Here is a 112,236-nt window from a genome sequence, read left to right as displayed (position 1 = left end):
CGTGGGCCCGCGTCCCTTGGGCTTGCCCTTCTTGCCCTTGCGGCCCTTGTTCTGCTTCTTCGTGGCACTGCGCCCGCCGAAGCCGAACTGCCCGGCCATCTGCTTCATCATCTTCCGGGCCTCGAAGAACCGGTTGACGACGTCGTTGACCTCGCTGACCGCGACGCCGGAGCCGTTGGCGATGCGCAGCCGCCGCGAACCGTTGATGATCTTCGGGTCGGCCCGCTCCCCCGGGGTCATGCCACGGATGATCGCCTGCAGCCGGTCGAGCTGCGAGTCGTCGACCTGCGACAGCGCGTCCTTCATCTGCCCGGCGCCGGGCAGCATGCCGAGGATGTTGCCGATCGGGCCCATCTTGCGGACGGCGAGCATCTGCTCGAGGAAGTCCTCCAGGGTGAGTTCCCCGGTGGAGATCTTCGCGGCCGCCTTGGCCGTCTGCTCCTGGTCGAAGGCCTGCTCGGCCTGCTCGATGAGCGTGAGCAGGTCGCCCATCCCGAGGATGCGGCTGGCCATCCGGTCGGGGTGGAAGACGTCGAAGTCGGTGAGCTTCTCGCCGTTGGACGCGAAGAGGATCGGCTCGCCGGTGACCTCGCGGACCGACAGCGCGGCACCACCGCGGGCGTCGCCGTCGAGCTTGGTGAGCACCACGCCGGTGAAGCCGACGCCGTCGCGGAACGCCTCGGCCGTGGCGACGGCGTCCTGCCCGATCATGGCGTCGACGACGAACAGCGTCTCGTCCGGCGACACGGCGTCGCGGATGTCGGCGGCCTGGCGCATCAGCTCCTCGTCGACGCCGAGGCGGCCCGCCGTGTCGACGATGACGACGTCGTACTGCTTGTCGCGGGCGTGCGCGATGCCGCGCCGGGCGACGTCCACCGGGTCGCCGACGCCGTTCCCGGGCTCGGGGGCGAACGTGGTGGCGCCCGCGCGCTCACCGACGATCTGCAGCTGGTTGACCGCGTTGGGCCGCTGGAGGTCGCAGGCCACGAGCAGCGGCGTGTGGCCCTGGCTCTTCAGCCATGCGGCGAGCTTCCCGGCGAGGGTCGTCTTACCGGAACCCTGCAGGCCGGCGAGCATGATCACGCTCGGCGGCTCCTTGGCCAGCCGGATGCGCCGCGTCTCGCCGCCGAGGATCTCGACGAGCTCCTCGTTGACGATCTTGACGACCTGCTGGGCGGGGTTCAGCGCACCGGAAACCTCCGCACCCTTCGCCCGCTCCTTGATCCGCGCGATGAAACCGCGGACCACCTGCAGCGCGACGTCGGCCTCGAGCAGCGCGATGCGGATCTCGCGCGCCGTGGTGTCGATGTCGGCGTCGGAGAGGCGCCCCTTGCCGCGGAGGTTGGCCAGGGTGCCGCTGAGGCGCTCGGAGAGGGTGTCGAACACCTCTCCAACCCTACTTGCGCACCGCGAGGCGCTGCAGGGCCACCAGCGCTTCCGCGGAGGGCGACCCCGGCTCGGCGAAGTACGTGACCACCATCTGCCCGGGAGCGCTCGCCACCGCGAGGGCCTGCCAGGTGACCGTCACGTCCCCGACTGCGGGCGACACCAACCGCTTCGAGCCCGAGGTCTTCCCGCGCACGTCGTGGCGCGCCCACAGCCTGCGGAACTCCGCGCTCCTCACCGACAGCTCGCCGACCAGCGTGACCAGCCGCGGGTCGTCGGGGGTGGCCGCGGCCGCCGCCCGCAGCGCCGCCACGGTCTCCTCCGCCACGTCGGACCAGTCCGGGTAGAGGTCGCGCGCGACCGGGTCGAGGAACACGTGCCGGACCATGTTGCCTTCGCCGGGGACCCCGCCGCACAGGAGCTCGGCCAGCCGGTTCTGGGCCAGCACGTCCATGCACCGCCCGAGGACGAACGCCGGCACGCCCGGCATCGCGTCGAGCAGCCGGGCGATCTCCGGCGCCACCTCCTCCGGCCCGCGGCGCGAGCGGCGCGACGTGCGGGGCGCGGGCGTGGCGAGCGAGGCGAGGTAGGCGGTCGACTCGTCGTCGAGGTCGAGCACGCGGGCAAGCGCCTCCACCACCTGCGCCGACGGGTGCCGGTCCCGGCCGCGCTCCAGGCGCAGGTAGTACTCGGCGCTGATGCCGGCGAGCATCGCGACCTCCTCGCGCCGCAGCCCAGGCACGCGGCGCCTGCCGACCGGTAGACCGTGGTCCTCCGGGCGGGTCAGCTCCCGGCGGGCGCGGAGGAACTCGCCCAGCAGGTTCGGCATGCACGCCACGGTAGGCGCCCGTCGCGGAACGAGGGGTGGCCCCGCGACTACCCCCCTTCGCGGGGCCTCCCCGGCCCCGCTCGGCCGCTCGCAGGCTCGTTGCCATGACAGCGAAGACACACGAACTCACCGGCCGCATCGCGGTCGTCACCGGCGCCAGCAGCGGGATCGGCGCCGCCACCGCGCGGGCCCTCGCCGCGGGCGGCGCGCGCGTCGCCGTGGTCGCCCGCCGCGTCGACCGCATCGAGGCGCTCGCGAAGGAGATCGACGGCATCGCCGTCCCGGCGGACGTCACCGACCCGGCGAGCCTCGCCCGCGCCGCGGCGACGATCCGCGACGAGCTCGGGCGGCCCGACCTCGTCGTCGCCAACGCCGGCGTGATGCTCGGCGCCCCGTTCGCCACCGCCGAGCCCGTCGAGTGGTCGGCGATGGTGGACACCAACGTCACCGGCCTGCTGAACACCGGGAAGGCGTTCGTCGACGACCTCATCGCGGCCGCCGCCGATGGCGGGCCCTCCGACCTCGTGCACGTCGGCTCCATCGCGAGCCACGAGGTCTTCCCCGGCTACGCCGTCTACAGCGCGACGAAGGCCGGTGTGGCGGCGTTGACCCGCGGCCTCCGGCTCGAGCTCGGGCCGCGCGGGGTGCGGGTGCGCTCGGTCGAGCCGGGGGTCACCGAGAGCGAGCTCGGCGAGACGATGCTCGACGCCGAGGGCCGGGCGCTCCTCGCGCAGATCAGGCAGGAGGTCGGCCCGATCCCGGCCAGCGACATCGCCGAGGCGATCGCCTGGTCGGCGGTCGCGCCGGCGAGGGTCAACGTGGCGCAGCTGATCGTGGTACCGACCGCGCAGGGCTAGCAATTGCCTCGAGGCGGGGAGGGCTGGCGGCCGTGCTGTCGGGGTCGGTGACGAGCCGGAGGCCGCCGCTGGCCGCCGCGCGGTCGACCACGGTGACGCTGCGCCACCCCGGCGGCGGGTCGCCCAGCAGCTCGGCCGCGGTGCGCGCGGCCCGCCGCGCGTGGGCGCAGAAGGAAGCCTGCTGCACCACCCGGCCGCGCGCGTACTGCCCGCGGCGGGCCTCCGCGGCGTCGGCCTGCAGCCACAGCAGGTGCGCCTCCCGCCCGGTGACGGCGGCGAGGCGCGCCATCGCGGCCCGCGTGCGCGGCTGCGTGGCCGGCAGGTGCACGACGACGGTGGGGGTGGCGGACACGGCGGCCCCGACGACGGCCGTGCGGTGCATCAGGTGCACGACCGGCCGCTGCCAGCCGTAGGGCACCCCGCCCGCCACCGGGCGCAGCGCCGCCCGCTGCACCTCGGAGTCGAGCACGGTGAGCCCGGCGGCGGCGGGCAGGCTCGCCAGGAGCGTGGACTTGCCGGCCCCCGGCATCCCGGCCACCAACAGCAGTGAACGTCCCGGCACGGCCAGTCGCACCGGCGGTGTCGCAGTGGTCACGCACCGTCCAACGTACGGTTCGGGCGGTTCGTTCCATTCGGCCGACGGTGGGCCCGTCGTCCCCTAATCCACGCAGGTGGGCGTGCCGCGCGTGCAGATGGCTGCACCCACCGGCTCCTGGGTCCCCGAGTTGACGTCCTTCGTGGACAGCAGGGTCACCCACACCTGGGTCGCGCCGCCCGCACGGTTCGCCGGAACCGTGAAGGAGTACTTCACCGAACCGGAACAGGTCCAGGCCCATTCGCTCTGCCCCAGCTGTTCGTCCCCGGCCATGGTGATCCCGGTCGTCTTGCGGCAGCCGCTCGAGGAGACCGCCTTCTGCTCCCCTTCGACGACGACCGTCCGGTTGTAGAACGTGACCGTGCCGGTGGTGTACGTGTTGCCGTAGGGGACCCGGAACGTCGACCGGGGATAGGTCGCCGCCTCCGCAGGGGTTGCGGCCACGAAGACCATGGCGAGAACGGCTGCGAGGCCGATGAGAGCGGGCACGAGTCGACGCATGGTTCCCCTCGGGTGTCCTGGATGTGGGGTCACCCTGTCGCGCCGCCCGCCCGATGTCGTCCGACCGCGGATGGATCTTCGGGGTCCTCCCCCGGGAGGACCCCGCGAGCCGGTCAGCCGGCCGTTGTGAGCACAGCCTTCTCGATCCGCTGCCGCTCGACGCGGCCGAGCGCGCCGGCCAGGCCGAACGCGTCGACGACGGAGGCGCCGAGCGTCGACGCCTTGGCCCAGCGCACGTCGGCTCCGCACTCCTCCAGCGCGGCCGCCACCCGGTGCAGCAGCCCGATCCGGTCGGTGCCGCGCAGCTCGAGGACGACGGCGCCGGTGGCCTCGTCGTCGAACCAGAGGACCCGGGCCGGCGCGGGTGCCTCGCCGGCCGTGCCGCGCGGGGCGTAGTCGCGCTCCTTGCGGGCCAGCGCCTCGGGCAGCTGCAGCCCGCCGTCGAGCACGCGGGTGAGGTCCGAGCGCAGCAGGGCCGGGTCGGGCAGGCCGCCGAACCGCGGCGAGACCGTGAACGTGAACACCGCGACCCCACCGAGCGTGGCGAGCTCCGCGGCGTGGACCACCAGCGAGTGCAGGGCGAGGACGCCGGCCGCGGCGGCGAGCGAACCGGTCCGTCGCGGTACCGCGACGACGACGCCCGCGGGGTCACCCTCGTCGAGGCGCACCTGCGGCCGCCCGTCGGCCTCGACGGCCGCGGCAAGCTCGGTGGCGGCCGCGGTCGGTGGTGTGTGGCCCGGCAGGGACTTCCCGGCGAGCACCGCCCGGCACCGGTTGGCGAGGTCGTGGATGAGCGTGCGCTTCCACGGGCTCCACACGCCGGGTCCGGTGGCCAGCGCGTCGGCCTCGGCGAGCGCCTCGAGGAGCTCCAGCAGGAGGCCGTCACCGTCGAGCGTGTCGACGACCCGGGTGACGGTGGCCGGGTCCTCCAGGTCGCGGCGGGTGGCGGTGTGCGGCAGCAGCAGGTGGTGGCGCACCATCCGGCCGAGCACTGCGACGTCGGCCTCCGGGAAGCCGATCCGCAGCCCGACCTGCACGGCGATCGGCTCCCCCACCTCGGAGTGGTCGCCGCCGCGACCCTTGCCGATGTCGTGCAGCAGCGCGCCGACCAGCAGCAGGTCCGGGCGCGCCACGCGCGTGGTGAGCCGGGCGGCCTGGGCGCAGGCCTCGACGAGGTGCCGGTCGACCGTCCAGACGTGCGCCCGGTCCCGTGGCGGCAGGTCGCGCACCGCGCCCCACTCGGGGAAGAGCCGCCCCCACAGCCCGGTGCGGTCCAGCGACTCCACGACGTCGACCAGCGGGCGCCCCGTGCCCAGCAGCGACAGCAGCTCGCCGCGGGCCGGCCGCGGCCACGGCGTCCGCAGCTCCGGCGCGGTGTCGGCGAGCCGGTGCAGGGTGCCGGCCGCGATCGGCAGGCCCGTGCGGGCGGCGGTGGCGGCCACGCGGAGCACGAGTGCGGGGTCGCGGGCCGCGGAGGCGTCGCGGGCCAGCGCCACCTCGCCGATGTGCTCGACGACGCCGCTGTCGAGCGGGCGGCGCACCGGTGCGCGGCGCAGCGCGGCGAGCCCGCGCCGCGGCAGCGCGTTGCGGGCCGAGCGCAGCCCGACCTCGGCCGCGAACGCCACCGATCGGGCCGCCCCGGACAGCGCCCGGGCCAGCTCGAACCGGTCCGCGATCTCCAGCGCCGCCGCGACCTCGTCGGCGTCCTGGGCGTGCAGGACGTCCCGGGCGCGGCCGGCGAGCCGGTGCAGCTCGGTGCGGACGTCGAGCAGGAGCACGCGGGCAGCCCGCACGTCGGCCGCGGGCCGGTCGACGAGCTGGGCCGCCGCGAGTGCGTCGACCAGTTGGACGTCGCGCAGGCCGCCGTGGCCGTTCTTGAGATCGGGCTCCACCCGGTGCGCGACGTCGCCGACCTTGCGCCAGCGTTCCTGCGCGCTGTCGGCGAGCTCGTCGAAACGGCCGCGGATCCCCGCCCGCCAGGACTGCCGGACCGCGGTCCGGACCTTCTCGGAGAGCGCCGGGTCGCCTGCGATGTGGCGGGCCTCGAGCAGGCCGAGTGCGGCACGCAGGTCGGTGGCGGCCACCTCGACGGCCTGGCCGGGCGTGCGGACGGCGTGGTCGAGCCCGATCCCGGCGTCCCACAGCGGATACCACAGGTCCTGGGCGAGCCGCTCGACGTCCGCGCGGCCGTCGTGCAGCAGCACCAGGTCGAGGTCCGACCACGGCGCCAGCTCGCGGCGGCCCAGGGCCCCGACCGCCACGAGCGCCGCCCGCTCCGAGAGCCCGATCGCCGCGGCGCGGGAGGACAGCCAGAAGTCGTGCAGGTCGACCAGCGCCTCGCGCAGCGCCTCGGGACCGAGCCGCCGCTTGCCCGTGCCCTGCTCCAGCAGCACGGCCTTCGCCCGGGCCAGGTCCCCCGCGTCCCCCGACGCCACAGGAACGGCACCCACTAGGCGTGTCCCCTCCGGCCCGGGAACCCCAGCAAGGTGGCTTTGCTCCGGTTGAACCGGAGCAAAGCCACCTTGCTGCGGGAACCGCGGGGACTGCGGGGACGCCGGGGACTGTGGGAGCGCCGGGAGCTACCGCGGTCAGATCGCGTCCGCACCGCGCTCGCCCGTGCGGACGCGGACCACGGTCTCCACCGGGATGACCCAGACCTTGCCGTCACCGATCTTGCCGGTGCGCGCCGCCTCGACGACGGCGTCGACCACCTTGTCGGCGTTGGTGTCGTCCGCGACGACCTCCACCCGCACCTTGGGCACGAAGTCCACCGAGTACTCGGCACCCCGGTAGACCTCCGTGTGGCCCTTCTGCCGGCCGTAGCCCTGCACCTCGCTGACCGTCATGCCGAGCACACCGATCTGCTCCAGCGCGCCCTTGACGTCCTCGAGGACGAACGGCTTCACGATCGCCGTCACCAGCTTCATGGCTCAGCTCTCCTTGCCTGCGGCCGCGGGGACCTGCTGCGCTGGTGCGGGGGCGCTCACCGCGGGTCGCGACGAGCCGATTCCGGCGAGGCTACGGTGGCTGGAGAAGTCGTAGGCGGTCTCCGCGTGCTCGGTCTCGTCGATGCCGGCGGTCTCGGCCTCCACCGTGACCCGGCCACCGCCGGTGACGGCCTTGACGAGGTAGCCGAGCACGAGCGCGATCACGAACGAGTAGACCAGCACCGCGCCCGCGCCCACGGACTGGCGCCACAGCTGGTCGAACCCGCCGCCGTAGAACAGGCCGTCGACGGCGGCCGGGGCGCTCGACGTGGCGAAGATGCCGACGAGCAGCGTGCCGACGAGGCCGCCGACCAGGTGGACGCCGACCACGTCCAGCGAGTCGTCGTAGCCGAAGCGGAACTTCAGGCCGATCGCCAGTGCGCACAGGACGCCGGCGATCGCGCCCACCGCGATCGCGCCCAGCGGCGAGACCGACGAACAGGACGGGGTGATCGCGACCAGACCCGCCACGACGCCGGACGCGGCACCGAGGCTCGTCGGCTTGCCGTCGCGGACGCGCTCGACGACCAGCCAGGCGAGCATGGCGGCCGACGTGGCGACGAGTGTGTTGACGAACGTGAGGCCGGCGATCCCGTTCGAGGCCACCGCGGACCCGGCGTTGAACCCGAACCACCCGAACCACAGCAGGCCGGCCCCCAGCATGACCAGCGTGAGGTTGTGCGGCCGCATCGGCTCCTTCGGCCATCCGCGTCGCTTGCCGAACACGATGACGAGCGCGAGGGCCGCGGCACCGGCGTTGATGTGCACCGCGGTGCCGCCCGCGAAGTCGATGGCCTTGAGCTGGTTCGCGATCCAGCCGCCCGTCTCCGCGGTGACGCCGTCGAAGGAGAACACCCAGTGCGCCACGGGGAAGTAGACGATGGTGGCCCAGAGCCCGGCGAACAGCAGCCACGCACCGAACTTCATGCGGTCGGCCACGGCGCCGGAGACCAGCGCGACGGTGATGATCGCGAACATCGCCTGGAACGCCACGAAGACCGTGGCCGGGATGGTGCCGACGAGCGGGATGTCGACGGGCGGCCCGCCGTCGGCCTCCAGGTAGGTGCCGCCGAACGTGCCCTGCAGACCCGCGTACTGGCCGGGGTTCCCGAGCAGGCCACCACCGACGTCGTTGCCGAACGCCACGGAGTAGCCGTACAGCACCCACAGCACCCCGATGAGCCCCATCGCGGAGAAGCTCATCATGATCATGTTGAGGACGCTCTTGCTGCGCACCATTCCGCCGTAGAAGAACGCCAGACCCGGTGTCATCAGCAGAACCAGCGCTGAGCTGGCGAGCATCCAGGCGGTATCGCCGGTATCCACCACAACTCCCTCCCGTCTCGGCCGCCGGGGGGCGGCGGCAAGCTGGGAGGAACTATCTGTTCGGCGTGTTTCGGACGCCCTCCACCGTTGTTTCCGGGCCGTGAACGAGCGGCCGCGGGATGTTACAAGCGGGTTATCCGTCGAGCAGCGCGTCGACGAAAGCGCTCGGATCGAAGGGGGCCAGGTCGTCCGGGCCCTCGCCGAGGCCCACGAGCTTCACCGGCACACCCAGCTCGCGCTGCACCCGGAACACGATGCCGCCCTTCGCGGTGCCGTCCAGCTTCGTGAGCGCGATGCCCGTGACCTTGACGACGTCGCCGAACACCCGAGCCTGGGTCAACCCGTTCTGCCCGGTGGTGGCGTCGAGGACCAACAGCACCTCGTCCACCTCGGCCTGCCGCTCGACCACCCGCTTGACCTTGCCCAGCTCGTCCATCAGGCCGGTCTTCGTGTGCAGCCGGCCCGCGGTGTCCAGCAGGACGGCGTCGGCGTTCTCCTCCGCGCCCTGCTTGACCGCGTCGAACGCGACGCTGGCCGGGTCGGCACCCTCCGGCCCGCGCACGACCGTGGCCCCGGCCCGCTCGCCCCAGGTGGCGAGCTGCTCGGCGGCGGCGGCGCGGAACGTGTCGGCCGCGCCGAGCACCACGTGCCGGCCGCCCGCCACCAGCACGCGGGCCAGCTTGCCGGTGGTGGTGGTCTTGCCGGTGCCGTTGACGCCGACGACCAGCACCACGCCCGGGCGCCCGCCGTGCGGGAGGGCGCGCACGGCCCGGTCCATGTCGGTGCCCAGCGCCTCGGTCAGCACGTCGCGCAGCAATTGGCGGGCCTGCTCCGGCGTGCGCACCCCCCGGCGGGCGAGCTCGCTGCGCAGCGTCCCGACCAGCTCGGCGGTCATCTCCGGGCCCAGGTCCGCCTGCAACAGCGTGGCCTCGACGTCCTCCCACGACTCCTCGTCCAGCTCCCCCGCGCCGAGCAGGCCCAGCAGGCCCTGACCGAAGCCGCTGCGGGAGCGGGCGAGCCGGCCGCGCAAGCGCTCCAGGCGCCCGTCGGCGGGCTCGATCTCCGGCGGGGCGGCAGGTGGGGCCGGGGCCTCCGCGGGCGGTGACGGGGCCGCGCCGTTCATCGACGGCGCGGGTGTGGCGGGCGGCGGCACGGCCTCGGGAGGCGCCGTCTCCGCGGCGGTCACTGAGTCGGCCGGCGGTTCCTCGGGCCGCGCCGTCGGTTCCGGAGCGGGGGCGGGCGGGGCCTCCGGTTCCGCCGCTGCGGTGTCCGTGCCGCTGGAGAAGGCGATCCCGCTCCCCGCCTGATAGGTGCCACGCCGGGGCGGCTCGACCTGCTCGGGCTCGCGCAGGGTGATCTGGCGCCTGCGGCGCAGCACGAGGCCGAGCGCAACGCCGATGATCAGAATCGCCACCACGACGGCGACGACGATCCAGAGGGTCTGCGTGGTCACGGCTCCAGCCTGTCACGCCCGGCCACGCCCGCACGACCGGCACCTTCGTCCGATAGACCGGTACGGACGTGCCGCTCGTACGACCGGGGCGGGGTCAGCTCACCGCGCGGAGGCGCTGGCTGATCACCGTCGTGATGCCGTCGCCCCTCATGCTCACGCCGTAGAGCGCGTCGGCCACCTCCATCGTCGGCTTCTGGTGCGTGATGACCACCAGCTGGCTCGCCTCGCGCAGCTCCTCCATCAGGGAGATGAGCCTCCGGAGGTTGACGTCGTCGAGGGCGGCCTCGATCTCGTCGAGGATGTAGAACGGCGACGGGCGGGCCCGGAAGATCGCCACCAGCAGCGCCATCGCCGTGAGGGAACGCTCGCCGCCGGACAGCAGCGACAGCCGCTTCACCTTCTTCCCCGGCGGCCGGGCCTCGACCTCGACGCCGGTGGTGAGCATGTCGTCGGGGTCGGTGAGCACGAGCCGGCCGTCGCCGCCCGGGAACAGCGTGCTGAACACGATCTCGAACTCGCGGGCCACGTCGGCGTAGGCCGACGCGAAGACCTCGAGGATCTTGTCGTCCACCTCGCGGACGACCGTGAGCAGGTCGCGGCGGGTGTTCTTGAGGTCCTCGAGCTGGGTGGACAGGAACCGGTAGCGCTCCTCCAGCGCGGCGAACTCCTCCAGCGCGAGCGGGTTGACCTTGCCCAGCAGCGCGAGGTCCTTCTCCGCCCGCTTGGCGCGCCGGTCCTGGGTGCCGCGGTCGTAGGGCATCGCCGGGGGCTCCACGACCTCCTCGCCGCGCTCCTTCGCCGCCTCGTACTCGGCCATCTCGGCGGCCGACGGCGGCACCGGCACGTCCGGGCCGTACTCGGAGACGAGGTCCTCGATGGCCAGGCCGTGGTCGTCCAGCACCTTCTCGGTGAGCTGCTCGAGGCGCAACCGGTTCTGGGCGCGCAGCACCTCGTCGCGGTGCACGGCGTCGGTGAGCTTGTCCATCAGCGCCGACAACCGGCCCGAGGTGGCGCGGGCCTCGCCCAGGGCGCGCTCGCGCGCGTCGCGGGCGGCCGCGGCGGCGTCGCGCTCGGTGGCGGCCGCCGCCAGCGACCCGGCGATCCGCTCGCTCGCCGTCTCCCCCGCCGCGACCACGGCCTGCGCGATCCGGGCGTTGCGCTCCCGCGACTCCCGGGCGGCCGCGGCCCGCGCCCGCGCCTGGCGTTCCGAGGCGGCCTGGCGGCGCAGCGAGTCGGCGCGCCCGGCGATCGCGCGCGCCCGCTCCTCGGCGGTGCGCAACGCGAGCCGGGCCTCCACCTCCTCCGCGCGCGCGTCCGCGACCGACTCCGCGGCCGCGTCGCGGACCTCCGTGTCGGGCTCGTCGTCCACCGGCTCGTCCTCGGCCACGGCGAGCTGCTGCTCGGCCGCCTCGAGCGCGAGCAGGGCGTCGGAGCGGCGGGACTCGACCGCGTCGCGACGGTCGCGCAGCCGCTGCGCCTCCGCGGTGGCCGAGCGGACCGTCTCCTCCAGCCTGCCCAGCTGCGCCGACGCCGCGGCCCGGCGCGACTCGGCGGCGGTCTGCACCTGCCGGGCCGCCTCGACGTCCGCGAGGCGGGCCGCCTCCTCGGCACGGGCCCCCTCGATCGCGGGACGCAGGCGGGCCAGCTCCTCCTCCACCGCTTCGCGGCGCTCCAGGGCCTCGTTGACCGCGGCCTGCACGTCCAGCGCGCTCGACGCGGCACCCGAACCACCGGAGGCGCGGGCGGCGCCGAGCACGTCACCGTCGCGGGTGACGGCGGTGAGCTCCGGGTGCGAGGCGACGACGGCCCGGGCGGCAGGAAGATCGTCGACCACGAGAACCCGGTCGAGCAGGATCGCCACGGCGGAGGCGACCGAGGACTGGGCGCGGACGAACTCGAGGGCCCACCGCCCGGTGGGGGCCTTCCCAAGTTCAGGAAAGCCACATTCCTGTACTGGCGGTTCATGAATGTGGCTTTCCTGAACTTCTGGGGCCACCACCACGCTCGCTCGGCCCGCATCCCGCGAGCGCAGTAACTGGAGCGCACTCACCGCCGCATCCGGGGACTCCACCGCCAGGGCGTCGGCCAGCTCACCCAGCGCCGCGGCGACCGCGGCGCGGGCCTCCGGCTCCACCGTCAGCAGGCCGGAGAGCGGGCCCAGCACACCGTCGGTGCCCACCAGCTCGCCGGAGCCGTCGCGGCGGGCGAGGCCGACCGACAGCGCGTCGACCCGCGCGCGCCAGTGCGCCCGCTGCTGCTCCAGCTCGCGCTCGCGGCCGACCAGCTCGGCGACGCGGGCGCGGGCGGCCTCGTGCCCCTCGGCCGCCTCGGCGCCGCGCTGTTCGAGGCCGGTGTCGCCCTCGTCGAGGGTGCCGAGCTCCTCGCGCGCGTGCTCCAGCTCGGTCTCGGCGACGCCCGTGCGGTCCTGGGCCTCGGCGAGCGCCTCGGACAGCCGCTCGATCTCGTCGGCGGTGGCGGCGGCGCCGCTGCGCAGGGCCTCGGCACGGCCGGCGAGCGTGGCGATGCCGGCCTTGCGGTCGGCGAGGGCCCGGACGGCCGCCATGTGGGCGCGCTCGGCGGCGGCGAGGGTCTTCTCGTGCTCGGCGCGCTCCTCGAGGATCTCCGAGAGCCGGTGGCGGGCCTCGGCGACGGCCGCCACCAGCTCGGCCTCCTCCTCCGCGATGGCCTCGGCCTCGGCGTCGAGCTCGTCCGGTTCGCGGCCGGGGGCGCGTTCCTGCGGGTCGGCCAGGTGCCGGCTGCGCTCCTGCGCCAGCCGGACGGTGCCGGACAGCCGCTCCGCGAGCGCCGAGAGCCGGTACCAGGTGTCCTGGGCGGCGGCCAGGCGCGGCGCGTCCTGCGCGAGTGCGGCCTCGAGCCGCTCCTGCTCGACCCGCGCCACCGAGAGCTGCTCCTCCACCTCCGCGCGCCGGGCGCGGGCGCTCGCCTCGTCGGCCTCCTCGCGGGCGAGCTGGGTGCGCACGGTCACGACGTCGTCGGCGGACAGCCGGAGGCGGGCGTCGCGCAGCTCGGACTGCACCGACTGCGCCCGGCGCGCGATCTCCGCCTGCCGGCCCAACGGCTTCAGCTGGCGGCGCAGCTCGGCCGTGAGGTCGGTGAGCCGGGTGAGGTTGGCCTGCATCGCGTCGAGCTTGCGGAGCGCCTTCTCCTTGCGCTTGCGGTGCTTGAGGACGCCCGCGGCCTCCTCGATGTACGCGCGGCGGTCCTCCGGCTTGCTCTGCAGCACGGAGTCGAGCTGCCCCTGCCCGACGATGACGTGCATCTCGCGGCCGATGCCGGAGTCGGACAGCAGCTCCTGGATGTCCAGCAGCCGGCAGGACGAGCCGTTGATCTCGTACTCGCCGGCGCCGTCGCGGAACATGCGGCGGGTGATCGACACCTCGGAGTAGTCGATCGGAAGGGCGCCGTCGGAGTTGTCGATCGTGAGCGTGACCTCGGCTCGGCCCAGCGGGGCCCGCCCCGAGGTGCCGGCGAAGATGACGTCCTCCATCTTCCCGCCGCGCAGCGCCTTGGCGCCCTGCTCCCCCAGCACCCAGCTGATCGCGTCGACGACGTTGGACTTGCCCGACCCGTTCGGGCCGACGACGCACGTGATGCCCGGCTCCAGCCGAAGCGTCGTGGCCGAGGCGAAGGACTTGAAGCCCTTCAGCGTCAGGCTCTTGAGGTGCACGGGCGGAGTTCTCCAACAGGAAAGGGGCTTCTCGGGCGAGGCTACCGCTAGCGCTCCTCGAACCCCCGCAGGCCGCCGCGCGCCGCACTCCATTGCTCGACCACGTGGTCGACACTCCCCGGAGTCGACCCGCTACGAAGAGCCGCCAAAAGTAACCCACACGGGTGACGTTCGCCTTCGGCCACGACCACGACGCGGCCGTCCGGGAGGTTGCGCGCGGTACCGACGAGGCCCAGTTCGAGCGCCCTGGAACGGGTCCACCAGCGGAAACCGACACCCTGGACGTGGCCGTGAACCCAGGCCGTGAGCCGCACCGCCTGGTCGCTGCGGGTGATCACGGGCTGCTAGCTTACCGGTTCGTGCCCCCCAACCGGTCTAACGCCGGTGCGCAGATGCTCGCACTCGCGACCGGAGTCGTGCTGGTCGCCGGGGTCGCTGTCGCGACCTTCGCCGGCGACGCCGTGCCCACCGACCTGCGCACGGACGCGGTCGCCGCGTCGACCGGCTCCCCGTTCGGCGCCGATGTGGTGCCGCGGGCCGCGCAGGTGGACGACCGGCCGCCGCCCACCGAGGTCTCCACCGTGCACGCGTACGCATCGGTTCCCGGTGACACCTCGGGTGGCCCGTTGGCTCCCCCGGAACCCCCGCCCCCACCGGAGCCGGCGGCTCCGAAGCGGGAGCCCGTCTCGGTCGGCGGCACGATGGGCGAGGTCATCTCGCTGACGAACCAGCGCAGGCGCGAGGCGGGCTGCGGCGATCTCTCGCCCGACGGCCGGCTGACCCGGGCCGCGCAGGGACACGCCTCGGACATGAACGAGAAGGGCTACTTCGACCACGTGAGCCGGGACGGGCGCCGCTTCGAGCAGCGCGTACGCGCGGCCGGCTACCCGCGGCCCGGGGCGGAGATCATCGCCAAGGGGCAGACCAGCGCGAGCCAGGTGGTGCGGGAGTGGATGGCGTCGCCGTCGCACCGCTCGGCGATGCTCACGTGCGCCTTCACCACGGTCGGCGCGGCCCGGTCGGGCAACTACTGGGTACAGGAGTTCGGCAAGTAAGGGTGGACGAGAAGACCCGAGACCACCTCGACCTGATCCACCTGATCACCACCACGCCGGCCGAGGGCTCGGGGCGTGCGTGGCTGTTCGGGGGTTGGGCCCTCGACGCCCGGATCGGGCGCGTCACCCGTGATCACGGGGACATCGAGTTCTTGGCCGACCGCCACGATGCCCACCGCCCGCAGCGTCTGCTGGTGGGACGACCGGGTGTTCCCGATGGGCTCGTTCCCCGAGGAGCCGTGACCGGGCGGACAGCGCACCCGCGCCACGTCCACTTCGACGAGGGGAGGGTCCGTGCCGGCGCCCCCGACGTGCCGGCACGGACCCGGGCTCAGCGGGTGGGCGGGGCGACCGGTGGGGGCGCGAGCGGCGTGGCCGGCGGCGTCGGGGCCGCCGACATGCCGGGCGGGGTCGGGGCCGCCGACATGCCGGGCGGGGTCGGAACGGGCCCCGAGGTCGGTGCCGCGGTCGGTGCCGGGGTCGCGCTCGCGTCACCCGGAGCGGGCGTCGTGGGCACCGCGACCACCAGCGGCCCGGGCGGGGTGTGCCGGCAGCGGCCGGTACGGGGGTCGTAGTCCCACGTGCCCCGCGGGTAGGCGGCGTTGGCCCCGGGTTCGAGGTCGCTGTCGCGCCCGGAGCACCCGGAACCCGACGTGTCGATCGGCATGCCGTCCTGGTCGAACAGGTACACGCCGGCGAGCGGGTTGCCGTCGCCGTCCACGGGGCGGATGTCCTGGATCTCGCGGTCCCCGTCCTGCCACAGGCCCGGCAGCGAGACGGGGTAGCTGGAGGCCGAGCTCTCGTCCGGCATCCCGTCGAAGAGCATCCACAGCAGCACCAGCGCGGCCAGGGCGTTGAGCGGCACCACACCCCAGAGCAGGCGCCGGTCCCGCCGGGTGCGATGCCCCACCCAGATCGACACGGGAACGGCGAGGACCGCGAGCAGCAGCACGGCGGGTGCGCCGCCGCCGAAGAAGGCCGCCACGACGAGCGCGGCCGCCGCGATTGCCCGCACGACCCACCAGCCCGGTTGGAGGCCGGCCACGAAGTCGGTGACCGTGCGCGCCGTGGTACCCACCGGGCGAACACCGAGGAGCCACCGCACCTCCGGCAGCGCGGCCACTCTCGGCACCTGCGGCCCGTCCCGGATCACGATCGGCAGCCCCACCGCGCCGATCAGCAGCCCGGTGAGCACGACGCTGGGCTCGCCCGCCGCCGCCCCGAGCAGGAACACCAGCCCCCCGGCCGCGGGTGCCAGCACCGCGAGCCGGGCGACCCCGTGGCGGGAACGCCCGGTCTCCTCCGGGTCCGCCGCCGGGTAGCCGGCCGCCGCGCGCAGCTCGGCGGCGTACGCGCTGGGCGGTCCGAGGCGCTCGGTCAGCGCGGCGACGTCCGCCTCGCCGCCGAGCTCCGCGGTGAGGTCGGCGAGGTGCGCGCGGACGTCGTCGAGGATCTCGGCGACCTCCGGAGCCGGGAGATCGGCGAGCGCCGCCCGCACCCCGTCCAGGTACTCCTCCGCAGCAGGGCCGGCCAGGTGCACCGTCGTCCCGTTGTCGTTCATGCCGGCGTTCATGCGGCAGCCACCAGCCCTTCCATCGTCTCGGCGAACGCCCGCCACGTCTTCGCCATCTCGCGGAGGCGGTCCCGCCCCGTCGCGTTCAGGCTGTAGTACTTGCGGTGCGGGCCTTCCTCGCTCGGCACCACGTACGAGGTGAGCAGCCCCGCGTTGTAGAGCCGCCGCAGGGTTCCGTACACCGACGCGTCGCCCACCTCGTGGAGTCCGGCGGCGCGCAGGCCGCGCACCACCTCGTAGCCGTAGCCGTCGCCGCGGTCGAGCACCGCGAGCACGGCGAGGTCGAGCACGCCCTTGAGCAGCTGACTGGTGTCCATGCCGGCCCCCCTTCTGTGCGGTGCACACTACTACGCATCGCGCAGTAGCGCGCACGGGGCCGCCCCGGCGCGTCCCGGCTACGCTTCGCCGCATGTCCGTGGTCGACAACGCCATCTACATCGACGGCAAGCGGGCCACGGTGCCGGGCTCCCTCGACCGGACCTTCGAGGAGCTCCGGCAGTGCCCCGACCAGGGCCGCAGCTTCTGCTGGATCGGCCTCCTGCGCCCGACACCCGGGGAGATCGAGGCGGTCGCGCGGGAGTTCTCGCTGCACGGCCTCGCGGTCGAGGACACGATCACCGCGCACCAGCGCCCCAAGGTCGAGCGCTACGGCGACGTGCTGTTCGTGGTGCTGCGCCCGGCGCGCTACGTCGACCCGGTCGAGGTCGTGGAGATCGGCGAGATCCACCTCTTCCTCGGGCCCGATTTCGTGATCACCATCCGGCACGCCGAGAAGCCCGACCTCGGGCAGGTTCGGCAGCGGTTGGAGCACGAGCCCCACCTGCTCGAGCACGGCCCGTACGCCGTGCTGTACGCGGTCCTCGACAAGATCGTCGACGACTACTTCCCCGTGCTCGACGGCCTGCAGGACGACATCGACGAGATCGAGGTCCAGGTCTTCGGCGGCGACCCGGGCGTCTCGAAGCGGATCTACCAGCTCTCGCGCGAGGTCATCGAGTTCCAGCGCGCCGTCGAGCCGCTGGACGCCATCTTCGAGAACCTGCGGCAGCGTCTGGAGGACGAGGCCGGCGAGGGCGACATCGAGCTGCGGCGAGCGCTGCGCGACGTCGCCGACCACTCCACCCGGGTGCTGGAACGCACCGAGTCGTTCCGGCAGCTGCTCGCGAACATCCTCCAGGTCAACGCGGCACTCGTCGGCCAGCGGCAGAACGAGGAGATGGCCCGCATGACCCAGGCGGGCTACGAGCAGAACGAGCAGGTCAAGCGCATCTCGTCGTGGGCGGCGATCTTCTTCGCACCCAGTCTCGTGGCCTCGATCTACGGCATGAACTTCGACCACATGCCGGAGCTGCACTGGCTGCTCGGCTACCCGTTCGCGGTGCTGTTGATGTTGCTGGGCATGCTCGTGCTCTACCTCATGTTCAAGCGCCGCGGCTGGCTGTAAGCGCTCGCCGGCCGGGCGGCGCCCCCTCTTGCCCTATTTATGAAACCTCCCTAGCGTAATGCCCCGATCGGGTCAGACGGAACCAGTCGGGGGGCAGCCATGGCGTCCGATTCCTCTGCCGCGCGGCACGCCAACACCGTCAGCGTGCTGACGGCCCTGCGCACCGACGGGGACAGCAGGCTCGCCGAGCTCGCGCAGCGCACCGGCCTGTCCCGCCCCACCGTGGACTCGATCCTCACCGAGCTCGGCCGCCTGGGCTGGGTCGAGCAGCGCGACCCGGCCGACCCGCCCGACGGGGGCCGCCAGGCCGGCCGGCCCGCGCGCACCTACCGGCTCGACCCGGACGCGGGGTTCGTCGTGGGCGTGGACGTCGGGGTCAACCTGCTCACCGCGGTCGTCGCCGACATCACCGGCACGACCCGCCACACCCTCACCCGCCCCATCGGCCGGACGACGCCCGGGGCCGAGCGCCGCACGGCGGTGCAGTCGCTCGTCACCGACGCCGCGGCCGAGCTCGGCGTCGAGCCGCGCGAGACCCTCGCCCTGAGCCTCGGGGTGCCCGGCATCGTCGACCCGTCCGGCCGGGTCACGCTCAGCACGGTCATCCCGGGCTGGACCGGCTTCCACGTCGAGAAGCACTTCGGCCGCTGGGCGGGCGTGCCGGTCACCGTCGCCAACGACGCCAACATGGCCACGCTCGCCGAGCACTGGATCGGCGCCGCCCGCCTCGTCGACGACGTCGTGTACCTCCTCGCCGGGCGCCGCACCAGCGCCGGCATCATCGTCGACGGCTCCCTGCACACCGGCCGGCACGGCGCGGCCGGCGAGATCGGGAGCATCGCGGCGCTGTACTTCAGCACGGAGGAACTGCTCGCCACGCCGGGCACGGACCCGGACTCCCCCGACGCGATCGGTTCGGTCTTCCGCGCCGCGCAGGCGGGCGACGAGCAGGCGGCCGCCCTGGTGGAGGAGTTCTACCGGCGGCTCGCCCGGGTCGTCGAGTTCATGCTCAAGTCGTTCGACCCGGACATGGTCGTCCTCGGCGGTGGGGTCTCCCGCGCCGGCCGGCCCCTCGTCGACGGCCTCGAACGCCACCTCGACCGCCCGGTGTTCAACACGGCGCCGCTCGTGCTGTCGCAGCTCGGGCCGGAGGCAGTGGCGCTGGGCGCCGTCCGGTCCGCGCTGCAGCTCGCCGTCCGCCACACCCCGCTCCTGGCGGCGCTCGTCGTGCCGCCGCTGCGCATCCCCACCCGACCCGTACCCGGAGGAGGCCCGCAATGACGCCGGTTCCCCGACCACCCGGCAGCAGCGTGCGCCGGCGCACGCTGCTCAGGTCCGTCGCCGCGATCCCGCTCGCCGCCGGCGTCGCCGCGTGCTCCGGGACCTCGGGTCCCGCGTTCGTGCCCGACGGCGGGCGCGTGAGCATCGGCTACGGCGTGTGGGACGCCGACCAGGTGCCCGCGATGCAGGAGGTCATCGCCGCGTTCCGCGCGGAGCACCCGGACATCGACGTCACGATCCAGCTCACGCCGTTCAAGACCTACTGGACGCGGATCCAGACCTCGATCGTCGGCGGCGGCGCCCCGGACGTCTTCTGGATGAACGCGCCCAACATCGCGAAGTTCGCCCGGTACGGCACGCTGCTGCCGCTCACCGACCGGCTGGCGCGCGACGGCATCACGCTCGCCGAGCACCCGCCGAGCCTGGTGGAGCTCTACCGGCGCGAGGGCGAGCAGTACGGCGTGCCGAAGGACTACGACACGATCAGCATGTTCTACAACCGCGAGCTCTTCGACCGGGCCGGGATCGGCTACCCGGACGAGAGCTGGACCTGGCAGCACGTCCTCGACGCCTCCGCCGAGATCCGCGACCCCGCGGCCGGGGTGTACGGCTTCTCCGCGGGGCTGGACCGGCAGCGCAACCTCTACCCGGCGATCTTCCAGAACGAGGGGTGGGTGCTGCGGGGCACCCGGTCGGGGTTCGACGACGAGGCCACGGTCGGCGGCCTGCGCTTCCTCACCGGCGCGATCGACCACGACCTCGCACCCAACGCGATGGCCGAGTCCGACACGCGCGCGCGGGAGCAGTTCCAGGGCGGGAAGATCGCGATGTACAACGGCCTGCCCAACGACTCGAACGCGACCTACGAGGACCCGGAGGTCCGCGCGCGCACCGGCATCGCCGTGCTCCCCCGCGGCGCGCGGCGGGGCAACGTCATCCACGGGCTCGCGAACGTGATCAACGCGCGCACGCCCCACCCGGACGCCTGCCACGAGTTCGTGAAGTTCATGGCGGGCCGCACCACCGGTGAGATCCAGGGCCGGTCGGGGACGATCCTGCCCAGCTACGCGGGCACGCAGCAGGCGTTCCTGGACTCCAAACCGGAGTTCCGGATGCAGTCCTACATCGACCAGGTGCCCGACGCCACCGCCTACCCGGCGTCGGTCTCCACCGCCACCTGGGAGCTCATGCAGCTGCGGATCCTCGGCCCGTCCTTTGTCGGCCCGGGCAGCCGGCCGGTGGAGGAGTCCGCCCGGTCGCTGGCCGCCGACATGAACGTCGTCCTCGCCAAGGAGGAGACGGAATGACCCAGCTCGCGACGGCGCCCGCGGCACGCTCCGAACGCCCGTTGCCGGCCCGGCCGCCCCGGCGCCGCCAGCACAGCGCCTACCTGTTCATCGCCCCGGTCGGCCTCGGCCTGGGCATCCTCTACCTCTACCCCGCCGTCTCGACGTTCGTGCTCAGCTTCACCGAGTGGGGGCCGTTCGGCGGGCACACGTTCACCGGGTTCACGAACTACCTCACCGTCTTCCGGCTCGAGACGTTCTGGACCGCCCTGGGCAACACGCTGCTCTACATGGTGATCGGGCTCCTGACGCTGCCCGTCGCGATCTTCTTCGCGGTGCTGCTGAACCGCGAGGGCCTGCGCGGGGTCACGGTCTACCGGACCCTGTTCTTCATCCCGTTCGTCACGCTGCCGGTGGCCAGCGGGATGGTCTGGAAGTGGCTCTACAACGGGGACTTCGGGCTCATCAACCAGTTCCTGTCGGTCTTCGGGATCCCCGGCACCTACTGGGTGTCCAACCCGGCCACCGCCCTCTTCGCGATCGGCGTGGTGCAGGTGTGGTCGCAGGTCGGCTACTACCTGGTGATCTTCATCGCGGGCCTCAAGGCGATCCCGAAGGAGTACACCGAGGCCGCCGAGATCGACGGGGCGAGCGCGTTCCAGCGGTTCTGGCGGATCACGCTGCCGCTGCTGTCCCCGAGCATCTTCTTCTGCACGATCATCAACGTCATCACGACCCTGCAGATCTTCGACCTGGTGTACGTGATGAGCGCGGCGGCGACGGTGAACCCCGCCTTCGCGGCCTCGCAGTCGGTCGTGCAGCTGTTCTACGAGAAGGCGTTCGTCGAGTCGGACAAGGGCACGGCCACCGCGCTCGCCTTCCTGCTGATGCTGCTGATCGCGGCCCTCACATTCGTCCAGTTCCGGCTGCAGCGCAGGTGGGTCACCTATGTCTGAGAGCGCTCGCGGGACCCGCACCGGTTCCGTCCTCACCCACGCCGCGCTGGTGATCGGCACCGTGGCCATGATCGGCCCCTTCGCCTGGCAGCTGCTCACGGCGTTCAAGTCGCTGCCGGAGTCCACCACCGTGCCGCCGTCCATCCTGCCGCGGGAGTGGCTGTGGTCGAACTTCGCCGAGGTGTTCGAGCTGCTGCCGTTCGGGCAGCAGCTGCTGAACTCGGTGATCGTGGCGGCCGCCGTGACGCTGGGCCAGCTCGCGTTCTGCTCGCTCGGCGCCTACGCGTTCGCCCGGCTGGAGTTCCGCGGCCGGGAGCTGATCTTCGCGCTGTTCCTGTCCGTGCTGATGGTGCCCAAGCAGCTGCTGATCCTGCCGCAGTACCAGATCATGTCCGGGCTGGGGCTGCTCAACTCCCTGCCCGCGCTGATCCTGCCCGGGCTCTTCTCCGCCTTCGGCACGTTCCTGCTGCGCCAGTTCTTCGCGACGATCCCGAAGGACTTCGAGGAGGCCGCACTCCTGGACGGCGCCGGCCGGTTCCGCATCTTCTTCTCGATCATGCTGCCGCTGGTCAAACCGGCACTCGCTGCGCTCGCCGTGATCACAGTGATGCACTCGTGGAACGACCTGCTGTGGCCGCTGGTGGTGAACACCGCCCCGGCGTCGATGCCGATCAGCGCGGGCCTCACGAGCCTCCAGGGCCAGGAGTGGACCGACTACCCCGTCCTCATGTCCGGGGCCCTGATGGCCTCGATCCCGATGCTGCTCGCCTACCTGGTGCTGCAGCGGCAGTTCGTGCAGGGCATCGCCCTGTCCGGAACGAAAGGTTGAGCGACATCAACGCACTTCGAGTGGGAATGGTCGGCGCGGGCGGGATCGCGAACGCCCACCTCCCGGCCTGGGTCCACGTGGGCGCCGAGGTCGCCGTGCACTCGCTGCGCGGCGCCCCGGAGCTGGTGGCGCGGCACGGCGGCGGGCGCGTCGTCGGCAGCCTCGACGAGCTGCTCGCCGCGGTGGACGTCGTGGACGTCTGCACCCCGACGTACGCCCACCCCGAGATCGTCTTCGCCGCCGCAGCGGCCGGGCGGCACGTGCTGTGCGAGAAACCGCTCGCACTCGACGTCGCCACGGCCGAGGCGATGGCACAGGCCTGCGCAGCGGCCGGGGTGCAGCTCTACCCCGGGCACGTCGTGCGGTTCTTCCCCGAGTACGTGGCGCTGCAGGCCGCGGTGGCCGGCGGGGCGATCGGCACCCCCGCGGTCCTCCGGTTCGACCGCTGCGGGGCCCGCCCGCAGCGCGGGTGGTTCGCCGACCCGCAGCTCTCGGGCGGCATCATCATGGACCAGATGATCCACGACCTCGACTTCGCCCGGTGGCTCGGCGGCGAGGTCGAGTCGCTCCAGGCGCGCCTGTCCGACAGCGCCCCGGGGACCGTGAGCGGGGTGGTGTCGGCGCACGTCGTCGCGCGCCACCGCGGTGGCGCCCTCAGCACCGTCACCGGCACGTGGGCGCGGCCGGGCACCCGCTTCCGGTACGGCTTCCACACCGCCGGCACCGACGGCGTGCTCTCCTACGACTCGGCCGCCGACCCGTCGCTGCGCACCGACACCGGGGCTCCCACCGACGACGGAGCCGAGCGGCTGCTGCCCGACGTCTCGCTGGTGGAGAGCCCGTTCGTCGCCGAGATCGGCGAGTTCGCGGCCGCGTTCTCCGGCGGCCCGCCCCCTCGGGTGAGCGCGGCCGACGGCGTCGCCGCGGTCCGGCTCGCGGCCGCGGCCAACGCCTCGCTCGCCAGCGGCAGGCCCGAGCCCGTCGACCTCGCGGGGGTGCCCGCATGAAGATCGGCGTGATGTCGCTGGCCCACCTGCACGCCCTCGGCTACATCCGCCTGCTGGCCGCGCGACCGGACGTGGAACTGGCCGTCGCCGACCCCGACGCGGCAGACCGCCCGTCCGGCGAGTCCGGCGGGCGGGCGCTCGCCGGCGGGCTCGGCGTCACCCGCTACTTCGACAGCTACCGGGAGCTGCTCGGCTGGGGCCCGGACGGGGTGGTGATCTGCTCGGAGAACTCGCGGCACCGCGAGCTCACCGAGCTCGCCGCCGCGGCCGGGGCGCACGTGCTGTGCGAGAAGCCCATGGCCACCACCGTCGCCGACGGCGAGGCGATGGTCGCGGCCTGCGCGGCGGCGGGCGTCCACCTCATGGTCGCCTACCCGGTGCGGTTCTGCCCCCAGTTCCGCGCGCTGCGGGCCAGGCTGCCCGCGCTGGGCCGGGTGATCTCCATGACGGGCACGAACAACGGCACGCTCCCGACGGCCCGCGCCTGGTTCGCCGACCCGGTGCTCGCGGGTGGCGGCGCCGTCATGGACCACACCGTGCACCTCGCCGACCTGCTCGACGTCCTCTTCGACGGCGCGGAGGCCGAGTCCGTGCACGCCGTCAGCAACCGGATGATCCACGGCTCGGCGCCGGTGGAGACCGGTGGGATGGTCTCGCTCCGCTACCCCGGCGGCGTGATCGCCACGATCGACTGCAGCTGGTCGGTGCCCGAGCACTACCCGACGTGGGGCGGGCTCACGCTGCGCCTCATCGGGGAGGACGGCATCGCCGACATGGACGCCTTCGCGCAGGCCGTCCACGGGTTCTCCGAGTCGGCGCGCGGCCCGCTGCGGCTCGACTTCGGGGCGGGCGGTGACGGGGCCATGCTCGACGAGTTCCGCTCCGCGATCCGCGACGGGCGGCGTCCCCAGCCGGACGGCGAGTCCGGGCTGCGGTCGCTGCGCGTCGTCGCGCGGGCCTACGAGTCGGTGCGGACCGGCGCCCCGGCATGATCCGGACAGCACTCGGAGCAGCTTGCGGGCCGACGCCGGCTCGCGGGGGAGGCGCGCAGGGAGCGAGGAACGAGCGACCGAGCACCGGAGGAGCGAGGCGGCGTCTCGAGGGCCCGCAAGCCCGCCGGAGCGGAGCGGAGGCGAATTGATACGGATCGGGGTGGTCGGCGCGGGCTTCCGCGGCGGCCTCGCCTCGGCCGCCGAGCTGCCCGGGACGTCCCGCGTGGTGGCGGTGGCGGACGTCGATGTCGGGGCCGCGCGGCGGGCGGTGCGCGAACGGCACCCCACCGCCGACGCGCACGCCGACCACCGCACCCTGCTCGACCGCGCCGACGTCGACGCCGTCCTGCTGATCACCCCCGACCACACCCACGCCGACCTCGCCTGCGCCACGCTCCGGGCGGGCAAGGCGGTGTTCGTGGAGAAGCCGCTCGCGATCACCGTCGAGGACTGCGACCGCGTCCTGCGGACCGCGCGCGAGACCGGCAGCCGGCTCTACGTCGGGCACAACATGCGGCACATGCCGGTGGTGCGCACGATGCGGGAGATCGTCGAGCGCGGGGACATCGGGGCCGTGCAGTCGGTGTGGGTGCGCCACTTCGTCGGCAACGGCGGCGACTTCTACTTCAAGGACTGGCACGCCGAACGCCGCTGCACCACGTCCCTGCTGCTGCAGAAGGCCGCGCACGACATCGACGTCGTGCACTGGCTCGCCGGCGCCTACACCGAGCGCGTGTCCGCGTTCGGCGCCCTGCGCGTCTACGGCGACGGGCACCGCCGCCCGGCCGGCACGCCCAAGACCCCCGGCTGGCTCGACCCGGACCGGCACTGGCCACCCCGCGCCCAGCGCGACCTCAACCCGGAGATCGACGTCGAGGACCTCTCCCTGGTGAACCTGCAGCTCGGCGGCGGCGTGCTGGCCGCGTACCAGCAGTGCCACTTCACCCCGGACTACTGGCGCAGCTACACCGTGATCGGCGACGCCGGGCGGCTCGAGAACTTCGGCGACGGCTCCGGCGCCGTGGTCAAGGTGTGGAACCGGCGGCGGCCCGGCTACGCACCCGACGCCGACGCCGAGCACCGGCTGCCGGAGAGCACCGAGGTCCACGCCGGTGCGGACGACCCGCTCATGGCGGAGTTCCTGCGCTTCGCGCGCGACGGCGGCCCCACCGACACCTCCCCCGTGGCCGCCCGCATGAGCGTGGCCGCCGGCGTGCAGGCCACGGCGTCGCTGCGGGCAGGCGGGGAGCCGCGGGAGATCCCACCGCTCGACCCGGAGCTGGTGGCGTACTTCGAGCAGGGCCAGGTGTGACGCCGGAGGGACCGCTTTGCTGCAACCGGCTCCGGGGCCTACGACGCCGGTTCCTCCGCGGGCGCGGCCACGTTGACCAGTTTCTGCAATGCCGCGACGTGCCCCTCGAACGCCTCCCTGCCCCTCGGGCTGAGGCGCACGTAGGTGCGGCTGCGCCGCCCGGCGCCGGTCTTGTTCACCGTGACGTAGCCGGCCTGCTCCAGGGTGGAGATCTGCTTGGAGAGCGCGGAGTCGCTCAGCTGGATGCTGTCGCGGACGAAGCCGAACTCGGCCCAGGCGGTGGCCGCGAGCAGCGACACGATCGACAGCCGGGTCGGCGCGTGGATGAGCTCGTCGAACCCCGGCGGGGGCGCGTACGCCATCGGCTAGTCCTGGGCGGGGACGCGCCGCAGGGCCAGGCACCCGCCGACGAAGACCACGGCCGCGACGGCGCCGCTGATGGTGCTGTCCCAGCTCACCCCGGCGAGCCGCAGCACGGTGCCCAGCCCGATGTAGACCGCGACGAACGCGACGGCGAGCCACACCATGCCGCGGTGGAGCGGCCCGGAGTTGCGGCGGGGGCGCACGCCGATCGAGCGGTGCAGGAGCATCGCCAGCACGGCGATGACCGCCACCCCGGCCACCGGCACGCCGTAGTCGAGGATTGGGCCGGCCCAGCCGGTTCCCCACAGGTCGTCCAGGTCGCTGCTCGCGGCGACGACCAGGAAGGCCGCCGCGATCCCACCCACGTACCACCAGGGCGCCCCGTCCCGGGCCACAACGTCGGCGACCTGCTGTTCTCGCGCGCGCACCTCGTCCAGCGAGTCCTGCGCCTGCCGTGCATCCACGGTGTCCCCCCATCGTTGCCTTTCCTACTAGGAAAGCTAGCAGCTGACTTTCCCATCAGGCAAGTCAAACGACCGCTCGCACACCAACTCCGGCGCTCACACATGAACTGCAGTTGGTGTGCGGGCACCGAAGTTGGTGTGCCAGCGATCAGGGGTGGGGGTTGCGCGGGCGGGGCTGGCAGCGGGGGCAGGTGTAGGAGCTGCGGTTCATGAACGGGTCGCGGCGGATCGGGGTGCCGCAACGCGGGCACGCCCGGTCGGCCTGGCCGTACACGGCGAGCGAGCGGTCGAAGTAACCCGACGCCCCGTTGACGTTGACGTACAGCGCGTCGAACGACGTGCCGCCCGCGGTGAGCGCCTCGCCCATGACGGCCGCGGCGGAGCCGAGCACGGCCCGACCCTGCCCGCGGGTGAGCCCCTCGGTGGGCCGGGAGCCGTGCAGGCGCGCCCGCCAGAGGGCCTCGTCCGCGTAGATGTTGCCGATGCCGGACACCACGGTCTGGTCGAGCAGTGCCCGCTTCAGCCCGGTGCGGCGGCGCCGGAGGCCGGCGACGGCCTGGTCGAGGTCGAAGGCCGGGTCCATCGGGTCCCGGGCGATGTGCGCGACGGGAGCGGGGACCAGTCCCCCACCGGCGGCCGGGACGAGCACGTGCACCGACAGGCCGCCGAACGTCCGCTGGTCGACGAACCGCAGCTCAGGGCCCGGACCGGCGAACCTCATGCGGACGCGCAGGTGCGTCTCGTCGGGGCGGTCCGGGTCGGCGACGAGCATCTGCCCGCTCATCCCGAGGTGGGCGAGCACCGCGTCGTCCCCGTCGTCGGCGCTGTCCAGTTCGAGCCAGAGGTACTTGCCGCGGCGGCGAGCGCCGGTGATCGTGCGGCCGACGAGGCGGGCGGCGAAGTCGGCGGCACCCTCGACGTGGCGGCGGATCGACCGCGGGTGCGCGACGGTGATCTCGGCGATCGTACGGTCGAGGACGTGGGCGGCAAGGCCGCGGCGGACGACCTCGACCTCGGGGAGCTCAGGCACTACTGGTTCCCGCCGGAGGTTCGTCGGGGGTATCGGTGGATCCAGCTTCTCGCTGGGCGTGCCGGCGGGCAGCCCTCGTACCGGGCGTACTCGGGCTGTCCGCCGGTGCGTCCAGCGGGGAGCTGGGCCGCCGAGACCCTTGGCGAACCTCCGGCGGGGACCACTAGCCGTCCTGTTCGGAGCCGGCGGCGGCCTCCGCGGTGAGCGTGCGCCACGCGAGCTCGGCCGCCTTCTGCTCGGCCTCCTTCTTGGTGCGCCCGACACCGGAGCCGAGGTCGCGGCCGGCGACCACCGCGGTGGCGGTGAACTCCTTGAGGTGGTCCGGCCCGTCCTCGGCGATGCGGTACTCGGGCACGCCGAGGTCGGCGGACGCGGTGAGCTCCTGCAGGCTGGTCTTCCAGTCGAGCCCGGCGCCGAGCAGCGGGGCTCCCTGCATCAGCGCGTCGAACAGCCGGTGCACGAGCTCACGGGCGGTGTCGAGGCCGTGCTCGAGGTAGACCGCGCCGATGAGTGCCTCGGTGGCGTCGGCGAGGATGCTCGCCTTGTCCCGGCCACCGGTGAGCTCCTCGCCCCGGCCGAGGTACAGGTGCGCGCCGAGCCCGTCATCGCCGAGCGTGGTGGCCACGCCGGCGAGGGCGTGCATGTTCACGACGCTCGCGCGCAGCTTGGCCAGCTGCCCCTCGGGCAGCTCCGGGTGGTCGCGGTAGAGCCGCTCGGTGACGATGATCGAGAGCACCGAGTCGCCGAGGAACTCCAGCCGCTCGTTGGTGGGCAGCCCACCGTTCTCGTAGGCATACGAGCGGTGGGTGAGCGCGAGGGTGAGGATCTCCTCGGATACCTTCACCCCGAGCGACGCGAGAAGGGGCCCGCGGTGCTCCGCGAGCCCCTGTGGGGCGCGTTCCGCCATCCGCCCGTCGTCAGGCCGGCGTGACGACCGGGCGGCCGTCGTAGGTGCCGCAGGTGGGGCAGGCCACGTGCGGCGGCTTGGTGGCCCGGCAGGCGCGGTTGGAACAGGCGACGAGGGTGGGAACAGCGGCCTTCCACTGCGCCCGGCGCGAGCGCGTGTTCGACCGCGACATCCGGCGCTTCGGAACAGCCACGTGAGTTCTCCTAGCAGTGAGTTCGGGGTCAGTCGGCGGACAGACGCCCCTTGAGGGCGGCCCACCGAGGATCTAGTGTCTCATGCCCGTGGTCGGGCGCGAGGTCGGCCCACTTCTCGCCGCAGTCCGGGCACAGGCCGGGGCAGTCGTCCCGGCACAGCGGCGCGAGCGGCAGGGCGAGCACCACCCCGTCGCGGACGATCTGCTCGATGTCGACCAGCTCGTCGACCACCCGGGGGACCTCGTCGGCGTCGGTGGTCTCGTCGGTGACGCTGTCCGGGTAGGCGAACAGCTCCGACAGCGTCACGTCGACCTCGTCGGTGAGCGCGTCGAGGCAGCGGGCGCACTCGCCGGACAGCGGCGCGTGCACCGTGCCGGAGACGTAGACGCCCTCGGTGACCGACTCCAGCCGCACCTCGAGCTCGATCGGGTTGCCCTCGGGGACGGCGATCGTCTCCAGCCCGAGGCGGGCCGGCCCGGCCGGCGCCGGGATGCTGCGGCTGTAGGCGCGCATGGTCCCGGGACGCCGCCCCAGCTCCCGCGTGGTGAAGACCCACGGGCTGCCCGGGTCGGGGTGGGCGGGGTGGGGGCGGTGCGTGGTCACGTGTCCAGGGTAGGCCCGCCGCCGGGCGGCAGGTCGACGACCGGCCGCGGCGTAAATCGGTCGGCGGGACACGGCAGCGCGAATATCGTCGGCCGGGTGCCTGATGCGATCTTCGCGCACCCCCGCCTGGCGCCCGTCTACGACGCCTTCGAGGGGGAGCGTCACGATCTGGGCCCCTACCTCGGCATCGCGGACGAACTCGGCGCCGACCGGGTGCTCGACGTCGGCTGCGGCACGGGATGCCTGGCGATGATGCTCGCCGGCACCGGCCGCGGAGTCGTCGGTGTCGACCCGGCCGGGGCATCGATCGAGGTCGCGAGGTCGAAGGACCGGGACGGCCGGATCACCTGGATCCACGGCGACGCCGCGGCACTGCCGGCGATCGACGCCGATCTCGCCGTGATGACGGGCAACGTGGCGCAGGTCTTCCTCACCGACGACGAGTGGGCGCGGACGCTGCGGGGCATCCACGCCGCGCTCCGCCCGGCAGGCCATCTCGTGTTCGAGACCAGGCGACCCGAACGCCGGGCGTGGGAGGAGTGGGCCGTCGACGTCGCTCCGGTCACCGTGGACGTCCCGGGCACCGGGCCGGTCGAGCGGCGGTTCGAGGTCACCGCCGTGGACCTCCCGCTCGTCTCCTTCCGCAACTCCTACCGGTTCCTGGCCGACGGCGCGGTCCTCACCTCGAGCTCGACCCTGCGGTTCCGCGGCCGCGACGAGGTGGAGGCGGACCTGGTGGCGCAGGGCTACCGGGTGCGGGACGTGCGCGAGGCCCCGGACCGCCCGGGCCGCGAGTTCGTGTTCGTCGCGGAGCGGTGAGACCCACCGTGCTCGCGGCCCATGATCGGCCTGAGCCGTACACCAGCGCGGTGGTCGCGACCGTGGGGTACTGCTCGCCGCAGCCGGCCCGACCGGCAGCCGGGGGTTGCTGCGTTCCGCGGAACACCCCGCGGTCCATCCCGCAATGGGTGATACCCGGGCGGAGGATCGGACCGATGCCGGGGTGGCCCCGCACGATGCGCGGCGCCACCGGAGGCCTCACCGCCCAGGTGTGTCCCAAGGGCGCGGCGGCCAGCGCCGGTGGCCGAGCCCGGGCCAGGTCACGCACCCCGGCGAACACACCCCCGAGTCGCTCCGAGACGAAGGCACCGGTTGCAGCAAAGCCACATTCATGCAGCGTCGTTGCGTGAGAGTGGCTTTGCTGCAATGGGGGGTGCGCGAGCCGCGCCACCCAGCTCGATCGGCGCTCCTAGGCCGGCGCCCCCGGAGGGTGTTCGCGGAACCACTCGACGATGCCCGGCATGTGCTCCTCGAACGCGCCGGGGACGGAGATGTTGAGCGCCCCGGCCCGCCGGTCACCGCGGTTCTCGAAGTCGTGGGTGGTGCCGCCGGGAGCCAGCACGAAGGAGCCCTTCGGGGCGTCGATCCAGCGGTCGCCGACGAGGAACGTGAGCGTGCCGTCGAGGACGTAGAAGACGTCGTCCTCCGGGTGCGAGTGGGGGCCCGGGCCCGTGGTGTGGGGTTCGAGCCACCACTCCGAGATGGAGTAGCGCCCGGCGGTCTCGTCGCCGTCCGCCTTGAAGACGGCGTCGATCCGCCCCATCTCGTACGGCCGCCCCGCACCGGGGGCGAGGTGGATCGGCGGTCGCGCCGCCGGTTGTCCGCTCATGCTCCGACTCCTTTCCTCACCGCGCCGGCACCGCGGCCACGACCCGGACGACGCGCTGCTCGGCGTCGGGGCAGTACCAGATCCGACCCTCGCCGGGGACGTCGTACTGCCACTGCTGGAGCCTCCGCTCGCCGACCTCTCGTTCGGCGAGCCGACCGCGGAGCCGGTGCTGGCGGCCGACCGGCCGCTCGACCAGGGCGACCCAGGCCTCCCCCGTCGTCGCCGGGGCGACGCGGCACAGCTCCTCCCAGCCCTTCACCGCTTCCGACGTGGCGAACCGGGGCTCCCATCCGACCGGGGAGGCCCGCAGCCCCTCGGGCGCCGGGACCGGGCCGAGGTCGTCCTCGACCGGCCGGGACAGCTCGGCGGCGAGTGCGGGTTCGGCATGGACGGCCGCCGTGCCCCGCCACTCCAGCAGCGCCTGCGACAGCACGTCCCACTGCCCCAGCTCCGCGGACGTCTGCACGGCCCGCGCGAACTCGCTCACGAAGTGGCGCCGGTCGTCGACCGGGAGCAGGTCGACCCACGGGAACTCCCCGGTCAGGGCCTCGTGCGCCGACTCGTCCAGGTGCAGCAGCGCGGCGCGCAACGCCCCCGCCACGGCGAGGGCGGCGTCGGCGGCGGCGTGGGCGCGATCCTCCCGCAGCAGGAGCAGTGGCTCCCCGCCGCGGCGCTGAACGCGCACGTCGTCCCGGTCCGCGAGGGCTGCGACCCCGTCCGGGTCGCGCTGCAGCTCGCGCAGGAGCACCTCGGTGGTCATGCACCCGGATGCTGACCGCCTTCGGCGGTCCGGGCAATCGCCCGTGGGGTCAGAGTTCGCCGAACGGGGCCGCGTAGCGGAAGGTGCCGCGCAGCCGCGGCCGGTACGCGGTGAGCGCGCGGGCCTGGAAGTGCGGCGCCCACTCGGGCACCTCGGGGTGGATGTCCAGCTCGGCGGCCGGCCGGAAGCCGAACCGCGGGTAGTAGTCCGGATGTCCCAGGAGCACGACCACACCCTCGTCGAGGGCGTCGGCGGCGCCCAGCACCGCGTGCATGAGGGCGCTGCCCACGCCGCGGCGCTTGTGGGCCTCCCGCACCCCGAGCGGGCCGAGGCCGAGCGCGGGCAGGGCGTCGTCCGGCCCGAGCGTCGCGCGCGTGACGCACACGTGCCCGACCACCGCGCCGTCGGCCTCGGCGACGAGCGACAGCTCCGGCAGCCACTCCTCGCTCGCACGCAGGGCGTCGACGAGCCCCGGCTCGACCGGGGTGGCATCGGGGTACATCGGGGCGAACGCCTCGGCGTGGACGTCGGCGACGACGGGCGCGTCGCCCGGGAGCTCACGGCGGACCAGCACCGGGACAAGATCCAGCCCGGCCGGCGGCGACGCAACCGGATTGCTCACCCGATGTGGCGGAGCCGGGGCCACAGCTGCGACCAGGGCACCCGCCGCTCGCGCACCAGCCAGACCGGCTCACCCTGCTCGTCGTTGTCCAGGCCGAGCCCGTTGTCGATCCGCGCGGCGAGCTCGACGGAACCGAACCAGCGCCGGAGCTCGGCCTCGTCCAGCCCGACCACGATCAGGGTGCCGACCTCCTCCGGCGGCGGGCCCCACCCCCAGTACGAGTTGTGCCCGCTGTGGGCGGGAGCGAGCGCCGGCAGGAACCGGTCGACGGCGCCGGCCTCCCCGTAGTTGCCGGTGAGCACCGCGACACGCTCGCCCGCGGGCACCCGGGCGGCGATCGTGGCCGCGAACTCGGGCCAGCCGACCGTCTCCCCGGCGTCGTAGTTGATGTCCGGGATCGGCGTCCGCGCCAGCTCGCCGACCGGCACGAGCGGCAGCATGAGCAGCGCCGACATCGCGAGGCTCACCGCGAGGGCGACGGCCAGCAGGCCGGAGCGGAGCGCGGTGGCGCGCCGTCGTGCCCAGCCGACGGCGGCGGGCGCGCCCGCCGCCAGCAGCACCGGGAAGAAGCCCGCGAGGTAGTAGGGCTTGCCGCCCGTCACCAGGAACACGGCCGCGACCAGCACGTACGCCACGGCGAACGCTCGCCAGGTGCGCAGCGCCGGGTCGCGGGCCAGGCACCACCAGCCCAGCACCCAGACGGGCACGAGCAGCGGGCTCACCAGCACCAGCTGGTAGGGCAGGAACAGGTACCACGGCTCGCTGCTGCCGGAGCTGCCGCCCGCGATCGCCGCGGACAGCGTGAACACCGGGAACCCGTTCGCGGCCTGCCACACCAGGTTCGGCGCCCAGATCGCGAGGGCCACGGCGGTGCCCAGCCACGGCCACCGCCCGGTGAGCGCGACCCGCGGCCCGACCGCCAGCACGCCGACGAGCAGGCCTGCGAGCAGCACCAGCGGCAGGCTCTTGTTCTGCAGTGCGAGGCCGGCCACCGCGCCCGTGACGAGCCAGACCGGGCCTCCGTCGCGCAGCGAGCGCACCAGGAGCCAGGTCAGCGCCGTCCAGGCGAGCAGGTCGAACGTCGTGGTCGAGAGCAGGTGCCCGACGGCCAGCAGGACCGCCGAGACGCCCATGCTCGCCGCGGCCAACAGCTGCGCGCCACGCCCCCCGCCCAGTTCCCGCGCGATGAGGCCGGTGAGCAGCACCACCAGGGCCGAGGCGAGCACCGACGGCAGGCGCAGACCGGTGAGCGAGCCGGGCAGCAGCACGTCCATCGCGCGGGCGAGCAGCGGCGTGAGCGGCGGCTGGTCGACGTAGCCGAACGCCGGCTCGCGCCCGGCCCGGAGGAAGTACAGCTCGTCGCGGTGGTAGCCGTAGCGGCCCGCCGTCACGAGCAGCAGCACGCCGACGCCGGCGGCGAGCGCCGCGAGGCCTCCCCGCGCCAGGCCGGGGCGGGGAAGCGCGATCACGGCGCGACGCTAGCGGAACCGGGTCGCGAGTGGCGTCAGCCGCCCCCGCCCGGGCCCCCGCCACCGCCGCTGGCGGCGGCGGGTGCCGGTTGCGGGAGCAGCAGCTCCTGGCCCTCCCGCAGGCCGGAGAGCACCTGGGTGTACTCGTCGCCCACGGTGCCGGCCTCGAACGGCGTCGGGACCGACTGCCCGTCCTCGCCGCGGACGTCGACGACCGTGTTCGCCCCCTCGCGCCGGACGGTGGCCGAGGGCACGCGCAGCACGTTGTCCACCGAGTCGGTGATGACGTCGGCGAGCGCGGTCTGGCCGTCGCGCAGCCGCGGGTCGCTCCCCTCGCGCAGCACGATCGTGGCGTTGTACTCCACGATCCCGGAGGACGGGGTCCCGGTCGGCGCGATCGCCAGCACGGTGGCCGGCGCGTGCAGGTCCGGGACGGCGTCGACGGTGACGTCCACCTGCTGGTTGACCGCGATGCGCGCGGCGTCCGACTCCTCGAACGGCACGACCAGCTGGTACGAGTCGATGTTGCTCAGCACCATGAACGGGCCACCGGTCCCCTGCGACCCGCCGCCCCCGGAGTCGCCGGACGCGATGTCGTTGCTCTCGGGGATCGTCGCGCTGCTGCCCGGGGCCACCGGGGTGGTGCCGGTCGCCTCCCCCACGAACTCGCCGGCCCGCCCGTTGATCGCCGAGACGGTGCCGGCGACCGGCGCGTACAGCACCGTGTTGTCGACGTCCTGCTGCGCGACCCGCACGGCCGCCTGCGCGTTGCGCAGCTGCGCCCGGCGCACCTCGATGTCGGCGGGCCGGTCGTTCTGGGCGGCGCCGCTGTCGTTCTCCGCGGAGATGACGGTCTGCTGCTCCCGCTCGACCGACACCGTCCCCGCCGCCCGGTCGACGTCCTCCTGGTGCTTCGCGGTGTCCAGGGCGGCCTCGGACTGGAGCACGGTGCGCTTCGCGTTGTCGACGGCGGTGCGGGCGGTGTCGATCTGCTCCGCGCAGCTCGGCGTCTGGGCCGGGACCTGGCCGTACGCGATGCCCTCCACCGTGAACGACGCGCCCTCGGTGCTGTCGTCGTCATCGGGCGCGCGTGTCTTCGGGGCCTTCGTCGACGACGGCGGCGGCGAGCTGTCATCCGAATCCGCGTCGGCGGCACTGGGTGCGCTCTCCGTCGCGTCGTCGTCGCAGTCCTTGACACGCTCGTAGGTGTCCCAGGCGCGGCCGAGCACCTTCTTGTCGAAGTCGAGCTGCTCGCGCGCCCGTTTCGTGGCGGACTCGTTCAGGTCGTTGGTCTCGTCGACCTGCTTCTTGACCGCGTCGAGGATCTCCTTCGCCTGGTCGAGGGTGCGTCCGGTGGCGTTCACGGAGTTGTTGCCCGTGGCCCGGTCCACCTCGGCCTGCGACTCGGCGAGGCTCGCCTGTTGCTGCGCGAGCGTCTGCTGGAGCGCGAAGTCGTCCATGCGGGCGAGCTCCTGCCCCGGCACGACCAGGTCCCCGACGTTGACCAGCACTTCCTTGATCTGCCCGCGCCGCGGGAAGCCGAGCGTCTGTTCGGAGATCCCCACGAGGTTCCCGGACGCCGACACGGTGGTCTGCACACTGCCGCGGTCGACGCGCAGCGTCGGCGGTGGCGGCGGCTCGCCGGTGCAGGCCGTGAGGGCCAGCACCGCGACCGCACCGATGGCGCACGCCCAGGCGCGCCGACCGGTCGTTCGGGACATGGGAGCTCCTGCCGTGATCACTTCGGTACTGGGTCTTGCACGCGTCATTGGTATCGGAGGGCCTCGATCGGGCGCAGCCGGGATGCCCGGTGGGCGGGGTAGCCGCCCGCGATGAGGCCGATGAGCAGGCTGATCGTGAACGAGAGCACGATCGAACCGGGGTCCACGGCCGGCACCGGGAAGTCGGGGATCAGCTGCGGAAGGATCAGCGCGCCGGTGAGCGAGAGCCCCACCCCGAGCGCGATCCCCATCAGCCCGCCCAGCCCCGACAGGAACACCGACTCGAGCAGGAACTGCCCGAGGATCACCCGCGGCCGGGCGCCGATCGCCTTGCGGATCCCGATCTCCCGCGTCCGCTCGGTGACCGTCACCAGCATGATGTTCGCGACGCCGATGCTCCCGACGATCAGCGAGATCCCGGCCACCGCCCCGGTGAACAGCGTGAGGAACGACAGGAACTGCGTGGCCTCCTGGATCTGCTGCTGCAGCGCCTGCACGTCGAAGTCGCGCTTGGCGGTGTCGCGGATGTTGTGCCGGTCGGACAGGATCGCGGTGATCTGGTCCGTGGCCGCCGTCACCGCCTCGGCCGACCGCGCCCGCACGATGATCGTGTCCAGCTCGTCGTCGCCGCCGGTGAGGTAGCTGCGGGCGGCCCCCATCGGCATGATCGCGACGTCGTCCTGCTGGCCGGTGGCCTCGACCGTGCCGATCACCCGGAACACCGCGCGGCTGATCCGGACCTCCTGTCCGAGCGCGGCGGCCGGGTCGCCGCCGAACAGCTCGTTGACCGGGCCCGGGCCGAGGACGACCACCTTGGCGTTGGTGCGGACCTCCTGGTCGTCGAACGCGCGCCCCGCCGTCAGCTCGCGGTCGGAGATCGTCAGGTAGTCGGCCGTGGTGCCGGTGACGGACGTGCGGTACTGGTCGCCGCCCACCTGCAGCAGCGCGGTGCCGGCCACGATCGGGGTGGCCGTGGCCACGTCCGGGGCGTTCCTCGGGTTGAGGAGCGCCTCCATGTCGTTCTCCGTGAGGTCACGGGCCTGGCCGCCGCCGGGCACCGCACCCTCGCTCGGCCGGATGGTGATCTGGGTGTTCAGCGAGCCGAACTGCTCGTTGAAACCGGTCTGGATCCCGTTGCCCAGCGCCGTGAGCAGGATGACCGCCGAGACACCGATGATGATGCCGAGCGTGGTGAGCGCGGAGCGCAGCTTGTTGGCCCGCAGACCGCGCAGCGCGATGCGCGTGACCTCCCAGATCACGACGCGACCAGTTGCTTCTGCCGTACGTCGCGGACGATGTGGCCGTCGCGCAGCTCGATCACGCGCTTGGCGAACTCGGCGACCTCCGGCTCGTGCGTGATCAGCACGACGGTGCGGCCGGCGTCGTTCAGCTCCACCAGCAGCCGCATGATCTCGACCGTGGAGGTGGTGTCCAGGTTCCCGGTGGGCTCGTCGGCCAGGATGATCGCCGGGTTGGTCACCAGCGCGCGCGCAACGGCCACCCGCTGCTGCTGCCCACCCGAGAGCTCGTTCGGCATGTGGCCCGCGCGTTCGGCGAGCCCCACCCGGTCCAGCGCCGCCAGCGCCCGCTCCCGGCGGCGGCTCTTGTCCCCGGCGTAGATGAGGGGCAGCTCGACGTTGCGCACGGCGGACGTGCGGGAGATCAGGTTGAACGACTGGAACACGAAGCCGATGCGCGTGTTGCGGATGGCCGCCAGCTTGTTGTCGCGCAGCTTGCTGACGTCGATCCCGTCCAGCATGTAGTACCCATGGCTCGGCACGTCCAGGCAGCCGAGGATGTTCATCATCGTGCTCTTGCCCGAACCCGACGGGCCCATGATCGCGACGAAGTCCCCTTCCTCGATCAGCAGGTCGACCGGGCCGAGCGCCCGCACCTGGACCTCGCCGTTGCCGTAGACCTTCGAGACGTCGTGCAGCTCGATCATGATTCCCCCCTGCAAGGCAGCCGTCCCCTCGACCACCCCGATCGTCCCAACGAGCGACCGAGCTTGGGGGTACGGCGTACTCATAATCTGCCACGAGTGACCCGGGCCACGTCACGCGGGTCCATTCGGGTGGCCGTTCGGGGGATCAGGGGGTGCCCGGCCGGGGGCCGGTGTAGGCCGCGCGCGGGCGCAGGTTCCGCCCGCTACCCCGCGGAGCTGTCGCCCCATGATCGGCGATTCGGCGCGTTCTCGGGTCGAATTCGCCCGTTTCCGCGCCCAAGCAATGATCATGCCCCGAAGATCGGCCTCCGGCGCCGTTCACGCGGGCGACGCTGTTGCGCACGCACGACCCTTGCTCTAGTTTGTTCCGTGCGACGGAACTCAGTTCCATCTCTGGATCGGCTGACGAGGGAGTCCGGCATGAGACGAGGGAAGGCAGTCGCGCTCGCGGGCATGGCCGCGGCGGCGCTACTGGTGAGCGCGTGCAGCGCGGGCACCGGGGTCCCGGGCCCGGTCGGCGGCGACCCGGCCGACGGCGGCTCCGCCGCGACCAGCGCCGAGACCGTGTTCCGGGTCGCGTTCAACCAGCCGGAGAACCACCCGCAGTTCAAGGCCATGCAGGCCATGGGTGAGCGGCTGGCCGAACGCACCGGCGGCAAGTACGGCATCGAGGTCTACCCGAACGAGACGCTCGGCGCGCAGCGCGAGACGATCGAGCTGGTCCAGTCCGGCTCGTTGGACATGTCGATCGTCGCCAGCCCGCTGCTGGAGAACTTCAACCCCGACTTCGTGGTCTTCAACCTGCCGTTCACCTTCGACTCGCAGGACCACCAGCGGAAGGTCACCAACGACCCGGCGATCGTGTCCGAGCTCTACTCGTCGCTGGACGGCCAGGGCATCCACGTGCTGGCGGCGTTCCACGGCGGCGTCCGCTCGATGTACAACCCGGACAGGCCGATCACCGAGCCCGCGGACCTCGCCGGGATGAAGGTCCGCGTCATCGAGTCCGACACGAACATCGCGATGATCCGGCTGATGGGCGGCAGCGGCACTCCCATGGGGATGGGCGAGGTCTACACGGCCCTGCAGTCCGGCGTCATCGACGCCGCCGAGAACAACGAGCTGACCTACTTCAACTCCAAGCACTCCGAGGTCGCGCCGTACTACAGCTACACCCGCCACCTCATGCTCCCGGACTACCTGATCGTCAACCCGGCCGTGCTCGAGGGGATGTCCCCGGAGCACCGCGCGATCTTCGACGAGGAGATCCGGGCGACGGTCGAGGAGGAGGGGGCGCTCTGGAAGACCCAGATCGCCGAGGCCACGCAGGCGGCGAAGGACGGGGGCGCGCAGTTCAACGAGGTGGACACCGCGGCGTTCGCGGCCGCCATCCGGCCGCTGGTCACGCAGAAGCTGACCAACGACGTCACCCGCCGGATCCACGAGCAGACCCGCGCGGCCGCCGCGACGGCCGGCTGACCGGGAGAGCGACGACGATGACCGCCGTCAAGAACGCGCTCGACCGGGTGCTGACCGTGGTGTGCGCGGTGCTGTTCGCCGCGCTCGTGCTCGACGTGACCTGGCAGGTGTTCAGCCGGCAGGTGCTCGCCAGCCCCAGCGGCTGGTCGGAGGAGCTCGCCAAGTACCTGTTCATCTGGCTGGGCCTGTTCGCGGCCGCGCTCGTGTTCGGCGAGCGTGGTCACATCGCCATGGACGTCGTGGTGGTGCGGCTGCCGCGGTCCGCCCAGGTGGTGCTGGCGGTCCTCGTCCAGGTCGCGATCCTGGTCTTCACCGGCATGGTGCTGGTCTGGGGCGGGCTGCTGGTGTCGCACCTGGCCTGGGACCAGAACCTCACCGGGCTGCCGGTCACCGTCGGCCCGCTCTACCTGGCCCTCCCGTTGAGCGGCGCGTTGATCGCCTTCTACAGCCTCTACCACCTCGTGCGCGTCCTCACCGGTGCCGAGCGCCCGGTGGAGGACGAGACCGCCCACGAGCTCGTCTGAGAACTGGAGGAGCGTCCATGGACCCCGTCTCGCTCGCCGCCCTCCTGCTGCTGGTCGGGATCGCCGTGCTGCTGGTCATCGGTGCCCCGATCAGCATCGCGGTCGGCCTGGCGTCGCTCGCGGCGATGTTCGTCTTCCTCGGCACCGAGGAGGGCGTGCTGGCCGCCGCCCAGCAGATCTTCCGCGGGATCAACTCGTTCCCGCTGCTGGCCATCCCGTTCTTCGTGCTGGCCGGCGTGGTGATGAACACCGGCGGCATCGCGCTGCGGCTGGTCAACGCGGCCAAGGTCCTGGTCGGTTGGGCGCCGGGCTCGCTGGCGCAGACCAACGTGGCCGCCAACGCGTTGTTCGGTGCCGTCAGCGGCTCCGGGGTGGCAGCGGCCGCCGCGGTCGGCTCGGTCCTGACACCGCTGCAGGCGGCGGAGCGCTACGACCGCAGCTTCGCCGCGGCGGCCAACGTCGCGTCCGCGCCGTCCGGGATGCTCATCCCGCCCAGCAACCTGATGATCGTCTACTCGCTGGTGTCCGGCGCCTCGGTCGCGGCGCTGTTCGTCGGCGGCTACCTGCCCGGCATCGCCTGGGCGCTGGTCTGCATGGCGGCGGTGCACCTGTACGCCCGGCGCCGGCCCGAGCTGCGCGCCAGGGAGCGGCTCGGCCTGGCGCAGTCGGCCAAGGTACTGCTGGACGCGGTGCCGTCGCTGCTGCTGATCGTCGTGGTGATCGGCGGGATCCTCGCCGGCCTCTTCACCGCGACCGAAGCGTCCTGCATCGCGGTGCTCTACGCGCTGTTGCTGTCGTTCCTCTACCGCGCGATCACGGTGCGGCAGCTGCCCGGCATCCTCGTCGACGCCGCGCGGACCACGGCCGTCGTCATGTTCCTGATCGGCGTCTCGACCGTCATGGGCTTCGTCCTGTCGTTCGCCCGGGTCCCCCAGACGGTGGCCGACGGGCTGTTCGGCCTCACCACCAACCCGGTCCTGATCCTCCTGCTGATCGCGCTCGTGCTGCTGGTCGTCGGCTGCTTCATGGACGCGACGCCGGCGGTGCTGATCTTCACGCCGATCTTCCTGCCGATCGTGGAGAGCTTCGGCATCCACCCGGTCCACTTCGGCGTCATGATCGTGCTCGGGGTCTGCATCGGCACCATCACGCCGCCGGTCGGCACGATCCTGTTCGTCGGCGCGCGGGTGGCGGACCTCGGGATCGAGCCCGTCGTCCGCCGGCTCGTCCCGTTCTTCGCCGCGCTCCTCGTCGTCCTCGTCATCGTGATCTTCACGCCGGGGCTGTCGCTCTGGCTGCCCACCCTGCTGGGCCTCCTGTAGAGAAAGGGCTTCCATGGAGCAGCGCTACGCCACCTCCCCCGAGCAGGTCCCCGGGATGGACACCGGACAGCTGCGCCGCCGCTACCTCGTCGAGGACCTGTTCGTCGCCGACGAGGTGCGCGCGACCTACACCCACCACGACCGGGTCGTGCTCGCCGGCGTCCAGCCGGTGACCCGCGCCGTGGCGCTGCCGGGGTTCCCGGAGATCCGCAGCGACCACTTCTTCGAGCACCGGGAGGCCGGGATCGTCAACGTCGGGGGCGCCGGCACGATCGCCGTCGACGGCACGGCCCACAAGGTGGGAAAGGGGTCGTGCCTCTACGTGGGGCGGGGTGCGCAGGACGTGACGTTCGCGTCCGAGGACGGTGCCGCACCCGCACGGTTCTACCTGTTCTCCGCCCCGGCGCACACCGCCCACCCGACCACGTTCGTCGAGGCGGGCACCGGCACCGTGCGCGAGCTCGGCGACGGCCTCACCTCCAACCGGCGCACGCTCAACCAGTACATCCACGAGAACGGGGTGCGCAGCTGCCAGGTCGTGATGGGCGTGACGACGCTGCACGCGGGCAGCATGTGGAACACGATGCCGGCACACACCCACGACCGGCGGATGGAGGCGTACCTGTACTTCGACCTGCCGGCCGACGCCCGGATCGTCCACCTCATGGGTGAGCCGTCGCAGACCCGGCACCTGGTGGTCGCCGACGGGCAGGCGGTGATCTCACCCAGCTGGTCGGTGCACTGCGGGTTCGGCTCGGCCAGCTACAGCTTCGTCTGGGCCATGGCAGGGGAGAATCAGTGCTTCGACGACATGGACGGCGTCCCCATCACCGAGATGCGGTGAGCCCGGGATGCGCTGAACCCGGACAGGTGAGAGATGCCCCCCGAGAGCCCCGCGACCGGTGAACGATCGAGCGCGAGCGAGAAGACCCTGCTCGTGCTGTCGGCGGTGCTGACCCATCCCCGGTTCACCGACGTGGTGGAGGCCACCGGGCTGGCGAAGGCCACCGTGCACCGGATCCTGTCCACGCTGGTGGACCGCGGATACGTCGCGGTGGGCCGGGACGGCCAGTACCTGCCGGGGCCGACGGTCCTGTCCCTCGCCGGGCGGGCGCTGCAGCAGATCGACATCTCGGCGATCGCCCAGCCGATCGTCGACGAGCTGGTGGCCCGCGTGCAGTGCACGGTGCACGTAGGCGTCGCGAACGCCGACGAGATCATCTACCTGATCCGCGCCGACTCGGACAAGCCGTACCGGATGCCGTCCCGCGTGGGCCTGGCCATCCCGATGCACTCCTCGGGCATCGGGAAGGTCGTTCTCTCCGGTTTCACCGACGAGGGGCTCGCCCACTACGCGACCCGCACCGGGCTGGCGCCGCGCACCGAGCACACGATCACGGACCTGGAGACGCTGCGCCGGGCCGTCGCCACCGTGCGGGAACGCGGTTTCGCCGAGGACGACGAGGAGAACGTCCCCGGCGTGCGCTGCGTTGCGGCGCCCGTGCGGGACCACACCGGAACGATCAAGTACGGGTTGAGCATCTCCACGCTGAAGCTCGAGCACACCGCCGAGCAGGTGGCGGCGATGGCTCCGTACGCCACCGAGGCGGCCGACAAGGTCTCGGCCGCACTCGGATACACCCCCTGAGCACGCACGAGTAGGAGAACCACCGCGCCATGACCGCTGCGACCACCCCCGCCGCCTACGCGGAGAGCCTCTTCGGCCTCGACGGCAGGCTGGCCGCGGTGACCGGGGCGAGCCGGGGCATCGGCCTCGCGATCGCGGACTGCCTCGCGGCAGCGGGCGCCGACATCATCGCCGTGGGCTCCGGACGGCCCGGCGGCGACGAGGAGGTACGGGCCGCCGTCGAGGGACGCGGCCGGAAGCTCATCGCCCTGGCGGCGGACCTCGCCGACCGTGACCAGGTCGCCGCCCTCGCCGCGGACCTCGCCGCGCGCGACGTCGACATCCTGGTCAACAACGCCGGCGCGATCCGCCGCGCCCCCGCCGCCGGGCACCCCGACGCGGACTTCGACCACGTCGTCGACGTGAACCTGCGGGCCACGTTCGTGCTCTCCCGCGAGGTCGGGCGCGCGATGGTGCACCGGGGCGGCGGCAAGATCGTGAACACCGCGTCGATGCTGAGCTTCCAGGGGGGCGTGCTGGTTCCCGGTTACGCCGCGTCCAAGTCGGCGGTGGCCGGGCTCACCAAGGCGCTGGCCAACGAGTGGGCGGACAAGGGCGTGAACGTCAACGCCGTGGCGCCCGGCTACGTCGCCACGGCCAACACCAGCGACCTGCGCGCGGACCCGGTCCGCAGCCGCGCCATCCTCGACCGGATCCCGGCCGGCCGCTGGGCCGAGGCCGGCGACATCGCGGGCGCCGTCCTGTTCCTCTGCTCCCGCGCCGCCGACTACGTGCACGGCGCGGTGCTCCCGGTGGACGGCGGCTGGCTCGCCCGCTGACCCGCGGGTTCGCGAGTGAGAAATTCGGAACAACGACGAGATGAGGAAGCTGAATTGAGCCTGTTCGCGGTGTTCTACACCTACGCCGAAGGTTCGGACGACAAGCGGGACGAGCATCGGCCGGCACATCGGGCGTTCCTGCGCGAGTTGCACGAGGCCGGGAAGTTGAAGGTGTGCGGACCGTGGGGCCCCGAGGAGGCCCCCGGCGGGATGCTGATCTTCGAAGGGGAGGGCGCGGCCGAGATCGGCGCGCTGCTCGACCACGACCCGTTCGCGGAGGTCGGGGTCGTCGCGGAACGCTCGATCAAGTCCTGGGGGATCGTCATCGGCGAACTCGGCTGAGGTCGCGATCACAAATCGTACGAACGACACTTTCGTCCGATAGGTCCGGACGAGAGTGCCGTCCGTACGACGGATTCGCAGTTTCCTGAACTCACCAATCAGTGGGACGCTTCTCCGCACCACGAGAGGAGCGGCCTTGGACGGGCGCGAGGGTGTGGAGGCATTCGGGTACCAGCAGGAGCTCAAGCGGTCGCTCTCGTTCACCGACCTGCTGGTCTACGGCCTGATCTTCATGGTGCCGATCGCTCCGTTCGGCATCTTCGGCAGCGTCTACCAGGCCTCGGGCGGGATGGTCGCCCTCGCCTACGCCATCGGGATGCTGGCGATGGCGTTCACCGCCGCCTCGTACGCCCAGATGGCGCGCGCGTTCCCGATGGCGGGCTCGGTCTACGCCTACGCCGGGCGCGGCATCGCGCAGCCCGTCGGGTTCCTCGCGGGCTGGATGGTGCTGCTCGACTACGTGCTGGTGCCCGGGCTGCTGTACCTCATCGCCGGCATCGCGATGAACTCGACCGTGCCGGCGATCCCGGTGTGGCTGTGGATCGTGGCCTTCGTCGTGCTCAACACGGCGGTCAACTACCTCGGCATCGAGATGACCGCACGCGTCAACAAGATCATGCTCGTCGCGGAGCTCGTGGTGCTCGTGATCTTCCTGGTCATCGGGATCGGCGCGCTGGCGGGCGGTGCGGGACGCGGGTTCGACCTCGGCCCGGTCTACGACAGCAGCACGTTCTCGGTGGGCCTGGTGTTCGGGGCGGTCTCGATCGCCGTGCTGAGCTTCCTCGGGTTCGACGGCATCTCCACGCTCGCCGAGGAGAACCGGGAGTCGGCCCGGTCGATCGGCAAGGCGATGATCGGCGCGCTCGCGATCGCCGGCACGCTGTTCATCGTGCAGACCTGGGTGGCCGCGCTGCTCGTCCCGAATCCGCAGGCCCTCGTCGCCGACGGCGATCCGGGAGGCACGGCCTTCTACGACGCCGCGGCCGTGGCCGGCGGGGCATGGCTCGCCACGCTCACCGCCATCGCCACCGCGATCGCGTGGGGCTTCGCCAACTCCCTCGTCGCGCAGGCCGCGACGTCCCGGCTGCTCTTCGCCATGGCCCGGGACCGCCAGCTGCCCGCCGTGCTGTCCCGGGTGCACCCCGCCCGCCGGGTACCGGTCAACGCCACGCTGCTGGTCGCCGCCGTGTCGCTCGTCCTCGGCATCACGATGAGCACCCGAGACGACGGCATCACGCTGCTGTCCACCCTGGTCAACTTCGGCGCGATGACCGCGTTCCTCGTGCTGCACGTCTCGGTGGTCGTCCACTTCGCGGTGCGGCAGCGCAGCACCGACTACTGGCGCCACCTCGCCGTGCCGGTGATCGGGTTCGCGATCCTCGCCTTCGTCGTCGTGAACGCGCAGGTCGCGGCGCAGACCCTCGGCTTCGCCTGGCTGCTGGTCGGCCTCGTCCTCCTCGGCGTGGTGGTGGCCACCGGACGGCGGCCGCCCGTGATCACCTGACCGCGGCCGGTCGGCGGGCGCGGTGCGCCGAGTAGAGCCCGAGCCCCGCCAGCACCAACGCGAGCGGTGGGAACCAGAACGCCGCCGCGACCGCCAGCACGAGGTTGGCGCCGGCGATCCGCGCCCAGTTCCGGCGCACGGGATCCGACGGCGGCGCCGCCCGCGTCCCGAGGGCCGGGCGGCGGAGCGCGAACCCGAGCTGCACGAGCGCGAGCCCCGCGAAGACGGCGGCCCACACCGGCGCCCCGTCGGCGAAGTGCCACACCGACAGCACCGCGAGGCAGGCGGTGGCGACGGCGCTGCCGGGCCTCATCGCACCCGTCCCAGGTTCAGGAAAGCCACATTCATGAACCTGCAGGACAGGAATGTGGCTTTGCTGAACTTCCGGAGCCGGCCCATCACACGAACAGCTGCCACGTCGAGACCACCCCCAGCACCGTGAGGAGGATCCCGGACAGCAGCACCCACCACCGGCCCGCCGGGGTGAGGCGGTAGGCCTCGGGCAGGACCTTCCGTTCGGTCCACAGGATCGCGAGGCAGAACAGGCCGGAGGCCAGCAGGCCGCCGAGCACCGAGGCCGGCGTCACGATCACCACCAGCTCGCCGACCGTCCACACCAGCGCGAGGCTCGCGAGCAGGATGTAGCCGTACATCCACGGCCGCAGGGCGCGCGGCCCGGTGCGGCGCAGCCGCCCGAACACCGGGGAGAGCGTCTCGTACGCGGTGTAGGTGTAGAGCTCCCAGAACGCGTACAGCGAGCCGAAGAACGCGAAGAAGACCGCGACGTAGTAGAGGTACTCGAGCGTCGGGTGCACCGCCGTGAGGAACTGGGCCTGGTAGGTGAGGGTGTCGTTGCCCTCGGGGATCAGCTGCTCCGCCGCCAGCAGGGACGCGCCGTTGATCATGAACATGCACGCGAACACCACGATCGCGACGAACGACAGCACCGTGTCGCCCAGCGGGGCCCGGCTCCAGGCCCGCCCGCGGTCCACCTGCTCGGGCTCCTCGGACAGCGGCAGCCGCGTCCCGCGGGGCAGGGCCGCGAGCCGCTCGGCCAGCGCGGTCTGGTCGGGCCGCCCGAGCATGCCCCAGCGCTTCTCGCGCAGCATGCCGGCGTAGCCGATGTAGTCGTAGGTGCCGCCTCCGACCGCGCCCAGGTAGACGGCGAGCTCGAGCCACACGGAGCGCTCGGCGACGTCCGGGTAGACGCCGGCGACCCAACCGTTGTACTCGGGGACGGTCGGCAGCAGCCCGGCGAGCGCGGCGAGCCAGTCCGGTTGCAGCACGACGACGCTGACGGCGATGGCGAGCAGCATGAACCCGACGATGATGGTCTGGGCGGTCTCCAGGCGCTGGTAGCCGCCGAACCACGAGAGGAGGCCGGACAGCACGATCAGGCCGGTGGCCCACAGCGCGCCGGTGCCGATCGCGGTGATCGTCGCCATCAGGTCGCCGAGCGCGACGCCGAGCCCGCCGACCCACGACGGGACGGCCGCGATCGACACCACGCCCATGAGCAGCGTGAACCAGCCGCGCGGGCCGCGGAACAGGGTGGCCCAGCGCGCCATCGGGTGCTCGCCGGTGATCACGGTGTACCGGTTGAACGAGTACGCGAGCGCCGCCTTGGCGGCCGCCGACACCACGAACGCCCACAGCAGCGCGTACCCGAAGAGCGCACCGCCGCGGGCGGCGAACACCATCTCGCCGGTGCCGATGTTCGCCGAGGCGACGATCGCGCCGGGTCCCAGCACGGACAGGGCGGTGACCAGCGTCAGCCTGCGCCGCAGGTTCTGTGGTGGCTCGGGATAGGTGAGGAAATCGGTCGTCTCGGATGGGTTCGTCGATGGGTTCGGCACAGCCGCTCCTTTGCGGTTGTTATTCGGAGGCCATCTCCCGTTCCATGTCGTGCAGCATCTGCACGCGACGCCGGAAGGCCGGGTCGGTGCTGAAGCGGGCGGAGAGGAACTCCTCCAGCACCTGCGCGGCGATCGCGGGCCCCACCAGCCACGCCCCGATGCACACGACGTTGACGTCGTCGTGCTCGACGGCCTGGCGTGCGGTGTAGGTGTCGTGGGCGACGGTCGCGCGAATCCCGGCGATCTTGTTGGCGGCGATCGCGGCGCCGACGCCGGTGCCGCACACGAGCACGCCCCGATCCGCCTCGCCCGACCGCACCGGGCCGCTCACCGCCTTGGCGACGTCCGGGAAGTCCACCGGGTCGGCGCTGCGGGCGCCGACGTCGAGCACCTCGTGCCCGAGACCTTCGAGCACGGAGCGCACGTGCTCCTTGAGCGCGAAGCCCGCGTGGTCGTTGCCGAGGACGATCTTCATCAACTGCCTCCTCGCATCTGCTCGAGCCAGGCGAGCGACTCGGGTGAGGTTCCGGGGAAGACCTGGTCCGCCTCGAGCAGGAAGCTGCGGTCTCCGTGGTGGGCGAGCTCCTCGTGCACCGCGGCCGGGTCGCCGGCCTCGACGAGGTCGAGGATGCGGCGGTGGCGCCGGGCGTCCCCGGCGAGGGTCTCGTGGGTGCTGCGGGCGCGGCGGTTCATCGCCATGCACATCTGCAGCTGCAGGGCGAGCGAGCGGTAGGCCTCCTCCAGCCTGCGGTGCCCGGCGAGCCCGACCACGGCGACGTGGAATGCGAACCCCCGCTCGTTCACGAGGGCGGCATCCCCCGCCTCGGCGGCGCGCTCCAGCGCCGCGTACGCCTCCCGGCACCGCTCGATGCGCTCCGGCGCGCGGCACGGCACCCCGAGGTCGACGGCGAGGCGCTCGAGGTCGTGGCGCAGCGTGACGATCTCGTAGACGTCGTGCAGCGTGAGCGGGGTCACCACCACCCCCCGACGGGGGGAGCGCACGACGAGCCGCTCCTGCTCGAGCACGCGCAGTGCTTCCCGCAGCGGCGGCTTGCTGACGCCCAGCGCGCCGGCGACCTGGCTCTCCACCACGCGATCTCCCGGGCGCAGCTCCCCAGCGAAGATCATCTTCCGGACGGCGGCAGCGGCGAGCTGGGTGATGCTCGGCGGCGCCTCGATGCGCCGGCCGATGGGTTCGGCCACGGCACCTCCTGGAAGCGATTTCGCGCGTGGCTCTTGTCTCCTGGCGACGAACTTCTGTAGACAGTAGGCCAGCTTGCCATTGCCGCCAAGACTCTCCGGAGGCGCGCGTGCTCGACCGGGACGCCCAACCCCCACTCGCCGGCATCACGGTGCTCGAGGTCGGGGCGTTCATGGCGGCGCCCTTCGCGACCATGCAGCTCGCCGACCTCGGCGCCACCGTCCTCAAGATCGAGGCCCCCGGCTCGGGCGACCCGGTACGGGCCACCGGCCCGTTCGTCGAAGGGCACAGCTCGCCGTTCGCGCGGCTCAACCGCAACAAGCGCTCCGTGGTGCTCGACCTGAAGTCCGACGCCGGGCGGGAGGCGCTCCTGCGGCTCGCCGCCTCGGCCGACGTCCTGGTCGAGAACCTGCGGCCGGGCGCGATGCGCAGGCTCGGCCTCGACCACGACACCGTGCGGTCGGCGGCCCCGCACCTCGTCTACGCCTCGGCGTCCGGGTGGGGCCAGGACGGCCCGCTGGCGCCACTCCCCGGCCTGGACATCATGGCGCAGGCCCGCGGGGGCCTGATGAGCATCACGGGAACCCCCGACGGGGAGCCCACGAAGGTCGGCGTGCCGATCTGCGACCTCGTGTGCGCGCTCTACGTCGCGCTCGCGGTCACCGCCGCGCTGCGGGAGCGCGACCGCACCGGGCTCGGCCAGCACATCGACGTCTCCCTGCTGGAGGCGGGCGTGTCCTTCGCCGTCTGGGAGGCCGGCCGGTACTTCGCCACCGGGGAGGTCGGCCGCCCGCTCGGGTCGGCGCACCAGAGCAGCGCGCCGTACCAGGCGGTCCGCACCGCGGACGGCCACGTCACCCTCGGGGCCGTCACGCCCAAGACGTGGACCGGCATGTGCGAGGTGCTCGGGCTCACCGCCCTGCAGGACGACCCGCGCTACGCCGACGCCTTCGGCCGGCACGCGCACCGCGAGGCGCTGATCGCCCGGATCGAGGACGTGACGCGCGGCTGGACCAGCGCCGACCTGGTGCGCGCGCTCGACGGGGCCGGAGTGCCGTGCGCGCCGATCGCCGACTACGCCGAGGTGTTCACCGACGAGCACCTGAACCGGCGCGACTACTTCTGGGACGCGGAGCACCCCGTCCTCGGGCCGGTACGCCAGCTGGGTTCGCCGATGCGCTTCTCGCGCACGCCGGCCTCCCGCGGCGCCGCGGGCCCGCTGCTCGGAGAGGGCACGGCCGACGCGCTGCGGACGGTCGGCTACTCCGAGGAAGAGATCACCGAGCTCACCGCGCAGGGCAGCGTCGCCCCTACGGATGCGCGGGACAGGGAGGATCCGGCATGAGAAACCGTGCAGGTAGGACCGCGCTGGCGGTCGCGGTCGTCGGCGCGCTCGCGCTGGCCGGCTGCGGCGGCAACAGCGGTGGCGATGACGCCGCCGGCGGGTGGCAGCCCGACGGTGACGTCACGATGATCGTGCCGTTCGCCGCGGGCGGCGGGAGCGACCGGGCGGGCCGCGCGCTCGCCGCGGCCATCGAGGCGGCCGCCCCGGACGTCGGCGTCTCGGTCGAGAACCGGGAGGGCGGCTCGGGCGCCGTCGGCTACTCGTACTTCCTAGGCCGGAACGGCGACGCGGAGACGCTGCTCGCCACGGAGACGGCGTTGCTGGCCCTGCCCACGAGCGGCGACGTCCAGTTCACGTTCGAGGACTTCACCCCGATCATGAAGATCGCCGAGGACTTCACGCTCCTCGTGGTGCCGGCCGCGGCGCCCTACCAGACGTGCTCGGACGTGGTGAACGCCGCGCGCGGGCAGCGGGTCGTGGCCGGGATCAGCGGGACGACCGGGCTGGACAACATCGTCTTCTCCCTCACCGAGAAGGAGACCGGCGCGAAGTTCGACCGGGTGGCCTTCGAGTCCGGTGGGGAGCTCATCGCGGCCCTGCTCGGCGGGCAGATCGACTTCGCCTCGCTGAACCCGGGTGAGGTGATCGGGCAGCTCGAGTCGGGCGACCTGCGCGCCCTGTGCGCGTTCGCCGAGAAGCGCTACGACTACGGGGAGCTGAAGGACATCCCGACGGCCACCGAGCAGGGCATCCCGGTGTCGTTCGCGCAGTTCCGCGGGGTGCTGGCGCCGGGTGGCATCGACGAGGAGCAGCGCACGTTCTGGATCGACACGATGCAGCGCGCGCTCCAGACCGACGAGTACCGCAAGTACGTCGAGGACAGCTACCTGCAGCCGATCACGGCGCCCGGGCCGGAGTTCGTCGACTACCTGAACCGCAACCAGACCCTGCTGGAGGAGGCGCTGAAGCAGTGACCGAGCCAGCGGCGACGGAGCCGACGGCCGGCGTGGCGGCCCCACCGCAGGAGGAGACCGCGGGCCCCGGCGCGCAGGCCGTCGCGTTCGGGGTCCTCGCGGTCATCGGGGCCGCGGTGTTCGCCACCTCGTTCGGCTACGGGATCCTCGGCGAGGACGACCGGGTCGGCCCGGGCCTGCTCCCGATGGTGACCGGCCTGCTGCTCCTGCTGCTGTGCGGCGGGCAGCTCCTCGTCCGGCTGGGGCGCCTGCGTCGGGCGGGCGAACGCGAGCAGCAGGCGCCCGGGATGGACGCCTCCGGGAACGCCGCGCCGCAACGGGTCCGCCGGCTGTGGACGGTGGTCGTCGCGACCCCGGTCGCGGTGCTGCTGATCCCCCTGCTCGGGTTCCTGCCCGCGCTCGGGCTGCTCGTGCTGTTCATCGCCGCCGTCGTCGAGCACCGGCCACCGCTCGTGGCGCTCGCCGTCACGGCGGTCGCCGTGGCCGCCGGGTACGGCGTGTTCATGGAGTTCCTGGACGTCCCGCTCCCGACCGGCCTGGTCGGCGACGTGCTGGGGTGGTGACGGCATGCTCGACAACCTGATGCTCGGCTTCGAGACGGCGCTCTCGGTCGAGAACGTGCTGTGGTGCTTCGTCGGGGTCCTCCTGGGCACCGTGATCGGGGTGCTGCCCGGCCTCGGCTCCACCACCGGCGTGGCGATCCTGCTGCCGCTCACACTCGACTTCGAACCGGTGTCGGCGCTGATCATGCTCGCCGGCATCTACTACGGCGCCCAGTACGGGGGCACGATCACCTCCGTCCTGATCTCGACGCCCGGCGAGGCGGCCACGGTCGTCACGACCATCGACGGCTACCAGATGGCGCGGCGGGGGCGGGCCGGCGCGGCGCTGGCGATCTCCGCGATCGGCTCGTTCGTCGCCGCGATCATCTCGCTCGCGCTGCTGATGGCCCTCGCTCCCCCGTTCGCCGACTTCGCGCTGCGGTTCGGGCCACCGGAGATGCTGGCCGTCATGGTGCTCGGCCTGGCGACCATCGTCAGCTTCTCCGGCGAGGACCGGGTGCTCGGCGCCACCATGGCCGTGCTCGGGCTCCTCATCGCGATGGTGGGCGTCGACACGGGCAGCGGGGTGGCGCGCTACACGTTCGGTTCGGTCGACCTGCTGTCCGGCATCCCGTTCGTCGAGGTGATGATCGGGCTGTTCGCGGTGGGCGAGGTGCTGCACCAGATCCACGAGGGTGCGGCCGCGCCGATCCGGGCCCGCTTCCGGGAGCTCTTGATCAGCCGCGAGGACCTGAAGCGCTCCGCCGGGCCGATCCTGCGCGGCAGCGGGCTCGGGTTCCTGTTCGGCTGCCTGCCGGGCGCCGGATCGACGCTGGCGTCCTTCATGGCGTACGGGGTCGAGAAGCGGGTCTCCAAGCGCAAGGACGAGTTCGGCCGCGGCGCGATCGAGGGCGTCGCGGCGCCGGAGAGCGCCAACAACGCCGCCGCCAACGCCAACTTCGTGCCGACGCTCACCCTCGGCGTGCCGGGCGGAGCGACCACGGCCGTGCTGCTCGGCGCGTTCACGATCTACGGCATCCAGCCCGGGCCGCTGCTGTTCGACCAGCAGCCGGAGCTGGTGTGGGGGCTGCTCACGTCCTTCTTCATCGGCAACGTGATCCTGCTCGTCCTCAACCTGCCGCTCGCGCCGGTGTTCGCCCAGCTCCTGCGGGTGCCCTACGGCTACCTCTACCCGCTGATCCTCTTCACGAGCCTGCTCGGCGCGTACGCGATCTCCAACAACACCTTCAGCGTGTGGGTCGTGCTCGTCTTCGGGCTGGTCGGCTACGCGATGAAGCGCCTCGGCTTCCCCACCGCCCCGCTCGTGCTGGGGCTGGTGCTCGGGCCGCTGTTCGAGAAGGCGCTGGTGCAGACGAGCTCGATCGGCGACGGGAACCTGCTGATCGTCTTCACCCGGCCGCTGTGCGTCGTGGTGCTCGTGCTCGCGGTGCTGCTGGTGGTCGGCCCGGTGATCGTCACCCGGATGAGGTCGACGCGCTCCCGCCAGAAGAGCAGCACCCTCGTCGGATGACCCTGCCCCCTCGTGAGTGGATACGAGTGCTCCAGCACCCGTATCCACTCACGGGTCGTTCGACTGCACGAGCGAGCGCCGGCGCACCGGAAGTGTGCCGGAAGAAGTGCTCATCGAGTGCGCTGTTTCCGGGTGGACGAAGGGCGCCCGCGGCGGCGTGCGAAGCTGGGGCGGCACGCCAGGACGAACCGAGGTGATCTGGAGCACAGGGCACTGGGCGAACCGCCACCGGGCCGTCCATCGTTCGATCACCCCGGTACCGGGGAGCGACCAGGACGTGGCCGACTGGGGGAGGGACCAGGATGGATGCAACCGGCGCGGGCACCAGCGCCGGGCCCGCGGAGGCCGCCGGGAGCGCCGAGGACGCCACCGCCGGTCCACCCCGCCCGGTCGGCCGGGCCGACGCCACGGGGCCCCTGCCCGTCCAGCCGCCGGCCGCTCCCACCGGACCGCTGCCGGCCTCGCCGCCCGGCTCCTGGTTCGACCCCGGCGCCGCCACCGACACGGCCACCGAGACGGCCGCCCAGCCCGTCGCTCCGAACGGCTCCCCACCCTCCTGGTTCGCGACCGGGCCGCTCCCGGCCGTTCCCACCGGCCCGGAGGTCGCCACGCCACCCGCCGGCGCAGCCGCTCCCCAGGCGGCGCCCGGCCCGCCCCCTGTTCCCGTCGACCAGTCCGGTCCCGCCCCGGCCGGTCTCTTCGAACCCGCGGCGGGCCCGCAGCCCACGGTGCCCACACCGACCCCGCCGACCGCGGCCATCCCCGTCGTCGACCCGCAGGTCCCCGCAGGCACGGACCCCACCGGCGACATCCCCGTCGTCCCGGCCCCCACCGCCGACCCGTCCCCTCCGACGGGAGCCATCCCGGTCCCGCCCCCGACCGGCGCCCCGCCCGCACCCGCCGGGCTCTTCACCCCGGCCACGCCGCCGGTGAACGCCCCGGCCGGTCCCGGCGCACCGGCCGACCTCTTCTCCCCGGCCGACCCGCCGCAGCAGCCGGCGATGCCGAGCCCGCCGGAACCGCCCACCGGCCTCTTCGCCGCGGTCGCCCCACCACCACCCGCCGCGCCTGCTCCCGCCGCGCCTCCGATGCCGGCCGAGCCGGCGCGGTTCGCCGACGCGACCGGGCCCATGCCGGCGGTCGCCGCCGCGGCCGGCCCGCCCGCCGTACACCCGCCCCCGGCGGGACCGGCCGGCCCGCCGCCGCCTCCACCCGCGCCCGAGGCGCCGCCCCGCACGGACGCATGGTCGTTCCCCCCTGCCCCGGCCCAGCCCGCCGGCACGGACCCCTGGTCACCGCCATCGGACGACCGCCGGCCCGGCGCCGCGCAACCGCTCACCACGCCGGCGGCCGGAGGCCATGCCGCGGGCCTGACCATGGTGACGGGCTCGAAAACCGCCACCACGCAGTCGAAGCGCCGGGCGTGGCCGCTCACCGTCGTCGGCGTCCTCGTCGCCGTCGCGGCCGGGATCGCGCTGGTGTTCTCCGTCGCCCGCACGAACCCCGCCGACCTCGCCACGACGGCCGCATCCGACGCCGGCGGCTGGCCCGGCGCCCACTACCAGGGCACCGTCGCCGCGATCGACGGCGGCGAGATCCGCTTCGACCTGACGGTCACCGCCGACGGCGCCTCGGGCACCCTGTCCCGCGACGGCGGCCAGGCCACGGCCGAGCTCCTGTGGGACCAGGACGGTTCGCTGATCCGCGCCAACCGGGAGTGGTGGCTGTACCACCACCCGACGCGCGCCGACGACCTCGCCGACACCTGGGTGGCCCAACCGGACACCGAGACGCAGGAGATCGACCCGGTCCTGCACCTGAACGGCACCGCGCTCGCCGACTACGTGCGTGGTGGGCAGCCCTCGCAGTGGCAGGCACTCGAGCAGCAACTCGTGGAGGGGCGGTCCGGGATCGTGCTCTTCGACGGCGCCCGGCGGGTCGTCGTCGGCAGCGAGGACACCCATCCGCTCGTCGCCCTCGACGTCGCCCCCAACGCCAGCACTCCCCCCGTGCCGGTCAGCAGGCCGACCGACGAGCAGATCGCCGCGGTCACCGGCGCCGCTGCCCGGGTGCGGCAGGAGGCCGGGCCCAGGACGCTCGCCCAGCTGCTGCAGGAGCGCCCGAACGTCGGCATCCAGCTCCAGCCCGATCCCCTCTGCACGGCCGAGACCTGCAACGTCACCGTCACGGTCACCAACTCCGGCACCGCGCCCGCCCGCGGACGGCTGGAGGTGTCCGCCGACGGCAAGGTCGTGGCGAACCACCCGTTGGACGTCCAGCCGGGCCAGGTGGCGACGTTCACGGCCGGCGCCCCCAACCCGCAGTTCGCCCAGCCCGGCGCCAGCGGCCGGATCCTCTGGGAGACCCGGGCCGTCGACGACTGAGCCCGCGCCGCGTCGCCCCTGGGCGTCGCACACCAACTTCGGCGCCGGCACACCAACTGCAGTTGGTGTGTGAGCACCGAGGTTGGTGTGCCAGCCTCGGGTCGCCCGACCCACAAGGAATTGGGGCCGGGTCACCCGATCGGCCACATTCGCCCGACGCCCCCTGCGCGGTGAATCCCCTGCTCAGCCCTCCGACCAGGGCGGCGGGCTGCACGGACGGGGCCTCCGTTGCGTGGCACAGCACCCGTGAGCAGCGCAAACTCCGTCAATGAACCCCGTCCAGGATCGGCCCTCCACGTGCAACTGCTCGCACGCGGAGGCGCCGAGCCACCACGGCGACCACGCACACTGCTGCACCTTCGTGGAGCTCTCCTTGCGCGCAGGCGCCGATCCCACCGCGCTCCTGGGTGCGTGCCACCGCTCGGACTGCCGCTTCGACGACATGCTCGGCTGCCCCGCATCCCCGATGAACGCGGGAGCCCGCGGGGACCCGACCGCGGCGGGTCGCTGATTCAGCGGACCAGCCCCGCGCGGAACGCCAGCACCACCAGCTGCACCCGGTCCCGGGACTGCGTCTTCGCCAGCAGGTGACCGATGTGGGTCTTGACCGTCGCCTCCGACACGACGAGGTCGGCGGCGATCTCGGTGTTCGACCGGCCCTCCCCCACCAGGCCGAGGACCTCCCGCTCGCGCGGGGTCAGCTCCTCCAGTGCCGCGGTTGTGGCCGGGGTTGCCGGCCGCTGGTCGCCCAGCAGTGGTGCGGTGGCCCGCAGCAGCCGTCGCGTCGAGACCGGGTCGACCATCGAGTCGCCCCGGTGCACCGTCCGGACGGCCTCGATCAGGTCGTCGGGCCGGACGCCCTTGAGCAGGAACCCGCTGGCCCCCGCGCCGATCGCGGCGGTGACCGACTCGTCGAGGTCGAACGTGGTCAACACGATCACCCGCAGGTCCGGCTGCATCGCGACGGCCCGGCGGGTGGCCTCGATGCCGTCCAGCCGGGGCATCCGCACGTCCATCAGCACGACGTCGACGGTGGTCGTCTCCAGCGTCGCGAGCGCCGCCTCGCCGTCGCCGGCCTGGGCGACGACGCTCAGGTCGTCGCAGGAGTCCAGCACCATCGCGAAGCCGGCCCGCACCAACTCCTGGTCGTCGACGAGCATCAACCGGACGGGGTCGTTCACCGTTCTCCTCCGAGGTCAGGGCTCGCGGGCAAGGGGCAGCCGCAGGCGGACGGCGAACCCGCCGTCCGGATGCGGTCCGATCTCGACGGAGCCGCCGTGCAGGGCGGCCCGTTCGCGCATGCCGACCACGCCGTGCCCGCCGCGCGGCGGGGTCGGCCGGGGGCCCTGCGCGCCCTCGTCCCGCACCGAGACGGTGAGCTCGTCGTCGCTCCAGCCGAGGGTGACGTGGGTGGGTGTGTCCCGCCCGGCGTGCTTGATGACGTTCGTCAGCGCTTCCTGCACCACCCGGTAGGCCGTCAGGCCCGCTCCGCCGCGGAGCTCGCGGGGGGTGCCGGTCACCGTCAGGTCGACGGGGAGCCCACCGGCGCGGACCTGCTCGACCAGCGCCGGGAGGTGGTCGGTGCCGGGCTGGGGGCGCTCGGGGCCGTCCGCGTCGAGCGGGCCGGTGTCGCGCAGCACCGCCAGCAGGCCGCGGACGTCGCCGAGCGCCTCCCGCCCGGCGCTGCCGATCCCGGCGAGCACCTCGACGGCCTTCTGCGGGTCGCGCTGGGCGGCGTACTGCCCGCCGTCGGCCTGGGCGATGATCCCGGACAGCGAGTGCGCGACGATGTCGTGCACCTCCCGGGAGATGCGCGACCGCTCGGCCAGCAGCTCGATCCGGACCTCCTGTCGGCGGCCCTCCTCGAGCAGCCGGGCGCGTTCGTGGAGCTGCTCGGCGTGGCGGCGCTGGGCGCGGCGCATCGCGCCGAACAGCAGCACGCACAGCAGCACCAGCAGCATGAACCCGGCGATGAGGATCGGCCCGAGCCAGCCGATCTCGGGATCGGTCAGGAAGAACCCGGAGAGCAGCAGCGGGCCGAACATCCCGACCGCCAGCACCGCGGCAGTGAGCCAACCGGCCCAGCGCGGACCGTAGGCCACTGCCGAGTACCCCATGACCAGGGCGGGCAGGATGTACCCGGCGAGGGTGCCGGAGAACGTGAACGTGCCGGCCGCGGCGACGACCGCGGTCACCGCCGCCGCCGGGACCGGGTATCGCCGCCGGAACACGACCGGTGCCGTGGCGAGCACGGCGACGACGATCGCGAGCGCGCGCGCGTCGCGCGGGACCTTCCCCTCCAGCGTCCACTGCAGCGCGACGAGGAACAGGACGACGGCCAACGCGCCGTCGACGACCATCGGGTTGCGCCGGGCGAAGGAGACGAACCGCTCCACCGGGCCGGGGCGCTCGACGCGGGTCACCGGGCACCTCCCACGCGGGCCGACGCGGCGTGCAGCAACGCTTCGAGCGGACCCCTGCCCACCAGGTTCCGCCAGCCGACCGCGGCGAGGACGGCCCCGGCCACGAACACGGCGGTCACCGGCCACGGGTCGGCGATGACGGCGGCGGTGTCCTGCACCAGCGCGAGCGCGGCGATGTGGCCGGCGTAGAGGGTCAGGGCGAGCGCGCCGGTGGCGGCCGGCGGCGCGAGCAGCCACGGCACCACCCGAGCGGCGAGCAGGCAGGCCCCGAGCACGGCGACGGCGACCCCACCTGCGCCGACGACGTCGAACGGGCTCCCGCTGTGCGGGGTGGCGGTCAGCAGCCACGCCGGCGAGGTGGTGGAGACGGTGCCGTAGGAGCTGCCCGACAGCAGCGCCAGCACCTGGTCCGCGGGCATCGCGAGCTTCTCCGCGGCAGGGGCGACCGAGTCGAGGAGCGCCTGCCGCCCACCGAGCACGTCCACGGCGAGCCATGATCCCCCGTAGCCGAGCACGGCGCCGACCAGGCCACCGGCGATCAGCCGTCCGGCGGGGGCCACCAGGTCGAGGCGACCGATCGCGATGCCGGCCAGGAGGAACGGCATCCACGTGAGCACCGGGTAGGCACCGGTCAGCAGCAACCGGATGACCGCGTCGCCCGCAGCGGAGAACGACGTCAGGTCCGACGGTGCGATCGTGCCGCCGAACGTGGTCACCTCCATCCGCGAGCGCAGCGCGAACGACAGCAGCGGCCCGGCCACCGCCCACCCCGCCGCCGTCCAGGCCAAGGTGCGGGTCCGGGCGAACAGCAACGGCAGGACCAGCAGGAACTCGATCCCGTACACGGGGAGGATCACCATCGGCCCGGAGCTGACCGGGACCAGCGCGATCCCGAGCACGATGAGCAGCACCGCGCGCACCGCGACCCGACGCCGCAGCCCGGCACGCACGGCCGGGTCACCGGACCGCAGCGCGACCCGCGACATCAGTGCGAGCGACACCCCGCCGAGGACGCCGAACAGCGCCGCGGCACGCCCGTTGACGGCCTGCCAGAGCGGGGCGGACGCGTCGGCGGCGGCCACGTGGGCGACGATCATCCCGATGACGGCGAGGCCGCGGGCGGCGTCCACCCCGGCGAGCCGGGTGCGGGCCCCCTCCGGCCACCGTTCGGGAGGTGCGAACGACGCGAGAGGCCCGGTGGCGGCGAGCGGATCGAGCGTGGTCATGCCACGACCCTCCCGTCCCGGGGCCCCCTCCCGCGTCGGAGCACGGGGCGATCTCCGGATCCACCCACGGGATGAGACGAGACCGCCGGTCAGCCGCCGGCCGCGGGCAGCAGACGCCCGGCCCGGGCGCTCCAGCGCCCGTCCCGGCGCTCGACGTCGATGGGATGGGCGAAGGCCGCGCTGACGTTCCCGCTGGTGACCACCTCGTCCACCGGCCCGGACGCGACCACCCGGCCGTCGGCGAGCAGCAGCGCGTGGGTGGTGGTGGTCGGCAGCTCCTCGAGGTGGTGGGTGACCAGCACCGACGCGGTGCCGGGATGCGTGCCGTCCAGCCCGTCGATCGCCGCGAGCAGCTGCTCGCGGGCCGCGACGTCCAGGCCGGTGGACGGCTCGTCCAGCAACAGCAGGCGCGGGCCCGGGAGCAACGCGCGGGCGATGAGCACCCGGCCCCGCTCCCCCTGCGACAGGGTGGGCCAGCGGTCCTCCGCCTTCCCCGCGAGCCCGAACGCGGCCAGGAGGCCGTGCGCGTCGGCGAGCTGGGCGGCGTCGGGGGTCCAGCGGGGCGGGACCTCGATGCTGCCGGTCAGGCCGGTGAGCACGACCTCCCGCACGGTGAGCGGCGAGCGCAGCGGGTGCCGCGGGTTCACGTGCCCGATGCTGCGGCGCAACGCCTGCAGCTCCACCCGCCCCAGCTGCCCGCCGAGGACGCGCACGACGCCGGTGGTCGGGTGCGTGACCGCGCCGCAGAACCCGAGGACCGTGCTCTTGCCTGCGCCGTTGGGCCCGAGCAACGCCCAGTGCTCGCCGGCACCGACGGTGAACGACACGCCGTGCAGGATCTCGGTGCCGGCGCGGCGGAACGTCACGTCGACCAGTTCGAGGACCGGAGTCCTCATGCGAGTGCCTCCTTCAATGCCGTGAGGTGGGTGCGGCTCGCCGTGGCCGCGGCCGGCGCGTCGCGCCGCGCGATCGCGTCGACGAGGACCGCGTGCGCATCGTGGTCGGCCTCCTCCGAGGCCAGCGGGCGCACCCGCAGCACGTGGACCATGGTCGTGCGCACCCGGGGCACGAACGCGTCGAACAGCTCCACCAGCACCTCGTTGTGGGCGGCCACGAACACCGCGCGGTGCAGGGCCATGTCCGCGTCGACGTGTTCCTCCACCGACCGGCCCGCGGGGGCACGGGCGGCGAGCGCCCGGCGCAGCCCACGGACGTCCGCGGGCGTGCGCCGGACGGCGGCCAGCCCGGCGGCCTCGGTCTCGATCGCGATCCGCGCCTCGATCACCGCGGCGACGTCGGCCCGGCGCAGGACCGCATCCCAGTCGTCGGCCACGTCCAGCGCCGTGACGAACACGCCCGCACCCTGCCGGCTGTCGAGCACGCCCTTGCCCGCGAGCTCCCGGATCGCCTCGCGCAACGTCGAGCGACCCACCCCCAGCCGTGCGGCCAGCACGGTCTCGGCGGGGAGCCGGTGTCCCAGCGGCCACTCCCCCTCGCGGATCCGCCGAAGCAGCGCTTCGGCGACCTGCGCGGCGAGCGGATGCCGCTGGAGCTGGGCGTTCACCTACACACACCTCTACTTGTCTGAGGAATCTCCTGCGACTGTAGCCGAGGCCGCGCCCGAAGCACGGGACCGTAGATTCTGGGAGGATCAGCACGCGTGGAGCGCAAACCCGATGTGGACCTCCCGGCCGTCGGCGCGCTGCTGCAGCGGGTGTTCGGCGAGTCACCGGCACCGACGTTCGAACGCACCGCGGACGGGGTCGCCACCTCGCGCCGATCATGGCGGCCTCGACGCGCTCCCCGGTTGTCGACCAAGGGCAGATGGTCACTCCCAGAGATCAACTAGCGACCATCTGCCCTTGATCAGCGCAAACCCGCCGGTTTGCACCGAGGCCTCGATCAGGTCGGCGGGACCCGAGGGAACCTCACGATCTCCGCCTAGCTCACCTAGGCGAGGTAGCGGCCGAACCAGTCCAGCATGTCGCTGTAGGCCTGTTCGGCCGCGCCGGCGTCGTAGCGGGGGCCGGTGTCGTTGAAGAACGCGTGGTCGGCACCCTCGAAGGTGCGGATCCAGTAGGTCACCCCGGCGGCGCGCAACGCCGCTTCGGCGCGCTCCCGGCCGGCGTTGACCCGGTCGTCCAGCCCGGCGAACATCGCGAGCACGGCGGCCGTGACCCCGTGGAAGTCCGGCTGCTCGGGCACCGGGCCGTAGAACGGGACCGCCGCGGCCAGGCGGGGCTCCCCCGCCTGCAGCAGCTGCCAGGTCATCCCACCGCCGAAGCAGAACCCGACGACGCCGACCTTCGCGCCGGGCACCCGGCGCCCCAGCTCGTCGATGCCCGCGCGCAGGTCGGCGAGCAGTGCCTCCACCGGGGTGTCGGCCAGGGCGGTCGGCGCCTGGGCGGGGTCGGTCAGCGCGGCCGTACCGCCCCGGGCGGACAGCAGATCGACGCACAGCGTGCCGTACCCGGCCCCGGCCAGCCGGCCGACGAGATCGAAGAAGTGCTCGGTCAGGCCGCGGTTCTCGTGGACGACCAGCAGCGCCGCCTTCGGCCGGCCACCGGTGGGGGCGGCCCAGGCGCCGATCAGCTCACCCGACGGCCCGGCGAACCGGACCTCCTGCCCCCGGCCGACGCTCTGCGCCCGCCCCGGCGGGTCGGCGGGCGGAACCGGGGGTGGCGCGCCCGCAGGCGGAGCCTCCGGCCCGGGGGCGCAGGCGGACAGCAGCGCGCTCGCCGAGGCGACCCCGAGCCCGAGCAGCGCGAGCCGGCGCAGGGCTTCCCTCCGCGTCAGCACCCCGTCCGCGTAGTCCTCGGCGACCTCGCCCACGAGATAGTCACGCAGCGCCATCCGGAGAGCGTATTGCGCTGTAACGCCCTGTGGGTGCCCGATTCCGCAGCGCGATCTTGCCCGGTTGACACCCTCATGGCGGACGACGGTCCGGCCAGGCGCTCCTAGACTGGTCGGTCGCGCTGTGCATCTCCCGCCTGCGACAAGACCTTCCTGGGGAGGGCTCGTGTACGACGACGCCCCGTCGTGCCGCTCCCCGGATTCCCCGCGGCACCGGACGGGGGCGCCAGCACGGTGACCCTCCCGCACACCGGCATCCGCTCGGGTCGGGCGGACGCCCACGCCGCAGGCGACGCCGGATCGTCGACGAGATTCCCGACGTGCACGTGATCCAGAACGCCGGTGGCGCGTCGGGGATCGGCCACACACCTGGCGCGGCCACGGTCGCCGACGGCCTGGACGACCCGCGGCTGCGCGACCTCGACGAGACCGTGCGCCGTTTCATGGCCGCGGCCGAGACGCCCGGGACCGGCGGCCGGGCCACGGCCCGCTTGACCGCGGTCCTGCTCGGCATCGCCGCGAAGGGCGGGAAGCGGATCGACCTGGCCGAGGGCTCCTCCCTCGACGGTCTGCAGGCGCGCCTGCGTGGCGAGTCGCACCTGGAGGCCACCGGCATGCCGGGACCGTTCGTCGCGCTGCTCGACGAGACCGTCCTCACCTGGAGGACCACGTCCGACGCCACCTTCTGGCACGCCATGGCCGCCACGGCGGCCCGGCCCGAGGGGATGTCGCCCGTGCAACACCTGCGCGAGCAGGCCGCGGTGCTCGCCGTCGTCGCCGAGCTGGGCAGGCCCGACGTCGAGCAGCGATGGACGTGGGCCACCGCGGCCGAGAAGGCCGACCTCGTCGACGTGCTGATCACCGCCGGCACCGGCGCCGCCGAACCCGTACAGGCGGTCGTGGACCGGTTGCGCACGCTGACCCGTGGCCCGGACCCGCTCCCCCGGGCGCCGGCCGCCGAGCTCGCCCAGATGGCGGTGGCCGCGCTCGCCGGGGTCACGAAGGCGCCGCCGCCGGACCGGCGCGGCGCGCTGCGCCTCAAGGAGCGACCGCCCGGGCCGGCCGCCACCGCGGAGGAGGCGGCCGACCACCGGGCGCGGGAGGCGCTGCGCAGCGCCGCACACGCCCTCGTGCTGCTCGACGACGGCACCCGCGACCGCCTCGCCGCCCACCTGTTCCGCGCCCGGCTCTCCACGCTGTACGTCGACATGCGCGAACAGCTCCGCCAGTACGCGCCGAGGTCCGACCGCGACCTCCCCGGTGCGGCGCGCCACCGCCGGCTCATGGAGGTGCTCGGACCGCTCGACCGGGCTCTGGTGGGGGCGCTGGACCGCTGGAGTGCCGCACTCGGCACCCGGTCCACCGAGGAGTGGAGGTACGTCCAGGTGGCGCACGCGGCGCAGGACGCCATCGAGGGCGTCCTCGCACGGATGGGCGGGGCGACCGACCCCGGCGATCCCCACACGCCGCTCTTCCCCGGCGGGAGCCCCGAGCAGGTCCGCGTCGGCCTCGCCGTGCGGCGGGTGGCCGTCGAGCTCGGCCTCGAAGCCGGCGAGGTCCTGCTCGGCGAGGTGGCGCCGCCCGGAGACCCGTTCGCCGGCCTGCGGGAGCGCCTCGCCGAGATGCGCGAGGACCGGAAGCGGCTCAAGTACGAGCGCGACGCCCGTATGCGGGGACCGTTGCTCGCCACGATCGCGCTGCGACCCAAGTACCTGGCGCCGCTGGCCGGCCCGATCGTCAGGGCGCTGACCGGCGCCGCCACCGCGTTCGACACCGCCGCCACGACCACGCCGCCGGACCCCGCCGCGCTGGAGGCGGCCGCCGACGACCTGATCGACGCCGTGCGGCGGGCCCGCATGGCGGGCTCCGCGCTGCGGGACTTCGACCGCCAGGAGGTGATCCACCTGGCCGACCTGCTCCAGGAGATCGTCGCCGAGCAGCTCGAGCGGTGGCCCGCCCCGCTGTCCACGAAGGGCGCCACGCTGCGGGCCACGATCCCCACGCTGCCGATCCCGGCCCCCGGCGCAAGCCTGAGCCGCTTCTGGAGCAGGCAGGCGGCCACGGTGCTGGCGACGCTCCCGGCGGAGATCGCGGCACAGGTCGGCGCCGCGATGGACCTCCAGCTCGGCAGGGAGCTCGACGCACTGGGCGCGCTCGCCGCGGCCCGCGACGACGCGGCGATCGAGGAGCAGGGGTGGAAGGTGCTCCGGGTCCTGCGCGCGTACAAGGCCACCGCGTCCCGGCTGCCGGTGAGCCGGGCCGACGCCAAGGCCCGCCTCCACGCCGTTCTCGACGCGCTCGCGCTGTCGGTGCTGCGGCTGCTGCCCCCACCGGAGGTCCGCTGACCCGGACCGCTCAGAACATCCCGTGCCCGTTCGCGGGCTCCTCGGGAACGGGCTGCACGACGTCCCAGTGCTCGGCCACGAGGCCGTCCTGGACGCGCAGGATGTCGACGGCGGCGACATCGCCCGTCGGCAGGCCGATGCGGTTGTGCACGGCGACGAGGTCGTCGTCGGCGATGACGCGCCGGACGTCCGTGCCGGCCGCCAGCAGCGCCTTCCCCGCGGGTCCGCGGAAGAAGTCGGCGAAGGCCTGGCGTCCGGTGGCCACCGCGGGATCGTGCGGCACCCTGGGGTTGTGCGAGACGAAGTCGGGGTGCAGCAGGGCGAGCGCGCCGTCGATGTCGCCGGCGTCGAACCGGGCGAAGAGCTCCAGCACCAGTTTCCGGTTGGTCATGGGTTCCTCCCTCGTGGGTCTCGACTGCACGACGCGCGGCGGAGCGTGGACGTCACGCGTGACGCCGGCCGGTCGGGGAACGTCGTGATGCCGTGAGCGACCCGGACTTCGAGCGGCACCGGGAGGTGCTGTTCGCGGCGGCGTACCGGATGGTCGGGACCCGCGCCGATGCGGAGGACGTGCTGCAGAATGCGTGGCTGCGCTGGGATCGCGTCGACCGCGCCGAGGTGGACGAGCCGCGCGCGTACCTGTTCCGGCTGGTCACCCGGCTCGCGCTCGACCAGCTGCGGCGGGTGAAGGCGCGACGCGAGGCCTACGTCGGCCCGTGGCTGCCGGAGCCGCTGCTCACCTCGCCGGGCGTCGAGGAGAGCACCGAGCTGGCCGAGACGCTCTCCATCGGTCTGCTGGTCGTGCTGGAGACGCTCACCCCGGTCGAGCGCGCGGTGTTCGTCCTGCACGAGGCGTTCGGGTTCTCCCACGCCGAGATCGCCGGGATGACCGGTCGCACGGAGCGCGCGGTCCGGCAGCTCGCGTACCGGGCGCGCCAGCACGTCCAAGCCCGCCGGCCCCGCCGGGACACGACGCCCGCCGAGCACCGCGAGGTGACCGAGCGCTTCCTCGCGGCGGCGCTCGGCGGTGACCTCGCGGCGCTGCTCGCCGTGCTCGCCCCCGACGTCACGCTGGTCGCCGACGCGGACGGCAAGGCGGAGACACCCAGGCAGCCCGTGCACGGGGCCCGCCAGGTGGCCGAGTACCTCGTCTCCATCGTCGAGTTCTGGCCGCCGCACCTGCGCGTCGAGGTCACCGCGGTGAACGGCGGGCCGGGAGCCGTGATCACGACGGCCGGCCGGCCGTTCCTGGTCTTCTCGTTCGACCTCGACCCGGACGGCCGGCTGCGGGAGATCGCCGCCGTGCTCAACCCCGACAAGCTCCGCTCAGCGCTGGATCAGGCCTGAGTCCACGGCCCTGCGGACCTGCTCCTCACCCGCCGGGGGCGCCCCGGCGTCGCCGTAGGCGTCGTGCCAGTTCCACCACTCGTACGGCTTGCCCTGCGGGTAGCCCTCGGGCGAGTCCTCCCACTCCTCCTGCCGGCCGAGCGCGGTCATGTCGAGGTAGGCCCATGCGGTTCCCAACGCCTCGTCGCCGCGGGCGTCGATGAAGTACGTGCGGAACACGCGCTCGCCGTCGCGGATGAACGCGTTGGTGCCGTGCCACTGGTCCACACCGAAGTCGGCGTCGAAGCCGTCGGTCAGCGTGTACCAGGGCATCGTCCAGCCCATCCGGGCCTTCACGCGCTCGATGTCGGGCTGCGGCGCACGCGAGACGTTCACGAACGTGGTGTCACGGGCGTTCAGGTGGGAGACGTCGGCCACCTGGTCGGCCATCATCGAGCAGCCGACGCACGCTTGGTCGGGCCATCCGTGCACCCCGGGCTCGAAGAACGCCCGGTAGACGATCAGCTGCCGGCGGCCCTCGAACAGGTCGAGCAGGCCGACCCGCCCCCGCGGCCCCTCGAACTCGTACGACTTCTCCACCGCCAGCCACGGCATCCGCCTGCGCTCGGCGGCCAACGCGTCACGGGCGCGCGTCAGCTCCTTCTCCTTCACGAGCATCTGCTCGCGGGCCGCGTCCCACTCGCCCTTCGAGACGACCTGTGGCGTCTTCATCGTCGATTCCCACCTTCATCGGTTGAGGTGTTCCTGCAACGCGTCGAGGGAGCCGTCCCAGTCGCGGGCCAGCGCGGCGAGGAACTGCTGCGCCACCCGCATCGGGGCGGAGCGCAAGCGGTACCGCACGCGCCGCCGCTCCCCCGGCTGCGCCGTCACCAGCCCTGCATCGGACAGCAGGGCGAGGTGCTTGGCGATCGCCTGCCGGGTGATCGGCAGGCGATCGGCGAGATCAGTCGCGGTGGCCGGCCCGTGCGATGCCAGCGTGGCCAGGATGGCCCGCCTGCTCGGATCGGCCAGTGCAACGAAGACCTGTTCTGCGACGGCCTCGACGTCAGGCGGCATCGAGGTAGTCAACCAGCTCGCCCAGCTCCCGGGCCCAGCCGTCGGTGTTGCCACCGAAGGCCGTCTGGTGCGCGTCGTCCGGGAGCTGCGCGAAGCCGCTCTCGACCACGGTGAGCCGGGTGGTCGCGCCGACCCGTTCGAGCGTGAACTCGACGTAGGTGCGGCGCGGGTCGTCCTCGGGCAGGCCGTGGATGTGCCAGCTGAAGCCGAACACCGCCGGTTCCTCGACCCGCTCGACGCGCATGTTCGCCGTGCCACCGTCGTCCCAGGTCAGCTCGGCCGCCCCGCCCGGGCGCAGGTCGATCGTGGCCTTGTTGCCGAACCACGTGCCCAGCCCTTCGGCCGTGGTGATCGCCGCCCAGACCTTCTCCGGCGGGTGGGCGATCTGGACGGTCCGCTCGATGCGGTCGGGAAATGCCATGTCGGCCTCCAAACTGAATAGCAACGCTCTGGTTGCGACTCAAGCTATAGCAGCCACTGGGTTGCGTCAAGTGTCGGAGCGAGCCCGAACACCGGTACGAGCGCCGGGTCGTTGAACGCGGTGATCCGGGCGATCCGGTCCCCGATCACGGTCAGGACCTCGACACCGTGCGCCTCGTACCGGCCGGTCCCCGTGCGCTCGTACGCGACGGCGGCCGGCTGGCCGTTGGCGCGGGTGGGCACCAGGCGCCACTGGTCACTCCGGCGCAGCACGCGCGCGGCCAGGAACCCGACGACGGCCGGCCTGCCGGTGAACCAGGTCGGGATCGGCGGCATCTCCAGCTCGACGTCGGCCCGCAGCAGGCTCACCAGCCTGTCGGGATCGCCCCTCGTGAACGCGTCGACGAAGCCGTCGAGGACGGTTCGCCTGATCCGCCCGTCCGGCTCGACGAGGTCGTCCGCCACCGGGCGCACCGCGGCCATCCGGTCCCGGGCGCGGCGCAGTGCGGCATCGACCGCGTCCGGCGTCGTGTCGAGCATGTCGGCCACCTCCGCCGTCCGGAACGCGAGCACGTCGCGCAGGGTGAGCACGGCCCGTTGCCGGGCGGGCAGGTGCTGCAGGGCTGCGATGAAGGCGAGCCGCACCCCCGCCTTCCCGGCCACGACCCCCGCCGGGTCGAACAGCGCGTCGGGCGCGGGCTGGAGCCACGCCACGGACGGCTCACCGGCGGCCAGCGCGACCCGGTGGTCCTCCGACGGCGCGCCCAGCCCGGACGGAAGGGGCCGCCGCGACCGCGTCCGCAGCGCCGTCAGGCACGCCATCGTGGCGATCTTGTACAGCCACCGGCGCACCGAGGAGCGGCCCTCGAACCGGTCGTACGCGCGCCATGCCCGCAGGTAGGTCTCCTGCACGAGGTCCTCGGCGTCGTGGATCGACCCGAGCAACCGGTAGCAGTGGGCGAGCAGCTCCGGCCGGAACGGCTCCGTCACGGCGGCGAACTCGGCATCCGTCATCGCGGCTTCTCTCGACGACACGACCATGGCTCAGCCAACGGGTCGCAGTCCAGCACCACTCACCACGCACTCCGGTGCGCTCGCCGGATCACCGGCGACCTCGAGGACGGCCTCGGCGACCTGCTCCGGTGTGAGGATCGGCTGCATGCCCTCGATGAAGGCGTCGCGGTCTACGCCCTGGCGCGCGGCGTAGCCCGTCACCCCGACCGAGCCGATGCCGGTCGGGGTGAGCTGCGGGAGCAGGGAGACGAACCGGATGCCCGACCCGGCCCGCTCCGACTCCTCGGCCGCGTACCCGCGGATGTACCGGATGGCGGCCTTGGCGCTGGCGTACCCGCCGCTGAGCGGGGAGCCGCCCAGCGCCGCCCCGCTCGACATCCCGACGACCACGCTCCCCGGCGCCAGCGGCACCCGCAGCGCGGCCCTGGTCCAGGCGAAGGCGTGCCGGGTGTCGGCGTGCCAGTTGCGGCTGAACGTCTCCCAGGTCTGCTCCTGCACGGGCGCCATGTGCGGCGCGGCCCCGGCGTTGAGGACGAGCAGGCCGGGTCGGTGCTCGCGGATCACGTCCTGCGCGAGCGCCTCGTCGGTGGCGTCGGCGGCGACGAACGCGAAGCCGGCGCCGAGCTCGTCGCGCACGGTGCGCAGCGCCCGCTCGTCGCGGGCGATGCCGACGACGCCGGTACCCGCGGCGACGAGGGCGGCGGCGATCGCACGCCCGAAGCCGCGGCTCGCACCGGTGACGACGGCGGTCTGGAACGGAACGGACATCGGACACTCCAGGAGGTGGTCGGATCGGTCCCGCATCCAGACCGGCCCCGCACCCGAAACCCGTCGCGGCGTGGCGCGCGTCACTCCAGGGCGCGGAGCAACGCCGCGGCCTCCCGCGGGTTGCGCAGGACGTGCAGCTCGGCCCGCGGCGCATGGGCGGCCACCTCGGCGAGGACCCGCGGCTTCCAGCGGCGCCGGTACGTCACCACCCAGCTCCAGAAGTCGGCGCCCTCCCGCGAGCGGCGCAGCGCACGCCAGACGCAGCGGAGGAGCGAGAAGTCGAGCATGACGACGGCGTCCGCGGCCCGGAGCCGGACCGACAGCACGTCGTACGGGCCGAGATCACCGTCGGCGACCCACCTGGACCGCTGCCGGACCAGCTCGTCCTGAACGCGGACCCACTCCTCGCGCGCGAGGGGCCGCAGGCCCGGCTCTCGCCAGAACAGGGCGTCGAGCTCGATCACCGGAGCACCGATGAGCTCGCCGATGCGGCGCGAGATCACCGACTTCCCGGCCCCGCCACGGCCGACGACGACCACGCGATCCACGCGTCTACTCAACCGTCATGCCGGCGTCCACCGGCAGCGCCACGCCGGTGATGTACCGGGCCTCGTCGGAGACCAACCAGACGACGGCGGCGCTGACGTCCCACGCCTCGATCAACGGCACGTCGAGCAGGTTGGACATGTCCGGGCCGTCGGCCGGCAGCGACGACAGCACCTCCTGGAGCGCATCGCCCGAGGATCATCGGCGTGCTCACGCCGGTCGGGTGGACCGAGTTCACCCGGATGTTGTGCTTGGCGAGCCAGTTCGCCCAGGTCCGCGTCAGGCCGACGATGGCGTGCTTGCTCGCCACGTAGCCGTCCGATCCCGGGTCCCCGCTTCCGCCGCGCCCGATCAACGCCATCGTCGACCCGGTCAGCACGATCGAGCCGCCCCGGCCCCGCTCGATCATGATCGGCGCCGCGGCGTGCACGGTGTTCCAGACACCGACCAGGTTCACGTCGAGCACCTCGCGGAACGCGGTGGCCGGGGCGACGTCGGGACCGATCATGCCGACGCCGGCGTTGGCGAGCACGATGTCGACCCCGCCCAGCTCCGCCGCCCCGTCGGCGACGGCCGCGGCCGTCGCCTCCGCGTCCCGCACGTCCACCTCGGCGCTGACGATCCGCCGATCCAGCGCCTCGACCCCGGCGACGGTCTCCGCCATGTCCGCGGCGGTCGCGAGCGGGTAGGCGACCGTGTCGATCTGGCGGCAGATGTCCAGCGCGATCACGTCCGCGCCCTCGCCGGCGAGCCGCAGCGCGTGGCTGCGCCCCTGCCCACGGGCCGCCCCGGTGATCAGTGCGACCTTGCCCTCGAGCCGTCCGGTCATGTGCCCCCGCCCCTCGTGTCCACGACGGTGACCGACTCCATGACCCGCGCGAATCCGGATGCCGCACCGTCGCCGGGCCGGCAGGGTGAGCCGCGTGGATGCCCCGCCCGCGGCCGACGCCCTCGGCTCCCGGCTCACGAAGCGCCTGCGGCTCGAACCCGGCTGCCTCGGCAATGCTCCCGACCTGTGGCTCGTGCACGACGACGACGAGGTGTGGCCCTGGTACGACGGCGAGAAGCCGAGCCTCGAACAGGCGCAGCGGTGGGCGCGGTTCATGGGCGACTCGTGGCGCCTCCACGACGTCCACAAGTGGATCGCGTACGACCGCGGGAGCGGTGAGGTCGTCGGTCGCGGTGGCCTGTCGCGCACCCCGGTGGACGACGACTGGGGCCAGATCCACGCATTCCTCCCCGCCGAGCCCTGGGTGCGGGCGGCGCACGGCACCGTCCGCCCTTTCGTCGCGCACGCGAACTGGGTCGAGATCGGCTGGGCGCTGCGGAGCGAGTTCTGGGGGCGCGGCTACGCGGCCGAGATCGGCCGCGCCGGGCTGGCGTTCGCATTCGACGTCCTCGGGGTGGAGGCCGTGGTGTCGTGCACGGTCCGCCACAACGTCCGTTCGCACGCCGTGATGGAGCGCATCGGCATGCGGTACGCCGGTGAGATCCGCAGCCGCGGGATGGTCGAAGGCGTCCGGGGAGAGCAGGACGACGCGCCGTTCACGGTGTGCGTGCTGCTGCGGGAGGACTGGGACCGATCACCGGGGTGACGCGTCCAGCCGACGCATCAGCTCCCGCTCCTGCGCCGCCCGATGCACCGCCCGCGCGATGTCGCGCAGCACCCTGGTCCGCACGCCACGGCGTAGCCGGTGATCTCCCGGAGTTCGGATCGGCTCAGCTCCATCGGAGCCGATGATGACCTCATGAGATCCATGGCCACCCTGCGGGCCCGGCTTCGGAACGTCTGCTGGATCGGCGGCGGCAGCGGCGCGGGGAAGTCGACCATCGCCCGGCGGCTCGCCGCGGACCACGGCCTGACCGTCTACGCGACGGACGACGTCATGCGCGACCACGCCCGGCGGAGCGCGCCCGAGGACGCCCCGGAACTGCACCGCTTCATGGACATGAGCATGGACGAGCGGTGGCTGGACCGATCTGCGGAGACGATGCTCGACACCTTCCACTGGTACCGCGGTGAGGGCTTCGACCTGATCGTGGAGGACCTGCTGCGATTGTCGCGGGAGTCCGGCGTGGTCGCCGAGGGCTTCCGGCTCCTACCTCACCTGGTCGAACCGCTGCTCGGCGATCCGCCGCCCGCCGTGTGGCTGCTGCCGACGCCTCGGTTCCGGTGGGCCGCCCTCAACAGCCGCGGGACGGCGTGGGACATCCCGGGAGGGACGAGCGATCCGGAACGGGCGCAGCACAACCTGCTGGAGCGGGACCGGATGTTCACCGATCGCCTCGCCGCCGAGACCAGGCGCCTCGGAATGCCTTCCATCGCGGTCGATACGGCGATGAGCGAGGACGAACTGCGCGACCGGGTAGCGACGATGATCTTCGCCGGAGGTCGGGACCCCAGCTTGCGGCGATGACGGCACCTCACCCCGCCCGCGTGAGGCGATCCGCCTCGGCAAGGAGGAGGTTGCCGAAGGGCTGGAAGCCGATTCTCACGCTGTTCAGCCCGCCGATCACGCGATGGACGGTTCCCCACTCCCATATCGCGGTGGCGTCGACGCCGGTTCGAGCTGCGAGACGTTCCGTTCTCACCCGCAGGTCGTCGCCGGTGTCGGGGGTGCAACGGACGATGGTCCCGAGATCACATGCGGGTTCCGCCCTCAGGCCGTCGGGATCTACCAGCTTGAAGGCGCCACCTTCCGCCTGGAGTGCGTTCGCTTCATGAACGTCGCCGTGCACGAGCACCGACGTTCGACGGTGGTGAGCGCGCTCGCGGCGATCGGCGCACTGGACGGCGTCGTCGATCGCCGCTGCCGAGCATGGTCGTTCCAGCTCCTCCCAGAGCCGCGGTATCAGGTGCTGCATCCGATGTGCCAGGTCGGCGCCGGTCGGCAGGTCGATGTCGTCGCCGAGCGGGCGCCAGAGTCGTGCAGCGATGTCGCACAACATGTCGTGTTGCGAGCGACGGTCCGGAATCACGTCGTACATCGCCGGCCCGAGCCGTTCGAGCAGAAGTGCGTCCCGGGCGAGGTCGCGGCGGATCAGGCGTGCGCAACTCCTCCCCGCCGCGAGATCGAGCACGGTCGCTTCGAAGCCGAGCCGGCGTCGACATCCGGGAACCCCGACCTTGAGGACCGACGGGGTCCCGTCGGCGAGCGTGGCTTCGACGACCAAGGCAGCGTGTCCCCCGCGCATCGTCGCGCCGATCGTCAGCGACCAGTCCTGGGCCAAGGAGTCCAGGACCGACGGGAGACCGTCGAGCCATGCCGCGTGACCGTCGGCAAGCGCCCTGCTTCGGACTTCATCGGGAACGTCGAGCGTCATCCGGTTCGTTGTACCCCGAAACTCCCGCGATCCGACCGCGAACAGTGCGGCTACGGGCCGAACGCCAGTTGCTTGGAGAAGAACGGCAGCACCTTCTCCTCGAGGCGCTGCGGGATCCCGCTGGTGTGGTCGCCCTCGTACGTCTCGAAGGTGTGCGGGACGTCGAACCTGGTGAGGCCGTCGACGAAGACCTGGTTGCCGGCGAGCAGGCTGTCCTGCAGCCCGATGTCGAGCGCGATCGCCTTGTACTCCTCGAGGTTCCCGACGTACTGGTCGAGCATGGCGACCGGCGAGTTCGCGGCCCACTTCTCGGCGATGTCCGGCTGCACCTCACCGTTGTTCGTGGGCAGGTCGAAGAAGAACGGCGGGCTCTTCGGGTTCGGGGCCCACGCGGCGGCACGGGCCAGCGTGCCCATCACGGCCCGGTCACCCTGCGCCTCCTCCGGGCTCGTGATCGACTCCGCCAGGGGCGTCACACCGCCGGCCGGCGGGCGGATGGTCCCTTCGTTCAGGCAGCAGGAACTGAGCGCGTAGAGCGCGTTGAACACGTCGGGGCGCTTCATGCCGATCCGGATCGTCCCGTAGCCGCCCATCGAATGGCCCGCGAGCCCGCGGCTCTCGCGCGTCGCGAGCGTGCGGAAGTTCTGGTCCACGTAGCCGACGAGATCGTCGGCGACGTAGCCTTCCCAGTCGCCGGCCGTCACCGAGTTCGAGTACATGCAGCCGCCGTAGCGGTTCATGCAGTTGGGCATCACGAGGATCATCTCCTGCGCGCTGCCGTTGCCGAAGACCCGGTCGGCGATCTGGTCCAACCCGCGGCTGTCGGGACCGAAGTAGGACAGGTCCGTCCCGGTGTAGCCGTGCAGTACGTAGACCACCGGGTACCGGCGGTCGGTAGCGGTGTCATAGCTCGGCGGCAGGTAGACCGATACGTCCGGGTCGGCGGTCTCGCCCATGAGGTTGCCCTCGAGCGACGTGCCGTGCACCTTGACGCGCTCCCACCTGCCCGCGGCCGGCGGGTCCGGTTGGGCCTGCGACGCCCCACTCCCGCACGCGGAAAGCGCGAGGAGAACCACGGATATGGCCACCGCCGATCCGGGGTGGGACCGAATCCGAGCCATGCGAACACCTCCACGTCCCCCGTGCCCGACATCATGATCGTCAGGCGCCGCGGTATCCGGCGTCAAGCGAGGATCCGGGGGGCGGAAAGGGTTACCGGTCGGCTCACGACCGAGGCGCGTTCGAGCCCGGACACCGGCGACGTCTCGGGCCTCGAGGTCTGCGAGATCCGGGGCCTGTCCCCCACGGCGACCCGACGCTCACGAGGCGGTGAGCACCAGTGGCCCGGTGTCGGTGATCGCGATCGTGTGCTCGCTGTGGGCGGTGCGTGACCCGTCGGCCGAGCGGATGGTCCACCCGTCCCGGTCGAAGACGATGCGGCTCGTTCCCGCGGCCAGCCATGGCTCGACGGCGAAGGTCAGGCCCGGACGGAGCGGGTACCCGCGTCCCGGTCGTCCCTTGTTGGGGATCGACAGGCTCTCGTGCATGGTCCGCCCGACGCCGTGGCCGCCGAACTCGTCGTTGGGCTCGTACCCGTAGCCGCGGGCGACCTCGGCGATCGCGTGGGAGATGTCGCCGACCCGGTTGCCGGGTTGCGCCGCCGCGATCCCGGCGCCGAGCGCTTCCTCGGTGGCGCGGACCAGGCGACGGTCCTCGTCGCGGGGTGTTCCCGCGATCACGCTGATGGCGCTGTCACCGACCCAGCCGTTCAGGGACACGGCCAGGTCCAAGGTCAACAGGTCGCCGTCGCGCAGGGTGGCATCGTGCGGCAAGCCGTGCAGGACCGCGTCGTTGAGCGACAGGCAGATCACGTTGCGGAACGGGCCGTTGCCGAACGCCGGAGCGTAGTCCCAGTAGCAGGAGACCCCACCCCCGGCGGCGATGAGCTCGCGGGCACGGTGCTCGATGTCGAGCAGGTTCACCCCGACCCGCACCATGGTCCGCAACTCGTCCAGGATCGTTGCGACGAGCCGCCCGGCCTCGCGCATCTCGGCGATCTCCGCGGCGGTCTTGATCTCGATCATCACTGCACCTCCGGTATTGTTATACCAGTGCGCGGGATCGGGGCCGTCGCCGTGATCGTCCCGCTACGGCGCGAGCTTCGTGAACGCCACGATGTTGTCGACGTAGTGCCCTGACGCCTCGTCGAACGCGCCACCGCAGGTGACCAGGTTCAACCGGATCCCGTCGTCGGCGAGGTAGACCCGCTGCCCGGGGAACGCAGCCTTCGAGAACGACTCCACCGACTCGACGACGAACCGCAAGGTCGTACCGCCCTGCTGCTCGACGAGCACCGCGTCGCCCGGCACGAGGGTGCCGAGGTGGGCGAACAAGCCGGGGTAGCCGCTCTCACCGCTCGGGCTGAGCCCGTCCACGTGGGCGGCGATGACGGCCGAGCCGCGCTGCCCCGGCTTCGTCTCGTCACCGTCCTCGTCGAGGTCGTCGCCGGCGAACCAACCCGCCACCTCCGGGTGCTCGACCGGCGGCACCTGCAGCGCGCCCTCGGCATCCCGGCCCAGCCGCATCAGCTCGGACTCGGCGGCGAGCTTCGGGATCGACACCGACACCGGGTCGGCCACAACCGGCACCGGCGGCGCCTGCGGCCCGGCGGGCTCTTCGGGGGCAGGGGCGGAGCACCCGCCGACCAGAAGGACGGCGAGTGCCCCGAGCCCGACGAGGAACCTCACTTCGCGGGACCGACGCCGGTGGCGACACCGCCGACCGGCAGCGAGATGGAGCTGCTGTAGCCGTAGTCGCTCACCGAGACGGTGTTGTCACTGCTGCCCGACGAGTCGCCGTCGGAGTCGCTCGACGAGTCGTCGCCGTCGCCGTCACCGCTGTCGCCGTTGTCGTCGCCGTTGTCGTCGTCGTCGCTGCCGTTGCCGCCCCACTCGCAGCCGATGCCGTCGTCATCGCTGTCGAGGTGGGACGCGTACCCGTCCTCCCACCAGTAGATCGGGGCGGCGTCCGCGTCCCGAACCGCGTCGCAGTTCTCGTAGCTGACGGAGTCGTCACCGTCGTCGTCGCGGCCGTCGTGATCGTCGTCGCGGCCATCGTGATCACGCCACCACGCGCCGTTGTGCCGCCAGTCGGGCCCGTCGTGGTCGCGCCCGTCGTGGTCGCGCCCGTCGTGATCACGGCCGTCGTGATCACGGCCGTCGTGGTCGCGGCCGTCGTGGTCGCGGCCATCCTGGTCGCACCAGTCGGGTCGGCGGAGGTCGCCGACGAAGGCGACGGGGGCGACCGCGGCATCGCTCTCGTCGAGCTCGTCGCGTGAGTCACCGTCCGACCCCGTTCTCGAGTCGTCCTCGGTCTCCGGCTCGACGGTCTCGACCGCGCGCGGCGGCTCCGGCTTCTCGACCTCCGCCGGGCGGGGCGCCTTCGTGGGCTCGTCCGCCACGGGCGGGGGCGGCGGAACCTCCTCGGTCGGATGCGTGATGGGCGGAGGCGGGACCGTCGTGACCGGGGGCGCCGTGTCGATCGCCGGCGGAGACGTTGCTGCCGTCGTGCCGATCGGCGGGGGCGGGGGGCCCGTCTCCTCGACGTCGCACGCGGGCCGGTGCGGCCCTCCGGTCGGGTCGCTCGCCCACGCGGGCGTCGTCGCCATGGCGAGCGAGATGAACGTGGCGGCGGCCACGGCGGTAGTCCTCTTCAACGTGCCTCTCCTGAGTAGTTGGCCGGCAGCGACCCGTGCATGGCGGAGCCGTTGCTCCACGGCACATTCCTGCCGAGCGGATCCGGCTGTCCGCCAGGGGTGTGGGCATCACGCAGGCCGTCGCGAATCCGGGGCCCAGCTGTCGCGGCTGGGACCCGCGGTTCGGCAGGAACCTCCAGTCAGAGGCCGAGAACGGCAGCGTGGTGACGCGCCCATCGGGGGAGCTCGAATCGCCCTCGGCGCGCTCGAGGGCGTGGATTACGTCGGCCATGTCGATGGCGAGCACCGCGCCGTTACCGACCCTGCGATGCCCGCTCGGCGCGAGTGTCGTCGGGCTGTCCGGGTCGTGGTACGTCTGCACGACTCGGCTGAGATGTTCGACGTCCTGCGCCTTGGCCCGTATGGCGGCCGCGAGCTCCGGCACCGGTCAGCCGTGGTCGGCGAGGGATAACGATCCTGTTGCGGCGCGGACAACCGCGGAGCGCGTGGGGCTCGAACGGGTGTGGACGCGGTCGCGCTGCTGGGTGGTCCTCCGTCGCGACGTGCGAGACTGGCCGCCCTGATCGTGCTAGACGACTGGAACGTTCGGTGGGGGCATGCTGCGGATCTCGCGGCCAAACGCGCGGTTCCAGCAGTGGGAGGCACTGCTGCGGAGCCGGAACAAGCGGCAACGGGCCGGCGAGTTCCTCGTGCAGGGGGTTCGGCCGATCAGCCTGGCGGTGGAGCGCGGCTGGCCGGTGCGGGCGCTGATCCACAACGCTGAACGGACGCCGTCCCGGTGGGCGGCCAGGATGATGGCGACCTCCGGCGGTGAGCAGGTGGCCATGGCTCCCGCGCTGCTCCGCGAACTGAGCGGCAAGGAACAGGACGTTCCCGAGCTGGTGGCGGTGGTCGCCCTTCCGCCCGACGAGCTGTCCCGGATCCAGGTGACGCCGGCGTTCCTCGGCGTGGTCTTCGATCGGCCGACCGTGCCGGGCAACATCGGCACGATGGTGCGTTCGGTGGACGCCTTCGGCGGTGCCGGGCTCATCATCACCGGACATGCCGCCGATCCGTACGACCCCAAGGCCGTACGCGCCTCCACCGGCTCTCTGATGGCGGTGCCGGTGGTTCGGGTCAGCTCCCACCGCGATGTACTGGAGTGGGTGGAACGGGAGCGCACGGCCGGTCGTCCCGTGACGGTCGTCGGAACCGACGAGAACGGCGCGAGCGACATCGCCGAGCTGGATCTGACCGCCCCCACGCTGCTGGTGATCGGCAACGAGACCTCGGGTTTGAGCGCGGGCTGGCGGCAGGGCTGCGACACGACGGCGCGGATCCCGATCGGCGGGGCGGCCAGCTCGCTCAACGCCGCCGGCGCCGCCACGGTCGGCCTGTACGAAGCCACCCGCCAACGCCGCGAGCTCACCCACCACTGAGCGGTAGTGAATCCGGAGATCTGACCAGCACGGAAGTGGAGCGGTGGGCTCGAATCTCCGACGCAGACATGATCACCCACTTGGAATCGACCAGGATCGCGTTCGGCGGTCGGCAGGCTGCAGTCTCCTGCCGGTCGCCGTCCCACCGAACCTCACCCTCGCCTCGGGAGAGCGAGACCGACCTGGAGCAGATCGGGTCGGCGAAGCGATGGGTATGACGCGCCGGTCCACGTGAGAGCGCTTCTCGGGCGAGGAACAGGTGGCCGCGAGCCGTCGCCGCGCGCTCAGCGCTGGAGAGCGAGAACGGACGCATCCGGCCAGGCGATGCGGAGCTTGGCCGGGGCGCCGTTGAGGCGGGATGCCACCCCACCGGGCGGCGCGACGGGCGCTTCCTCCACGCAGGCGCCGCCTCGGGCCCGGTAGAACTGCTGCGCGGCGGCGTTCTGCTTGAGCACCCACAGATAGGTGGCCGGGTTGGTGGCGCGCTCGCGGATGCCCTGGGCCGCATCGGCGAGGAGGGCAGTGCCGATGCCGGTCCGTTGGTGGAGATGAGCGACGTGCACGTTGTCGACGAGGCTTCCCCATTCGGCGTCGTCGTCGAGGATGACGTGGACGAAGCCGGCAAGGCCGCCTGCGTCCTCGGCCAGCACGGTGATGCTGCCGGCCGGTTCGGCCAGCCGCGCTGACCAGACCGCCCGCCGATCGGCGAGGATGTCCCCGTCGAGGAAGGAGTCCGCGTAGGCGCCCCGGTAGTGCCTCCGCCAGCTCGCCGCGTGCAACGTGGCAATCTGCTCGGCGTCGCCGGCGCGCGCGGCGCGACGGCGGACCGGCGTTGGGTCGACCTCAGCCATATCGACGCACGGTAGTGACGTGCGGCCGGGCGGTCCGGCGAGTTTCGATGCAGCCCTCGCGGCCCGGTGGACAACGGCCATGCACTGCCCCAGTGGGCTCAGCCGGTGAATTCGTCGACGCCGAGGGCGAAGTCCCAGTGGCCGACCCCGTTGCCGGCGAGGCCCATCGTGACCACGCCCATTCCTTCCAGCCAGTGCGCCATTTTCAGGCCGCCGACGTCCAGCGAGCGGAGCCCGAGGCTCTCGATGAATGCCGCCACGACCGCCTTGGCCTGCGCATCGTCGCCGGCGATGAAGACGTTGGGCCGGCCCTTCTCCAGGACATTGCGGAAGATGGTGTTGAATGCCTTCACCACGCTGGCGCCGGCCGGGGCCACCTTGGCGACCTCCTGAGCGATCGAGGTCTCCTCGCTGTGGGCCAGTCCGTCGAACGTGGCGTTGAAGGGGTTGCTGATGTCGACGACGACCTTGCCCGCGAGGGCGTCTCCGTACTCGGCGACCACCGGAACGACACCGTCGTACAACAGGGCCGTGATGACGATGTCCCCGGCCGGGACGGCGCCCCATCCGCCCGTCGTCGCGCCGCCGCCCAGAGCCTTGGCCAGGTCATCTGCCTTGGACCGATCGCGTCCCACGACCTCGACGGTGTTGCCGCCCGCCACCGCGAGCGTGCCGATGGTACGGGCCATGTTTCCCGTACCGATGAGGGTGATGCTGCTCATGAGGGTGCTCTCTTCCTGTTCTCGGGGTGGCGCGGTTCAGATGGCGGTGGTGCCGCCGTCGGTGACCAGTTCCAGGCCGTTGACGTAGCTGGAATCGTCGGAGGCGAGGAACAGGGCGACCTTGGCGATCTCGTCGGAGCGACCCATCTTTCCGCGCGGAATGAGGGACTCGAATGCGGCCTTGGTTGCCTCGTCGAACAGTTCTTCCTGTTTGGCGGTGGCGACCTGGCCGGGGGTCAGGACGTTGACCCGGATATTGCGGTCGCGCAGTTCGTTGAGCCAGACGCGGGCCCAGGCCTGCTGGACGGCCTTGCTTCCCGCGTAGAGGCTCCAGCCGGGGAAGGCGCCGAGGGAGGCGTTGGATCCGGTCATGAAGATCGAGCCGTTGTCGTTGATCAGCGGCAGTGCCTTCTGCACGGTGAACAGGGTGCCGCGCGCGTTGAGCCAGAAGGCGCGGTGGAACTGCTCCTCGGTGATCTCGCCGAGGACGGCGGGTTCGCCCATCCCGGCGCTGGCCCACAGCACGTCGATCGAGCCCACGTCCCGCTTGACGGTGTCGTACAAGCGGTCCAGGTCGTCCAGTTCGGCCGCGTCACCCTGGACGGCGGTGACGTTGCGGCCGATCAGCTTGACGGCGTCGTCCAATGCTTCCTGCCGCCGCGCCTGGATGAAGACGTGCGCGCCTTCCTCGACGAACAGTTTGGCGCCGGCCAGTGCCATGCCGGTGGATCCGCCGGTGATCACCGCTACCTTGCCATCGAGCTTTCCCATGATCACTCCGTTGAGTTGATGAGTATTTCAAGTTTCTACGCGGTTCGGGTCCTCGCCGTCAGCCGGCCGAGAAGTAGTGGCCGTTGTCCAGATCGGCGAGCAGACCGGGCTGAGCGGGTTCCCAGCCGAGGGTCCGGCGGGTGACGACGTTGGACGCCGGGTAGTTCTGCGTGACGATGTTCGCGAGGAACCCGAAGTATCCCGGCACCATGAGTACGTCCGCGGGAACGCTCACGGCGGGTAGGCCCAGACGGCTGCCAATGGCCTCGGCGATCTCCCGGAACGGGATGGTCCCGTCCCCGACCGCGTGCCAGTATCTGCCGGCCGGCCCCTTCTCCAGCGCCAAGCGGAACAAGGAGGCGACATCGCGGACGTGCACGGCGGTCCACAGGTTCGCGCCGGCTCCGGGGTAGCCGACGAAACCCTTCTCCTTCGCGAGCGCGATCAGCTGCACGAGGAAGCCGGCACGATCGGTCGTGCTGTGCGCGATGTTGGCGATCCGCACGACCGAAGACCGCACTCCCCGCTCGGCGAGACCGACCACGGCGGTCTCCACGACGTTCCGAACCCGCAGGGTGCCCTTGTACTCATCACCGCCACGAAGGGCCGGGTCCTCCTCGGTGGCCGGCCGGCCCAGGTTCCCAGGCGAGCCGACGCTCCCCGCCGCGACCAGCGGCTTTCCGGTTCCCGCCAGTGCCTCGCCGTACGCGAGCATGATCGGGAGCTCCGCGGCGGCCACGGCGTCGATCCCGCCGGAGGGAAGCAGGTCCTGCCGGTGTGCGACGTGGATGACGCCGTCGGAGTCCGCGGCCGCCTCCCGGAGCCCGTCGAGATCCTCGAGGTCGCCGCGACGTACCTTCGCGCCGAGCGCGGACACCGCCGCCGCAGCCGTGTCCGACCGGGCCAGGCCGGTGACCTCATGTCCCGCGGCGACGAGTTCGGGGATGATGTACGAACCGGAATGGCCGGTCCCGCCGGTGACGAAAACGCGCATGCGACTGTCCTTGCGAGGGTGGGGTGCGCTCAGCCGAGAATGCTGACGCGGAGGAAGAAGTTGGCGTGCTTGACGGAATGGGCGACGAGGCCCAGCTGCAACAGGGCGACGTTCTCAAGTGTCCGCGCCATTGGCAGCGGCCCGGTGTCCATCGGGCGCAGTCCCAGGCTCTCGATGAACGCCGACACACGTGCCTTTGCCTGCGCGTCGTCACCGGCGATGAACACGTCCAATGGGCGACCCTCGCCTGGGCCGGCCGCCAGAACGTGGGAGAACAGGGTGTTGAACGCCTTGACGACGTACGCGCCGGCGGGGGCGGCCTTGGCGATCTCCTGCGCCCCGGAACTGCCGTCGGGGGTGACAAAGCCCTTGAAATCGGGGGAAATCGGGTTGGTGATGTCGATGACGACCTTGCCGTTCAGTGCGTCCCCGTACTCGCTCACCACCGCCGCCGCGCTGGCGTACGGCACGGCGAGGATGACGATGTCCCCGGCCGGGGCGGCGCCGGCCGTCCCGGCAGTCGCGCCGAGCGCGGCGGCCAGTTCCTCGGCCTTGGCCGGGTCGCGGCCGATGATCTCGACGGCGTTGCCGCCGCTGCGCGCCCGGGCGGCCAGGGCGCCGGCCATGTTCCCCAGGCCGATAACGCTGATGCCGCTCATGGAGTGCCTGCTTTCCGGAGCCGGACAGAACACCACGCCAACCCGTCCTTGTTAACGGTTGCGCGCGATAGACATGGCTCGATTCGCGATGCGCTCATTCTGGCTCTGGGCTTGCTGTCGAGTCCCGATGCCGAATTCGCTCTGACCCCATTGACGATGCCATTGGCTCGAGCGGCTGTCCAAGACTTCTTCCAGTCGTGGTGATACCCTGCAGGCATCACCGGGCCGGGAGGTGCCATGGATCTGGACCTGCGCAAGCTGCGCTACTTCGTCGCCGTGGCCGACCGGTTGCACTTCGGCCGCGCCGCCGATGAGCTGCACATCGCGCAGCCGGCGCTCAGCCGCCAGATCCGCGCACTGGAGCATGATCTCGGCGCCTCGCTGTTCACCCGGGATCGCCACGGCGTGGCGCTGACCGACGCGGGCCGGCAGCTGCTGGCCGACGCCGGTCCGCTGCTCGCCTCGGCGCACGCGGTCCGGCGCCGGGTGTCCGTGGCCGCCCGCGGCAGCCGGCGGCTGGTGGTCGGCTTCCGGGCCGGCATCCCGGTCATCCCGGCGGCACGGGCGTTCGAGGCTCGGCATCCGGACGTGGTCGTGGACGTGCAGCGGATGGAGTGGGACGACCAGGCCCTGATGCTGCTCGACGGCCGCGTCGACGTCGGCTATGTGCGGCTGCCCATCGACGAGACCGGCCTGCGCGTGAGCCCGCTGTACACCGAGCCACTCATGGTGGTGCTGCCCGCTGATCACCGGTTGGCCGGCAAGGAGGAGGTCACCGAGGCCGACCTGGCCGGTGAGCCGCTGGTCTGGCATGCCGACCCGAGCACGCAGCCCACCAGGCGCCCGCACCCCGACTCCGGGCTCCGGGTGCGCGGGGTGGAGGAGAAGCTCGAACACGTCGCGGCCGGCCGGGGCATCTCGTTCGTGGGGCGTTCGGAGACCCTGTTCTACTCACGTCCCGACATCAGCTACGTACCCATCCCGGATCTGGCGCCCGAACAGGTGTGCCTCGCGGTGGCGGAGTCGCGCACCTCGCCGGTGGTCGACGACTTCGTCGCCGCGGCCCAGGCAACGGCCGAGATCACGGCGGAATGTGGGAACTACGAATCGGGTGCGGTTCTTCTGGAGGACCGCTGAGAGCGGCCATCGGGGCCTTCCAGACCATCGGCGGGCTCGGGTTCTTCTTCCCCAGGGGCCGGATCCTGGCGCGGTGGTCAGCGCTCACCCTGCTGGTCCCGACGCTTCCCGCCGCCGTCGGCCAGGTCCGCGAACCGCAACGGATGCGAGGTCGCGGGGTACCCCCACAGCTGACTCCAGTCCGCGTCGTGGCGCCGGTCCTGATGACCGGCCCGGTCTGGTGGGCGACCCGGCCCGACACCACACCTGCCGACCGCTGAGACGTCAGGCCAACGGCAAGGACCCGGACATGCGATTGGACGGCAAGCTGGCGAGCGCCGCAAACGCCGGCTCAGCTCAAAAGTCGAGCGCAGCCAGCGTTGGCGAGCGGTCGGTTACTGGATGGACGTCCGGAATCGCCCGGACCCATAAACGACTTCCTGCGGGCGGCAATCGGCAACCGCAAACTTTCCCTCAGCGGTCCACGGTCCGTACACCCAATGAGCGTCGGGGCCACACTTCACCTCCGCCCGCACTACCCCGCGGGGGGCGAGCTCGTGACAATAGGCCAGGGCGCCGTACCATACCTGCTGCGCAAAGCAATTGTCGTAGGCCTTCGCTTCCGCCGTGCCGTCGAGCATAAGTCCGGCCCAGAACATCAGCCCGAACAAGGCCGTTACCGATACAATTCGTTGGATCATCTCTCGCACACCTCTTCTTGCTCCGAAAAAGTCGAGACGGATCGCGCGCCGGATCGGACGCCGTCGCGGTCGCGGCGAAAAACTGCCAGGCCGGCGTGCGCGTCGCAACCGTATGGCGAGTTCTCGCCACGTCCTTCAAACCGTCACGCACCCTCATGCCCACGAGTGACCGGCACGCACCCCGCGGAGTCCACCGGATGTCCGAGCGCGAGGTCAGATTCGTGTCGACCTGATGACATCGGCAATACCTGCAGAAAGTGCGCACGTTCGCCGTGCTGTCCCTCTCCGCCGGGGCGCACTACATGCAGGTGTCGAAGTGGCTCGGGCACGAGAGCTACGTGACGACGCTGACGATCTACGCGGACTACATCGACGAGACCGAAGGCGGCAAGGCCGTCCCGCTTGCCCGCCCGACCGCGCCGGACCCCACCCCCGATCGGGGGGCGGAGCCCAGCAACGTCGTGCCGTTCCGGCGCCGTAACGCGGGCTAGATGAGTTCGGCGATCAGCCCGGGGACGGCCTCAACCTGCCCCGACAGCACCAGAACAACAGCGAGCAGGAAGCCCGCCACCACGGCGACAACGCGCCAGTCCAGGTTCTTGGCGGTGAAGCGGAAGTCGATCATTGAACACGGACCTCTCCGGCACCCGAGCGGACGCCAAGTAGACCGACGTCGTGTCGCCGCCAAGAAGCGCGCGCCGTCGGAACTGGGCATTCGTTGGGTGGGAGGTCGTGCCTGGTCGACGGGCTGGGTGTGTGCGGTTCGTCCGGGATTACTTGGCGATGGGGCGTCTTGGACTGTGCCGCACGCTCTCGACCACGACGCCGCCGAACTGCTCGGTGGCGCTGGAGCCCACAGTAGCCGCGCGTCACTCGTCCGTGTCGGGACACGCCGTAGCGCGGGCTGATCTGCTCGCTACGGCCACGAGAGCCCCGGCCCGCCTACTCGGACGGTGACCGGGGCTCTCGCACGTCTGCTGGCTTCGGCGGCTTCGCTTCGCACCACTCCTCCGCGCGCTGCTTGTGGCGCCAGCCGGTACCGGTCCCCTTGTGGCGCTCGATCGGCTGCTCACAGCGGTCGCAGACCTCATCCATGCCGCGTTATCGCGGTAGCCGCCCTGGGCGTTGCGTCAGCGCCACGGCCACGAGCCGCCCTGCCGTCTCCGGCGGGCACGATGGCGTCCGCGCCGGAAGAAGCGCCGGAGCCAGCGGATCACAGGCGGGCGGTGCGAGCCGCGTGGGCGAGCGTCCACATCGCGCACGGCCAAGACTCCCGCGGCGTCCCCCGGCCCGGCGTCGTGCACTCGACGCAAAGCCCGGCGGCGTTCGGGCGGTGGTCCGCCATCAGCCGCTCGATCACGTCCCACCGCGTCGCCAACTCCGCCACGAACGCCGTCCAGGTCTCCGCCACGGGCGGGACGCTACTCCGAAACGGACAACTGATCTAATACGTCTAGATCGTCATGTTGTACCGAACGTGCCGCAAGGGCTGTTCGAGCTGGTTGGTGCACATACCGTCGGGGAGTGGACCGCCCGGAGAAGCTGCTAACCACCGCGCAGGCGGCGGAGCACCTGGGCATCTCCCGGGGGACGCTCGCCCGCTACGCACGGGACGGACTCGTGAAGCCAACGCTCACGCTCCCGACCGGACACCTCCGCTGGAGCCTGGAAGACCTCCGGCGCCAGATTCGGGACATGCGGGAGCGCGACGCGTAGACACGGGACGACGCCCGGCGCCAGGGGCCGCGAGACCGACGATCCTCCAGCGGCCGATCCACCGGTACGCGACCGGTACGCGGACCCGCTACCTGATCCCTGAAGATCGCTTCGCAGGCCCGCTACCAGCGGGTTTGAGTGGGGCGGGTGGGATTTGAACCCACGACCTGACGGGTTATGAGTCCGCTGCTCTAACCAGCTGAGCTACCGCCCCGGCCCAGCGAGGTTACCGAACTCCTCCGACCGCGATGACCTCTGTCGTCAGTGGGTGAGGGCGTGGGCGCGCTTGCGCACGTCCTTGGCCAGCCCGCCGGCCTGGTGGGCGACCTCGGTGCCCACGGCGGAGGCGCGGGCGGCGACGTCGTGGCCGACCTTGCTCGCCACGCCGGGGCCCTTGTCGAGGCGCTTCTGCAGGTCGGCGGTCCGCTTCGCGGCGCGCTTCTGCAGCTGCGCGCGGCGCTTCTCGGCTGTCTTCTGCAGGTGGGCGCCGCGCTTCTCGGCGGCCTTCTGCAGCTTGGCGCCACGCTTCTCCGCCCGCCGGCGGGCCTTGGCCGCGCGACGTGACAGGTCGGACGCGATGTCGTCCGCCCGGGACGTCAGCTCCGAGCCGGTCCGCGACGCGCGGGAGGAGACGGCCGCGCCCGCGGCGGGGGCGAGCCCGGCCAGCCCGGCGGCGACGCCGGCCACCGTGCCGCCGGCCTGGTGCGCGGAACCGGACAGCTTGCCGCCCGCGTCGTGCGCGGCGCCGGTGACGCGCCCGGTGACGTCGGCCGCCGCGCCCGTCAGCGCCCCGGCCTGCGTCGCGGCGCGCTTCGCCGCGCGGCGGCCGCGCCAGCCCAGGGACGGCTTGCCCTCGGTGTCGGCGGCGGCGATCAGGAGGCCGCCGAACATGCCGACGTTCTTCAGGAAGTGGATCTGCTGCTCCTGCTTGCGCTGCGGGTCGGTCTCCTCCCAGAACCGGTGGCCGGCCAGGGTGGTCGGGACCAGCGTGGCCGCGAGCGCCGTGGCGGCGAGGCGGGGGAACGTACCGAACGCGAGCATCGTCCCGGCGACGATCTTCACGCCGGCATCGATCCTGATCAGCGTCACCGGATCGGGGCCCCGGTCGACCGGGGCGACCTCGACGGCCTTGTCGACCGCCGGGGCCATCGCGTCGAGAACCGGCTTCGCGGCCTGCGCGTGCGCCTCCGGGGCTCGGAGGGCGTTGATGCCGCCCTGGATGAACAGGGCGGCGAGCATGGGTCGGGCGACTCGTCGAAGGAGCATGTCGAGCGCATCCCCGCGAAAGGCCGCATCCAAACGCCGGATCGACCGTCCGCTGTATCGATCAATCGATGGTGACATCATTCGGGGGTGACGACCCCCAGGCTGGCCATCGGGCTCGACATCGGCGGCACCAAGATCGCGGGCGCGGTCGTCGACGAGCGGGGCACGGTGGTGGCGGAGCTCGTGGAACCGACCCCGGAGGAGTCCGACGCCGAGTCGGTCACCGCCGTGCTGATCTCGCTGATCGAGCGGCTCCGGGCGGAGCACGACGTCGTCACGATCGGGGTCGGCGCCGCCGGGATCGTCGAATGGCCCGCGGGCAAGATGCTCTGGGCGCCGAACAACTCCTACCGCGACTGGCCCGTGCGCGAGCAGCTGGAGAAGGTCACCAACCTGCCGGTCACCGTCGACAACGACGCGAACGTGGCCGCTCTCGCCGAGGCCCGGCTCGGGGAGCCGTACCCGAACATGGTGCTGGTGACGGTCGGCACCGGCATCGGCGGCGGCCTCGTGATGGACGGGAAGATCTACCGCGGGCCCACCGGCCTCGGCGCCGAGCTGGGCCACATCATCCTCAACCCGGACGGCCCGCGCTGCGGCTGCGGCAACCACGGCTGCTTCGAGGCCTTCGCGTCGGGCACGGCGCTGACGCGGATGGCGCGCGACGCGGCCGACGACGACCCGGGCGGGCTGATCGCCCGCCTCGGTGCCCAGGACGGCGAGGTCACGGGGCACACGGTCCTGAAGGCCGTGCAGGAGGGCGACGAGATCGCGAAGGCGCTCTTCGCCCGGCTCGGCCGCTGGCTCGGGGTCGGCATCGCGTCCCTGGCGAACATCTTCGAGGTCGACGCCGTGGTCGTCGGGGGCGGGCTGGTCGAGACCGGCGAGCTGCTGCTCGGGCCCGCCCGTGCGGCGGCCCGCGAGTACGCCTACGCCCCCACGGCCCGCGGGGTCGCTCCCGTGCTCCCGGCGACGTTCGGCGGTGACGCCGGGAAGATCGGCGCCGCGCTCCTCGCGCTCGACCACGCCTGAGCACCCGGGCCCGACCGCGCGACCGTTCGAGTTCGAGGCATCGGCGCCGACCACAACGAATACCACCTCCGCAGGCCAACGCCATACAGCTCGGCGGGATGGCGTTCTCCGGCGAAATCTCGGGCCCCGGGGTGGAGACGAACGGCGCTTCACGGAAGGATGGACCCGTGAGCGATGAGTCGACTGACGCCAGCACCGGGATCGACGCGAGCGTTCCGCACTCGGCGCGGATCTGGAACTATTGGCTGGGCGGCAAGGACAACTACGCCGTGGACCGGGAAGCCGGCGACGCCTGGATCGCCAAGGACCCGGGAGTCGTCAACGAGGCCAAGCAATCCCGCCAGTTCTTGATCCGGGTCGTCGGTCACCTCGCCGGCGAGTTGGGTATCCGGCAGTTCCTCGACGTGGGCACCGGCCTGCCCACCATGCAGAACACCCACGAGGTCGCCCAGAGCATCGCGCCGGAGTCCCGGGTCGTCTACGTCGACAACGACCCGCTCGTGCTCGCGCATGCCCGCGCGCTGCTCACCCACACCACGCCGGAGGGCGTTGCGGAGTACGTCGATGCCGACTACCACAACCCTGAGCTGATCATCGCGGAAGCCCGCAAGGTGCTGAACTTCGACGAGCCGATGGCGGTCATGTTCATGGGGGTGCTCGGCCACGCACGCGACTTCGACACCGCGCGCTCGATCGTGGCCCGAATTGTGGACGCCATCCCGCCGGGTAGTTACCTGGTCCACTGGGACAGCGCCTCCACCGACCCCACCGCATTGGCGGCGATGGAGGAATACAACCGGACCGGGGCCGTCCACTACATCCAGCGCAGTCCCGAACAGATCAGTCGGTTCTACGAAGGCCTGGAGTTGCTCGAGCCGGGCTTCGTCCCCATCTCGCAGTGGCGACCCGACGGCCCCGAAGCGGGCGCGGTCGCGCCCACGTACTCCCACGGCGCCCTCGCCCGCAAAGCCTGATGCGCGAGATCCACGGCATTCGTGGGGGTGACCATGGCCGATGCCAAGGACGACCACCCGCTCGAGGCGGCTGACGCTCGGGGCGGTCCCACGGTCCTGCGCATCCTGGTCGGCGCACAGCTTCGCCGGCTACGCGAAGCGAGCGGCATCACCCGCGAGGCCGCCGCCTACGCCATCCGCGGCTCCGAAGCCAAGATGAGCCGGATCGAGGCGGGCCGGGTCGGGTTCAAGCGACGAGACGTCGCCGACCTCCTCGCCCTGTACGGGCTCGCCGAGGGACCGGCCCAGGACGCGGTGCTGAACCTGGCCGAGCAGGCCAACGAGCCGGGCTGGTGGCACACCTACAACGACACCATGCCGGACTGGTTCTCGACCTACGTCGGGCTGGAGCAGGCAGCGACGATCATCCGCAACTACGAGGTCCAGTACGTACCGGGCCTGCTGCAGACCGAGGCGTACGCGAGCGCCGTGATCGAGCTGGGTCAGGCCGTCCGGGTCGATGAGATCGCGCAGCGCGTCGAGCTGCGGATGCAGCGCCAGCAGTTGCTCTACGGGTCGAACCCTCCCGACTACTGGGTGGTGATCGATGAAGCGGTGTTGCGCCGGAACCTGAGCGGTCGGACGGTCATGCGCGACCAGCTCGACCACATCCTCGCGGCCGGCAAGCGGCAGAACATCACGGTGCAGGTCGTACCCTTCGAGCGCAGCGACGCCGCGGCGGTCGGCGGCCCGTTCACCCTGCTGCGCTTCGCCGAGGCCGATCTGCCCGACATCGTCTACCTCGAGCAGGTCAGCAGCGCCCTCTACCTGAACAGGGGCGTCGACGTCGAGGTCTACCACAAGATCATCAACCGGCTGGTCGCCGGCGCCCTGACCCCCGCCCGATCCACCGAACTGATCGCATCCGTACGCGACGCACTGTGACGGAGGGCCGGAGAGCGGGGCCGTCGGGACGGGCGGCGGCGCGCCGGGATCACTCACTAGGGTGGTCCTGTGTCCCTCGTCCTCGGGCCCGTCCTGCGCCATGTCGGTGAGACGACGGCGTCCGTGTGGGTCCAGACCGAGCGGGCGGCCACCGTGTCGGTGCTCGGATGCAGCACGCGGACGTTCGAGGTGGCGGGGCACCACTACGCGCTCGTGCCGGTCTCGGGGCTCGAGCCGGGCGCTCGGGTGGCCTACGAGGTGGAGGTGGACGGCGATCGGGTGTGGCCGCCCGCCACGAGCCCGTTCCCGGCGAGCGTCATCCACACGCGCGGGGGCGCCGGGGCGCGGCAGCGGGTCGTCTTCGGGTCGTGCCGGTACGCCAAGGTCGTCGACCCGAAGCTCTCGGCGGAGCTCGGCGTCGACGCGCTCGACGCCTACGCGGCGCGCATGGCCGGCCTGCCGCAGGAGGAGTGGCCCGACACGCTCCTGCTGCTCGGCGACCAGGTGTACGCCGACGAGCTGACGCCCCGGAACCGCCGCCGGATCGCGGCGCGGTCCGACCGGCACCCGGACTGGCCGGACGACGAGATCGTCGGCTACGACGAGTACGTGGGGCTCTACGGCGACTCGTGGGCCGACCCGGAGATCCGGTGGCTGCTGTCCACCGTGGCCACGGCGATGATCTTCGACGACCACGACGTGCGCGACGACTGGAACACCTCCGCCAGCTGGCGTGCGGAGATGCAGGAGAAGTCGTGGTGGCGGGAGCGGATCCGCGCCGCGCTCGCGTCCTACTGGGTGTACCAGCACATCGGGAACCTGGCCCCGGACGACCTCGCGTCGAACGCCGACTACCGCAAGGTCATGGAGCAGGGCGGCGACACGTGGCCGCTGCTGGTCGAGCTCGCCGACCGGGCGGACGCCGAGACCGACGGTGAGAAGGGCGTGCGGTTCAGCTTCCGCTGGGACATCGGGCGGAGCCGGCTGCTGATGATCGACTCGCGGAACGGCCGGATCCTCGAGGGCGGGCAGCACCTCATGCTGGGCGAGTCCGAGTTCTCCTGGCTCGAACACCAGGCCGCGGCCCCGGGCGAGGTCGACCACCTCCTGATCGCGACGTCGGTGCCGTGGCTGCTGCCGCACGCGATCGGCGACCTCGAGACGGTCAACGAGATCGCCGCGGCCCGGCCCGGCCGGCGGGGCCGGCTCGCCGAGAACGTCCGCCGGGCGGCCGATCTGGAGCACTGGTCGGCGTTCCGCGCCTCGTTCGACCGGCTGACGGCGATGATCGGCGACGCGGCCGGTAGCGGCGTCGCCACCGTCAGCGTGTTGTCCGGCGACGTGCACCACAGCTACGCCGCGCGGGCCGACCTGCCGGGAGCGCCCGTCCACCAGCTCACCTGCTCCCCCGTGCACAACAAGATCGACTGGTTCGTACGGCCGGGGTTCCGGCTCGCGTGGTCCCGCGCGGCTCGCCGGCTGACCGAACGATGGGCGCTCCGTGCGGGCGCCCCGCCCAAACCGCTGTCGTGGCGGCGCCTGCTCGGGCCGCTCTTCGGCAACACGATCGCCACGCTCGAGCTGAACGGGCGCCGCGCAGAAGCGATCTTCGAGCAGCCGCGCTCGTCGGCGTCGCTCGTGGAGCGCGCCCGCCTCGATCTCACGAGATGAAGGGGATTCCCGGATGACGGCCACCGCCACCGAAGCGCCCGCCGCGATCGCCGGTCAGACCGTCGTACTGCGCCCCACCACCCCCGAGCACGTCCCGGTCTTCCTCGCGATCCTGCGACACCCCGAGATCGCCCCCTGGTGGGGCGGCTACGACCTGGAGCGGGTGCGGCGCGAGCTGCTCGGGCCGCAGGGCTACGCCATCGAACTGGCCGGCGAGGTCGTCGGCATGATCCTCTATCGCGAGGAGAACGACTCCGACCACCGGCACGCCGCGCTCGACCTCGCGCTGCACCCCGACCACCAGGGCCAGGGCCTCGGGTGCGACGCGCTGCGGGCGATGGCGCGGTTCCTGTTCCGCATCCGCGGCCACCACCGCGTCACGATCGACCCGGCGGCACACAACGAGCGGGCGATCCGCAGCTGTGCCCGCGCCGGGTTCGAGCCGATCGGCGTGATGCGCAGCTACGAGCGATCGGCGGACGGCGGGTGGCACGACTGCCTCCTCATGGACCTCCTCAGCGCCGACCTGCCGTCCTAAGGGCGGCACGCGAACCGCTCTCCCAGAGCGGGCCGGCCACGAACCAGATCCCGACGATCACCCACGCCCGCCCGATCCACCACCACAGCTGCCCGGACTGCTCCGGCGTCGCGACGAACAGGACGAGCCCACCGAGCACCGCCGACGCGATCGCGGCGGCCACGACCACGCGGTTCCACTCTCGCCACAGGCTTGCAGTGCGCTCCGGTGTGCCCTTCGCGGGCTTCACCGGGGCCGGACCACCCGCGAAGCGGTGCGCGAACCGCACGTCGGCCCACCGCACGATGCTCGGCCCGAACGCCACGCTGAACCCGAGGTACACCGCGGCGAGCCCGTGCACCGACCGCGGCTCGGCGCCACCCAGGAGGTCGAGCGTCACGGCGACGACGAGCACGACGTCGAGCAGCGGGATGGCGGCCAGCAGGACGGTGCTGAGCGTGCGCAGCCGAAGCAGGTAACGGGCGGCCAGGCCGACCCCGAGCAGGACCCACAGTCCGATCTCGCACGCGAGGATCAGGGCGACGATCGGATTCTCCCGCACTAGTGTCCCCCGCCGGAAGTCCGTTGGGTAAGTCGGTGGATCCAGGTTCGCGCTGCGGGTGCCGGGCGGCGGCCCTCGTACCGGGCGTACTCGGGTCGTCGACCGGTGCGCGCAGCGTGGAGCTGGGCCGCCGAATTATTCGGCGGACTTCCGGCGGGGGACACCAGGTGCGTCACGTTCTCCACGTCCCGGACGCTAGGTCGCGGGGCGCTCCGGGGAATCCCGAGAAGTGCCGAGATCCGCGTCGGCAGAAAGGATGACGCGGGCCCGTTCCTCCGACGCGTCAGAAGGGGGTGCGTTCCAGCCAGGTGCGCCAGACCGCCGCGTCGCCGAGCACCTGCAGGCGCGGATCGTCGGCGGTGATCCGCCGCAGCACCGCCTGCATCAGATCCGCCGCGCTCCCCCGCACCGCGACCGCGCCCTTGCCGTGCCCGTGCTCCCAGGCGACGCGGCCGCCCTCGGACCGCACCATCCACTCCCCGCTCGTCCCGAGGCCGTCGTCGGTGGCGTGCAGGTGCAGGGTCGCGCCGTCGGGGAGCATCGGTCCGGCGTCCGGGACGCGGCGGGACGTCAGGATGTCGAGCCACTCGCTGATGCCGTCGGCGGCGAGCGCGGCCTCGATCGCGAAGGGCACGCCGAGGGCGATCGCGGCGTCGGCGCGGTGCACCGTGGACTCGTGCAGCCACCGCCGGATCCACCACGATGCCGGCTTGGGACCGGTGAACGTCCACACGAGGACGTCGGGGCCGGTCGCGGCCACCTCGTCGACCAGCAGCCGGGCGCCGTCGGCGAGCCAGCCGATCGGGTCGTCGGTTGGCGGCTTGCCGTCCGGCACCGTGCGGATGTCGACCCGCTCCTCCGCGCGCTCGCGCACGATCATCGCGGCCCACCGGTAGCCCCGGCCGACATGCGTCAGCAGCTGCCGCACCACCCAACCCGGACATGTCGGGACAGCTGTCTCCGGATCGGCCGTGACCAGAAGTTCACCCAGCCGACGGTTCTCGTCGACGAGCGCACCCGCGGGGTTCATACCCTGACGCTAGACCTTTAGGGGTACAGGGGGTGCGCGCATGGCTGAAGAGCGGACCGGGTAGGAAACGCATATGGCGCCAGAGAAACGGGAATGGTCGGTCCCCGGCCCGATCCGGGCCCTCCTGTGGTGGCCCGGCGTCGCGTTCGTGCTGGTCATGGTCGCCCCGGACGACGCCGCCGTGGGGATCGCCGCCGCCGGCGCACTGCTGATGCTGCTCGGTGCTGTGATCCCGGTCGCATACCGGCGCCTCCGGCGACCCCGCCCCGCCCCGCCGCGGAGCATCGACGACCACCCGACCGTCGAGCTGCCCACCGTGGAGCTCCCACCGGTGGAGCGCGTCGCCTGAAGCTCATCGGGAGCGGCCGCACCGCCGACGTCTACGCGCTCGACGACCACCGGGTCCTGCGCCGGTACCGGGAGCGCGGCCGCGGGAAGGTCGTCCGCGAGGCGGCGGCGATGGCGCACGTCACGGCCCACGGCTTCCCGGCACCCGCCGTGTTCACCGCCGACGGCACCGACCTCGTCATGGAGCGGTTGTACGGGCCGGTCCTCCTCGACGCCGTGGAGGCGGGCGACCACGACGTCCGCGACGCCGGGCGCGTGCTCGCCGACCTCCACGCCCGGCTGCACGCCGTCCCGTCCCGCTCCGGCGTCCCGGACGAACGGGTGCTGCACCTCGACCTGCACCCCGCGAACGTCGTGGTCACCCCGCGTGGGCCGGTACTGATCGACTGGGCGAACGCGACGGACGGCCCGCCCGACCTCGACGTCGCGCTCTCGGCCGTGATCCTCGCCCAGGCCGCGGTCGAGCCCGGCCACCGGTACGCCGCTGTGGCGACGGAGATGCTGGGCGCGTTCCTCGGCGCGACGGACGGGAACCCCCTCGCGATGCTCGACCGCGCCGTCGCAGGCCGGGCGGCCGACCGCTCGCTCACCGCGGCGGAGGTGGGCCTGCTCGACGACGCCGCCGCCCTCATCACCGCCACCGCCCGCTGACCTGGCGTCGCACACGTCACCGCGACATAGGTTGCACGTCCGATACTCGGAAGCCAAACTAAATCGAGGTGCGGGCGAGAGGACGAGCCATGGCAGAGCTGCACGAACCGACGAACCCGGTGCGCTTCGTCACCGCCGCCAGCCTCTTCGACGGCCACGACGCGGCGATCAACATCATGCGGCGCATCCTGCAGCGCCAGGGCGCCGAGGTCATCCACCTCGGGCACAACCGCTCGGTGGACGAGGTCGTGACCGCGGCCATCCAGGAGGACGCCCAGGGGGTGGCCGTCAGCTCCTACCAGGGCGGCCACATCGAGTACTTCACCTACCTCGTGGAGCTGCTGCGCGAGCGCGGTGCCGGGCACGTGAAGGTCTACGGCGGAGGCGGCGGCGTGATCGTCCCGCGGGAGATCGAACTGCTGCACTCGCGCGGGGTCTCGCACATCTTCTCCCCCGGGGACGGCCAGCGGCTCGGGCTGCCCGGGATGATCAACAGCATGATCCGGGAGTGCGACGCCGACCTCGCCGCCACTCCCCCGGACTCCTTCGACGGCCTGTTCACCGGCGAGCCCGCCACCCTCGCCCGCACGCTCACGATGGCCGAGGCAGGCCGCCTGCCGGAGCGGCTCGACCTCACCCCGCGCCGCGACGTCCCGGTGCTGGGCATCACCGGCACCGGTGGCTCGGGCAAGTCCAGCCTCACCGACGAGCTCGTCCGCCGCTTCCGCCTCGACCAGGAGGACAAGCTCCGGATCGCGGTGCTCGCCGTCGACCCGACCCGCCGCCGCGGCGGGGGCGCGCTGCTCGGGGACCGGATCCGGATGAACGCGCTGTCCGGGGACCAGGTCTTCTTCCGCTCGATGGCCACCCGGGGCACCGAGGCCAGCCTCCCGGAGCGGCTCGGCGACGTGATCGGCGTGCTCAAGGCGGCCGGGTTCGACCTGGTGATCGTCGAGACGCCCGGGATCGGGCAGGGCGACGCCGGGATCGTGCCGTTCGTCGACCGCTCGCTGTACGTCATGACGCCCGAGTTCGGGGCCGCATCGCAGCTCGAGAAGATCGACATGCTCGACTTCGCCGACGCCGTGGCGATCAACAAGTTCGAGCGTCGCGGCGCGGAGGACGCCCGCCGCGACGTCGGCCGCCAACTGGTGCGCAACCGCGAGGAGTTCGGGGCGTCCTGGGAGGACATGCCGGTCTTCGGAACCAGCGCCGCCACGTTCAACGACGACGGCGTCACCGCGCTCTACCACCACCTGCGCGACCAGCTCGCCAAGGACGGCCTCACCGTCGGCGAGGCCCGGCTGCGGCGGCCGGAGCGCAAGACGTCCAGCGAGTACGCGGCGATCATCCCGCCGCAGCGGGTGCGGTACCTGTCCGAGATCGCCGAGACGGTACGCGGCTACCACGCCGACACGGCGACGCACGTGGACGCCGCGCGCCGGCGCCAGCACCTGCGCACGGCGCGCGAGCTCGTCGGGGACGCCGTCGACGACGCGCTGCGGAAGGCCGAGGAGGAGCTGCCGGCGGCGTCGGCGGCCTTGCTGGACGAGTGGCCGGACGTCGTCGAGGCGTACTCCGGCGACGAGATGGTCGTGAAGGTCCGCGACAAGGAGCTGCGCACGCACCTCACCCGCGAGACGCTCTCGGGCAACAAGGTGCCGCGCGTCGCGTTGCCGCGGTTCACCGAGGACCCCGAGCTGCTGCGGTTCCTGCGCGCCGAGAACCTCCCCGGGCGGTTCCCGTTCACCGCGGGCGTGTTCGCGTTCAAGCGGGACGGCGAGGACCCGGGCCGGATGTTCGCCGGTGAGGGCGACGCGTTCCGCACCAACCGCCGCTTCAAGCTGCTCTCCGCGCACTCCGAGGCCAAGCGGCTGTCGACCGCGTTCGACTCCGTCACCCTCTACGGACGTGACCCGGACACCCGCCCCGACGTCTACGGCAAGGTCGGCACGTCCGGCGTCTCGATCGCGACGCTCGAGGACATGAAGGCGCTCTACGACGGCTTCGACCTCACCTCGCCCACCACGTCCGTCTCGATGACGATCAACGGGCCGGCGCCGACGATCCTCGCGTTCTACCTGAACACCGCGATCGACCAGGTGATCGGCAGGTTCCGGGACGAGGAGGGCCGCGAGCCGGACGCCGCCGAGCGCGCGGAGCTCACGGCGTTCGCCCTGGCCAACGTCCGCGGCACGGTGCAGGCCGACATCCTCAAGGAGGACCAGGGCCAGAACACCTGCATCTTCTCCACCGAGTTCAGCCTCCGGATGATGGCCGACATCCAGGAGTGGTTCATCCGGCACGAGGTGCGCAACTTCTACTCGGTCTCGATCTCCGGCTACCACATCGCCGAGGCCGGGGCGAACCCCATCAGCCAGCTCGCGTTCACCCTCGCCAACGGGTTCACGTTCGTGGAGAGCTACCTCGCGCGCGGGATGGACATCGACGACTTCGCGCCCAACCTCTCGTTCTTCTTCTCCAACGGCATGGACGCCGAGTACTCCGTGATCGGGCGGGTGGCCCGCCGGATCTGGGCCGTCACGATGCGGGACCGGTACGGGGCGAACGAGCGGTCGCAGAAGCTCAAGTACCACGTGCAGACCTCGGGCCGGTCGCTGCACGCGCAGGAGATGGACTTCAACGACATCCGCACCACCCTGCAGGCCCTCTGCGCGCTCTACGACAACGCCAACTCGCTGCACACGAACGCCTTCGACGAGGCCGTCACCACGCCCACCGAGGCCTCCGTGCGCCGGGCCATGGCGATCCAGCTGATCATCGGCAAGGAGTGGGGCCTGTCCATGAACGAGAACCCGTTGCAGGGCTCGTTCATCGTCGACGAGCTCACCGACCTCGTCGAGCAGGCGGTGCTCGCCGAGTTCGACCGCATCTCCGAGCGCGGCGGCGTGCTCGGGGCGATGGAGACCGGCTACCAGCGCGGGCGGATCCAGGACGAGTCGCTGCTGTACGAGCACCGCAAGCACGACGGGTCGCTGCCGATCGTCGGCGTCAACACCTTCGTGCGCGAGGAGGCCGGCGAGCCGCTGGAGATCGAGCTCGCCCGGGCCACGGAGGCCGAGAAGCGGAGCCAGTTGGACCGGCTCGGCGACTTCCAGCAACGCCACACCGGCGACGCCGCCGACGCGATCCGCCGGCTCCAGGACGTCGCGACGGGGGACGGCAACGTCTTCGACGAGCTGATGAGGGCGGCGAGGGTCTGCAGCCTGGGGCAATTGACGGAAGCGTTCTTCGAAGTGGGAGGCCAGTACCGCCGCAACATGTGAGGCTCGGGGGAAGTTCAGGAAAGCCACATTCATGAACCTGCAGTACAGGAATGTGGCTTTCCTGAACTTGCGGGGCGACGGAGCGCCGGGGTCGTGGCCGCGACCACCGGGCGAGGACGCCGAGCTCGTCCGGTGGCTGAGCGGCGGCCTGGGCACCCTGCGCGGCGTCGAGGCGTACATCCGCCGCACGATCGCGCAGTGGGACGCCGGCGGCCCCAAGCTCGCCTTCGGCATCCGCACCGGCGACGCGCTGGCCGGGACCATCGACGTGGATCTCGACCTCCCGGGTCTGCGGCCGGGCGAGGCGAACCTCGCCTACGGGCTCTACCCCGCCTTCCGCGGCCGGGGTCTCGCCACCCGAGCGGTACTCCTCGCGTGCCGCTACCTGCGCGGCCGCGGCGACGTCGACCGGGCGGTGATCCGCACCCACCACGCCAACGTCGCCTCCGCCGCGGTGGCCGAGCGCGCGGGGTTCACCCGGGTTCCGGACCGGGACGACGGGGACGGCGTGCTCCTGCGGGTGCACGTACTGGACGTCGGGGACGTCGAGGAGGTGCCGCTCGCCGGGGGCAACGTCAGCGCCGGGGTGGTCCGCGTGGGCGACACCGTCCGCCGCCCGGCCGGCCCGTGGACGCCGGCGGTGCACGCCCTGCTGACCCACCTGCACGACGCAGGCTTCACCGGGGCCCCGCGCCCGTTCGGGATCGACGAGCGCGGCCGCGAGGTGCTGGGGTTCGTGCCCGGCGCGACGGTGTGGCCGGACCGGTTCGCCGAGGTGGAGCCCCGCACCCGGCTCACACGGGTGGGCCGGATGATCCGGGAGTTCCACGACGCGGTCGCCGGCTTCACCCCACCGCCGGACGCGGCCTGGCGGGTGTTCATCCCGCCCGAGGACGACGGCGGCGGCGAGATCATCGCCCACCACGACCTTGCGCCGTGGAACCTGGTGACCGGCGGCGACGCCTGGACCTTCATCGACTGGGACGGCGCGGGCCCCGGCTCGCGGCTGTGGGACCTCGCCTACGCCGTGAAGGCCTTCGTGCCGCTGTCGGCGGACCCGGCGTGGCGGCGCCCCGACGCGGCCGCCCGCGTCCGTGTCCTCGCCGACGCCTACGGCCTCGACGAGGAGCAGCGCCGCCGCCTGGCCCCCATGCTCGCCCGCCGCTCCCGCGCGATGTACGACCTGCTGGCCGCGGGCCACGCCACCGGCGAGCAACCGTGGGCCCGCCTGTGGACGGAAGGCCATGGGGAGGTCTGGGAGCGGGACACGGCCCACATCGAGCGGCACGAGCAGCGATGGCTGACGGCGTTGCTCACCTGAGGCCCAGCCGGGCGCCCTCGGACGCCGGCATCAGCTCACGGCTGGCACCAATGTCCGCTCGCACCATTCGCGGAAGCTCGTGGGGGCCGTCGGGGTGATCGACCCCACCGGGTTGTAGGCCCCGCCGGCGGTTGCTGTCTGGATGTCCACCATGCCCTGGGCCCAGGCCTCGGACATGCCGTGGCGCAGCAGCGTCTCCTTGAACGCCTCGCCGGACACCTGCTGGAAGCGGACCGGGCGCTGCAGCACGTCCGTCATGATCCGCGCCATCTCGTCGTGGGACAGCTCGTCCGGGCCGACGACCGGCACGCTCTCCTGCCCCGTCCAGGAGCGGTCGAGCAGCACCCGCGCGGCGGCGGCCGCGATGTCGCGGACGGCGCAGGTGAGGAACCGGCGATCCCCGGGCATCGGCGAGAAGAAGACGCCCTGTCTGGCGATCGTCCCGGCCTGCCCGAGCAGGTTCTCCATGAACGACGGCGGGCAGAGCGAGCGGTAGGACACGCCGGTGCTCTCGATCAGGTCGTCCATCGCGTACGTCGCCGACACCTGCCCCGCGTTCCGCGTGATCCCCCGGCCCAGGGTCGAGACGGCGACGACCCGCGCGATGCCCTGGCGGTTGACGGCCGCGCAGAGGGGTCGGACGAAGTCCAGGACGTGCTCCTGGACGCTCTCGGCCCGCGGGTTCGGCGGGATCAGCCAGAACAAGCCGTCGGCGCCCGCGAAGGCCTTCATGAGGACGTCGACGTCGGAGTGCGAGCCCGGCACGACCTCCACGCGGTCGCGCACGTGCGGCGGGAGGCGTGCGGGATCGCGGACGATCACGCGGACCGCGGTCCCGCTCTCCAGGACGTTCTCGACGACCTCGCGGCCGATCCGGCCGGTCGGGGTGGTGATGACGATCATGGCTCCACCCTGCGCCGGACCGCCGGGGAACTGAAGGATCGCTCGGGTCCGACTCGTTACCCTGGAGGCAATACCGATCGGGGAGGGTCGTGGAGTCCGGTCCGCTGCGCTACTTCGTCGCCGTCGCCGAGGAGCTCAACTTCGGCCGCGCGGCCGAGCGGCTCGGCATCTCCGCGCCGCCGCTGTCCCGCGCTATCCGCAAGCTCGAGGCCGAGCTCGGCTTCGCCCTCCTCGAGCGCACCACCCACCGCGTGACGCTGACGCCGGCGGGCACCGTGCTGCTCGCGGAGGCCCGGAGCGCGCTCGATGCGCTGCAGGCGGCCGAGCAGCGGGCGCGCCGGGCGGCCGCCCCGGAGCCGAAGCTGGTGCTGGCCGTGAAGGCGGACGGCGGCGCGGCGCTGCTGGACGCCATCCTGGCCCGGTTCGCCACCGATCCCGCGGCCCGGCCCGTGGCGATCCACCTGTGCGAGTGGGGCGAGCAGCCGCAGCTCCTGCGGCAGGGCGAGGTCGACGTCGCGCTGGTCCACGAACCGTTCGACCGCACCGGCCTCGACGCCGAGACGGTGACCGTCGAGCCGCGCGTCGCCGCGCTCCCGGCCGGTCACCCGCTCGCCGACCGCGACCCGCTCCACCTCGCCGACCTGGGCATCCCGGTCGGCGAGCTGCGCCGATACCTGGCGCCCCCGCGCGAGGTCACCGGCCTCGCCCAGCTGCTCACGCTCGTCGAGCTCGGCGAGGTCATCCAGCTGCTGCCCGAGTCCGTCAGCGGCCGGTACCCGCGCGCCGGCGTCGCCTACCGCGCCGTGGCGGACGCACCACCGGCGGTGCTGGCGATCGCGTGGCCCCAGCAGTCCCGCTCCCGGGCCACCGCCGCGCTCGTCCGCGCCGCCACCGCCGGGTAACGGACCACCTGCGGCGCACGACCCCCGGTGGTGCGGCCGTTGCTGCCCACCCGGGCATGGTCGGTGACCCTGGTGACGCTCCTGCTCGCCCTGTTCCCCCTCTGGCTCATCGAGGGCGCGGGCGCGGCGGAGCCCGCCTTCTTCGGCGCCCTCTTCGCCGCGTGGATGCTGTGGCGGTCCACCCGCAACCGGCGTGCCCGGAAGGAGCGCGACGGCGCGTGACCCGCGTTCGCCGGTCAACCCGCCCGGTCCAGCACCTCCGGGTTCGCGCAGGTCGCCGGGCGGCCTCCGGCGAGGACCTTCGCCACCTCCGCCGCGATCCGGGCGGCCGACTCCTCGGCCACCTGGCGGGACGCGCCCGCGAGGTGCGGGGTGGCGAACACCTCGGGCCGCCGCGGCAGCGGGTCGTCCGGGGCGGGCGGCTCCGGGTCGAACACGTCCAGCACCGCGGCGCGCAGGTGCCCGGACGCCAGCGCGGCGTCGAGGGCGCGGGTGTCGACGAGCTCGCCGCGCGCCGTGTTGACCAGCACCGACCCCGGCCGCATCGCGGCGAGCGCGGCCGCGTCGATCATCTGCTTCGTCTCGGGGGTGAGCCGCGCGTGCAGGCTGACGACGTCGCTCGTGCCCAGCAGCTCCGGCAGGTCCACCAGCCGCACGCCCACCCGCTCGGCGTCCTCCGCGGAGGCGTACGGGTCGTGCGCGAGCACCCGGGAGCCGAACCCGCGCAGCAGCTCCGCCACCCGCAGCCCGACCGCGCCCAGCCCGACGAGCCCCACCGTCGCGGCCCGCAGCTCCAGCCCGGTGCGCTCGTAGCGGAACCCGGCGGCGTCCCAACGCCCGCCCGCGAGCTCCGTGGCGGCGGCGGGCAGACCGCGCATCGCGCAGATCATCGTGCCGACGCAGAACTCGGCAACGGCCCCCAGGTTCCGCCCGGGCAGGTGCGCCACGAGCACGCCGGCAGCGGTGGCCGCGGGCACGTCGACGTTCACGGGCCCGCCCCTCGTCACGCCGACCACGCGCAGGCTCCCCCGGCCGGCGTCGAGGACCTCGGCCGTGAGCGGGGCGAGGTGCGTGACCAGCGCATCGGCGCCGCGCACCAGCTCCGCGATCCGCGCCGGATCGCCGGCCGCCTCCCGCACACCGTCCAGGGCACCGAACGGCTCGGTGGGCCACCGCGTGTCGATCCGCCGGAACTCCGCCTCGACGCCCGCGTCGACGAGCGCGCGGGCGAGCAGGTCGGACGAGATGAACTCGTCGCCCGCGCACACCACGACAGCCGTCACAGCCGCTCCCCCGTGGCCGGGTCGAACACGTGCACCCGCTCCGGCGGGGCGGCGATCGTGATCGCGTCGCCCGGGCGCAGCGGGTGCCCCGACTCCACCTGCGCGACCAGCCGGGTGTCCACACCGGGCAGCTCCACCGTGGCCAGCCCGAACTCGAGCAGGTCCTCGAACACCAGCACGGTCCCCTCCAGGCCCGGGCCCTCGGTCGGATGGCAGTCCTGCGGGCGCAGCCCCACCAGCACGTCGCGGCCGTCGGGGACGTCCACGGCCGTCGCCAGCCCGCCCACGCCGCCGACCCGCACCCCGCTGCCGGTGCCGACGCCGGGCAGCAGGGTGATCGACGGCTCGCCCACGAAGTCGGCGACGAACCGGTCGGCCGGCGCGTCGAAGACCTCGTCGGGGGTGCCGAACTGCTTGATCACACCGGCGTCCATCACGGCCATCCGGTCGGCCAGGCTCAGCGCCTCCAGCTGGTCGTGGGTGACGACGATCGTGGTGTAGCCGAACTCCCGCTGCAGCACCTTGAGCTCCCGGCGCACCCGCTGGCGTTGCCCGGCGTCCAGGTGCGAGAGCGGCTCGTCGAGCAGCAGCACCGGCGGGTTGCGCACCAGCGCGCGGGCCAGCGCCACCCGCTGCTTCTGGCCGCTGGACAGGTTGGCCGGGCGCAGGTCGAGCAGGTCGGTCATCTCGAGGCGCTCGGCGATCGCGTCGACGCGCGCATTCGCGTCCTTGGCCCGCCGCGCCTTGAGCCCGTACGCGAGGTTCTCCCGCACGGTCAGCGGCGGGTAGAGCGCGTAGCTCTCGAACCCGACGCCCACGTTGCGCCTGCCCGGCGGCAGGTCACCCACCGAGCGGCCGCCGATCACGATCCGCCCGGCCGTCACGGTCTCCAGCCCGGCGATCATCCGCAACGTGGTGGTCTTCCCGCACCCGGACGGGCCGAGCAGGGCCACCAGCTCCCCCGGCTCGATGTCGAGGTCGATGCCCTTCACGGCCTCGAACGGCTCGCGGCCGCGGGCGCTGTAGGTCTTGCGCAGCGACTCCAGCCGCAGGCTCTGCGCCGTCGCAGTCGTCATCGGTTCCCCCCGGCCAGCGCGGCCCCCTCCGGTCGGCGGGCCGCGCCGAGCCGCCCACCGTCGGCCGCGAAGACGTGCACGCGATCCCAGTCGACGGCCAGCGCGACCTCGGCGTCCTCGTGCACGCGGTGGTCGGACGTGACGGTGATGACCTGCACCCCGGCCACGTCCACCGCCAGCTCCACCGACCTGCCGAGCCGCTCGGCCAGCACGACCCGGCCCCGCAGCACGAGCCGGTCGGCGGGCGGCGACCCGGTCACGATCTCGAGGTCGCGCGGCCGGATCCCGACCCGCACGTCGTCGGCGGCGTCCTGGGGCACCCCGACGGCGAAGGCGTCGCCGACGCGGGCGACGCCCGCCTCGACCCCGGCGTCCAGGAGGTTCATCTCCGGCTGGCCCAGCGCGCGGGCGACGAAGGTGTCCACCGGCTCCGCGTAGACCTGCGTCGGCGTGCCGACCTGCACCAGCCGGCCCTCGCGCAGCACCCCGATCCGGTCGCCGAGGGCGAGGGCCTCCTGGTAGTCGTGCGTGACGTAGAGCGTGGTGGTGCCGGACAGCTCGCCGAGCTGCTTGAGCTCCGCGCGCATGGCGGCGCGCAGCTTCGCGTCCAGGTGCGAGAGCGGCTCGTCGAGCAGGTAGACCTCGGCCGGGCGCACCAGCACCCGGCCCAGCGCGGTGCGCTGGCGCTGCCCGTTGGACAGCTCCCGCGGGTACCGCCCCAGCAGGTGGTCGATGCCCAGCGTCATCGTGACCTGCTTGATCCGCTCGTCCTGCTCCCGCTGCGACCACGTGCCGTTGCGGCCCGAGCGCAGCGGGGAGGCGAGGTTCTCCTCCACCGTCTTCTGCGGGTAGAGCGCGTAGCTCTCGAACGCCATCGCGACGCCGCGGTCGTACGGCTCGACGCCGGTCATGTCGCGGCCCGCGATGTGGACCTCACCCCCGACCTGGTCGACGAGGCCGGCGACGCTCTTCAGCGTGGTGGTCTTGCCGGCGCCCGAGGGGCCGAGGATCACGAAGAACTCGCCGTCGGCGAGCTCCAGGTCGATCCCGTGCAGGGCCACCGTCTTGCCGTAGCGCGCGGTCAGGCCCTTGATCGACAACGAACCCACTAGGACTTCACCGCCCCGAACGACAGGCCGCGCACCAGGTACCGCTGGATCGACAGCGCCACCAGCAGCGGCGGCAGCGCGGCGATCAACGCGGCCGCGGCCGTCAGGTTGTAGTAGGCCTGCCCGCCACCGCCGAGGAACCGGGTGACGGCCACCGTCACCGGCGTGTGCTGGCTGCCGGTGAGGATCAGCGGGAACACGTAGTTGTTCCACGCGAAGATGAACGCGAGCAGCGCCGCCGCCGCGATCCCCGGCCGCACCAACGGCAGCGCCACCATGAGGAACGCGCGGCGCCGCGTGTAGCCGTCGAGGAGCGCGGCCTGCTCCAGCTCGGCCGGCATGTCCTGGAAGTACGAGCGCAGGATCCAGACGATCAGCGGCATCGTCACCAGCTGCAGCACCCAGATCATGCCGACGGTCGTGTCGAACAGGCCGATCTGGTTGTAGATGACGAAGAGCGGCACGATCACCATCAGCTCGGGCGCGAACCGGAACGACAGGATCGTGAACATCACGTCGTTCGACCCGCGGTACTGCCAGCGGCCCGCCGCGTACGCCGCCGGGATGCCGATCACGAGCGAGACGATCACCGCACCGACGCAGTTGATCACGCTCGTGAGCAGCGCGTCGGTGAAGTTCACGCTGGTCAGCCGCTCGCCCTCGGCGGAGAGGACGGTGGCGAAGTTCCCCAGCGTCGGCGTGAACGCGAAGTACGTGCTGATCTGCTCCGCGTTGGTCTTGAGCGCCAGCAACACCATCCAGACCAGCGGGAACAGCGAGAACACGAACCACACCAGCAGCGCGGCGTCAGCCCCGACCGACGCGGGCGAGAACCGCCGCTGCCCGGGTCCCAGCTCGCGGGACGACATCTAGTCCTCCGATCCTGCGGCGCGCCGCTGGGCCTTGCCCAGCACGCTCACCAGGTAGCGGGCGGTCACGAAGACGATCACCCAGAGCAGGAACATGTACGTGCTGCCCTGCGAGTACTGCAGCTGGATGATCGAGTTCTGGTACGCGCCGATCTGCAGCGTGCGCGTGGCGTCGCCCGGACCACCGGCCGTCAGCACGAACACGTGGTCGAAGACCTTCAGCGAGTCCATGAACCGGAAGATCACCGCGACCAGGATGTAGGGCCACATCATCGGCAGCATCAGCCGGCGGAACATGTAGAACCAGCTCGCCCCGTCCACCGCGGACGCCTCGAACGGCTCCTTCGGCAGCGACCGGATCCCGGCCAGCACGAGGATCGCCACGAACGGCGTGAAGATCCAGACGTCGACGAGGATCACCGACCAGATCGCGGTGCCCTCACCGAGCCAGTCGAACGTCGAGCCGAGGCCCAGCACGTAGTTGAGGACCCCGTACTGCGGGTTGAACATCAGGCCCCAGATCACGCCCGCGATCACCGGCGCGATCATCAGCGGCAGGATCAGCACCCGCTCGAAGATCCGCCCGATCAGGCTCGAGCGGTTGAGCAGCAGCGCGATCCCGATGCCCAGCACCGTCTCGACCACCGTGGCGACCACGGCGTAGACCAGCGTCACCCGCACGCTCGTCCAGAACGCCGGGTCGGAGAGGATCTCGGCGAAGTTCTGCAGCCCGATGAACACCGGCTGCCGCACCACGGCCGCGTAGTTGAGGAACGCGTAGTAGGCCCCGAGCACGAACGGGTACAGGATCCCGACGATGATCAGCACCGCCGGGATCGACAGCACGTACGGCCGCAGCGAGCGCCGCCAGGCCGGCACCGGCCGCGGCTCGCGCCGGACGGCCGGTGCCGGGGTCCTCGGCGGGGCGGTGGTGGTCACGAGGCGCCCCCACCCGACCCGGAGCAAGGCCACCCTGCTGCGGTGGAACCGGAGCAAAGCCACCTTGCTGCGATGCGGGAGAGGCCTCGACGGGTCGACACGTCAGCTGACCTTGTTCACGGCCGCCGTGTTGGCCGCCGCCAGTGCGTCGAGCCTCGTCTTCGCATCCTGCCCCGCGTAGATGTCCTGCAGCGCCACCGCCCACTCCTCCGTCGTCTCGAAGAACTGGGTCTGCGGGGTGAACTTGATGTCGGTGGAGCCGATGACCTTCTCGAAGGTCTCCTGGTAGCCGGGGAACCCGCCGAGGGTCTGCTGGAACGCGCCGTCGAAGACCGACTTGCGGGTGGGGTCGGCGAAGCCGGCCTGCCCGGTCTGCACGGCCTTGGTCTGGGCGTCCTTCCCGGTGGCCCACTGGATGAACAGCCACGCCGCGAGCTTCTTCTGCGACGCCGAGTTCATGGCGAGCGACCACGTCCAGAGGTTCGTGGCGTAGTTGCCGTCCGCCCCGGCCGGACCCGGGTGCCACGCGAGGTTGCCCGCCTGCGCGCTGTTGCCGGCGATGTTCTGCGGGTAGGTGGCCGAGTCGGCGTCGTACACCATCATCGCGGTGCCCGCGCCCAGGTCACCGGTGCAGTCGGGGTACTCGTAGTTCGTCCACGAGGTCGGGCCGGCGGCGCGGGCGAGGTCCACCCACTTGCGCGTGAAGTCGACGGCCTCCGGCGAGTTCATGGTGGCCGTGAGCTGGTCGCCCGCCACCTCGTAGTCCTTGCACCCCTCGCGGGTGAACTGGGTCATGAAACCCGGGTGGATGGTGGCCCACGACCGGGACCCGCGGAACGCGATGCCGTACTTGTTGTTCGCCCGGTCGGTGAGGTCGGTGGAGAGCTGGATGAGGTCGTCGAAGGTCTCGGCGGGCCGGATCCCGCGGCGGTCGAACTCGGCCTTGTTGTAGCAGATCACGTTGGTCTCGAAGCCCCACGGGATCGCCCACTGCCCACCCGTTCCGAGCGGGCTGCCGACCTGGAAGTCCCAGGACGTGGAGCGGCGCAGGCCCTCGTAGATGTCCTCGAAGTCGTAGTCCGGGGTGGTGGCCGAGGAGTTCTGGAGCCACGGCTTCAGGTCCTCCATCCATCCGGGAGGACCGTAGGTCCAGATGAAGTAGGCGCCGGTCATGAACGCGTCGTAGTTGCCGGCGCCGCTCGCGAGCTCGGTGTTGAGGCGGGTGAAGTAGTCGGCCTCGGCCACCAGGTCGGCCTTCACCGTGATGCCGGTGAGCTCGGTGAACTCGGCGAGGAGCGGCTGGAACGCCACCTGGTATGGGTGCGGCGTCTGCAGGATCGAGATCTCGGTGCCCTCGGCCTTGCGCCAGTCGAACCCGCCGGTGACCTCCGCGGCGCCGTTCTCGGCGGCGGGGCCACCCCCGGTGCCGAGGCCGCAGGCGGCGAGCAGCGACGACGCGCCGACGGCAGCGCCGCCGACACCGACCATGCGCAGCAGGTCACGTCGGGTGGGGGTCCAGAGCTCGCGGCGGGTCATGCGGTCCTCCCTGCGGTCGGGGCCAGCTCGTCTGCGGTGACGGCCGGTGAGGTGGGGACGTTGAGGGCCAGCAGCGCCGGCGGCGCCGCGGCGTCGGCCGGCACGCGCAGGCGGGTGGCCGCGGTGTTCTCCAGCCGCGGCAGCACGGCCCGGTAGCGCGCGAGCGGGATGCCCAGCCAGGCGCACAGCGCCAGGCGCAGGAGCGTGTTGTGGGCGACCACCAGCACGGACCGGCCGGCGTGCCGCTCGGCGACCCCGCGCAGGGCGGCGACCGCGCGCGCGGCGGCCGCGGCGGGCGGCTCGGCACCCGGGAACGGGTTCGCGACCGGGTTCGCGACGAACGCCTCCGCGGCCTCGGGATAGCTCACGCGCAGCTCGGCCAGGGTGCGGCCTTCGGCGATGCCGAAGTCGACCTCCCGCAGGTCGGCCACCACCTCGGGCTCGAGCCCGGTGGCCGCCGCCACCGGCGCGGCGGTGGCCGCAGCGCGCGGCACCGGGGAGCAGACGAGCACGTCGAAGTGCTGGTGGCGCGCCCAGTCCGCGAACGTGACGGCCTGCGAGCGGCCGATCTCGTCCAGCGGGACGTCGCTGACCCCGGTGTAGCGGTTCTCGGCGTGCCAGACGGTGCGCCCATGGCGGACGAGCGTGAGCTCGGTGGCGGTCACGAGGCGGCCCCGCCGGAGTTCAGGAAAGCCACATTCCTGTCCCCCACGTTCAGGAATGTGGCTTTCCTGAACCTCTCCCCGAGCCAGCCCCGGTCCTCGAGCGCCCGCACCAGCCGCTCATAGCCCTCCGTCAGCTCGTCCGCCTTCGACGGGTCCGGCTCGAAGCGGCGGCGCATCCGCACCATCCCGGCGGCGGTGGCCGCGAGCCGCCCGGGCGGGGCGGCGGCGAGGACCGCCGAGCCGATCGCGGAGCCCGCGTGTTCCGGCACGACGACCGGGCGCTGCAGCACGTCCGCGCGCAGCTGGCTCCACCAGTCGTTGCGGCTGGTGCCGCCGGTGGCGACGACCGGGCCGGAGACGTCGGCGCCCAGCCCGGCGAGCACGTCGAACGCGAGCCGCTCCACGTACGCGACGCCGTGTGCGACGCGCTGGAACCGGGCGGCCGGGTCCGGGCCGGGTGGCCCGTCGATGTCGAACCCCTCGGCGCCGTCCGCGACGAACGGGAACCGCTCCCCCCGGCCGGCCAGGGGGTAGGTGGCGCCCGCGGGGACCCCTCGCTCCCGCGCTCGCGCGGTCAGCTCGTCGAGGTCGGCGCCGGGGAGTTCGCTCGTGAGGACGCCGGCGCCGGTGCTCGACGCACCGCCGGGGAGCCAGCCTCCGTCGGGGTTGCGGTGGCAGTACACGGCGCCGGACGGGTCGTGCAGGAGGTCGGGCGTCGACCCCTTCAGGACGAGGGTGGTGCCCAGCGCGGAGCACCACCGACCCGGCTCCAGCGCGGCCGTGGCCACCTGCGCGGCACAGCCGTCGGTCATCCCGGCGACGATCGGCGTGCCGGCGGGGATGCCCGTCTCCGCGGCCGCGGCCGCCGACACCGTCGCCACGCGCTCCCCCGGCGCCACGACGGGCGGCAGCAGCGCCGGGTCGATGCCCAGCCGGTCGAGCACCGCGGCCGGCCATGCGGCGCCGAGCAGGTCGTACCCGGTCTTGAGCGCGTGGCTCCAGTCGGTGGGGACGGGGTGGCCTGCGAGGAGCGCACCGATGTGGTCGGCCTGGTGGGCGAGCCGGTGGTCGGCCGGAACGGCGTCCCGGGCGACGAGCCACGCCACCTTCGGCAGAGCCCAGCTCGCCTGCATGCGGTAGCCGAGCGCGGTCCACAGCTCGGCGCCCTCGTCCTGGACGCGGACGGCCTCGGCGGCGGCGCGCCGGTCGTCGTACATGAGCGCGGGGCCCGCGGCGCGGCCCTGCGCGTCCTGGACGACGAGGGTGCCGGACGTCGAGTCGATGCTCACGCCGCCCACGGGGCGCCCACCGCGCTCGGCGAGGGCCGCGCGGGTGGCGGTGCGGGTGGCCCGCCACCAGTCGACGGGCTCCTGCTCGTGCCGCTCGCCCGCGCGCACGTCGCTCGAGAGGGGCGCCGACCCGCTGCCGAGCACGGTGCCGGCGCCGTCGACGAGCACGGCGCGTACGCCCTGGGTGCCGAGGTCGATCCCCACCCAGAGCGGGGCGTCGACGGGCGCGGGATCGGGCACCGGTGCTCCTCCGTTCGACAGCGCTGTGCGCGGCGACACAGTAGGACGGCACTCTTCTCACGTCAACACGTTGTTGTCACACTGGAACCCGTGAAGTGCTGGTCGAGCTCGATCAGGTCGGCCGCAAACTTCACAGCGAAAGCAGCGTTGTTCACATCGAAGCTTGACGGATCTCGCTTCGCGCGCTGTGATGCCAGTCGCAGCAGACCGACGGAGGAGGCGAGCGGTGACAGAGCGGGAGGTGGACGCGGCGGGCTCCGCCCCGGACGCGCCCCGGACGCTCGGACCCGACGGCCGGCAGGCCCGGATCACCGACCTCGTGCTCAGCACCGGTTCGGCGTCCGCGCAGGAGCTGGCCGAGACCTTCGGCGTCTCCGTCATGACGATCCACCGCGATCTCGACGAGCTGCAGCGCCAGGGGGTGCTCCGCAAGGCCCGCGGCGTCGCCACCGCGCAGCCGAGCGGCACGTTCGAGTCCAACGTCGAGTACCGGGCGAAGGCCAACGTCGACGCCAAGCGGCTCATCGCGCAGCACGCGTGCCGCCACGTCGAGCCCGGGATGTCGGTGCTGCTGGACGACTCCACCACCGCGCTGCAGATGATCCCCCACCTCGCCGCGCTCGCCCCGCTCACCGTGGCCACCAACTACCTCGCCGCGCTCGTCGAGCTGGCCAGGATGCGCGACGTGCAGGTGGTCGCCCTCGGCGGCCACTACGACGTGCAGCACGACTCGTTCCTCGGGTCCACCTGCGTGGATGCCGTGCAGTCCATGCGCTTCGACGCCGCGTTCGTCAGCACGTCGGCGGTCGGCGACGGGTACGCCTTCCACCAGGAGGACAAGATCGTCGCGGTGAAGCGCGCGATGGTGGACGTCGCCGCGCGCAGCCACCTGCTGATCGACCACACGAAGCTCACCCGCAACGCCCTGCACCGGTTGCTGCCCCTGCACCGGTTCACGACCGTCGTCATCGACGCCGGCGTCGGGTCCCGCGACCTGGCCGCGCTGCGCGAGAGCGACGTGCTCGTGGAGGTCGCGACCGCCGCCGGTTGACCCACAGATCGAGAGGACCGCCCATGCTCCTGCACGACGAACGCGTCCAGTTGGTGGAGTACTGCCGCCGGATGCAGGCCGACCAGCTCACCGTCGGCACCTCGGGCAACCTGTCGATCCGCTCCGGGGACCACATCGCGATCACCCCGAGCGGCGCGGCGTACGAGGACCTCACCCCCGAGTCGATCTGCGTGATCGACCTGGACGGCAACTCCGTCGAGGACGGCCTGGAACCGTCGTCCGAGGTCCCGATGCACACGTCGGTGTACACGAGCACCGACGCGAAGGCGGTCGTGCACACCCACCCGCTCTACGCCAGCACGCTCTCCGCGGTGGTCGACGAGCTGCCGGCGATCCACTACATGGTCGCGCTGCTCGGCGGGCCGGTCCGCGTGGCGCCGTACGCGACGTTCGGCAGCCCGGAGCTGGCCGACAACAGCGTGGAGGCGATGAAGGGCCGCTTCGGCGCCATCCTGGCGAACCACGGCGCCACCACCTACGGCGAGAGCATGGCGAAGGCCTACACCCGCAGCATCTACCTGGAGTGGGTCTGCCGGATGTACTACCAGGCGAGGCTGCTCGGGCAGCCGAACATCCTGCCCGACGACGAGATCGCGCGCGTCGCCGAGAAGCTGACCACCTACGGTCAGACGGTCCCGAGCGGGTCATGACGCGCACCTGGCTCGGCATCGACGCCGGGACGTCGGTGGTGAAGGCCGCCCTCTTCGACGACGAGGGCGAGGCCCTGGCCGTCGCGGGCCGCCCGCTCGAGCTCGTCCACGGCGCCGACGACGCCGTGGAGCAGGACCTCGACGCGATCGTCGCCGCGATCGCGGACGTCACTCGGGAGGTGTCGGCCGGACGGGTTCCGCACGTCGTCGCGATCACTGGGCAGGGCGACGGCTGCTGGCTCACCGACGCGGCCGGCCGGGCCGTGCGCCCGGCGCTCTCCTGGCTGGACGGCCGGGCGGGCGAGCTACTGGGCCGGTGGAACGCCGACGGGGTGACCGAGCGCGTGTTCCGCACCAACGGCACCACGGTCTTCCCCGGCGCTCCCGGGCCGCTGCTCGCCTGGCTCGACGCGCACGAGCCCGCCGCCCTCGACCGGGCCACCACGGCCGGCGCGTGCAAGGACGCCGTGTTCACCCGGCTCACCGGCGAGCGCGCCACCGACCCCAGCGACAGCTCGCTGCCCTTCGGCGACGGCACCGGCACCGGCTACAGCGACGAAGCCCTCGAGGCGATGGGGCTGGCCCACCGCCGCGACCTGCTCGCACCGATCACCGTGCCGGTCCCCCAGGCCGGGCTCTCCGACGCCGGGGCCGGGCTGCTCGGGCTGCCCGCCGGCACCCCGATCAGCTCCGGGCCCTTCGACTTCCCCGCCTGCGCCCGCGGCGGCGGCGTCCGCGCGGTCGGCGACGCGCTGTTGATCGTCGGCACCACGCTGGGTTGCATGGTCCACGTCGACCGGCTCGCCACCGACGGCGATCCCGCCGGGTTCTCGGTCGCCACGGGCGAGCCCGGGCGGTGGCTGCGGGCGATGCCGGCGATGGTCGGCACGGCGTCGATGGACTGGATGCTGCAGACGCTGCGCCTCGGCGTCGACGCGATCGACGCGGCCCTCGCCACCAGCCCGCCCGGCGCGGGCGGCGTGGAGGTGCTGCCCTACTTCGCGACGTCCGGCGAGCGGGCCCCGTTCGTCGACCCGCACGCGTCCGGGCAGGTCACCGGCGTGCGGTTGACCACCACCCGCGACGACCTGCTGCGGGCCATGTGCGAGGGCCTCGCGTACGCGGCGCGCCACTGCTTCGACGCCGCCGGCGGGGCGGCCAGGGTCGTCGCGTGCGGCGGGGGCACCCGGTCCCGGCCGTGGCTGCAGGTCTTCGCCGACGTGCTCGGCGTGCCGCTCGAGCTCGCCCGCACCCCCGAGGTCGGCGCGCGCGGCGCCGTGCTCGCCGCGGCCGCCACCCGCGGGGAGGACCTCGATACCGAGACCTGGACCGCACCGGAGGACGTCGTCGAACCCGATCCCGCCGTCGCGGCGCGCTACGCCGACGGCTACGCCCGCTACCTCGACCACGTGCAGGCCGCGCGGCCGTTCTGGGCCACGCGGCGGGTGCCGGTGTCATGACGGCCGCCGACCTCTCCCCCGCCGCCCGGGAGGCCGCGCTCGCGGCGGCGAAAGGCGGCTCGTTCGACGTCGCGGTCGTCGGTGGCGGGATCACCGGTGCC

The 112,236-nt window shown here is 72.7% G+C and carries 115 protein-coding genes, 1 tRNA gene and 2 pseudogenes (2 of these 118 cut by a window edge); 49 read left to right on the top strand and 69 right to left on the bottom strand.

What is annotated here, in order from left to right; all coding sequences use genetic code 11:
* Both ffh and ACU436_RS29610 read right to left on the bottom strand, forming a co-directional pair.
* A protein-coding gene (ffh, locus tag ACU436_RS29615; RefSeq protein ID WP_459030268.1) for a signal recognition particle protein crosses the window boundary here: on the bottom strand, positions 1-1,386 show its 5' portion. It extends 153 nt beyond the left edge of the window; only the first 1,386 of its 1,539 coding nucleotides appear in the window; its start codon is at positions 1,384-1,386; the stop codon falls past the left edge of the window.
* A gap of 10 nt (positions 1,387-1,396) precedes the next feature.
* Positions 1,397-2,215, bottom strand: a complete 819-nt coding sequence (locus tag ACU436_RS29610) for a helix-turn-helix transcriptional regulator (protein WP_459030267.1) — start codon at positions 2,213-2,215, stop codon at positions 1,397-1,399.
* A 104-nt stretch (positions 2,216-2,319) separates the two neighbouring features.
* On the opposite strand from ACU436_RS29610, the gene ACU436_RS29605 reads away from it, so the two are divergent.
* Positions 2,320-3,072, top strand: a complete 753-nt coding sequence (locus tag ACU436_RS29605; protein WP_459030266.1) for an SDR family oxidoreductase — start codon at positions 2,320-2,322, stop codon at positions 3,070-3,072.
* On the opposite strand, the gene ACU436_RS29600 is transcribed toward ACU436_RS29605, so the two are convergent.
* From ACU436_RS29600 to ACU436_RS29565, 8 genes are all read right to left on the bottom strand, one after another.
* Positions 3,029-3,667 carry an AAA family ATPase gene (locus tag ACU436_RS29600; protein WP_459030265.1) on the bottom strand — a complete coding sequence of 213 codons (639 nt, stop codon included), beginning with the start codon at positions 3,665-3,667 and terminating at the stop codon, positions 3,029-3,031. The genes ACU436_RS29605 and ACU436_RS29600 overlap by 44 nt on opposite strands.
* Before the next feature lie 63 nt (positions 3,668-3,730).
* Complete coding sequence (locus ACU436_RS29595) at positions 3,731-4,168, bottom strand: hypothetical protein (RefSeq protein WP_459030264.1); 438 nt, start codon at positions 4,166-4,168, stop codon at positions 3,731-3,733.
* A gap of 113 nt (positions 4,169-4,281) precedes the next feature.
* On the bottom strand, positions 4,282-6,618 hold the full coding sequence (locus tag ACU436_RS29590; RefSeq protein WP_459030263.1) for a [protein-PII] uridylyltransferase: 2,337 nt from the start codon (positions 6,616-6,618) through the stop codon (positions 4,282-4,284).
* Positions 6,619-6,756: 138 nt separating this feature from the next.
* Positions 6,757-7,095, bottom strand: a complete 339-nt coding sequence (locus tag ACU436_RS29585; protein WP_459030262.1) for a P-II family nitrogen regulator — start codon at positions 7,093-7,095, stop codon at positions 6,757-6,759.
* A gap of 3 nt (positions 7,096-7,098) precedes the next feature.
* Positions 7,099-8,427: an ammonium transporter gene (locus ACU436_RS29580; RefSeq protein WP_459030261.1), complete on the bottom strand. Its 1,329-nt coding sequence runs from the start codon at positions 8,425-8,427 to the stop codon at positions 7,099-7,101.
* A gap of 187 nt (positions 8,428-8,614) precedes the next feature.
* Positions 8,615-9,934 (bottom strand): signal recognition particle-docking protein FtsY, encoded by a 1,320-nt coding sequence (gene ftsY / locus ACU436_RS29575; protein ID WP_459030260.1) that lies wholly within the window; start codon positions 9,932-9,934, stop codon positions 8,615-8,617.
* Between the two features lie 94 nt (positions 9,935-10,028).
* On the bottom strand, positions 10,029-13,622 hold the full coding sequence (gene smc, locus ACU436_RS29570; protein ID WP_459030259.1) for a chromosome segregation protein SMC: 3,594 nt from the start codon (positions 13,620-13,622) through the stop codon (positions 10,029-10,031).
* Between the two features lie 47 nt (positions 13,623-13,669).
* Entirely contained in the window at positions 13,670-13,960 is a 291-nt protein-coding gene (locus ACU436_RS29565; RefSeq protein WP_459030258.1) for an acylphosphatase, read from the bottom strand.
* 54 nt (positions 13,961-14,014) lie between these two features.
* Between ACU436_RS29565 and ACU436_RS29560 the strand changes: the two genes are divergently transcribed.
* Complete coding sequence (locus ACU436_RS29560) at positions 14,015-14,677, top strand: CAP domain-containing protein (protein ID WP_459030257.1); 663 nt, start codon at positions 14,015-14,017, stop codon at positions 14,675-14,677.
* A pseudogene (locus tag ACU436_RS29555) lies at positions 14,572-14,856 on the top strand (nucleotidyltransferase domain-containing protein); the annotation flags it as partial. The gene ACU436_RS29560 and the pseudogene ACU436_RS29555, both read left to right, overlap by 106 nt.
* 152 nt (positions 14,857-15,008) lie before the next feature.
* Here ACU436_RS29555 and ACU436_RS29550 read toward each other — a convergent pair.
* The gene (locus tag ACU436_RS29550) at positions 15,009-16,238 is read right to left on the bottom strand and encodes an HAAS signaling domain-containing protein (protein ID WP_459030256.1); all 1,230 of its coding nucleotides are present in this window, start codon (positions 16,236-16,238) and stop codon (positions 15,009-15,011) included.
* Between the two features lie 8 nt (positions 16,239-16,246).
* Positions 16,247-16,567, bottom strand: a complete 321-nt coding sequence (locus ACU436_RS29545) for a PadR family transcriptional regulator (protein WP_459030255.1) — start codon at positions 16,565-16,567, stop codon at positions 16,247-16,249.
* 92 nt (positions 16,568-16,659) lie between these two features.
* Between ACU436_RS29545 and ACU436_RS29540 the strand changes: the two genes are divergently transcribed.
* From ACU436_RS29540 to ACU436_RS29505, 8 genes are all read left to right on the top strand, one after another.
* A complete protein-coding gene (locus ACU436_RS29540) occupies positions 16,660-17,694 on the top strand; it encodes a magnesium and cobalt transport protein CorA (RefSeq protein ID WP_459030254.1) in 1,035 nt (344 codons plus the stop codon).
* A gap of 99 nt (positions 17,695-17,793) precedes the next feature.
* Positions 17,794-18,975 carry an ROK family transcriptional regulator gene (locus ACU436_RS29535; RefSeq protein ID WP_459030253.1) on the top strand — a complete coding sequence of 394 codons (1,182 nt, stop codon included), beginning with the start codon at positions 17,794-17,796 and terminating at the stop codon, positions 18,973-18,975.
* Positions 18,972-20,282: an ABC transporter substrate-binding protein gene (locus ACU436_RS29530; RefSeq protein WP_459030252.1), complete on the top strand. Its 1,311-nt coding sequence runs from the start codon at positions 18,972-18,974 to the stop codon at positions 20,280-20,282. Before ACU436_RS29535 ends, ACU436_RS29530 begins: the two co-directional genes overlap by 4 nt.
* On the top strand, positions 20,279-21,217 hold the full coding sequence (locus ACU436_RS29525; protein ID WP_459030251.1) for a carbohydrate ABC transporter permease: 939 nt from the start codon (positions 20,279-20,281) through the stop codon (positions 21,215-21,217). Before ACU436_RS29530 ends, ACU436_RS29525 begins: the two co-directional genes overlap by 4 nt.
* Positions 21,210-22,046: a carbohydrate ABC transporter permease gene (locus ACU436_RS29520; protein ID WP_459030250.1), complete on the top strand. Its 837-nt coding sequence runs from the start codon at positions 21,210-21,212 to the stop codon at positions 22,044-22,046. The genes ACU436_RS29525 and ACU436_RS29520 overlap by 8 nt, the downstream gene beginning before the upstream one ends.
* Positions 22,043-23,053, top strand: a complete 1,011-nt coding sequence (locus ACU436_RS29515; protein WP_459030249.1) for a Gfo/Idh/MocA family protein — start codon at positions 22,043-22,045, stop codon at positions 23,051-23,053. The genes ACU436_RS29520 and ACU436_RS29515 overlap by 4 nt, the downstream gene beginning before the upstream one ends.
* Complete coding sequence (locus tag ACU436_RS29510) at positions 23,050-24,045, top strand: Gfo/Idh/MocA family protein (protein ID WP_459030248.1); 996 nt, start codon at positions 23,050-23,052, stop codon at positions 24,043-24,045. Before ACU436_RS29515 ends, ACU436_RS29510 begins: the two co-directional genes overlap by 4 nt.
* A gap of 145 nt (positions 24,046-24,190) precedes the next feature.
* Positions 24,191-25,357 (top strand): Gfo/Idh/MocA family protein, encoded by a 1,167-nt coding sequence (locus ACU436_RS29505; RefSeq protein ID WP_459030247.1) that lies wholly within the window; start codon positions 24,191-24,193, stop codon positions 25,355-25,357.
* Positions 25,358-25,395: 38 nt separating this feature from the next.
* Here ACU436_RS29505 and ACU436_RS29500 read toward each other — a convergent pair whose 3' ends face one another.
* The 6 genes from ACU436_RS29500 to ACU436_RS29475 form a co-directional block, all read right to left on the bottom strand.
* Positions 25,396-25,719 (bottom strand): winged helix-turn-helix domain-containing protein, encoded by a 324-nt coding sequence (locus ACU436_RS29500; protein ID WP_459030246.1) that lies wholly within the window; start codon positions 25,717-25,719, stop codon positions 25,396-25,398.
* Between the two features lie 3 nt (positions 25,720-25,722).
* Complete coding sequence (locus ACU436_RS29495) at positions 25,723-26,184, bottom strand: hypothetical protein (RefSeq protein ID WP_459030245.1); 462 nt, start codon at positions 26,182-26,184, stop codon at positions 25,723-25,725.
* Between the two features lie 148 nt (positions 26,185-26,332).
* The gene (gene mutM / locus ACU436_RS29490) at positions 26,333-27,214 is read right to left on the bottom strand and encodes a bifunctional DNA-formamidopyrimidine glycosylase/DNA-(apurinic or apyrimidinic site) lyase (protein ID WP_459030244.1); all 882 of its coding nucleotides are present in this window, start codon (positions 27,212-27,214) and stop codon (positions 26,333-26,335) included.
* A gap of 163 nt (positions 27,215-27,377) precedes the next feature.
* Entirely contained in the window at positions 27,378-28,121 is a 744-nt protein-coding gene (gene rnc, locus ACU436_RS29485) for a ribonuclease III (RefSeq protein WP_459030243.1), read from the bottom strand.
* Between the two features lie 10 nt (positions 28,122-28,131).
* Positions 28,132-28,314, bottom strand: a complete 183-nt coding sequence (gene rpmF / locus ACU436_RS29480) for a 50S ribosomal protein L32 (protein ID WP_075949936.1) — start codon at positions 28,312-28,314, stop codon at positions 28,132-28,134.
* Positions 28,315-28,342: 28 nt separating this feature from the next.
* On the bottom strand, positions 28,343-28,918 hold the full coding sequence (locus ACU436_RS29475; RefSeq protein WP_459030241.1) for a YceD family protein: 576 nt from the start codon (positions 28,916-28,918) through the stop codon (positions 28,343-28,345).
* A gap of 96 nt (positions 28,919-29,014) precedes the next feature.
* Between ACU436_RS29475 and ACU436_RS29470 the strand changes: the two genes are divergently transcribed.
* Entirely contained in the window at positions 29,015-29,737 is a 723-nt protein-coding gene (locus ACU436_RS29470) for a class I SAM-dependent methyltransferase (protein ID WP_459030239.1), read from the top strand.
* Positions 29,738-30,167: 430 nt separating this feature from the next.
* On the opposite strand, the gene ACU436_RS29465 is transcribed toward ACU436_RS29470, so the two are convergent.
* The 7 genes from ACU436_RS29465 to ACU436_RS29435 are packed head-to-tail and all read right to left on the bottom strand — an operon-like array spanning position 30,168 to position 37,104.
* Positions 30,168-30,587: a cupin domain-containing protein gene (locus ACU436_RS29465; RefSeq protein ID WP_459030238.1), complete on the bottom strand. Its 420-nt coding sequence runs from the start codon at positions 30,585-30,587 to the stop codon at positions 30,168-30,170.
* A gap of 16 nt (positions 30,588-30,603) precedes the next feature.
* Positions 30,604-31,347, bottom strand: a complete 744-nt coding sequence (locus tag ACU436_RS29460) for a hypothetical protein (RefSeq protein ID WP_459030237.1) — start codon at positions 31,345-31,347, stop codon at positions 30,604-30,606.
* Positions 31,348-31,396: 49 nt separating this feature from the next.
* The gene (locus tag ACU436_RS29455) at positions 31,397-31,921 is read right to left on the bottom strand and encodes a GNAT family N-acetyltransferase (RefSeq protein WP_459030236.1); all 525 of its coding nucleotides are present in this window, start codon (positions 31,919-31,921) and stop codon (positions 31,397-31,399) included.
* A 44-nt stretch (positions 31,922-31,965) separates the two neighbouring features.
* Positions 31,966-33,438, bottom strand: coding sequence for a glycosyltransferase family 39 protein (locus ACU436_RS29450; protein ID WP_459030235.1), 1,473 nt, complete (start codon positions 33,436-33,438; stop codon positions 31,966-31,968).
* Positions 33,439-33,473: 35 nt separating this feature from the next.
* A complete protein-coding gene (locus ACU436_RS29445) occupies positions 33,474-35,159 on the bottom strand; it encodes an efflux RND transporter periplasmic adaptor subunit (protein ID WP_459030234.1) in 1,686 nt (561 codons plus the stop codon).
* Between the two features lie 44 nt (positions 35,160-35,203).
* The gene (locus tag ACU436_RS29440) at positions 35,204-36,418 is read right to left on the bottom strand and encodes an ABC transporter permease (protein WP_459030233.1); all 1,215 of its coding nucleotides are present in this window, start codon (positions 36,416-36,418) and stop codon (positions 35,204-35,206) included.
* Entirely contained in the window at positions 36,415-37,104 is a 690-nt protein-coding gene (locus tag ACU436_RS29435) for an ABC transporter ATP-binding protein (protein ID WP_459030232.1), read from the bottom strand. Before ACU436_RS29435 ends, ACU436_RS29440 begins: the two co-directional genes overlap by 4 nt.
* A 420-nt stretch (positions 37,105-37,524) precedes the next feature.
* On the opposite strand from ACU436_RS29435, the gene ACU436_RS29430 reads away from it, so the two are divergent.
* The 8 genes from ACU436_RS29430 to ACU436_RS29395 all read left to right on the top strand — a co-directional run bounded on the left by ACU436_RS29430 (position 37,525) and on the right by ACU436_RS29395 (position 44,741).
* Entirely contained in the window at positions 37,525-38,583 is a 1,059-nt protein-coding gene (locus ACU436_RS29430) for a TRAP transporter substrate-binding protein (RefSeq protein WP_459030231.1), read from the top strand.
* Positions 38,584-38,600: 17 nt separating this feature from the next.
* On the top strand, positions 38,601-39,107 hold the full coding sequence (locus ACU436_RS29425; RefSeq protein ID WP_459030230.1) for a TRAP transporter small permease: 507 nt from the start codon (positions 38,601-38,603) through the stop codon (positions 39,105-39,107).
* A gap of 17 nt (positions 39,108-39,124) precedes the next feature.
* Positions 39,125-40,429, top strand: a complete 1,305-nt coding sequence (locus ACU436_RS29420) for a TRAP transporter large permease (protein WP_459030229.1) — start codon at positions 39,125-39,127, stop codon at positions 40,427-40,429.
* A 13-nt stretch (positions 40,430-40,442) separates the two neighbouring features.
* The gene (gene kduI, locus ACU436_RS29415; protein WP_459030228.1) at positions 40,443-41,273 is read left to right on the top strand and encodes a 5-dehydro-4-deoxy-D-glucuronate isomerase; all 831 of its coding nucleotides are present in this window, start codon (positions 40,443-40,445) and stop codon (positions 41,271-41,273) included.
* Positions 41,274-41,306: 33 nt separating this feature from the next.
* Entirely contained in the window at positions 41,307-42,077 is a 771-nt protein-coding gene (locus ACU436_RS29410) for an IclR family transcriptional regulator (RefSeq protein ID WP_459030227.1), read from the top strand.
* 29 nt (positions 42,078-42,106) lie between these two features.
* Entirely contained in the window at positions 42,107-42,895 is a 789-nt protein-coding gene (locus tag ACU436_RS29405) for an SDR family oxidoreductase (protein ID WP_459030226.1), read from the top strand.
* Positions 42,896-42,949: 54 nt separating this feature from the next.
* Complete coding sequence (locus ACU436_RS29400; RefSeq protein ID WP_459030225.1) at positions 42,950-43,237, top strand: YciI family protein; 288 nt, start codon at positions 42,950-42,952, stop codon at positions 43,235-43,237.
* A 136-nt stretch (positions 43,238-43,373) separates the two neighbouring features.
* A complete protein-coding gene (locus ACU436_RS29395; protein WP_459030224.1) occupies positions 43,374-44,741 on the top strand; it encodes an APC family permease in 1,368 nt (455 codons plus the stop codon).
* On the opposite strand, the gene ACU436_RS29390 is transcribed toward ACU436_RS29395, so the two are convergent.
* From ACU436_RS29390 to ACU436_RS29375, 4 genes are all read right to left on the bottom strand, one after another.
* Positions 44,734-45,054, bottom strand: a complete 321-nt coding sequence (locus ACU436_RS29390; protein ID WP_459030223.1) for a hypothetical protein — start codon at positions 45,052-45,054, stop codon at positions 44,734-44,736. The genes ACU436_RS29395 and ACU436_RS29390 overlap by 8 nt on opposite strands.
* 85 nt (positions 45,055-45,139) lie before the next feature.
* The gene (locus ACU436_RS29385) at positions 45,140-46,597 is read right to left on the bottom strand and encodes an Nramp family divalent metal transporter (RefSeq protein WP_459030222.1); all 1,458 of its coding nucleotides are present in this window, start codon (positions 46,595-46,597) and stop codon (positions 45,140-45,142) included.
* A gap of 19 nt (positions 46,598-46,616) precedes the next feature.
* Positions 46,617-47,072, bottom strand: a complete 456-nt coding sequence (gene rpiB / locus ACU436_RS29380; protein ID WP_459030221.1) for a ribose 5-phosphate isomerase B — start codon at positions 47,070-47,072, stop codon at positions 46,617-46,619.
* A complete protein-coding gene (locus tag ACU436_RS29375; RefSeq protein ID WP_459030220.1) occupies positions 47,072-47,800 on the bottom strand; it encodes a GntR family transcriptional regulator in 729 nt (242 codons plus the stop codon). Before ACU436_RS29375 ends, rpiB begins: the two co-directional genes overlap by 1 nt.
* Before the next feature lie 107 nt (positions 47,801-47,907).
* Here ACU436_RS29375 and ACU436_RS29370 point away from each other — a divergent pair, with 107 nt between their 5' ends.
* From ACU436_RS29370 to ACU436_RS29345, 6 genes are all read left to right on the top strand, one after another.
* The gene (locus ACU436_RS29370; RefSeq protein WP_459030219.1) at positions 47,908-49,143 is read left to right on the top strand and encodes a CaiB/BaiF CoA transferase family protein; all 1,236 of its coding nucleotides are present in this window, start codon (positions 47,908-47,910) and stop codon (positions 49,141-49,143) included.
* Entirely contained in the window at positions 49,140-50,117 is a 978-nt protein-coding gene (locus ACU436_RS29365) for a Bug family tripartite tricarboxylate transporter substrate binding protein (RefSeq protein WP_459030218.1), read from the top strand. The genes ACU436_RS29370 and ACU436_RS29365 overlap by 4 nt, the downstream gene beginning before the upstream one ends.
* Positions 50,114-50,680 (top strand): tripartite tricarboxylate transporter TctB family protein, encoded by a 567-nt coding sequence (locus ACU436_RS29360; protein ID WP_459030217.1) that lies wholly within the window; start codon positions 50,114-50,116, stop codon positions 50,678-50,680. The genes ACU436_RS29365 and ACU436_RS29360 overlap by 4 nt, the downstream gene beginning before the upstream one ends.
* A gap of 4 nt (positions 50,681-50,684) precedes the next feature.
* Positions 50,685-52,190, top strand: coding sequence for a tripartite tricarboxylate transporter permease (locus ACU436_RS29355; protein WP_459030216.1), 1,506 nt, complete (start codon positions 50,685-50,687; stop codon positions 52,188-52,190).
* A 302-nt stretch (positions 52,191-52,492) separates the two neighbouring features.
* Positions 52,493-54,574: a hypothetical protein gene (locus tag ACU436_RS29350; RefSeq protein ID WP_459030215.1), complete on the top strand. Its 2,082-nt coding sequence runs from the start codon at positions 52,493-52,495 to the stop codon at positions 54,572-54,574.
* A 268-nt stretch (positions 54,575-54,842) separates the two neighbouring features.
* Positions 54,843-55,085, top strand: a complete 243-nt coding sequence (locus ACU436_RS29345) for a DUF1540 domain-containing protein (RefSeq protein WP_459030214.1) — start codon at positions 54,843-54,845, stop codon at positions 55,083-55,085.
* Position 55,086: 1 nt separating this feature from the next.
* Here ACU436_RS29345 and ACU436_RS29340 read toward each other — a convergent pair whose 3' ends face one another.
* From ACU436_RS29340 to ACU436_RS29315, 6 genes are all read right to left on the bottom strand, one after another.
* Positions 55,087-55,734 carry a response regulator transcription factor gene (locus ACU436_RS29340; RefSeq protein ID WP_459030359.1) on the bottom strand — a complete coding sequence of 216 codons (648 nt, stop codon included), beginning with the start codon at positions 55,732-55,734 and terminating at the stop codon, positions 55,087-55,089.
* A gap of 36 nt (positions 55,735-55,770) precedes the next feature.
* Entirely contained in the window at positions 55,771-56,997 is a 1,227-nt protein-coding gene (locus tag ACU436_RS29335) for a sensor histidine kinase (RefSeq protein WP_459030213.1), read from the bottom strand.
* Entirely contained in the window at positions 56,994-58,223 is a 1,230-nt protein-coding gene (locus ACU436_RS29330) for a DUF418 domain-containing protein (RefSeq protein ID WP_459030212.1), read from the bottom strand. Before ACU436_RS29330 ends, ACU436_RS29335 begins: the two co-directional genes overlap by 4 nt.
* Positions 58,224-58,312: 89 nt before the next feature.
* Positions 58,313-59,119 carry an ABC transporter ATP-binding protein gene (locus tag ACU436_RS29325; protein ID WP_459030211.1) on the bottom strand — a complete coding sequence of 269 codons (807 nt, stop codon included), beginning with the start codon at positions 59,117-59,119 and terminating at the stop codon, positions 58,313-58,315.
* Positions 59,116-59,787, bottom strand: coding sequence for a FadR/GntR family transcriptional regulator (locus ACU436_RS29320; protein ID WP_459030210.1), 672 nt, complete (start codon positions 59,785-59,787; stop codon positions 59,116-59,118). The genes ACU436_RS29325 and ACU436_RS29320 overlap by 4 nt, the downstream gene beginning before the upstream one ends.
* A 386-nt stretch (positions 59,788-60,173) precedes the next feature.
* Complete coding sequence (locus ACU436_RS29315; protein ID WP_459030209.1) at positions 60,174-61,076, bottom strand: dienelactone hydrolase family protein; 903 nt, start codon at positions 61,074-61,076, stop codon at positions 60,174-60,176.
* Between the two features lie 320 nt (positions 61,077-61,396).
* On the opposite strand from ACU436_RS29315, the gene ACU436_RS29310 reads away from it, so the two are divergent.
* Entirely contained in the window at positions 61,397-63,421 is a 2,025-nt protein-coding gene (locus tag ACU436_RS29310) for a hypothetical protein (RefSeq protein ID WP_459030208.1), read from the top strand.
* A gap of 10 nt (positions 63,422-63,431) precedes the next feature.
* Here the strand turns inward: ACU436_RS29310 and ACU436_RS29305 are convergent, their stop codons facing one another.
* Entirely contained in the window at positions 63,432-63,812 is a 381-nt protein-coding gene (locus ACU436_RS29305; protein ID WP_459030207.1) for a nuclear transport factor 2 family protein, read from the bottom strand.
* A 92-nt stretch (positions 63,813-63,904) separates the two neighbouring features.
* Here ACU436_RS29305 and sigJ point away from each other — a divergent pair, with 92 nt between their 5' ends.
* Positions 63,905-64,768, top strand: a complete 864-nt coding sequence (gene sigJ, locus ACU436_RS29300) for an RNA polymerase sigma factor SigJ (RefSeq protein ID WP_459030206.1) — start codon at positions 63,905-63,907, stop codon at positions 64,766-64,768.
* Here sigJ and ACU436_RS29295 read toward each other — a convergent pair.
* The 8 genes and pseudogenes from ACU436_RS29295 to ACU436_RS29260 form a co-directional block, all read right to left on the bottom strand.
* Complete coding sequence (locus ACU436_RS29295) at positions 64,748-65,479, bottom strand: DUF899 domain-containing protein (RefSeq protein ID WP_459030205.1); 732 nt, start codon at positions 65,477-65,479, stop codon at positions 64,748-64,750. The two genes, sigJ and ACU436_RS29295, sit on opposite strands and share 21 nt — an antisense overlap.
* Positions 65,480-65,494: 15 nt before the next feature.
* Positions 65,495-65,824, bottom strand: a complete 330-nt coding sequence (locus ACU436_RS29290; protein WP_459030204.1) for an ArsR/SmtB family transcription factor — start codon at positions 65,822-65,824, stop codon at positions 65,495-65,497.
* Complete coding sequence (locus ACU436_RS29285; RefSeq protein WP_459030203.1) at positions 65,814-66,245, bottom strand: SRPBCC domain-containing protein; 432 nt, start codon at positions 66,243-66,245, stop codon at positions 65,814-65,816. The genes ACU436_RS29290 and ACU436_RS29285 overlap by 11 nt, the downstream gene beginning before the upstream one ends.
* Before the next feature lie 44 nt (positions 66,246-66,289).
* A complete protein-coding gene (locus tag ACU436_RS29280) occupies positions 66,290-67,285 on the bottom strand; it encodes a sigma-70 family RNA polymerase sigma factor (RefSeq protein WP_459030202.1) in 996 nt (331 codons plus the stop codon).
* A gap of 3 nt (positions 67,286-67,288) precedes the next feature.
* Positions 67,289-68,026: an SDR family oxidoreductase gene (locus ACU436_RS29275; RefSeq protein WP_459030201.1), complete on the bottom strand. Its 738-nt coding sequence runs from the start codon at positions 68,024-68,026 to the stop codon at positions 67,289-67,291.
* Between the two features lie 80 nt (positions 68,027-68,106).
* The gene (locus ACU436_RS29270; protein WP_459030200.1) at positions 68,107-68,574 is read right to left on the bottom strand and encodes a P-loop NTPase family protein; all 468 of its coding nucleotides are present in this window, start codon (positions 68,572-68,574) and stop codon (positions 68,107-68,109) included.
* Between the two features lie 4 nt (positions 68,575-68,578).
* Positions 68,579-68,713, bottom strand: a complete 135-nt coding sequence (locus ACU436_RS29265; RefSeq protein ID WP_459030199.1) for an SDR family oxidoreductase — start codon at positions 68,711-68,713, stop codon at positions 68,579-68,581.
* A 115-nt stretch (positions 68,714-68,828) separates the two neighbouring features.
* Positions 68,829-69,401: pseudogene (locus ACU436_RS29260) on the bottom strand (SDR family NAD(P)-dependent oxidoreductase); the annotation flags it as partial.
* 94 nt (positions 69,402-69,495) lie between these two features.
* Between ACU436_RS29260 and ACU436_RS29255 the strand changes: the two are divergent.
* Entirely contained in the window at positions 69,496-70,167 is a 672-nt protein-coding gene (locus ACU436_RS29255; RefSeq protein WP_459030198.1) for a GNAT family N-acetyltransferase, read from the top strand.
* Positions 70,168-70,320: 153 nt separating this feature from the next.
* Positions 70,321-70,989, top strand: a complete 669-nt coding sequence (locus ACU436_RS29250; protein ID WP_459030197.1) for an AAA family ATPase — start codon at positions 70,321-70,323, stop codon at positions 70,987-70,989.
* Between the two features lie 7 nt (positions 70,990-70,996).
* Here the strand turns inward: ACU436_RS29250 and ACU436_RS29245 are convergent, their stop codons facing one another.
* The 5 genes from ACU436_RS29245 to ACU436_RS29225 all read right to left on the bottom strand — a co-directional run bounded on the left by ACU436_RS29245 (position 70,997) and on the right by ACU436_RS29225 (position 75,611).
* A complete protein-coding gene (locus ACU436_RS29245) occupies positions 70,997-71,896 on the bottom strand; it encodes an aminoglycoside phosphotransferase family protein (RefSeq protein WP_459030196.1) in 900 nt (299 codons plus the stop codon).
* A 50-nt stretch (positions 71,897-71,946) separates the two neighbouring features.
* A complete protein-coding gene (locus tag ACU436_RS29240; RefSeq protein WP_459030195.1) occupies positions 71,947-73,017 on the bottom strand; it encodes an alpha/beta hydrolase in 1,071 nt (356 codons plus the stop codon).
* A gap of 198 nt (positions 73,018-73,215) precedes the next feature.
* Positions 73,216-73,980, bottom strand: coding sequence for a type I methionyl aminopeptidase (gene map, locus ACU436_RS29235; RefSeq protein ID WP_459030194.1), 765 nt, complete (start codon positions 73,978-73,980; stop codon positions 73,216-73,218).
* A gap of 63 nt (positions 73,981-74,043) precedes the next feature.
* Positions 74,044-74,643: a sortase domain-containing protein gene (locus ACU436_RS29230; RefSeq protein ID WP_459030193.1), complete on the bottom strand. Its 600-nt coding sequence runs from the start codon at positions 74,641-74,643 to the stop codon at positions 74,044-74,046.
* Positions 74,640-75,611, bottom strand: a complete 972-nt coding sequence (locus ACU436_RS29225) for an excalibur calcium-binding domain-containing protein (RefSeq protein ID WP_459030192.1) — start codon at positions 75,609-75,611, stop codon at positions 74,640-74,642. The genes ACU436_RS29230 and ACU436_RS29225 overlap by 4 nt, the downstream gene beginning before the upstream one ends.
* Before the next feature lie 596 nt (positions 75,612-76,207).
* Here ACU436_RS29225 and ACU436_RS29220 point away from each other — a divergent pair.
* The gene (locus ACU436_RS29220) at positions 76,208-77,029 is read left to right on the top strand and encodes a TrmH family RNA methyltransferase (protein WP_459030191.1); all 822 of its coding nucleotides are present in this window, start codon (positions 76,208-76,210) and stop codon (positions 77,027-77,029) included.
* Between the two features lie 284 nt (positions 77,030-77,313).
* Here ACU436_RS29220 and ACU436_RS29215 read toward each other — a convergent pair whose 3' ends face one another.
* From ACU436_RS29215 to ACU436_RS29195, 5 genes are all read right to left on the bottom strand, one after another.
* Positions 77,314-77,880 carry a GNAT family N-acetyltransferase gene (locus ACU436_RS29215; protein ID WP_459030190.1) on the bottom strand — a complete coding sequence of 189 codons (567 nt, stop codon included), beginning with the start codon at positions 77,878-77,880 and terminating at the stop codon, positions 77,314-77,316.
* Between the two features lie 98 nt (positions 77,881-77,978).
* Positions 77,979-78,602 (bottom strand): NADPH-dependent F420 reductase, encoded by a 624-nt coding sequence (locus ACU436_RS29210; protein WP_459030189.1) that lies wholly within the window; start codon positions 78,600-78,602, stop codon positions 77,979-77,981.
* Positions 78,603-78,638: 36 nt separating this feature from the next.
* Positions 78,639-79,373: an SDR family NAD(P)-dependent oxidoreductase gene (locus ACU436_RS29205; RefSeq protein ID WP_459030188.1), complete on the bottom strand. Its 735-nt coding sequence runs from the start codon at positions 79,371-79,373 to the stop codon at positions 78,639-78,641.
* Positions 79,374-79,431: 58 nt separating this feature from the next.
* Complete coding sequence (locus ACU436_RS29200) at positions 79,432-80,367, bottom strand: SDR family oxidoreductase (RefSeq protein WP_459030186.1); 936 nt, start codon at positions 80,365-80,367, stop codon at positions 79,432-79,434.
* A 29-nt stretch (positions 80,368-80,396) separates the two neighbouring features.
* Positions 80,397-81,026: an NADPH-dependent F420 reductase gene (locus tag ACU436_RS29195; protein WP_459030185.1), complete on the bottom strand. Its 630-nt coding sequence runs from the start codon at positions 81,024-81,026 to the stop codon at positions 80,397-80,399.
* Between the two features lie 237 nt (positions 81,027-81,263).
* On the opposite strand from ACU436_RS29195, the gene ACU436_RS29190 reads away from it, so the two are divergent.
* Positions 81,264-82,163 (top strand): LysR family transcriptional regulator, encoded by a 900-nt coding sequence (locus ACU436_RS29190; protein WP_459030184.1) that lies wholly within the window; start codon positions 81,264-81,266, stop codon positions 82,161-82,163.
* Positions 82,164-83,100: 937 nt separating this feature from the next.
* Entirely contained in the window at positions 83,101-83,334 is a 234-nt protein-coding gene (locus ACU436_RS29185; RefSeq protein ID WP_459030183.1) for a hypothetical protein, read from the top strand.
* Here ACU436_RS29185 and ACU436_RS29180 read toward each other — a convergent pair.
* Both ACU436_RS29180 and ACU436_RS29175 read right to left on the bottom strand, forming a co-directional pair.
* A complete protein-coding gene (locus ACU436_RS29180; protein ID WP_459030182.1) occupies positions 83,331-83,468 on the bottom strand; it encodes a hypothetical protein in 138 nt (45 codons plus the stop codon). The two genes, ACU436_RS29185 and ACU436_RS29180, sit on opposite strands and share 4 nt — an antisense overlap.
* A 588-nt stretch (positions 83,469-84,056) precedes the next feature.
* Complete coding sequence (locus tag ACU436_RS29175) at positions 84,057-84,254, bottom strand: hypothetical protein (protein ID WP_459030181.1); 198 nt, start codon at positions 84,252-84,254, stop codon at positions 84,057-84,059.
* Between the two features lie 113 nt (positions 84,255-84,367).
* Between ACU436_RS29175 and ACU436_RS29170 the strand changes: the two genes are divergently transcribed.
* Positions 84,368-84,559 carry a helix-turn-helix domain-containing protein gene (locus ACU436_RS29170; RefSeq protein ID WP_459030180.1) on the top strand — a complete coding sequence of 64 codons (192 nt, stop codon included), beginning with the start codon at positions 84,368-84,370 and terminating at the stop codon, positions 84,557-84,559.
* Between the two features lie 139 nt (positions 84,560-84,698).
* Here the strand turns inward: ACU436_RS29170 and ACU436_RS29165 are convergent.
* Both ACU436_RS29165 and ACU436_RS29160 read right to left on the bottom strand, forming a co-directional pair.
* Positions 84,699-84,773: transfer RNA gene (locus ACU436_RS29165), tRNA-Ile, on the bottom strand.
* A 47-nt stretch (positions 84,774-84,820) separates the two neighbouring features.
* Entirely contained in the window at positions 84,821-85,798 is a 978-nt protein-coding gene (locus ACU436_RS29160; protein WP_459030179.1) for a DoxX family membrane protein, read from the bottom strand.
* A gap of 114 nt (positions 85,799-85,912) precedes the next feature.
* Between ACU436_RS29160 and ACU436_RS29155 the strand changes: the two genes are divergently transcribed.
* The 5 genes from ACU436_RS29155 (at position 85,913) to ACU436_RS29135 (ending at position 90,964) form a co-directional block, all read left to right on the top strand.
* Positions 85,913-86,857 carry an ROK family protein gene (locus ACU436_RS29155; RefSeq protein ID WP_459030178.1) on the top strand — a complete coding sequence of 315 codons (945 nt, stop codon included), beginning with the start codon at positions 85,913-85,915 and terminating at the stop codon, positions 86,855-86,857.
* A gap of 98 nt (positions 86,858-86,955) precedes the next feature.
* Positions 86,956-87,831, top strand: coding sequence for an SAM-dependent methyltransferase (locus tag ACU436_RS29150; RefSeq protein WP_459030177.1), 876 nt, complete (start codon positions 86,956-86,958; stop codon positions 87,829-87,831).
* Positions 87,832-87,864: 33 nt separating this feature from the next.
* Positions 87,865-88,755, top strand: a complete 891-nt coding sequence (locus ACU436_RS29145) for a helix-turn-helix domain-containing protein (protein ID WP_459030176.1) — start codon at positions 87,865-87,867, stop codon at positions 88,753-88,755.
* Positions 88,756-88,824: 69 nt separating this feature from the next.
* On the top strand, positions 88,825-90,426 hold the full coding sequence (locus tag ACU436_RS29140; RefSeq protein ID WP_459030175.1) for an alkaline phosphatase D family protein: 1,602 nt from the start codon (positions 88,825-88,827) through the stop codon (positions 90,424-90,426).
* A 13-nt stretch (positions 90,427-90,439) separates the two neighbouring features.
* The gene (locus ACU436_RS29135; RefSeq protein ID WP_459030174.1) at positions 90,440-90,964 is read left to right on the top strand and encodes a GNAT family N-acetyltransferase; all 525 of its coding nucleotides are present in this window, start codon (positions 90,440-90,442) and stop codon (positions 90,962-90,964) included.
* Here ACU436_RS29135 and ACU436_RS29130 read toward each other — a convergent pair.
* On the bottom strand, positions 90,942-91,505 hold the full coding sequence (locus ACU436_RS29130; RefSeq protein WP_459030173.1) for a hypothetical protein: 564 nt from the start codon (positions 91,503-91,505) through the stop codon (positions 90,942-90,944). The two genes, ACU436_RS29135 and ACU436_RS29130, sit on opposite strands and share 23 nt — an antisense overlap.
* Before the next feature lie 283 nt (positions 91,506-91,788).
* Entirely contained in the window at positions 91,789-92,535 is a 747-nt protein-coding gene (locus tag ACU436_RS29125) for a maleylpyruvate isomerase family mycothiol-dependent enzyme (RefSeq protein ID WP_459030172.1), read from the bottom strand.
* A 73-nt stretch (positions 92,536-92,608) separates the two neighbouring features.
* On the opposite strand from ACU436_RS29125, the gene ACU436_RS29120 reads away from it, so the two are divergent.
* From ACU436_RS29120 to ACU436_RS29105, 4 genes are all read left to right on the top strand, one after another.
* Positions 92,609-92,884 carry a hypothetical protein gene (locus ACU436_RS29120; protein WP_459030367.1) on the top strand — a complete coding sequence of 92 codons (276 nt, stop codon included), beginning with the start codon at positions 92,609-92,611 and terminating at the stop codon, positions 92,882-92,884.
* Positions 92,881-93,534 (top strand): phosphotransferase, encoded by a 654-nt coding sequence (locus ACU436_RS29115; RefSeq protein WP_459030358.1) that lies wholly within the window; start codon positions 92,881-92,883, stop codon positions 93,532-93,534. The genes ACU436_RS29120 and ACU436_RS29115 overlap by 4 nt, the downstream gene beginning before the upstream one ends.
* Positions 93,535-93,623: 89 nt before the next feature.
* Positions 93,624-96,821: a fused isobutyryl-CoA mutase/GTPase IcmF gene (gene icmF / locus ACU436_RS29110; protein ID WP_459030171.1), complete on the top strand. Its 3,198-nt coding sequence runs from the start codon at positions 93,624-93,626 to the stop codon at positions 96,819-96,821.
* A 52-nt stretch (positions 96,822-96,873) separates the two neighbouring features.
* Positions 96,874-98,142: a GNAT family N-acetyltransferase gene (locus ACU436_RS29105; RefSeq protein WP_459030170.1), complete on the top strand. Its 1,269-nt coding sequence runs from the start codon at positions 96,874-96,876 to the stop codon at positions 98,140-98,142.
* 30 nt (positions 98,143-98,172) lie between these two features.
* On the opposite strand, the gene ACU436_RS29100 is transcribed toward ACU436_RS29105, so the two are convergent.
* A complete protein-coding gene (locus tag ACU436_RS29100; RefSeq protein ID WP_459030169.1) occupies positions 98,173-99,045 on the bottom strand; it encodes an NmrA family NAD(P)-binding protein in 873 nt (290 codons plus the stop codon).
* An 89-nt stretch (positions 99,046-99,134) separates the two neighbouring features.
* On the opposite strand from ACU436_RS29100, the gene ACU436_RS29095 reads away from it, so the two are divergent.
* Both ACU436_RS29095 and ACU436_RS29090 read left to right on the top strand, forming a co-directional pair.
* On the top strand, positions 99,135-99,947 hold the full coding sequence (locus ACU436_RS29095) for a LysR family transcriptional regulator (protein WP_459030168.1): 813 nt from the start codon (positions 99,135-99,137) through the stop codon (positions 99,945-99,947).
* Between the two features lie 63 nt (positions 99,948-100,010).
* Positions 100,011-100,169 (top strand): hypothetical protein, encoded by a 159-nt coding sequence (locus ACU436_RS29090; protein ID WP_459030166.1) that lies wholly within the window; start codon positions 100,011-100,013, stop codon positions 100,167-100,169.
* A 14-nt stretch (positions 100,170-100,183) separates the two neighbouring features.
* Here the strand turns inward: ACU436_RS29090 and ACU436_RS29085 are convergent, their stop codons facing one another.
* From ACU436_RS29085 to ACU436_RS29050, 8 genes are all read right to left on the bottom strand, one after another.
* Positions 100,184-101,230: an NAD(P)-dependent oxidoreductase gene (locus tag ACU436_RS29085; RefSeq protein ID WP_459030165.1), complete on the bottom strand. Its 1,047-nt coding sequence runs from the start codon at positions 101,228-101,230 to the stop codon at positions 100,184-100,186.
* Entirely contained in the window at positions 101,227-102,306 is a 1,080-nt protein-coding gene (locus ACU436_RS29080) for an ABC transporter ATP-binding protein (protein ID WP_459030164.1), read from the bottom strand. The genes ACU436_RS29085 and ACU436_RS29080 overlap by 4 nt, the downstream gene beginning before the upstream one ends.
* Complete coding sequence (locus ACU436_RS29075; RefSeq protein WP_459030163.1) at positions 102,303-103,415, bottom strand: ABC transporter ATP-binding protein; 1,113 nt, start codon at positions 103,413-103,415, stop codon at positions 102,303-102,305. The genes ACU436_RS29080 and ACU436_RS29075 overlap by 4 nt, the downstream gene beginning before the upstream one ends.
* The gene (locus tag ACU436_RS29070) at positions 103,415-104,284 is read right to left on the bottom strand and encodes a carbohydrate ABC transporter permease (RefSeq protein WP_459030162.1); all 870 of its coding nucleotides are present in this window, start codon (positions 104,282-104,284) and stop codon (positions 103,415-103,417) included. The genes ACU436_RS29075 and ACU436_RS29070 overlap by 1 nt, the downstream gene beginning before the upstream one ends.
* Positions 104,285-105,223 carry a carbohydrate ABC transporter permease gene (locus ACU436_RS29065; RefSeq protein ID WP_459030161.1) on the bottom strand — a complete coding sequence of 313 codons (939 nt, stop codon included), beginning with the start codon at positions 105,221-105,223 and terminating at the stop codon, positions 104,285-104,287.
* A gap of 102 nt (positions 105,224-105,325) precedes the next feature.
* On the bottom strand, positions 105,326-106,759 hold the full coding sequence (locus tag ACU436_RS29060) for an ABC transporter substrate-binding protein (RefSeq protein ID WP_459030159.1): 1,434 nt from the start codon (positions 106,757-106,759) through the stop codon (positions 105,326-105,328).
* Positions 106,756-107,424: a histidine phosphatase family protein gene (locus ACU436_RS29055; protein ID WP_459030157.1), complete on the bottom strand. Its 669-nt coding sequence runs from the start codon at positions 107,422-107,424 to the stop codon at positions 106,756-106,758. Before ACU436_RS29055 ends, ACU436_RS29060 begins: the two co-directional genes overlap by 4 nt.
* Positions 107,421-108,953, bottom strand: a complete 1,533-nt coding sequence (locus ACU436_RS29050; protein ID WP_459030156.1) for an FGGY-family carbohydrate kinase — start codon at positions 108,951-108,953, stop codon at positions 107,421-107,423. The genes ACU436_RS29055 and ACU436_RS29050 overlap by 4 nt, the downstream gene beginning before the upstream one ends.
* 226 nt (positions 108,954-109,179) lie before the next feature.
* On the opposite strand from ACU436_RS29050, the gene ACU436_RS29045 reads away from it, so the two are divergent.
* The 4 genes in view from ACU436_RS29045 to ACU436_RS29030 are tightly spaced (at most 23 nt apart) and all read left to right on the top strand, a layout consistent with a single transcriptional unit that may run on beyond the window.
* On the top strand, positions 109,180-110,004 hold the full coding sequence (locus ACU436_RS29045; RefSeq protein WP_459030155.1) for a DeoR/GlpR family DNA-binding transcription regulator: 825 nt from the start codon (positions 109,180-109,182) through the stop codon (positions 110,002-110,004).
* A 23-nt stretch (positions 110,005-110,027) separates the two neighbouring features.
* The gene (locus ACU436_RS29040; RefSeq protein WP_459030154.1) at positions 110,028-110,675 is read left to right on the top strand and encodes a class II aldolase/adducin family protein; all 648 of its coding nucleotides are present in this window, start codon (positions 110,028-110,030) and stop codon (positions 110,673-110,675) included.
* Positions 110,672-112,135: an FGGY family carbohydrate kinase gene (locus ACU436_RS29035; RefSeq protein ID WP_459030153.1), complete on the top strand. Its 1,464-nt coding sequence runs from the start codon at positions 110,672-110,674 to the stop codon at positions 112,133-112,135. The genes ACU436_RS29040 and ACU436_RS29035 overlap by 4 nt, the downstream gene beginning before the upstream one ends.
* Positions 112,132-112,236: the 5' end (the start) of a glycerol-3-phosphate dehydrogenase/oxidase gene (locus ACU436_RS29030; RefSeq protein WP_459030152.1), read on the top strand. Its footprint extends 1,569 nt past the window's final position; only the first 105 of its 1,674 coding nucleotides appear in the window; its start codon is at positions 112,132-112,134; its stop codon lies beyond the right edge, outside the window. The genes ACU436_RS29035 and ACU436_RS29030 overlap by 4 nt, the downstream gene beginning before the upstream one ends.

The sequence above is a fragment of the Pseudonocardia wallangbongensis genome (assembly GCF_054486945.1).
Note: the sequence above shows the minus strand (reverse complement) of the source record. Positions and strands in the feature narration are given on the sequence as shown.

What these genes read in the sequence shown, in the direction of transcription:
- ACU436_RS29545 (WP_459030255.1), bottom strand. Translation starts at nt 16,567, where the DNA reads ATGGACACCAGTCAGCTGCTCAAGGGCGTGCTCGACCTCGCCGTGCTC.
- ACU436_RS29100 (WP_459030169.1), bottom strand. Translation starts at nt 99,045, where the DNA reads ATGATCGTCATCACCACCCCGACCGGCCGGATCGGCCGCGAGGTCGTC.
- ACU436_RS29265 (WP_459030199.1), bottom strand. Translation starts at nt 68,713, where the DNA reads ATGTCCAACCTGCTCGACGTGCCGTTGATCGAGGCGTGGGACGTCAGC.
- ACU436_RS29245 (WP_459030196.1), bottom strand. Translation starts at nt 71,896, where the DNA reads ATGACGCTCGACGTTCCCGATGAAGTCCGAAGCAGGGCGCTTGCCGAC.
- ACU436_RS29365 (WP_459030218.1), top strand. Translation starts at nt 49,140, where the DNA reads ATGAGAAACCGTGCAGGTAGGACCGCGCTGGCGGTCGCGGTCGTCGGC.
- rpiB (WP_459030221.1), bottom strand. Translation starts at nt 47,072, where the DNA reads ATGAAGATCGTCCTCGGCAACGACCACGCGGGCTTCGCGCTCAAGGAG.
- ACU436_RS29060 (WP_459030159.1), bottom strand. Translation starts at nt 106,759, where the DNA reads ATGACCCGCCGCGAGCTCTGGACCCCCACCCGACGTGACCTGCTGCGC.
- ACU436_RS29355 (WP_459030216.1), top strand. Translation starts at nt 50,685, where the DNA reads ATGCTCGACAACCTGATGCTCGGCTTCGAGACGGCGCTCTCGGTCGAG.
- ACU436_RS29595 (WP_459030264.1), bottom strand. Translation starts at nt 4,168, where the DNA reads ATGCGTCGACTCGTGCCCGCTCTCATCGGCCTCGCAGCCGTTCTCGCC.
- ACU436_RS29150 (WP_459030177.1), top strand. Translation starts at nt 86,956, where the DNA reads ATGGCGTTCTCCGGCGAAATCTCGGGCCCCGGGGTGGAGACGAACGGC.
- ACU436_RS29350 (WP_459030215.1), top strand. Translation starts at nt 52,493, where the DNA reads ATGGATGCAACCGGCGCGGGCACCAGCGCCGGGCCCGCGGAGGCCGCC.
- ACU436_RS29340 (WP_459030359.1), bottom strand. Translation starts at nt 55,734, where the DNA reads ATGCTCGTCGACGACCAGGAGTTGGTGCGGGCCGGCTTCGCGATGGTG.
- ACU436_RS29530 (WP_459030252.1), top strand. Translation starts at nt 18,972, where the DNA reads ATGACGCCGGTTCCCCGACCACCCGGCAGCAGCGTGCGCCGGCGCACG.
- ACU436_RS29540 (WP_459030254.1), top strand. Translation starts at nt 16,660, where the DNA reads ATGTCCGTGGTCGACAACGCCATCTACATCGACGGCAAGCGGGCCACG.
- ACU436_RS29390 (WP_459030223.1), bottom strand. Translation starts at nt 45,054, where the DNA reads ATGAGGCCCGGCAGCGCCGTCGCCACCGCCTGCCTCGCGGTGCTGTCG.
- kduI (WP_459030228.1), top strand. Translation starts at nt 40,443, where the DNA reads ATGGAGCAGCGCTACGCCACCTCCCCCGAGCAGGTCCCCGGGATGGAC.
- ACU436_RS29605 (WP_459030266.1), top strand. Translation starts at nt 2,320, where the DNA reads ATGACAGCGAAGACACACGAACTCACCGGCCGCATCGCGGTCGTCACC.
- rnc (WP_459030243.1), bottom strand. Translation starts at nt 28,121, where the DNA reads ATGGCGGAACGCGCCCCACAGGGGCTCGCGGAGCACCGCGGGCCCCTT.
- ACU436_RS29275 (WP_459030201.1), bottom strand. Translation starts at nt 68,026, where the DNA reads ATGTCCGTTCCGTTCCAGACCGCCGTCGTCACCGGTGCGAGCCGCGGC.
- ACU436_RS29285 (WP_459030203.1), bottom strand. Translation starts at nt 66,245, where the DNA reads ATGGCATTTCCCGACCGCATCGAGCGGACCGTCCAGATCGCCCACCCG.
- ACU436_RS29610 (WP_459030267.1), bottom strand. Translation starts at nt 2,215, where the DNA reads ATGCCGAACCTGCTGGGCGAGTTCCTCCGCGCCCGCCGGGAGCTGACC.
- ACU436_RS29040 (WP_459030154.1), top strand. Translation starts at nt 110,028, where the DNA reads ATGCTCCTGCACGACGAACGCGTCCAGTTGGTGGAGTACTGCCGCCGG.
- ACU436_RS29080 (WP_459030164.1), bottom strand. Translation starts at nt 102,306, where the DNA reads ATGACGACTGCGACGGCGCAGAGCCTGCGGCTGGAGTCGCTGCGCAAG.
- ACU436_RS29200 (WP_459030186.1), bottom strand. Translation starts at nt 80,367, where the DNA reads ATGCGCGTTTTCGTCACCGGCGGGACCGGCCATTCCGGTTCGTACATC.
- ACU436_RS29135 (WP_459030174.1), top strand. Translation starts at nt 90,440, where the DNA reads ATGACGGCCACCGCCACCGAAGCGCCCGCCGCGATCGCCGGTCAGACC.
- ACU436_RS29280 (WP_459030202.1), bottom strand. Translation starts at nt 67,285, where the DNA reads ATGGTCGTGTCGTCGAGAGAAGCCGCGATGACGGATGCCGAGTTCGCC.
- ACU436_RS29460 (WP_459030237.1), bottom strand. Translation starts at nt 31,347, where the DNA reads ATGACCACCGAGGTGCTCCTGCGCGAGCTGCAGCGCGACCCGGACGGG.
- ACU436_RS29535 (WP_459030253.1), top strand. Translation starts at nt 17,794, where the DNA reads ATGGCGTCCGATTCCTCTGCCGCGCGGCACGCCAACACCGTCAGCGTG.
- ACU436_RS29525 (WP_459030251.1), top strand. Translation starts at nt 20,279, where the DNA reads ATGACCCAGCTCGCGACGGCGCCCGCGGCACGCTCCGAACGCCCGTTG.
- ACU436_RS29240 (WP_459030195.1), bottom strand. Translation starts at nt 73,017, where the DNA reads ATGGCTCGGATTCGGTCCCACCCCGGATCGGCGGTGGCCATATCCGTG.
- ACU436_RS29425 (WP_459030230.1), top strand. Translation starts at nt 38,601, where the DNA reads ATGACCGCCGTCAAGAACGCGCTCGACCGGGTGCTGACCGTGGTGTGC.
- ACU436_RS29520 (WP_459030250.1), top strand. Translation starts at nt 21,210, where the DNA reads ATGTCTGAGAGCGCTCGCGGGACCCGCACCGGTTCCGTCCTCACCCAC.
- ACU436_RS29510 (WP_459030248.1), top strand. Translation starts at nt 23,050, where the DNA reads ATGAAGATCGGCGTGATGTCGCTGGCCCACCTGCACGCCCTCGGCTAC.
- ACU436_RS29430 (WP_459030231.1), top strand. Translation starts at nt 37,525, where the DNA reads ATGAGACGAGGGAAGGCAGTCGCGCTCGCGGGCATGGCCGCGGCGGCG.
- ACU436_RS29250 (WP_459030197.1), top strand. Translation starts at nt 70,321, where the DNA reads ATGAGATCCATGGCCACCCTGCGGGCCCGGCTTCGGAACGTCTGCTGG.
- ACU436_RS29305 (WP_459030207.1), bottom strand. Translation starts at nt 63,812, where the DNA reads ATGACCAACCGGAAACTGGTGCTGGAGCTCTTCGCCCGGTTCGACGCC.
- ACU436_RS29345 (WP_459030214.1), top strand. Translation starts at nt 54,843, where the DNA reads ATGAACCCCGTCCAGGATCGGCCCTCCACGTGCAACTGCTCGCACGCG.
- ACU436_RS29585 (WP_459030262.1), bottom strand. Translation starts at nt 7,095, where the DNA reads ATGAAGCTGGTGACGGCGATCGTGAAGCCGTTCGTCCTCGAGGACGTC.
- map (WP_459030194.1), bottom strand. Translation starts at nt 73,980, where the DNA reads ATGATCGAGATCAAGACCGCCGCGGAGATCGCCGAGATGCGCGAGGCC.
- ACU436_RS29550 (WP_459030256.1), bottom strand. Translation starts at nt 16,238, where the DNA reads ATGAACGACAACGGGACGACGGTGCACCTGGCCGGCCCTGCTGCGGAG.
- ACU436_RS29500 (WP_459030246.1), bottom strand. Translation starts at nt 25,719, where the DNA reads ATGGCGTACGCGCCCCCGCCGGGGTTCGACGAGCTCATCCACGCGCCG.
- ACU436_RS29220 (WP_459030191.1), top strand. Translation starts at nt 76,208, where the DNA reads ATGCTGCGGATCTCGCGGCCAAACGCGCGGTTCCAGCAGTGGGAGGCA.
- ACU436_RS29210 (WP_459030189.1), bottom strand. Translation starts at nt 78,602, where the DNA reads ATGAGCAGCATCACCCTCATCGGTACGGGAAACATGGCCCGTACCATC.
- ACU436_RS29445 (WP_459030234.1), bottom strand. Translation starts at nt 35,159, where the DNA reads ATGTCCCGAACGACCGGTCGGCGCGCCTGGGCGTGCGCCATCGGTGCG.
- ACU436_RS29145 (WP_459030176.1), top strand. Translation starts at nt 87,865, where the DNA reads ATGGCCGATGCCAAGGACGACCACCCGCTCGAGGCGGCTGACGCTCGG.
- ACU436_RS29290 (WP_459030204.1), bottom strand. Translation starts at nt 65,824, where the DNA reads ATGCCGCCTGACGTCGAGGCCGTCGCAGAACAGGTCTTCGTTGCACTG.
- ACU436_RS29035 (WP_459030153.1), top strand. Translation starts at nt 110,672, where the DNA reads ATGACGCGCACCTGGCTCGGCATCGACGCCGGGACGTCGGTGGTGAAG.
- ACU436_RS29420 (WP_459030229.1), top strand. Translation starts at nt 39,125, where the DNA reads ATGGACCCCGTCTCGCTCGCCGCCCTCCTGCTGCTGGTCGGGATCGCC.
- ACU436_RS29295 (WP_459030205.1), bottom strand. Translation starts at nt 65,479, where the DNA reads ATGAAGACGCCACAGGTCGTCTCGAAGGGCGAGTGGGACGCGGCCCGC.
- ACU436_RS29215 (WP_459030190.1), bottom strand. Translation starts at nt 77,880, where the DNA reads ATGGCTGAGGTCGACCCAACGCCGGTCCGCCGTCGCGCCGCGCGCGCC.
- ACU436_RS29180 (WP_459030182.1), bottom strand. Translation starts at nt 83,468, where the DNA reads ATGATCGACTTCCGCTTCACCGCCAAGAACCTGGACTGGCGCGTTGTC.
- ACU436_RS29330 (WP_459030212.1), bottom strand. Translation starts at nt 58,223, where the DNA reads ATGACCACGCTCGATCCGCTCGCCGCCACCGGGCCTCTCGCGTCGTTC.
- ACU436_RS29125 (WP_459030172.1), bottom strand. Translation starts at nt 92,535, where the DNA reads ATGAACCCCGCGGGTGCGCTCGTCGACGAGAACCGTCGGCTGGGTGAA.
- ACU436_RS29120 (WP_459030367.1), top strand. Translation starts at nt 92,609, where the DNA reads ATGGCGCCAGAGAAACGGGAATGGTCGGTCCCCGGCCCGATCCGGGCC.
- ACU436_RS29580 (WP_459030261.1), bottom strand. Translation starts at nt 8,427, where the DNA reads ATGACACCGGGTCTGGCGTTCTTCTACGGCGGAATGGTGCGCAGCAAG.
- ACU436_RS29205 (WP_459030188.1), bottom strand. Translation starts at nt 79,373, where the DNA reads ATGGGAAAGCTCGATGGCAAGGTAGCGGTGATCACCGGCGGATCCACC.
- ACU436_RS29160 (WP_459030179.1), bottom strand. Translation starts at nt 85,798, where the DNA reads ATGCTCGCCGCCCTGTTCATCCAGGGCGGCATCAACGCCCTCCGAGCC.
- ACU436_RS29405 (WP_459030226.1), top strand. Translation starts at nt 42,107, where the DNA reads ATGACCGCTGCGACCACCCCCGCCGCCTACGCGGAGAGCCTCTTCGGC.
- ACU436_RS29465 (WP_459030238.1), bottom strand. Translation starts at nt 30,587, where the DNA reads ATGAGCGGACAACCGGCGGCGCGACCGCCGATCCACCTCGCCCCCGGT.
- ACU436_RS29435 (WP_459030232.1), bottom strand. Translation starts at nt 37,104, where the DNA reads ATGATCGAGCTGCACGACGTCTCGAAGGTCTACGGCAACGGCGAGGTC.
- ACU436_RS29195 (WP_459030185.1), bottom strand. Translation starts at nt 81,026, where the DNA reads ATGAGCGGCATCAGCGTTATCGGCCTGGGGAACATGGCCGGCGCCCTG.
- ACU436_RS29190 (WP_459030184.1), top strand. Translation starts at nt 81,264, where the DNA reads ATGGATCTGGACCTGCGCAAGCTGCGCTACTTCGTCGCCGTGGCCGAC.
- ACU436_RS29560 (WP_459030257.1), top strand. Translation starts at nt 14,015, where the DNA reads ATGCTCGCACTCGCGACCGGAGTCGTGCTGGTCGCCGGGGTCGCTGTC.
- icmF (WP_459030171.1), top strand. Translation starts at nt 93,624, where the DNA reads ATGGCAGAGCTGCACGAACCGACGAACCCGGTGCGCTTCGTCACCGCC.
- ACU436_RS29410 (WP_459030227.1), top strand. Translation starts at nt 41,307, where the DNA reads ATGCCCCCCGAGAGCCCCGCGACCGGTGAACGATCGAGCGCGAGCGAG.
- ACU436_RS29070 (WP_459030162.1), bottom strand. Translation starts at nt 104,284, where the DNA reads ATGTCGTCCCGCGAGCTGGGACCCGGGCAGCGGCGGTTCTCGCCCGCG.
- ACU436_RS29325 (WP_459030211.1), bottom strand. Translation starts at nt 59,119, where the DNA reads ATGAGGACTCCGGTCCTCGAACTGGTCGACGTGACGTTCCGCCGCGCC.
- ACU436_RS29315 (WP_459030209.1), bottom strand. Translation starts at nt 61,076, where the DNA reads ATGGCGCTGCGTGACTATCTCGTGGGCGAGGTCGCCGAGGACTACGCG.